Below are 112,217 nucleotides of genomic sequence, written 5' to 3'. Positions count from 1 at the left end.
TGGAGAACGCCACCGAACGCGTCCACGGCAGACGAATCGTGCGCATGACCGTCAGCCGCCATGCGGGCTTCTGGTATGCGGCCATCACCGTCGAACGTCCCGCCGAAAGCGTTCCCACGAAAAACAGAAAACGGAAGAACCATAAGCGTCAGGTCGGCGTGGATTTGGGCGTCAAGACCCTCGCCACCCTGTCAGACGGCACCACGTTCCCCAATCCACGCAACTACGTCCGCACGCAGCGAAAACTCCGCCACGCCCAACAGTCGTTGAGCCGCCGCGACAGGGGCACAAACCACGGATACGGGTCGAAACGGTACAATAGGGCGTTGGAGCGCGTGCGCCGAATCCACGCTCGCATAGCCGCCCAACGAGCCGACAACATCAGCAAACTCACCACGTGGCTCGCCGACAATTATTCCGACATCAGCATCGAAGACCTCAATGTGCAAGGCATGAGCCATAACAGGAGGCTTGCCAAACACATACTGGACGCGGACTTCCACGAGTTCCGCCGCCAACTGAAATACAAGACCGCACGCACCGGCACGAGGCTCCATGTCATCGACCGCTGGTATCCAAGCTCGAAGACCTGCTCGAACTGCGGGACAGTGAAAGCCAAACTGTCCCTAGGCGAACGTGTCTACCATTGCGAGAAGTGCGGGCTTGACATGGACCGCGACCTGAACGCGGCCATCAACATCATGGTCGCCGGGAGTGCCCCGGAGACCTTAAACGCGCGTGGAGTGGATGTAAGACAGACCGGCAGCAGTCGGACAATGCTGACCCCTGTGAAGCGTGAACCAAGCGGCGGCGTGAGCCGTGTGAGGCTTGGAGCTGGCCCTGACAACGAGGCCATGCAAACTAGAACAAACTAGATTGCAACGGTTGCAAACCTATGCTGTGGGAAGCTGTAATGCCCTTAAATCTGTTGCTGGGTGTGGAGAACCCTTGGGGCTGACAGCCAGATTATGCTATAGTGGGCATGTTCACATATCTTGAAAGGCCAAAAACATGCTCAATTTCGAATCCGTCAACTGTGACGGCAAGCACATCAATTGGGAGTTCAACACACTAGAGGAAGTCCACCGACTGTTCTGGTCGGAAGACTGTCCACTCCCCTCCAACGACGACCCAATCGTCCACGCCGAACTAGACGGCAAACCACTGCCAAAATGTATAGCGTTCCTCGACCTTTTACACATGCTTGGATTGGACGAGGAACAATATCCGCCCGAAAAGGGGAAAACCCATAAGCTTATCGCCATCGACTTGGACAACACTCTCGTAGACTATACGACAGCGTTCAAGGATTGCATCAGCCAATTACAGAAGAAACCGTTCAACGCTCCCGAACCAACTGACTACGGTTTCGCCTGTGAAGGCTGGTTCGAAACCCATGCGGAATTCCGTGAATGGCATCATTGGTCGGTGAACGCGGGACTCTATTTACGTGAACACATGTATCCACATGCTATGGAAGCGTTGGTGAAGCTAATCGGCATGTCGGAAGACAATCGTCTCCTATTCGTCACCTCCCGTGACGACGACCGTGATGATACACGCCGGTGGATGATATCCATGAATTTCGACACAAGCCAGAATCATAACTTATGTCCACGTCGTAATCTGGACGACCTGCGACATACAGAAGGTGACGCCGTATTCGCCTCGGACATCAGGCGAATGTCCGAAAAAGACTGGTATGAGAAAGACCCCATTACCAGCATCGGATACTCATACACGCCGTCACGTCGAGACATCCCATACTGTCATCTCAAGCAGAAGAACCTGCTCAAAGCCGACTTGTACGTTGAAGACAATCCCATAATGTTGGACACGCTCATGCGAGAAGGACTCCCCGTTTTGGCGAAACGCCATGGCTACAACATGGAACAGTGTGAACGGTTGAAACAATACGACAAGGGCGCAAGCTTCGACTCATGGGAGGAAGTGCCCGAACTTGCCGAACATATTCTCGGGAAGGAATAACCCTTGAACTTTTTGGGAACGTCGTCAACGGACGTTAAAGCAAACTTACGAGAATGAGCGTCTAAATCTGGAACAGATTCGAGCACGAGTACGGTCAATACGCGAGCAAATGTTCGCCAAAAGTTCCACAGACCATACCGCGTCCCTCCTTTTGCTGAGAGAACTGTTGGAAGATGAAGGACTATTGCAAGAGGAATGCACTGCCGACGACGTGAGACATTGGACTACCATTCCGACTGTTGGAGGAAAACTGAAAAATGGTCGAACAGGATAAGAAACCGGTCATCAAGGCCGTGGCTTTTGAGGTGCGGCATGGGCCGGAAGATGAATTCGATTTCGGATATTCCGAAACCCGTTATCGACTGGTCAACATGGATACCGGCGAAATCGTGGATGACGCGCAAGGCTACGGATATAAGACCGCCGCCGGAGCACACCGGGCTTACGGGTATAAGAGCATGCCGAAGAGCAGGAAAAAGAAACTCGCTTCCGTCAAAAGTCGGGTACGACGTTTTCGGGAGGATAATCCGAAATTCGTGGATGATATGGAATATGGTATGTTGAACGCGTGCAAGGATGGTGTCGAATATACGTTCGATGATTTCAGGGAATTGTTGGATGAGGAGAAACCTGATTTGAAGGGGTTGACGCCGGAACAACTATTCAAATACATTTAAGAAAAGTCGTTCGTGGGCGACGGAAAAGACTGTTGGCGTCGGAGTACCCAAGAGTGCCGACGTCAAATGTGTCTTCTAGGTGGAGGTGACGGTGGTGGATTATCTCGAACGTAGGCAACAGGAGTTGTTGCGAAATTGCCAGTCAGAACGTTTGGACTTGCGGCAGATTCGAAGACGATTGCGCACCATGCGAGAAAACGTTCACGGCACATGGAATGTCCTCCAATGGTTCCGGTATGCGAAAGAGTCGTGGCCCGTCAGGAGAGAGAAGAAACAGGCTGAAAAACGTGTGCAGAAATGCGAGCAACTGCTAAAAGACTTCGACCCTAACGTTCAGCGAGAATCCAACAAGAATGTTGGCTTGGGGTGCCGATTCCGTGGAATGGACAATAGTTTCTGCGGCAAGCCCACTGTGGAAGGAACCCGATGGTGCGCCGACCATATAGACCTTTGGTCTGAGAATGGGGAGCATACTGTATTGTATTGGCGGCGACTATATCTTCCTTACAGGAGGTGTCCTCTCAATCTGGGTCCGCCGATTCCCATGAGTTATACGGACGCGTGCAAGGCCGCGTACGAATCGTATATCCTCATACGGCACTGCTTGGAGGACGAAGGCCAACCATTGGACTCGTGTGATAATTTGGACAGCTGCATATGGTATGCGAATCGGCACGGACTTCTGCATGAGTTCTGCACTGAAGAGGACGCCCGACGTTGGTGTACGCCGCCATCCGAGAAAGATTGACGCTCCAACTGGTTTTCTTCTGTTGTCGTTTTAGAGTATGGCGGGTGGACAATCGGAGTTCTCCCCTATTTGCCTAAACCTTCTACTCTTGTTATACTGGCAGTGTCCACATAAAGACGGGTCGAGTCAAACACGACACCCGTCGCCATCAATCACAACCAGAATTGGAACGCACCTACATTGAGTATCGAAATCTACGAACAGGACAAGTACGCAACCCATGTCGTCACCAGCAAGGGCGAAATCAAATACGAATGCAGTGCCCGCAACGTGGCCGAAGCCATCGTCAAAGAACACAACAAGCACAACAGCGGGGAACCGTGGCATGTCGGTACCACCGTCACCTTGGTCAGCGCCAAGAACATCACATGGCGTGCCGAAGCGCTCATCGACTGGGATAAGGTCAAGACCGGCAAGAACACTCCCAACAAGTGCGTGAAGGTCACTGCTTCGGAAACCCAGACGAACTTGCAGGAAAGCAAGCCGAAGGTCAGCGCCACCTATCTGTTGTCCGACGGTGACAAGCCGGAAAACTACATGCGTTGGCATGCCACCGCTTCCGACAAGGATGTAGCCATGGTGTTGGCGAAACAGGCGGCTGTCAAGGCTTTGGAAGCCTATCTTGAGAAGATTGGCAAGACCGTCAAGACTCCGGCCAAGCCGACCGTAAAGCCGTCCGGGAAGGTTGCTAAATGAGCGACCGGAACAAAGATGACGAGAATCCGGATGACGAGTATTTGTTGGACGCGCTTCGAGACTTAGACCCCACGCCAATCGAGGAGCTTATCGACAAGTCCAACATGGACGACGAGTCGAAGAAACAGTTCCATGAATCACTGCGAGCGCATGATTCCGATGTGGCGCGGGAGCAGTCGGTGAAGATTGCCGTCGGTGAGGCGTTGTGGGAATTGGACAAGTTGAATGAGCGGTTGGATGAAATCAGTGCGTTGACCGTGTGGGATTCCAGCCGTCCGTTGTCCGATGCTATTCCTTCCGTCGAGGCAATCCGCGTCATCCTCAAGCAGATACGCGGCCATGACAATGGTTGTGTGGATTCCGGTTCTCGAATCCGTTATCGTCTGGTGTGTGATGTGGACGGTGGTATCCTGCCGTTGCTCGGTCAAATGTCGGACGGGGCTGATGGGTTGGTGTATCTGAAGAACGTGCTTGACGCTTGCAAGTCCGCCAATATCGAAGGGAACCCGCGTATTCAGTACGCGTATGCGACCGGTTGGAGGGACTTGAACTGAAATGTCCAAGTTCGACAAGACGACCGTGTATGGGAGGGAGAATCCGTTCATTCCCTCTCCCGAGACCGTGGACGCGTTGAAGGCCGCGCTCATCGAGGAGGCTGACGAGCGTTCCGACATGCTTATCGGGATGACCACCGCGCCTGATGGGAGGAAGGTTCTTCGCCGTCAGAGCGCGGGGCGCAACACCGGATGGCGTTCCCTTATCGGATTGCGTTACCGTATCCAGACCAAGGAGGAGGCTGACGAACTCCGTTTGGATTATCGTCGTTTCTTCGAGGGGTACGTGGAGCGAACCGACAAGAGCGAGCGTCGTAACCTGTTGGGTTTGGAGCATAAGACCGTGGACGGCACGTACCGTTACACGGTCGAGGGCTTGGTGGCCGACTGTGACGAGAGCAGTGTGTCGAACGGATATGTGTCGCGCCTGTGTCTGATGTTTCCTCATGTGGTGAATTCGGATGGTTCGCAGACGCTTATCGACTCGCATATTTGGCTTGCCACGTTCGTGAAGAACACTATTATCCGTCCCGACCGTATCGAACCTCATAATGGTTCCGCCGACCGGCTGATGACGATTCGGTTGGGTGACACGTTGCGTGTGGACGCCGGATTGTGCGCGTATACGGATAAGCGTGGCCGTCACCGTTTCGGCTTGGCGGATTGGACTCCGTTGGACTCGCATTTGAGGTATCTGCAACTCCGTTCGGATGGTACCACCACTCCGCGTGTGGTCAGCGAGCGCCTGTGTGGGCGTGAGTATGATATCTGCTGGTTGGAGCGGGATGGTAGGCCGGGTTTTCGTTCGGTGATGTTGGATGGGTTGAATGCTCGTGTGGAGGCGGGTTGGAGTTCGTATGATTGGCGTCATCGTCCGTTTCTGTCGGATGGGGATGGTTTTCCGTCCGTTTGTCTTGACCAGTATTTGACGCTTGACCCGTATAAGGGTGAGGCTCACGTGGTGTCCCGTTAGTTGGATTGAGAGGATTTTTGTGTTGAGGAATTGTCTTAAAAAGGGTTTCCGTCCGGTGGCCGTGCTGGTTGTGGCGGTTCTGATGTGTTCGCTCGGCGGATGTTCGGATAGTGGTCGGGTTGGTTGGAGGGCAGAGCGTTCACCATGAACGCGTATAGCAACACCGGTGAGCTGACTTTGACGAGTCATGCCGAGAAAATCGGGTTGGACGGCAATGTGACCACCGACTCCCGTTACTACGGCATCGGCACCAATGGTTCGGTTTCCTCCGGCTCGACCGATTCCCTGTCTTCGGTTATCACCGTGACCCTTGACGGCAGGGAGTTGGATTCCTGTGGGGATACGCTCATCTTCACTGAGGATGGGTTGGAGCCGGTCAAGGATTTCGCCGCCGACGCTCTCAAATCTCAGGACACGGAGAAGACGACCGGTACCGGTTCAACGTCGCAATTGTTGAACCGGTATAAGGATTCGTTTGCCAAGAAGCATGTCGTGGTCATCAAAAGCCAGATGGGAACGCCGATTGAGGTGTTCAACGGTGACACCATCAAATGGGATATAGACGACAATCTGCCCAAAACAACAAGGCTTATGGTCGATGGTAAAACGCTGTACATTCATCGGGCGAATTTCCAAATCTTGGACAGGGATTCGTTGCAGTGAGCCACGATACCGAACCGGAGGATGTCAAGTTGGCCAGCATCGTAGAGAGGGAGGCCGAGGAAGCGTATCCCGTCCAATACTGGGATGGTTCCGACATCAAGAAAACGTTCGAGGCCGACAGTGACGATTTGCAGGAAGCCTATATGAACGGGCGTCTCCACCCCGCTTGCGGGGAGGAGGTGGAGGCCGTGGCGAAACATCTCATGTGGGCTGACGAAATCCCGCGATGGGAGAAGACCTACGGCGGGGCTCCCGATGAGGATTTCTTCTGGAAGCGGGCCGAAACGGTCGGCGCACGCGACGGATATCTGACTCTAGCCAAGGAGCTTCTGGAAATCGCGCGAAAGAAAGTCGAGGAGGGACTACTGTGATTCGACTGGCCGAGACACGGGGAAAACTCATCGCCGTCTACCGTGGAACGGAACCCAATGCGAACGGGCCGGACAATCCGATATGAGAGCCGCCATGTTCGATGATTGGAACGAGGTTCCCGAACTAGCGGGACAACTACTGGAAGAAGGAACGGACAGGTGAGTGTCATCAAACCCGATTTCGAAACCGCTTGCGACATGGTCAGGGACTTCGCAAGAAAATACGGCGGAACGCAACCCTACGCGAAATTGGACGAGCAAAACCGCCAATTGCATATCGGACTGCGAGAACTCAACCAGTATGCGACCGGGACGGGATTCGACAAGCCCCTGCGATTCGACTTGCCGAACGGATTCGGCTGGTTGGCGAAACAGACCGGCTCATCCGACGAGTGGAGTTGGGCTGGCAAACCGGTCAGAGAGCGGCAAGCCGTGGAACTCCTCAACCAACAGCATGAGGCCCATTCCGACTATCGTCCATTGGAAATGCTTTTGCGATTGTCCCAAGCCGTGGATGACAACACTGTTACTTACTGGCATTCCAGCCTATCCGACATAGAGAAGGAGCAACATCAGTGAGCTATGAGACCAACCGTTGCGACCGCATCGTCTGCGATTATCCCGACTGTGACGCCACCACGAGACTCTGGCGTGAGAATGAGGATTCGGCCTACAGTGACGCCGACGATTTGAAGTGGCTGACCATCGAGGTCGAATTGGATGGAGACGAGTACGTGGAGCGGCACTTCTGCCCACGGCATTTGGACACCACCCGACCTGAATGGGCGAGCGGATACATCCTACCCGACGTTCTCGTCCGGAATGGTTGGAACGTTTTGGGGTTCGGCACCATGTTCCCACCGAAGGGCGAATGCGCTCCCGTAATCGCCGGAGTGTTGGAGAAGGCCGATGCCTACGCTCTTGAGCACATTTCGGACGCATGTTTGGAGCGTGCCGCCATGGCCTTGTACCGATGCGAGAATGATTTGCCCGACGGCAAGCTTGACGACCGTGGACTCCTGTTGCGGTGGAATGGGATGTCCGAGGATGAGCGCGACAAGTATACGAATCGTGTCCTTCCGGTGTTGGAGGCTTTTCTGGACTATTGACGCAAACTATGCTATAGTGGATGTGTTCACACATAAAGAGTTTTCAGGCAAAGAAGGAAATAAACCATGGACACGTCCACCACCTTGAAGGAACAGATACAGGCTTTGATGGACTCGCTGGCCGACACCGCACTATCCGCCGCCGAGTCGCGCCATCAAAGTCAGGCCGGAGAAGCCCACCTGCTGTATGCGCTTTACCGGAACGATGGACTCGTAGGCTCGATGCTTCGGGGACACGGGTTGGAATCCTCGGAAATCCGGCTCCTCATGTCCGATATTCCGAACCGTCCGTTGAAAACGGGAGAAGACCCGGTATTGTCCACTTCCAGCCGTCGCATATTGCACGATGCCCACGACGCGGTGGAAGTGTTGCGCCATGTGCAACGTGATAGTCATGTCGAACTCCTGCTCCGCGTCCATGGCATCGAACTGCCCGAACGTCAACCCACTCGGGAGCAGGTCGAGGCGGCGTCAAGAACCGGCATCAACCTAGCCCAGACCGTCAGCCCCAACCGTGGACGTCAGGTCGGTGTGGATTATCTCTCCTACACTCGGCTCATGCTCGAAGCCGCGTTGAACTGAACGAAACCAGCCGAAAGGAATACCTATGGAAAACACTGAGATGAAAAACGGGGAGACGGACGCAGTGGTCTCAATCATCGCATGGTTGGACGAGTGGATAGACAGGACGGAAAAGACCATGTCCGCCGGTGAGGACGATTTTTCATGGCTTGCCGACCGTGAATACCTGCAAGCCTACCGAAACGCCCGCTCGCACATGACAGCCCTGCGCGGCACGGACGAATGCACGGTGCGGCATCTGGCCGAATGGTGCGGGATTCGTAAGAGGGAGGCGAAGAACAGTCTGCAACGACTGTTGGAATCGAACATCCCGTATGGAGATGATTCCATCACCTGCGCCGATTCGAGAAGGTTCGCCTACCAGACAATCATCGACCATTGCGAAGAAGAAGACAAGGAGGTTCGGAAGTGACCAATACGACAATCAGCGACATCGTCCGGTACGCGGACAAGACCGCCCGCGAACGGAACGTGAAGTGGATGGGCACGACCATCCTGCTCAAGTCCCTCCTCTGGTCGGCCAGTGAAGCCTATCGCATTCTCCAACGTGGCGGACTGGGGTATTCGGAAGACAACCCCGACTATCTGGCGAGATTCGACCGAGAGCTGGTGAGATTCGACAACGAACCGTTGGAGGAAGGCGAGAAGCCACGGTTCACTCCGGTCGCCTTACGGTTGGTCGAGCATGCGAACAGCCCACTCGCACTGTTGAGGGCGATGCAACACACCGACTGCGAGGGCAATCTGATTCTCAAAGAACATTGGATATGGCCCCCCGAACATGAGCCGACGGACAAGCAGGTGGAACGCGCCGCCGAAGCCGGATACTTCCTTTCCGCCCGCTCCTACTTCTCCTACGGAAACCTGAAACCATGGGACAAGGTGAAGCAAGCGTCCAAGGAGAAATGGCGCGAATGGGCGCGGCTCATGCTCGAAGCCACACTCAATGGAACAGAGGAACCATGTTGAACGTCAACGGCATGGACATCGAATACCAGTTCGACGGCGCGCACGACGCGCGTCCCGACGAACATACATTGCACGGCTTGGACGGGTTGAACCTGTCAGGCTTGGATTGGATGCGCCTGTCGCACGTATGCCGTCTCATGGCCGCACGCGACCGTAATCCGGAGCGGGCGTTCGTGCGCGTATCCGGTTGGACGGCGGACAGACCGAACATGAGGCTCATCATGGACGTGCTTCAAGACGATGACGGTACGGCCAGCGTGCCGCTGCCGCTCACATCCGACTATCTGCTGGTTGATTCCGCCGAATGCGACGACCGATGCCAATACGGGTGGTTGAGCGTGCTGGAACAACTGCCCGAACATGTGGACTACGGTCGGTTGGACGAGACCGGCATGCGGGTCGTGGACTGGCTGAACGGCATGGCCGACCCGTCGCCGGAAATCTTCGAGGATTGGGAGGCCATCAGCCTTATACGGCAGAACGTTTATGAGGACGAGCCGACCGGACTGGCGGACCTATTGCGTTCCGCCACCCGGACGGAACGCGACGAATGCTTCGACATGTTGGAACAGGTGGAAACAGGGAGGCCATTGTGATGAACGACTGGCTGCGCGTCACAACCATTGGCGGCGGCGACTACGAATGCCGCATGACCATTCTGAAAACGGACGATACGACCATTACCGTCACTCGTCCTTGGCATCACCATTGGACGGACGGTTGGGATTGGAAGACCATCATTCGCCAATGGCTGTCCGACGTGCCGGAAACGTTCGAGCCATACGACGGGTTGGCTGAATGGCTCCGCGACGCGGATTCGGAACGTATCGACTGCTGGCATTGCCTGAGTTGGCTCGCCAACCGACGGCGGTCGGCCGTCGAATTCCTATCGGATGAGGAAAAGAAACGGCTTGCGTCCAGATTGGGTTTCGAGCGGATTGCGGGGCAGGAACGTTGAGCGGTTTCCGCAAGAGATTGCTGATATTCTTGTCCGCATTGCCAGCCCTCGTGTTGCTCATTGTCTTGACGGGCGGTTGGCGAATACTGCTGACGCCAGCCGTGATAGCGTTCCTGAAGGATGTGATACGCACGCTGTGGTGTGGGCTGCTCTTCGGCGTGGGGATGTCCGTATTTCTTCTCGTGGCGCTCACCATGTTCGACCATGCGAAGGATTCGCGTGAATCACGGAAGTGCGTCCCCTACCTGACCGTGAGCCTCCTGCTACCGGTCGTCGGCCTGTGGGCTGCATGCAAGCTTGCGGACCAGCCTTCGACAGGTAATGGTGTCGGACTGCTACTGGGCATCGCACTGGGCGTGCTGTTGTTTGAGCAGGTGTGGCCTCGACTATCGCCCGCATGGGTGTCCAATTACCTGACGTTAGAGGAACGGTATTCGGAACCGTCCGACTGGAAACCCAAGGACGGACTGCAACCTCCCTACTGGCTGTGCGTATGTAAAATCGCCTATCCGACCGTTCAAGGCACGAACGACACCCGCCCGCACCCGGAATGGGTCGAACAGCACGCTGACGACCTGCGGTTCCTGCACGACCATCATGCGGACATGTACTGGAAGCTCGAAGATGCGATTTGGTGGATTGAAAAGACGGACAAATCGTAACCGACCCGTATGTTCGCCGCGTCAACGGCATCAGACCGAAGCACATGCGGCGACCGTGCTGGCGCAACGGCTTCGTCGAACCCGAAGAATCGAAAGGAAAAGATGACAAAATGAGTGAGCATCCGACCATTGAGGAAGTCTATAAACGTCCTGAATATTTTGACGCAGTGTGGTCTAAAAGCATTGAATATTACTGCGTGACCAAGCAGAGCGTCGTCTGCATGGAGGAGTGCGCCGAGCTTATCGAAGCATACGATGACCGGAAGCGCGACGGGCTGACGGACGGGACACGCTCCCACATGGTCGAGGAGATGGCGGACGTGCTCATCTGCCTATGGCTGCTCGAACACATGTACGACATCAAAGGATGTGACAATCGCACTCGCCACCCGTCTCCGGTCGGAGCGGGCGCAGCGCTCATCAAAGCGGTCAGCAAAATCCTGCGCTACAACACCGAAAAGGAGCGTCTGGATGGGCTTGCCGACGCGGCGGAGGACGTGCGACGCTGGGTGATGCTGCTCGAAACAGAAAACGGCATCACGGACGAGGAACTAGGCGAATGGGTGGAACGCAAGACGGTCAGACAACAGCGGCGAATTGAGGGCGACAAGTGAGCGTGCGAAGCGAAACGTTGGGCGAGGTCATTAAATGGCTCAAAGCCCAAGCCGACAGTGAATGGGAATGCGCCCAAGAAGGTCTGAGCGACGGATACGACGGATACGACGCCTACACGCGGACAATCGGACACTGTCAGGACATGCTCATGGACGATACGGCGGAACACGGAAAACCCGATGAAGGTGGAAAAATGAACAAGCAGAATGAAACCGTTCTATTGGAACACTTGGCTGACACGTTCGAAACCAAGCTCCGCAAGGCCGACCGGTCTATCGGAACCGACATCCCTGACCCATACCGGGAGGGACAGATGGACGCGTTCGGATGGGCGGCCACCTACTGCCGCCTATTGCTCCTATTGGTGGAACGGAAGTGAACCCATGCTCGACTTCTCCAAATGGGCGGCCATGTGGGACGCCTACAACCGGATGGGCGAAGCCGTGTCCGGCAGTCCCGCAAGCATATGCCAAGGCATCGGCGTGACATTGATGATGGTCTTCGGTTTCGTCGGACTCATCGCGGTGGCCGTCATCGGCGGAATGGGCGGCGACCCCGAGGAAAGCCCGTTCTTCTGCTTGACCATGACGATAGCCGTCATAGGCGGTGTACTGGCGCTCACATCGTTCGTCATGCCATCCCACAACGACGCCCAAGTATCCGAACCACCCGCGCTCTCCACGCAAATCGAGAGAACGTGGGGGCTGGACGAAATGGGCGATTGCGAAAACACGAGCCACGGGCTTACCGACAGCCCAAGCCTACCCAAGTTGAGCCTTGACGACGGCGACTGGAAGTGCGTCGCCTACACCGACAGCCAACGCACCGAACTGACCGTCCACATCAACGGGAACAGGGTCGGATTATATAAGGCCGACGGCACGGTATTAAAGCCGGTCGGAAAGGACTGAACGATGAAGGATTTCACGAAATGGGTGGACGCCTGGAATACCTATAACAGCGCATATGACAAAGCGGCAGAGGCGGGCGGCGGCTACAGCTGGACATTTTTCTTCATGTTTCTGATGTTTGCCGCATCATCTGTGGCGTTGTTCTATGGGACAAAACGGAAGAAACCCATCGTAACGACGATTGCAACGGTCTTCGCCCTCGTCGGAGCGATGGGCGTCATACAAACGGTGGGCAGCCGTAGTCCCAAGGAAATCGAAGCCGCGGTAAAGGTCGAAAAACCGAGGACGCTCAAGGATGAAATCAAACACGTTTGGGGATTGGAGGACATCACATGCAACGACACCGGAGGCGACATCGATTTCGCCTCGTCGAAGACCCGACTGCCAGACGGCGACAGTTCATGTGTCGCATACCGCAAGGACGGGATTGTCGAAGTCGTCGCCCATGCGAATTCCGGCAAGCTTGGACTGTACCGTAAATCCGACGGCAAACCCTTGCAGTCGGTAGGGGAGGAATAGAACGATGAAGGACTTCACGAAATGGGTGGAAGCTTGGAACACGTACATTCATCCGCCAACAAAGCAGGTGCCCCTGACCGCAGCGGAGTTGAGTGCCAACGAGCATGTCTTCCGGCATATCCTTGCCGTTCTCGTCATCATCACTCTGATTGAGTGCGTTCTATATTGGCTGAAGGACAAATCCCACGCGTGCGACGTGCTCTACGTCTTCAGTTTTCCGTTCCTTTTCTTGGGCGTATGCGTCACGACACTGTTCGGCATCGCATTGGTGGGTCAGCCGACGAAGACGGTGGACGAGAACGTGCCCCGCCCGGCATCATTCGTCACGCAGGTAGGGAGGGAGTTCGGCGTGCGCAACCTGTCATGCCCGGCCAAGGTTATGAACGCGACGTCCGACCTGCCCGACGCGGGCACATACCGATGCACCGTCTCGGACGGCAGGGACGATTCGGCCCTGAAGGACGTGACGCTCATCGTGACGGCGGACAACAAGGTCGGACTCTACGACAATCAAGGAAAGGAAATGAAATGATAGACATGAGCGAATGGGCGAACGGTTCCCACAACAGTTTCGGAGACGCCATATATATGGCGACGTTGACCACGGTGCTGGTTTTCGCCGTGCTGGGCGTCGTCTGGCGGGCGGGCAGACGCTTGGCGCTTCGCGCGACGCATCGTATCCCACGGGACGCCCAGCCATTGCTGGAGGACACCAAATTCGTCATATGTCTTGCCCTTGTGGGCGGCTTCGGACTGCTCCTGACGTTGAACCCCGGTCTTCTCGTTCTCCCGAAGGACACCACGTTCACCGAACAGGTGGCGCGACAGGCCGGATTGGAGGCGTTGTCTTGCCCGACCGTTTACGACTCCAAGTACATGCCCGGTCAGGGCAGGTACGAGTGCGAGTACGTGGATGCGAAAGGAAAGGCGCACGACCTGAGCCTGCTGGTCACGTCGGGCGACAGGGTATGGCTCTACGACCACAACGGCAAACCGATGAAGGTGACGACGAAATGAACCCGGAAGCCAATCCGATGCCGCTCGTCTCCGAATGCAATCCGGTGGATGCGGTCGAATGCCCATGCTGCTTGACCGTGTTCCGCGTGCGCACGCTCATGACTGACGGGGCTGGGCGGCTCATGGGCGACGAGTACAAGGCCATCCCCATGTTCTGCCCCATGTGCGGCGGACGGCTCGAACAGTTGGAAAGAAAGGAATAGGATAATGGCCGACCCGAAGTACATGAGGAAAATACAGGGCATGTGCCGCTGTCAGGATTGCGGTCTCATGGCCGACAATGCGGACATCGACGTGGAATTGGACTGTGACGAAATCGTGTTTGAGTGGAGCGACGCGGACGACAGCCAGACATGTAACCTACCGCCCTGCTACGGCGGACACAGGCTTCAGACCGATATGACCGCCTACGACCTGTTGCTGGAGCTTGGCGTCATAGACGACCCCTACGCGCGAAACAAGGAGCGAGATTGAGAAGACTATTGGCATTACTGCTGGTTCCGGCCTGCCTGATGTGCGCCGGATGCGACGAAACAAACCCCAACACCGTCACACCCGAAACCACTACGTCCTCAAAAAGCAACACGGAAACTATTGTCAAATGCGATGACCTTCCCAACTCCAACCTCAGCGAATGCGAAATCCAACTCCTCGACGGACGCCACATCAACTGCCTCACCGTAAACACCACCTACAGAGGAGGACTATCCTGCGACTGGGAGCACGCAAGCAAAACAGAAACAGAAACAAAATGAACACACTCATACAGGAATCCGTGAAACATCATGAGTTACGAAAATTTCCTATCACACCGAATCAAATGCGACTACCCCGATTGCGGCAAACCGTGCGACGACTGGTGGAACGACCAATGGCTGACCCTCGTCAAATACGGCGTACACGGGAGAATGGTCAGCGTCAGACACTTCTGCACAAGCCACCTCGACACCATGCGCAACCCCATTCCGGCCGGCTCATACCATCTACCCGATAATACGCCAAAAGACTGGCACACTTGGGGCGAAGGATACATGTACCCAATATACGAACCATGCATCCCCACCATTCTCAACGTATTGGAAAAAGCCACGCCCGACAACCCACTCCCCAACGAACTTGTCGAAAAATGCGCGCTCGCATTATTTCGAACGGATACGAACTGGGCTGAAAACAATCCGACGAAACGTGAAGTACTCGACTTGTGGGAACAGCAGATGCCCTGCATTCGGGAACAGTTTCTTAAAAGAGCGTACGCGGTACTGCATGAGGCGCTAATACTGACCATGCCGACTATGAAAGAAGAGCCGGAGGTATCCGATTGACCGGAATAAGAGTTTTTACCGGAAACGCCATGTATCCGTTCAAAATTAGTCAAGGTCAACATGTGAGCTTCGAGTATTATCCACTCGGATGCAATCCGACTCCCGTCGGGATGAGGGAAGTAAAGTGAACCGCGTTGAGACCACCACCATGTTGTCCGCGTTGGTTGAGAAGCGTTTGGACTCCCGTACCTCATATTGGGCGCGGGAGGTTAGCTTCGACCGAGGTACCCCCAATTGGCGTCGTATAGATTATGTCGGGTTTAAGCCGTATACGCCGAATTATGCGGTGGAGCCGGTTAGTGTGGAGCTTGGTATTTTCTCATGCTATGAAGTCAAATCGTGTTTGGCGGATTTTGAGTCGGGCAACGGGCTGACTTTCTATGGGGGACGAGAATTTTTTGGTTACGACGCGTGAACTGGCGGAACAGTTGCATGAGATGTTGCGTCTTCCTCGGAATATCAATCAAGTTCTTGTGCCCACTCCCAAGGGTGATAGATTGCAAAAACTGTATGACCTGTCCAATAACGGGAGTGCCAGTTACCGTCACCGTCCGGCGAGTGAAATGCTGTATGCGATGATAGAAGCCAATGGGCAGAGGTCAAAAAGATACCAGAAGTAGGATTCTGTTTTTCTTTTTGTCCACCCATTAATGCATACTGGAATTGTCTACACAAAACAAGGGCTGGAACCCACCCGACAAAAGGAGCCAAAATGAAAATCGCACACATCTACCCGGCAGTATCAGAAGTCTACCGAACCGCCGTCAAGAAAAAAGCACGGGACGCCATGGCAATAGCCTATGGTATCCCGACGTCGAAGGAATACCGTCGTAAACGTGTGATTCAGGAAGCCGACCCACACTTTCTTCCCATGCCGGACGCCCGTAAATATCGGCACTCGCAGCTTCCAAACTAAGGAAAAACCATGCCCGCAATCCTCATATACGTTCTTGGAGTGCTGACCATACCATTCCTCTGGCTAGACTACTGTCTTCTCGTTGACCTGTTCCATAGGAGCGCATGGTATTGCCCATGGTGCAGTGAGTGGGCCGTCAAGTCAAAAGATAATCCAAACCGTACCGCGTACTTGCCGAACATTATCGTCTGGTTCGCCCGAATAGGCCATAGATTGTCAAAACGGCATCGTAAGTGGAAGAGGGTGTACGAGACGTATGATTTCCACCCTTGCAAGCCGTCGAACGTTCTCATGGACGGCCACATGGACGAGGTCATCCCGTTGGACGATTTCGACTACGGCTATCAGACAATCAGATACAAGTCCCATGGGATAGGTAGGGATGGCAAAGAGCTGGTCACTACTGTTGACGCGCCTTCCGAATTGCCGTACATCACATACATTCGAGATGGTGAACAAACCGAAGGCGATGTCTACCGCAATCCAGACGGAAGCCTGTCACTCATACCTTGGGAGAACAATCCGAGTGGCAAACGGTTCCCGTTATTCGACAAGGACGGGAATCCTGACCCGCATATCAGTCCGAAAGAAAAGGAAGCAAACACTGGGCGGAAAACGCGGGTAAAAGAAATAGAATGAGAAAAAGAACAATCTGCTAAAGAGCTAAACACCTTCTTAGAAGGATGGGGTGGCTAGACACTTTTCAGTGTCCGACCACCCCATTTTTTTGAAACTCTTTCCGACTTTCCGCAAACCTTGCGACAAACTCACTTACAACCTCTAACATAAAACTAAACAACCTTGAACAAAATCGGTTGCAAACTCAATGCAATCATCCAACGAAGGAGCGAACATGGCCGATATTGAAACACATCCCGTATATGATTTGGAACATTTACCCGGCCATAGGGAAATCCGAAGACCAAAATATGCGGTGAAATATTGGACTCAGTCAGAAACCTGCCAACGCAATCCCCGCAAATACACGCTCATCACCAAGTCCGATAATCAACGGACAATCCGTAACATCATGCGTCGTATCGACACGCAGAACGGCAATCATCAATACTCCTCGTTCCGCGTCCGCTCACTGGTCGATTCGGAAGAATATCCGGAGGGCGTTTTCTCGACTGAAATCCGTCAGGACGATGACGGTAATTTTCTCCTCTACGTCGCATACATTCCCGCCGAAGACGAGCCGGAACCGAACCCGCGCAACGAGGATGTGGTGAAGACAATCCGCTACGGTGCGGAATGCACTCTTGCCGGTGACATGAAAGCGGCACTGCGAGGCAACGGCAACAAGCCAAAAGACATCGTCCAAGTGACTGGAACCGTGGAACAGTGGAAATGCCGGTTCGATGACCCGAATGTGGCATTCCATTCCGAACAGCTCCACCTGTGGACGGAAGACCGCGTGTACGGATTCATGCAATCGGACGGTTGCGCGATGGTCGTGGATATGCCCAGATACCCGATTGTGACATTCTCCCCCGCCTGATAGAGGCGGGGAACCCTCGGCAAAATCAGCTGAAAATCCCATCCACGGCGTCGAAAACGCCGGAGACGCGCGTCAGACGGCTACGGGAGCTTTGATTGAAGGCCACGGGTCGTAGTCGATGAGATGGAACATGTCCGGCTTGTAGTCGAACAGGCTATCCGCCCGGTCAATCACCATTCGCGGCAACGGTCGAGGCTCCCTAGACAATTGTTCGCACACTTGTTCCAGATGGTTCAGATACACGTGCGTGTCGCCGCCGACCCAAATGAACCGTCCCGGCTCCAATCCAGCCTGTTGGGCCATCATCATGGTCAACAGCGAGTAGGAGGCGATGTTGAACGGCACTCCAAGGAACATGTCGGCGGAACGCTGATACAGTTGGCAATCCAGAAAACCGTCTCCGCGCACGTGGAATTGGAACAGGGCGTGGCATGGCGGTAATGCCATTTCGTCCAATTCTCCCGCGTTCCATGCGGATATGATGATTCGACGGCTGGACGGGTTATGTCGGATAAGGTCGAGCGCGTTCGACAATTGGTCTACCGTGGTGCCGTCAGTCCTAGCCCACGAACGCCATTGGATGGAATACCCTTTGCCAATTGTTCCGTCCGGCAACACCCATTCATCCCAAATGTGGACGTTCTGCTTTTGCAGAGTGTTGACCTTGTTATCTCCGGCAATGAACCACAACAGTTCCGCGATGATGCCACGCAGGAACACTTTCTTCGTGGTCACGAGCGGGAAACCGTCTTGCAGATTGAATTCCATACGCGTGCCGAACGTGGATAATGTACCCACTCCAGTACGGTCGCATGTCGGCTCTCCGTCCAACACGACCCGTCTCAGTAATCGCTCATATGGCTGTTCGCGTTCCAATGTTCCGGTAACATAATTTTTGGCTTCTTCAGGTGTCATACGTTTTCCTTTCAATCTAACCCATTAAATGGGTCAAATCTTGGTCGGTTTCTATTTTCAGATTATCGTTCCGTTCTTTGCGACGACGATTATGAGTACTCTCCAGCCGGTCGGCTTTCTCCCGGCAATACCATTGACCGAGAGGGAGAAGAACACTCACGAGCAGAGCCACGATAAGCCAAACATTCCCAAGCACATGCCGTTCCCATAGAATCCCTATTGGTAGCGGAAGTATGTAACTCCAACCTAATATCGTGTTGACCTTGTCCAGTCGGCTTATCTTTCTCCGACCGTCGGGCGATAATTCTTTTTTAATCAATATTGTTAAGCCCTCCGAATCGGTAGGAGAACTACAGCATACATTCCCGACTCAGCAAGTCACCGACATACTCCATGTCCACTCCACGCTCATTGAACGCCTTACGAGTGTAGACAAGACGATTCATGTTCGCATGAGACAGCACCCAACGCGCCAGCTCCGCACGTTCTGAATGGTCATTGTCGGCAATCGGCTTGTTACGTAACACAGCACGTTCCAACAGGTTGCGAAGACTCTTGACCTCAAGGTAATAGTCCGACTTCAACTTGAACATGTACCCGTCAGCGTCGTACACCACCACGCCTTCACGGTCGGACCAGCGGCGTTCCTCGTCCAACATGTGCCACAGGCTCTCACGCTGTTCCTCAGTCTGGAAAACGGCCAGAACTTCGGGACGGGCAAAGAATCTATCCGTATCAATCAAATCGTCGGCATCATAGTCGATATGGAAGTCAACGGTGTTCTTGATGGCGTGCAGGAACACGAGACGTGACGTATTGTACTTGATGATATGACGGTCGGAATCTTGGTCGATTACCTCAAAAGCCAAGGTGACGTTGGCATCATGGGCGATGTTCCACAACGCCTCCTCCTGACCAATGTCCAACGTCTGCTTAAAAAGATGTTCGATAAGATACGAATAGTCGGTCTGACCACTCTTCGACCAGAAACGCCAAGAACCATCCTCACACGCGGACACCAAGCCGAGGAAACCGTTCTCCTTGCGTTCCACGCGCACTGGGAACTTGAGCCGCCTGTCAATGTTCTCCCGAGTGGTCTGCTCGTTCTCTCCAAGATTGAAAAACTTCTCGAAACCTCGTGCGACAACCTTACCGTTCCTGTCAAGGAACAGTCCGCGAGCCTTGCTGGAATACTCGTCCCAACGCCGGTTTTTGAAAGCGTCACGGCTGAAATTGCAAGCGTACACGTCGTTCTCGCCCTTGACCGGACGGACGTTCACGTTATCGGAATCACGCATGAGTTCGAGCAGGTTCCTTCCATCCGTGGAAAAGTCAGCGAACCTGTCATTGGCCTTATGCGCACCCTGTTCCAACCACTTCAAGTAACGGTCGAGAGTCCACTTCCTACCATCTCTGAGCGGAGGCATATCCAACTGGATGACACCGGTCAAATCACGTCCCTTTGCCGGGACGGCGGTATAACCGAACTCGGCATTGTCGGGAACACGGGTCTTGTCGTTCCAAAGCAATCCCACATCCACCAGCGCAGGGTCTCCGGACGGATTCATATGGTAGGTTCCGTCAACCTTCCTTACATGGATGTTGACCCAACGGCTTTCATGGTCAAGGTTTTCATGCCAAGTCTCATACTGGGTGCGCAGATATTCCTCCGGCACACGGTCGTTTTCCGGACGGGTCTGGTTGCGTTCCAACAGAACGTCCAACGGCGTGTTGAATGTGAAAGTCTCAACATGCGCCTTGTGGCGGACGGCAATCTGCACCTCGTCCACGCAGAAACGCGGGTTGACATGCTGGGAGTCGCTGATGACGTTCACGCCCTTGGAAAGCAGGTCGCTGATGATGGCATGCGCCTGACGGACGAGAATCCTGTTCAACTGTGGATTCATGGTTTCATGCCATGCCTGACGGCCTCCCGCCATCATTTCACGCAAACCGTCCAAGCTGACGATTACCGTATTCGAATCGACATGCTTCCGCGCCCAAGTGCTCTTTCCTGAGCCGGGCAATCCTCTGAGAATGGTCAAAGTGGTCATTGTATTTTTTCTTTCGTTCTGTCTGGCTGAGTTATTTAACCTGAACGTCGTACAGTTTTTCCAGTATTTCCTCGGTGGATTCTTCCCCACGGTATTCCGTCCGGTCTGACATGTAGATGCTATCCATAATCTCGTAGAGGGAGACTATGGATTCGTCTGTCAGATTGGAGAGACGGCCTTCGATGTAAGCTTTTTTCATGGCGATTCGCGTCTTTCCGTCGGACACCTTCTGCTGGTCGAGCCATTCGTCGGCATCCTTTTTCGTCTTGCGTTTAATCGCCATACGTAAAGCGTCTGCGTATTGTTTCTGGTAGCTGTTCATTTTTCTCCTTATAATTCAAGACCTATTTATGTGAACAATCCCAGTATAACTATTGTTCAAGCAAAAGGCAAACTGTGACACAAACAAAAAACGCCCGCCAATCCATATGCCGAAAAGACGGGCGTCTCGAAAACACTCAGGCTCAACCCTCCCGAAACATGCTGACTAGTTCAACCTCGGATACCGGACTCATGCCCCAAGCATCCAATCCCACGTTGATTTCGTTACGATTCTCAAACTCGTGCGGCGTGCTCGCATGGGTGTGACCATGCAACAAACGCATGTTCTCCCCCACTTGCGGAATGGCATACTGTCTAAGCTCCGGCTTCGCCCAATTAGACACCACCCCATCCAAAGCGGGAAGGTCGAAGTCCTCACGCCATTGGAAGTGGCAGAGAAACACGGGCATGACGGTTTCGCCGTCCGTGATGTCCGTCATGCCGATACGTCCGATTTCCCCGAACGCTTCGGTCAAATCCTTGAAGCCTTTGCTTTTACCGTACAGCACGTCATCATGGTTCCCAAGAATCAAATGCCGGTTATTGCGAGGGCAACGCAGACTCTTGATATGCATAAGGGCCTGATGGAGACTCCAAGCACCGCCACTGCACAAGTCCCCGAGAATGTAGAGTTCATCATTCGGCCCTACGATTTCGTTGATATGGTCGGTCACGTCCATGTCATGTCGATGCCAGTTGACGCAATCCTTGACTTGCATGTGCGCTTCGTTCGCCTGTTGTTTGATGGTATTGTCCGACTTGAATCCGGTTTTCGCATATCCCCGCAATGCGGCTACGAACGGGTGGGCGAAGTGGGTGTCGGAGGTGAAGTATTTTGTCATTGCCTTTTCCTTTCTGAAAGAAAGTCACGGGGATGGGTTTTCGTCCCTGTCCCCTAGAATTCCGTACTATTTGACGGGAACGGGAACGGACAACAGTTCGCCGTTGACGTTCTGGACAAGGATTTCCGGCGAGTGGAACCGCTTGTCCCAGTGGTTGAACTGTTCCTCCGTAAGACTGGCGTCCTCTCCGCTTTCGGGGTCGAACCCTGAGATGAAGAACGTGCCCGCCATCATTTCCACGATTTGCGAACCGGCCCTATCATCGAGGTCGTATGCCCTGATTGCACGGTTGAGGCTCCAACTGCCAATTTTGCCTTCCTCATTGCAGTAGATGGTGGCTCCGTTTTTGAGGCCGTATGGTTCGATGTAACCGCCTACCTCATGCTGTTTCGCTTCGAGGGTGTTGGGGATGGTTTTGCGAATGGGTTTATCGTCCTGCTTGATGACGAGGATTTCGATGGTCTCCTGCTTGTCGCTCATTTTCGCTCCTAGCTTGTTTGTGTGAACGATTCCATTATATCACGTCTTGGAATACGGTTGCGATGCATTCCGTCAGCCAAAAAGCGGAAATAATAGACAATACAGCCAACAGTCGAAGCGGGGAAACCTCCTCAATCAGCCCAACAATGCCGACAATCACTACTGAGATAAGAAGATTCCATTTCGAGAGCTTCAACACCTTCGGCAAAGCCAAAAGCAATCGGGCGAGGAAACTACGCTTCAACATTCCGACTGTCCTGTTCTCTACGCCAATCCTGTAGAGCACTTTCCACTATAGGGTGATACGACGCATACTCTTCCAGTACGTCCCAATTGTCCACAACCCACTTGTCACGGCTTTTTCCGTCAGGAAATCCAACCCCGTACACGTCATGGAGATAATATGTTTCACCAGCGGAATCTGCCTCGTCTGCCAGCTTCTTCGCAGAATCGACCAGCTGACAATATATCTTACAGTACTTAGGCAACAATAGACGTGACACCATGTCCGGGGAAGATTCCAGAGGATAAGCCCCTGTAACACTAAAGACCACCAGAAGGAAATCAAAAACGACAATGAAGCCGACAACAGGGATAGCCATAATCCCAAAGAACGCGCCACTTCGGTTAGGCAGACTCAAAGCCCACCCTATGAATTTCAAGCCAAGAAACTGGATGGCGCAAATCATGCAAGCGACATCGGCCGAGATACAGTAAATCGCCGCCAAAGTCACACGGATTAGTTCGCCTGTTGATAGGCTCCACTTGTTCAGAATTCCAAACACGCGACCTGTGGAAGCTACACCAATAATAACCGCCAATATGCCGACTGTCCACAGTAGGACAGTCAGTGTGGTATGGCCTATGCTCTCCCAAGGTTGGGCGTTGAACCATTGAACAAACCGGACAAGCAATCTTCTAACCTGTTGAGAAAGGTCGGTGAAAAAGATTGCATAAGCTACGACACCTATCATCGGAATGACACATGCGGTGATAATAGCGGCCAACTGCGGCGGATTATGCCTTACTTGCTGTTTTGTACCCATTCTTCCAGTTCTTTCCTGAACGTTGGATGATATTCCGCATACTCTCTCAATGCGGGTAGATTGTCCTGAATCCAAAGGTTGCGTAGGCTTTCCTTGGACGCGATACGCAACATGTATTCGTCGTTCGAACCTCCGCCGAAGGGTTTTTCGGTAGGCAATAATGGTCTTCTTCTAACAAAGCCAATGACTTCTCAAGCTGTTGCCGTAACTTTACCTGACGGGGTGCAATTAGACGGCAACACCAGCTCTTCGGATAGGGCGACCAACCTTCAACCATTGCTCCCACGAACAGCATTTCGACAAGGAGCGTACTCAGGAAAAGTTCTGTATCGAATCCGTAGCCAATATTGTCGGAAACCAGTTCGATAGCGATAATCACGTTGACGCCTAAACCAATCGTAATGGTTAATGCCGCACGAATCGTTTCCACAATTGAAAGACGCCAAGTCTTCAACATGCCGACGGCACCGCCTACCAATACGAAGGCTGTAGTCAATACTATGCCGACAATGATGGCGAGGAACAAGTATTCTACTATTTGACCGATTTCCGACCATGGGAGACGGAGGAACCATTCGGCAAAACCGTAGAGCGCTTTTAGTAACAGTATTTTCAGAGAGTGAATGCGCTCTCGAATGTGTAGGCTTTTCCAATCAATCCGGTATAGGACATAACCCAATCCAATAAGCAAGGGTATGGCCGCAGAGACTATGTGAACCAACCACTGCGGCGGGTCGAATCGTTTTATTCTATCTGCCATTCGTTTCCTCGTTCAGTTTATCTTCGTAATACCAACAAGATGATTGCCATTCCCATTGCAAGTCTGCATCCAATCGCCGGAGCCGGGAGCATACTGGGCACCCTGAACGCTCTGTCCGTTAACCCGATAGGTGGAGCTGTTCATGTTCAATTTTTTGCTCTCTTTTTCTCTTTGATTATTGGTTTCTTTTTGTGAAATATGTTTTTAAGGCTTTAACCTAGGAAGGCCATTTCGTCGGCTAGTTCGTCTTCGCCTTTTTCTCTGAGTAGGTTTGCCACACCGTATCGTTGATTCCAACAACGCACTATGGTGTCCGCTTTTATGTTGGGCGCTCCCCAGACGGTTGGCAGGATGGAACATTCGTCCGGCTTGTGGCTGATGCCGTAGCATGTTCCGTTTACGGTATTGTCATAGACGAGTCGAACCGGCTTACCGCAGAATGGGCATGGGGCTAGATGGAAACTCAAAGAAGCTCTCCTAATATCTCTTCGATTGGGATGTCTTCTTCCACATCGATAGTCTTATACAAGGAACGTAGAAATAAGGCAGTATTCCAATTTAGGTTTCTTTCGTGTGGACACTTCTAGTATAACACGTCTTTGGTTTAGTTTTACCACACCTAGTTCCACTCTGCCGTTGCATGTCGATTAGTCGAAATACTTCCTCCTCATCCAAATCGACCCAACGCCCGTCGAACGGACTCTGATAGAACTCGTTTTGAGGCAATGGCCGAATCTCACCATCTTTCAAACGTTTTCCTCCTCCTGTTTCCGACATTCGCGGAAGACGCGAAGAAGAATCCGCGTAGCCGCCTGTTCCGGAGTCAAACCCTTCAAGTCCAAGACCGGAATACTGGTGGAACCAACATTCACATGCAGTCCATCGAGAATGCCGTAACAGTAGTCATCATAGGTTCTTAATTCGGCGTGGACTCCACGGTACGGCATGGAAATGTTTTCCACGTCCCCGTTGCAACCCCAGTGGGACCCGCCATGCCGTTCCACCAAATCCAACAATGCGTCTTTGACCTGCGAGCCGAACGTGGAAGCCGAATATGTGATTTTAGGCGTCACATAGTTCATGCATCCGCAGTTCGGACAAGGATACGACTGCCGTTGCCCGATTGTTCCACCGTACAGCCGGGTGATAGGAGTGGAACAGTATCCGCAATCCAGCCTGCCGTTGATAACCATATTGCTACTAACTCCTCTATTCGGCTCCATATTTTTTTGGCGGCTTCACTCGGCGGCATTCCCGCATATTCGAATACAGGAAGCTCCTCATGGTTGACGTTCACATGCAATCCGTCAACCCTGTCATAGGAAGGTTCATCGTAAAAGTAGATTCTGACATTCGTTGCGTCAAATCGAATACTCATGCCATCACCCAGCACCAGTGGGTTCCAATCCACGTATCCACGAATGAACGCTTCAACACACATTCCCTCATATAGCTCGACACCATATTTTTCTGCCATTGCGACTACCGTCTTTCCTCCCGAAATACGTCTTTTAGATTAAATACAATCCGTAGCCGATATTGGCGTGAATCAGAGCGTTGACGCTGGGAATCTCCAACAGCTTGTAACTGAAATCGTCCGGCATGGAAAGCGCGATAAAGCCCATGATGATTTTGAGAACATTATCTTCCCCCGCATGGTAGAGTCCATTCTTATCGAGCCACAGTTCGTCATCCTGAATCAGCCCGAGTTCAACGAATAGACGGTAGACCTCCCGACTCATACTGGGTTCGTCATAGCTAGCCCAGACGAGACGCCTTCGGTCAAGATTCTCGCGTCCAAGACCCGTGTAATCATGTTTGGCGCTGTTGAATTGGACGCCATACTTCCGACAACTAGCCTTGTAGGCTTCCGTGATTCTTTCAGCCGAATAGTTGCTTTCGAAAAAGTAATCCTTGTTGGCGTAGTAGCCGTTGCACTCCCAGTCGCCTAAAGTCAGTTTGAAAATCATCGTGGTGCCCTTTCCTTTTACTTTTCTTCTCGACCATGATTGTCAGTTCTTCTTCTGTAATCTTTTTGCACGTCGTTCTTCGGGAGTGCCGAAACGCTTGTAGTAGCATTCCTTGGAGCAGATGTCGTAGGCTTTCATGCCGGAATAGTAGGGGTATTTTCGACCGCATTCGGCACATGTTCTGGTGGCCGTAGCCATCATGTTTTTGGCGAAGGCGATGCCCTCCGGAGTTCCGGTGGCGATATACTTGTCACCGCGCTTGACGTAGGTGACGCATCCGTAGTGGCGGAGCCGTTCCATGCTGGCTTTGGCTGTGGGCTGGGAGACGTAGTTCCAGCCGTATCCTTTGCGGGAGATTTCCTCAAGGATGTTGAACATGTCGTATTGGAGGTACTTGCGTTCAGGCTTGTACTGTCCGACATGTGTTTCAACGAACTCGCTGATAGCGTCCATGTCGGGGATGAACCAGTCTCCGATGGTGGAGTAGTGTTCGATTCTTCCGAAGCCTTTCCGGACTAGGGATTCGAGGATTTTCTTGGTTTGCTCCAAGAGGATTCGACTGTTGTCTTCCCGCTTGTCGCGGGATGAAATGAATTCCAAGAGACTGTATTCGTCTGCTGTGATGTTGCTCATGTTCGTCTCCTTTATGAAAGATTTTGTGTGAACAGTTCCAGTATAGTGCATGTTGGCTGAAATGCAAAAACAAAAAGCCCCAACCCTCCTATCAGGAAAGTCAGGGCTTCTAATCTCAAAGAGATGTCAGTCGTCGTTGCGGCGGACAGAACGCTTCACCCCAATGAAACCGACACCCATCATTCACAGCCTTCGCCGCCGCCAATCGTCTTATTGACACACGCACGAACGCTTTTACAGGGCGAGTATGGTGACGCGCGGATACGGCCTTGCCTTCAACACGGCGCGGTCGCCCGCGTTGAACCGTTTCATCATCTCCCCGTACCGGTCGGACAGCGCACCCCTCACCGGCATGTCCACATGCTCAAGGGCAACGCAGTTGGAGAACATGGTCGGCGTGCCATCGTCCATCTTCACGTCAGGAGGAAGCTCCAGATTGGAGATGTCTAACTTGCGAAGCCGCTCGCAGAACGTGAACATGCGGTTGATGTCTTTGGCTTGCGGCAACCGTAGTTCCGACAAATCCAGTTCGGTAATCCGATTCCAAGTTCCGAACATCTCGCGGGCAACCTCCGCGCCACTCACATCCAAACCGGGCACCTTCAGGCTCGTCACGTCGGGGCCAAGTCGGAACAGACGCTCGCAGTCCCTCGCGTTCGGAGCCTTCAGGTTGACGATTTCAACGCCCCCGGTCCCCGCATTGTTGAACATCCACGCCAAATCGACGGTCTTCGACATGTCCAAATTCGTGAAGTCCACCCGGTGCAATGCCCACATGTCCTCGAAGAAGACGCTCATGTCCTCCGGTGCCTTGGAACCCGGCACGAAGCGGATTCCCTCAATCCTGTTACGGTTGCCTATGTCCGCCCATTTCGGATTGTGGGCAAGCGTGCGCGGTTCGGGGCATCCGTCGCGCCAGTCGAAGGTAAGCACGTAGGTAAGAGCACCCGGACGATAGTTCAGCTTCCAGCCGTCCCCTCGGGCTATGAGACTGTTGTCACGATAATGGTTGACGAACCCTCCGGGAAGAGTGCTCCCCTTTGTCTTCGTGTTCTCGAAGAACATGCTCCCCGCCCCGTAGGCTTGACCGAAATCCACTCGACGGACATTGCTATTACGGGAACGGAGACTCTGCACGCTCGCTCCACTTACTGTCGCGTCGGACATCACCGTCTTGTTCAGGAATGCCTTGTCCATCGTCGCGCCGGTCAGATTCACCTTCCGCAGGTCGATGCCTCCCATGTTGGCTCCGGTCAAATCGGCTCCGGCAAGGTTCACGCGCTCCATGTTCGTGCATTCGAAGACGGCGTTTCGTAGTATCGCATCCGACATGTCTGCCCCGTTGAATTGGAACCAGCTTACCTTGGCACGGCTGAAGTCGGCTTCGCGCAGGTCGGCGTTCTCCAGATAGACGGGACGCCCCGCTTTCAGCGTCCCAAGGAACCTCATGCGCCGCATGTCGGCGTCGCGGAAAACGGTGTGGCCTAGAGGGGTGCCTGAGTCGATTAGCGAACCCCTCAAATCAGCCCCCGACATGTCTACGTCGCAAAGGTCAACGCCGGAGAAGTCGAGGTATCGCAGGTCAAGCCCACTCAGGTCACGGCCGCGAAGAACGTTCCCCAAGCGGTAAAGCTCGGTTTCCACGACGACGCCCGGACGCGGCCTGCCGACGCGCATGTATCGCGTCAGCCTGATGTCGTCCGGCATGCCGCGTCCATCGTCCCGGATGTCGGGTGCGTACAGGCGGATATTAAGCCCCAGCTTTGTCCCATCGGGGATGCGGCCAATGACCTTGCTGGCGTTCTTTCCGTCGTTCGCAAAAAGTTCCACCAGCCGTTGTGCCGTCCGTCGCACGTTTTCCACGATGCCGGGGGTTTCCGCCCATTCGACCAGCGAAGGCAGTGTTTGGTCGGTGATTTCCCTGTCGGAGAGGTCTCCGTATTCTCTCACGGAGACTTCCATCGTCTCCGTTCCGTCTGTGATTCTCATGTTCTCTCCTTTTAGCGTTTCTCTAGCACGTCCGGTAAGCCGTCCGAGCAGGATGGGTTTGCCGACTGATTGATTTTGTGTAGACAATCCCAGTATAGATGTTTTTGGAAGAATCGTCAAAAACTATAACGCCAAGCAGACTACAGATACAGAAACCCCGGCCAACTAATCAAAAGAAAGGCCGGGGTCTCTAAGGTCAAAAGCCCATCAGGCGTCATTCCGACTGAGGGAACGCTCCACTCCAACGAAGCCAACACCCATCATCAGAGCGACGATGGACACTGCGGCGATACCCGCCACATCCACGCCGGTGGTGGCAAGATTATCCTCACCAGTGGCCGTGACGGTCTTATTGTCAGCGTCCACCTTATATGTGGTGGTCTTATAAGCCTTCTTATCAGCGGTCTCGACCTTGGACTCGTTCTTCTTCGCGGAAATGGTAGCGACCGTCTGCGAGGAACCATTATCCTTGCCGGTATCGGTCTTGCCAGTGTCCCCCTTGGAAGTTCCAGTGGATGTCGAACCGTTTGGCTTATCCGGCTTGTCCGGCGTGGAAGGCTTGGGGGAATCGTCATCGACCGAGAAACCGGGGTCGATATCATCACCCTCGCCCGGCTTCGTGGTGATGCCGTCTAGAGCGTTCTTCGCATCCGTCAGAGCGGCCTCGGTCTGCTTCTTGTCGGCCTTGGCCTTGTCCAGCTTCGCGTTCGCGTCGGACAGCGTCTTGTCGGCGTCAGCCTTAGCGGCCTTGGCCTTGTCCAAGTTGGCTTGGGCGGTCTTCTGCTTGTTCTGCGCCTTGGACAATGCTTTCTCCGCTTCCGTCAGCTCCTTCTGGGCTTCGGCCAGTTTCGCGTTCGCGTCGGTGTAGCCGTCCAGCTTGGCTTGGGCTTCCTTGACCTGCTTCTTGGCTTCGTCCACTGCGGCCTGAGCCTTGTCCACGTTCGACTGGTCGGTCTTCACCTGCTGGTTCGCGGAGTCGAATTCGCTCTGGGCTTTCTTGGTAGTGGACTGCTTCTGCTCGTACACGGTCTGCTTCGCGTCGGCCTCGTCCTTCGCCTGAGCGTAGGTACTGTCGGCGGTCTTACCGGCCTTGACTGCGGCATTGTATGCGTCGAGAGCCTTCTGGTAGGCTTCGTCCTTGGCTTTGGCGGTCTTGGCCGCTTCGTCGGCGGTCTGCTGTGCGGACTGCGCGCGTTCCTGTAGTTCGGCAAGCTCCTGCTGGGCCTGTTGCGCAGCCTTCTTCGCCTCGTTCGCCTTGTCAAGAGCCTTCTGATACACGTTGGCGGCGGAGTCCAGCGCGTTCTTGTAGGAGAGAATCTGCTGACGGTACTCGTCCACAGAAACGCCACTGGTGTACAGGTATTTCTGGCTGAAGTTCTGTGCGGCGGTCAGCGAACCTGTGATTGCGAAACCGGTGGTGTCGCAATCCGGGTCGATGACGTTCAGATAGTGTCCGGTCTGCTCGTAGATTTTCGGATACTTCTGATAGATTTCCACGGCGGTCATGTTGCGCAGTTCCGGATTCTTCTCCGCATACTGGTCGAACAGAACCTTCTCTTCGGTGTACCAGCCGTCGTAAGGGTTCTTGTAGCCCCAAGCGAGGTTCTGGGAGGTTCCGGTGAACACGTGCCCAGTATTCTGGGAATACGTGTTGTAGTCCGCGGCGAGCTGCGCGTCGGCGGTATCTGCATCGTTGACAGTCCACTCCGGCAGTCCGAGGCTACGGCGAATCTCATTGCCCTTGTCAATCATGTCGAGAGCGTCGAGCATGTTCTGCAAGCTGGTTGCGGAGTTTTCCTCACCAATCTTCACCCAGTCCTCGTTCTGATACTTGACGAGCTGGTCGAGGGCGAACTGGGTGTCTTCGTTCTTATAGCTGGAGGCAAGCTTCCACTGGTAGAAGCCGATGGAGCCGGACACGAGCTGCTTGTCTGCGTTGTCGGCGGCGGCTTTCTTCGAATCCGCGTCGGCCTGAGCCGTGTTGGCGGCGGTGGTCTTCTCGTCAGCATCCTTCCGCTTCGCTTCGATGCCGTCCTTCGCGTCCGAAGCGTTCTTATCGGCGGTGGTCTTCGCATTGTCGGCGTCGTTCTTCGCAGCCAAAGCGGCTTCCAGTTCGGCCTTGAGCTGGCTGATGGTCTTCTGGGATTCGTCGGACTTGGCCTTGGCGTCCGAAGCGTTCTTATCGGCCTTGTCCTTGTCGGACTTGGCGTCGGCTTCGTCCTTCTGAGCGGCGGTCAGACTATCGGCCTTCTTCTGGGCTTCCTGCTGGGCCTTCTTGACCTGTTGGTTGGCGGATTCCAACTGCTTGGTGGTCTGGTCGAGCTGGCTGTTCGCGTCGGAAAGCGCCTGTTGGGCCTTCTGCTGGTTTTCCGGATTGGTGGCCTCACCGGCGTTCTGCTGTGCCTGATTCAGATTGTCCTGAGCCTGATTGACGGTGGTCTGAGCGTTCTGAACCTGCTGATTGGCGGCGTCCAGAATGGTCTGGGCGTTGTTCACCTGAGTCTGAGTCTGGTTGACGGTGGTCTGCGCGTTGTCAACGTTGGTCTGTGCCTGATTCAGATTCGCCTGTGCCTGATTGTCGTTGGCTTGGGCCTCGTCCACCTTGGCCTGTCCGTCGGCCACGGGGTCTGACGGTGCGGGAGTTGTGGTGGCGGTTTGAGAGGTTGCCTGTGTGGCCTGTGCCACGGTGTCCTGAGTCTGGGATACTGCGGTCTGCGCCTGTTCGATGGCGCTGTTCACGTCCGGCTGGATATTGTTGGTGTCATCCGCGAACGCGGTGGCCGGTGCGGCGAGTGTCGCAACAGCCACGGTCGTGGCGATGAGCGTCTTCTTGACGTTTGCCAAGATTATCTCCTTTGTTTGGTTTCTTTTCCACGTGTGGGGTGGAGTCTTTCATATTATACCCCCTTGTCAGAAGGGTTTCCAGCTCGCGAGAGGAAACCCCGAACGAGAGGAAAAGCGCCTTGGATGGGATTCGAACCCACGACCATCCGCTTAGAGGGCGGACGCCCTATCCACTGGGCTACCAAGGCAAACCCCCAAAAAATGGGGGCTATGTTTTTAAGATTAGAACATCGCTCTTTCCAGAGAGGTGAGACCCTTGCTTGTCTGGTTCAACTCCCAGAAACCACGCTCGAACTTCTCAGCCAATTCCATGACCTGTTCGACCTTCTTGAAAAGAATGTCAGAGGATTCGCGCACTTCATTGACTGAGGTTATAAGCATCCCATCCCTATACATGGGGATTCGCGCGGCTTCCGTAGGGATTCCAGCCGCGTTCCCATTGTCGGACGCGTATTGCAGCGAGAGGTCGTAGGTGAGAGTGAAGGTCGCTTCCTTGACGCATCCTTCCTCGCCCCTCATGTTGACGGTCATCAGCCAAGAGCGGGAGAAGGAGCGTTCGGGGTTGATGATATCACCCTTGACCCATTCGTACTTGCCGTCCTTGCTGTTGTCAGTGAAGTCGGGAAGGATTTCTGTCATGGCGTTTTTGAATTCTTCGATGGTGGTCTGCTTGTCCATTTTTTGCTCCTTTTGGTTTTCTGTTTTGTGTGAACGGTTTCAGTATAGCATAAAACCTTTAAGCAAATCAACCCAAAGAAGCCAACTCCACCTCAATCCCAGCCAACTCCTCCAACAAACGCTTACGACGAGCCACCAGCAGACTCTTCCTACGAGCACCCGAGAACACAGGATGCCCCGAAACAACATCATGAGCGTTCACCATATTCTTCCCCGTCGGACTGCCATCACGATTATTGCCCAACATGGTCAAATCAGCCGTATTCAACGAACCATCCCGAAAACGGAACCCGTTCTCGAACATGACCCGCTCCAAATGGGCGATATTCAACGCTCCAAACTGGGGAACCGTGACCCCACTGGAATATTGGAGACGGCGGGACTCCCGCAGTCGGGCCAGATAATGCAGGAATTGAGCCAAGGATATTTTAGACAGTTTCGCCAATGAGCCGACACCAATCGAATACAGGCGGATGCGGAAATCGGGGTCATCCACCCCCCTCACGATATAAAGCGGAATCCTCCACCGGGCGGAAATCCAAACCGTTTTTTCTCAAACGGTTCCCAACGACTCGCATATAATCCGAGCCAAAAAGTCCAGTGAACTGTTCGGCGGTCATCGCGGTGATATCCCCGACCGTGCCAAGTCTCATTTTCAGCTTGCGCAACCGGAATTGGTCGGAGATTTGGCCGCGAGTGTTGACGAACAGTTTTTCTATCGGGTCTACCGGAGTCACTGTGGACATTCTATAATCCCCTCTTCTTAACAGCCTTCGCCGTGGATGGCGTTGCGGTAGGCTCCCCCATAACCGTCCTTCCCCTCATCCTCGACGGCGGTCGGAACGTAATCCTCGACGTAATCGACGGAACCCAAGGGGATGCTCACGCGGTTGGTGGCGGAAAGGAACGCCTGTATCCGTTCAGGGTTCGCCACCCTGTATTCGGTGCGGCGAATCGGCGGACGGTAGGTCATTGGGTAGAACACGTTTTCCAATAGTTCACCGCTGATGGCGTGGAGCGCGATGCTGGTTTCGTGGTCGAGCACGTTGGCTGTGATGACGGGTTTCGTCAGGTCGATGTTGTCTTCCGTTATGAGAGTATGGCCGCTGTTGAGGTGGATTATCTTCCACATTTTTACGTTCCTTTTTTTACTTCAGCTTGATTGTGTGAACGATTCCAGTATACCATATAAAAAGACAACAGGAAAGAGTCGTGTCGCAAGGTCTGAATATTGAGATATACTGGTCACGTCCACAAATAAAAGACCAAAGCGCTGCTCAAGAAACGGAAACGACACGCCGGGGTTGCCAGAAGAACACTGTGTGTTATAGTGGGAACCACGACATATAGTTTAAACAAGTCCGGTGACAGACCGGAATTGACCGTAGAGCGGCGATAGGACGCAAGTCCCAATCGCCGCTTTTTTAATGCAGTGCGGAAAGAGAACAACAGACCTTGACCGCAAAAACCAATATCCGCTACCGCGTAGGAGCTGACGTAGGACTCAACAGTCTAGGATTCTCGGCAATCCAACTCGACGCCAACGGCAATCCAATCACACTACTCAAAACCCTCAGCTACATTCACGACGGCGGAGTAGACCCAACCCAAAACAAGTCCGGCACCACCCGCAAGGCCATGGCTGGAATCGCACGGCGAACCCGCAACATGCGCAAACGCCGCCGCCACCGTCTCAACCAACTCGACCGTCAGCTCTACCAACTGGGATATCCGGTGGACGAAGTGCCGGAAAGCGAACACGGACTCTACGAATACTGGAACGTCCGCTCCGCATTGGCAACCGCTTACGTTTCCGACAAGGACAAGCGTGACCGGATGATGGTCATGGCTATCCGACATATCGCACGCCATCGCGGTTGGCGCAACTCCTATAGTCGTGTCGAAACCCTGTTCGAGGACGTGGAACCGTCCGACCAGTACAAGGATTTGAAACAGCGAGTGGAGACCCGTCTTGGAGTGAAACTGGACGAGGATATGACTCCGGCGCAGCTTGTCGCATTGACGCTCAACGAACGCGACAAGAACTTCATGAGGGTTCGCACCAGCACCAAATACGGTGAGGGCATTCTACCGAACCGTCTCATGCAGTCCGACAATGCGCGTGAACTCCGACGCATTTTCACCGTCCAGCAAGTACCCGAGGATGTTTGGAAGCCCATCCTGCGTACCGTGTTCCACTGCGCGTCCCCCAAGGGTTCCGCAGAGAAGCATGTCGGAACAGACCCGCTCGACCAAACCCAGAAGAGAGCGTTGAAGGCCAGCATCGCCTTCCAGAAGTATCGTATCCTCAACGTCATCACCAACCTGCGTATCCGACGCAAAAGCGAAGCATCCCGACCGTTGACCGTCAACGAGAAACAGGATGTATACGAACTGCTCACCACCGCCAAGGAAGACTTGGAATGGTTGGACGTGTGCACCGTGCTCGACATCGAACGCAACGAACTCAAAGGCGTCGGCACCCTCACCCATGACGGGGAGGAAAGAATCGGCAACAAGCCGCCGGTCTTGGACACTGTCATCAGACTCCACGGCATCAAAAACACCAAGCTCCGCAAGATGATGGACGCATGGTGGAACACGGCCACCGAGGATGAGCGAGCCGCGATGATTCGACTCCTATCCAACACGGTTGACTTGGACAAGGTGCGCGACCTCATCGAATACGCCTCCCCCATCGAATTCATCGACGGGTTGGACGAAGACCTGCTCACCCCGTTGGACTCCATCAGTCTTCCAGTCGGACGTGCCGCCTACTCCGAAAAACCCTCACCCGACTGTCCAAACGCATGTTGGAAACGGAAGACGATTTGCATTATGCCATCCGCCACGAGTTCAACGTGCCAGCCGACTGGAAGCCACCGGTTCCACAGGTTCAGGAGCCGACCGGCAATCCTGCCGTAGACCGAGTGTTGAAAGCGTTCAACCGTTTCCTCAGCCAGTGCGAACAACAGTATGGCATTCCGGAAAGCGTGTCCATCGAAACAACGAAGGAATCGTTCTCGTCCATCGCGTTCGGACGCACGCTCGACTATGAGCGCCGTCAACGTCGGGACAAGGACAATCAGACGCGTGCCGCAATCCGTGAGGATATGAGGAAGCAACTGTCCAACGGCGGAAGCTTCAAAGTCCACGACTACGACATTCGCCGTTGGGAAATCGTCCAATCGCAGAACAACACATGCCTGTACTGTGGTGCGACCAGTCCACGATTCAGTTTCGATAAGTCGGAACTCGACCATATCGTTCCCCGTCGTGGCGTCGGTTCGGACAGCAAACGCACCAACATGGCCGCAGTATGCCCCGAATGCAATGCCAACAAGTCGAACATTCCGTTCGCCTTCTGGGTGCATTCCGACTATGCGAAAGCGCACGGCATCACCATGAATGATGTCATCGCACGAGTGAACCAGCTGATGTTCCCACCATCCATGAACCGCAAGCAGGTCGGTCAGGTGAAGAAGACCATCATCAGCCGACTCAAGCAGACCGAACAGGACGAGCCGTTGGACAATCGTTCCATCGAATCCGTGGGCTGGATGGCCGACGAACTCCACTGCCGTCTCGATGGGCGATACGCGAACAAGCAGGTGAAAGTGTTCACCTTCCCCGGCTCCATCACCTATGAGGCACGTCGAGCTTCCGGCATCGATGGTCAAATCCATTTCATTGGCGCACAGTGGAAGACCCGACTCGACCGCCGACATCACGCGGTTGACGCTTCGGTCATCGCCATGATGAACCAGAGTGTCGCTCTCCGTCTTGCCGAACGCCACTATTTACGCGAATCCCAACGCCTGTGCGGAACCCCGTTCGGACAGGCGGACTGGAAGCAGTATCCGAATGAGAACACTCCCGGCTACGACCAATACCAGCGATGGAGCGGACAGATGAAGAATCTGCTCCACCTGTTGAACAAGGGTTTGGACGAGGACACCATTCCGGTCGTTCGAAGCCGCCGCCTCCGCTTGGGCAACAGCACGGCGCATGATGCGACGGTGAAACCGTTGCAATACGTGCGACTGGGAGACGCCATGCCGACCAGTCTCATCGACCATGCGCTCACCCCGCAAGTGTGGAAGGCATTGACCGGATTGTCGGATTATGACCCTCAGAATGGTCTGCCAGCCAATCCGAACCGTGTCATCACCGCCTTGGGCGAGGTATGCCATGCGAAGGATGAAATCGGCTTCCTTCCGGGCAACAATGCCCAATTGTTCGTCAACGGTGGAGCCGCCGATATTGGCGGAACCATCCATCATGCCCGTATCTACCGTTGCGAACAGGTGTTGAAGAACGGGAAACGCAAGACGTTCTATGGCATGGTGCGCGTGTTCCAATGCGATTTAATGAAACGCAGGAAGAACACCGACCTGTTCCGAACCCCGTTACATCCCGCCGACGTGTCCATCCGGTATGCGGACGGCAAGGTCAGGGACGCCATCCGACAGGGACACGCAACCTGCATCGCACGACTCACCATCAACGATGAAATCAAGTTGACACCTGAGATGATGAGGGACATGTGTCCTGAATACGCGAACATGTTCCATACGGATTCCGGCGTCGAACGACGATTCATCGTGGCTGGCTTCCCCTCCCCTATCCAGTTCAGACTAGTTCCCTCCGTCATTGCAGAAGAAGGATTAAGTAAGATGGTTGAACAAGGTTTGGAGGTTCCCCCCAAGGTCGAGAAGATGTTCAAACTGCACACCTTCGTTCCAGTGGTCAATAAGATTGGACATGTTTTAGAGCAGTAACCACCGCTTCTAATCGTTTCTAAAAAGGAAAGGGTCTACCAAAAACCATCTAAGGTTATCAGTAGACCCTTTCCTTTTTAGGAGGTTGATATGGCAAGGGTGGCGAGTCATCGACTGCACCGCAATGACCGGCAGACTGACCTACAAGCGCGGACAACTCGTCGTGGAACACCACGATACGGAGACGCGGATACCGTTGGCCGATACGGCGGTGCTGCTGCTCGGTATACAAACAACCGTCTCCACAGCACTATTGCAGCAATTGGCGGTCTTCGACGTGGAAGTGCTCATCTGCCAATGGAATCAGACACCAATCGCGGCAATGCAATCATGGAACAAACCCAACACCCGTTCCGCCGCCCGTCAGAACGCACAACAGGAAATGAGCCTACCGGCAAGAAAAGCCGCATGGCAGAAAATCATACGAGCGAAAATACTAGGACAATCCCACGTACTCGACAAACTCAACTTGGACGGAGGGGAACTCTTAAGAAGTCTAGCCGTCCAAGTCCACTCCGGCGACCCGAACAACATCGAAGGACAGGCGGCACGCGAATACTGGCATCACATGTTCTCTGAAGAACAATTCCGCCGATTCCCCGGATATGGCGAAGGGCGCAACGCTCAACTCGATTACGCGTACACGATACTGCGTGGATTCCTGATTAGGTCCATCTGCACAGCGGGACTCTCCCCCACCATCGGCATACATCATCATTCAGCCAGCAACTATTTCTGTCTGGCAGACGATTTGATAGAACCGTTCCGACCGGCCATCGACTACCAGATAAGCCAACTACCGGACGGACCGTTGGACTCGGAAATGAAACAGCAGATAGTGCTGTCCGTCAACAGCCAATTCAACCCAAAAGAACTAACCATCCCATCACTGGTGGACGAATTCTGTGGACAATACGCGCAATACTGCGAAGGCTGGCTGGACAAACTACCCGTCCCCGTCTTCGGAAAAAGGCGCTAAAAATGAAGAGAGATAAGGATAACGGCATGTGGACGCTGGTCATGTACGACCTACCCATTACAACGAGAGAGGATGCGGGAGCCGCGAACAGATTCAACCATCTACTCTCTGATTTAGGTTTCGTTCGAGTGCAATATTCCGTCTATGCAAGATACACCCCCACCCAATCAGGCGGTCGTTCTGCGTTAAAGTATATTCAAGCCGGACTACCTCCCCACGGCAACGTGCGAGTACTCTGTGTAACGGACAATCAATGGTCTGATTCACTGAAGTACATCGATAAAAAAACAGCAGACCACAGACGAACAGCCGGGGTTACTGACGCTTTTTGACGACGAAGAATAGTTTAAAAACGTTGATATGAAGCCTTTTGCCCAAACTCGTAGTTTGAGCAAAAGGTAATACGACATATATTCAAACGAATTGGGAGGAAACGACGGCCTGTTTTAGTTTGAGCAAAAGGTAATACGACATATATTCAAACATAGATAGACTTATTCGTCCTTTTGTGTAGTTTGAGCAAAAGGTAATACGACATATATTCAAACTCGACCACACACGTTGCCCCACTTGTCAAGTTTGAGCAAAAGGTAATACGACATATATTCAAACTCTCCCGCTTCGGCTCCTGCCGACGGCCAGTTTGAGCAAAAGGTAATACGACATATATTCAAACTGATTAGGGAGGGTAAGTTGCGCAGTTACAGTTTGAGCAAAAGGTAATACGACATATATTCAAACCAAAATCGACAGGTTTAAAGAAGGAAAATACGGCATATATTCAAAAATTCAAACAAAATACACAAAAAAGAATAAGCCGGTGTTTCGCCACCCCCACCGGCAAAAGGGCTGTTCACACAAAGATGCGGAGTAAGGAGAGGGCCATGAGAAGTTGCCCGTGAACCCCGCTTTTTGTTTGGCGTTGACATGGCTTGGTTCTTTCCCATCAGTGAGTTCATGTCGTGAACACTGGCATGTATGCGTGACTTAAGAGGGTGCAAGGCATACGGCTTGCTGACAGTCCTTCATGGATTTCAGGACTATCATCCATCGCGCATGTGAGAGTCATGCCATGGATTGTCCCACGAGCTTTAGGGGTATTAAAAAGTGTGGGACTTTGTGCGGGAGACGAGATTCGAACTCGCAATACTTGCTTGGAGGGCAAGGGTGATGACCTTTTCACTACTCCCGCAATAGGAGGGGATGGATTGTGTTTGCGGGCTGGAAAGCACTACATGCAGAGAAAAAATGTTTACGACCGTTCCAAACTTTTTGGAACGGAAGGCTCGCAACCGCAACCCATTCCCCAGCGGAGTCGGAGGGATTCGAACCCTCGAACCGTATGAAACGGTTAACACCTTAGCAGGGTGCCCCTATCGGCCACTCAGGCACGACTCCAAGGGTTTCCTGACCCGCAGGAAACGCAGGTCGGAAACCAAGCTCCCCATGATGGACTCGAACCACCTCTAAAGGTTCCAAAGACCCGTGTGCTGCCATTACACTAATGGGGAATGTGCAGACCGTTTTTATCGGCCCGCGAATGATTATTTGGATTTTGAAATCAGCTTGTCAATGTCCGCGCCCAACTGCCTTAACTGGGCGAAAGAGTTGGCGACGTTGTTTTGCGCCGTTTCCTCTCTCTGCTGAGCGGCTTCCATCAGCTTCTTGCTGTTCGCATCCAATTCGGCGGCATGCTGTTCAGCCTTCTTGGTTCGGAGGTCGATTTCCTGTGACGCCTTGTCCAAACGGTTGACTGCGTCAGCTTCCGCCTTGCTGATAATCTGTTCGGCTTGTTTCTTGGCCGCGTCCAACTGGATGGCAACCTTATCGTCGGTTTCCTTTTTCAGTTTGGCGCATTCCTGTTCAAGCTTCTGCTTCTTATCGTGTGCGGCGGTCATCATCTGTCTGGTGGTTTCCGTCGCGGAGTCGAGCCGCTTCTGTGATTCATCCTTGGCCTGTTGGAGAATCTGTTCGGCTTGCGTGCGGGCCTGTTCCAGCTCTTCACGTTTCTTCGACTCGTAAGTGTTTTTCAACGTTTGGAATTCTTTGCCGAGGCTGGTGCCTAATTCCTGCATCGGGTTTTCCGACGCTTGACGGGCGTCCTGCAAGTCGGCGTTCAACCGTTCAATCTGCTGGCGGAGGGATTCAGCTTCCTGCTCCCGTTTGCCGAGTTCGGATTGACGCTTGTCCAAGACCATGTTTTTTTCCGTCAACTGGCGTTGCAGATTCCAAATCTGTGTTTCCAACCCGTTCACGTACTGTTCGACGGAATCCTTGCGATAACCGTTGAATCCGGTGGGGAGGTTGAGTGGTTGTACCTGTGGCTGGGTCAGTCCATCCACGGTGAGAGCGTGGGAGGAGATGACCCGTGTTTCATCAGACATGGTCATTTTGAATTCCTTCTTTTCTGGTTGAAAAAAACACGAGGGGGTCGTGCGGGAGTCGAACCCGCTTCTTCAAACATCCACAGTTTTCTAATCGAAGTGGCACCGCCGATTAGAAAACTGTGGCCGTGTGAGGAATCCTGTCTTCGACCCATGGCCTACTATTTAAACATTCCAACGCCCGTAGGTCGAAACGTTGGAATACTTTCCCGCCTGTGTAGTGTGTGATGGGAAATTTTTCCTGCTTGCAGTGTGCCCAATGCGTCAGTATTGGTACAAAATATCGCGTGAATTTATATTACGCAAGCAGGAAAATTCGAGCCTAGAGTGGGAATCGAACCTACGACCTGCGTTTTACAAGAACGCCGCTCTAACCAACTGAGCTATTTAGGCAATGACATAGGTTTCAAGATTTGAGTTTTGAAACCCATGTCTGAGCTAAGGAAGAACCAATTACGGTTCGTGCTCCGGGAGGGAATCGAACCCTCACGTCCTTTTCGGACAGTTGCTTTTGAGGCAACCGCGTATACCAATTCCGCCATCGAAGCGAGCAAGAGCCGCCGCAGCGACTCAGGAGACTGTTCCCGCAGACTAGGCGGGTCAGCTAAAACTGGAGCCGCCACAAGACGACTCCGAAGACCTTTCCCACAACATGTGGGTAGGCTGAGCACAGCATGTTGGACTCGAACCAACATCGACGGTTTTGGAGACCGCCATGCTACCGGTTGCACCAATGCCATATGTGGATGGTCACGCCCATGAAGCGTGACCATCCACCGAGTCGCCGTTAACGGAAGCGTCCGCCGCTTTCATCTCCAGACAAGCCAACACCAGCGGTAGGCGCTTGCCTTCGGGGGTAGTACTACTTCCCCAACGCGGAATGTGAAGGATTCGAACCTCCGGCACCTCACAGTGCGACTGCTTTCGAGACAGTTGCATTAAACCACTCTGCCAACATTCCAAACCGGCTGTAGTTAACGTCCAAGTCGGCTACGCAGAAAGACGTTCGGCATGGCGGACTGGATTTTACCGCCAACGGCAAGGTCGTGGGCTGTTAAGTACCCCGTTTCACCGTTCTTCCCCTTCGGTCATCAGCCGCCTGATTAGGGCAGGGAAACTCTTATCCTCCACAAGACCATGTAGGATTATTCGAGCAATGCCATCGGTTTCACGGACAGCTACCTCCGTGAAACCTAGTACCCAAGGTTGGAATCGAACCAACGACGCCCGGTTTAGGAAACCGGCGCTCTATCCGCTGAGCTACAAGGGCGTATGCCGTCTCGTCGCGGGGACGTCGCAACTCGTCTTCCGATTCGACGGCATTCACATCAGCTTTTCGCTAGTTGCCATGGCGTTGCGATTGCCATGGCTTTCGCATACTGGGATGATGGTGTTTAGCGCGCGTTCCACGCGACCGTTTTAATTTATGTACTCGACCCTCAGAACAGAAGTTCTGACAGCCAGTTGGAGTCTCACCAACCTTCCCGCAGCCCGGCGACTGTAGAGGTGCCCCCCGTGGGATTCGAACCCACAACCCAAGGTTTAAAAGACCCTTGCTCTAACCATTGAGCTAGAGGGGCTTGCTAGGAGGTGAAGGAACGAAAGAATCCACCTCCTAGAGTTGATTGGATTGACGGAAACTGTTTTTTGTTTGCAAAGTTTTACCTGAGTTATAGAGTCTGTACCGCACGGTCGCTTAGCACGCATATTCAGTTTCCGTGTGGCGAGCATCTTGCGGACGCTCGTCACGTCGTGGAGCCGGAGGGAATTGAACCCTCGTCCTTGAAAACGTTGATGATGTTTTCTACATGTTTAGCCATCTCGTTTATATATGTTGAAAGTTCCAGTCGAAGAGGCACCCCGGAACAGTTTTGCAACTCAGTCATGAAACGATGGACAGTTGCCGTTCACCGAGTTTTTGCTGTCCTTTCTTTTTCAGAATCGCCTTACAGCAAATCAGCGACCCTGTTCTTCCTTCAAACCGTTTTTCAGGCGGCGAGCTGGAAGTTACGCGAAGAATTAGTCTTGGCGTTTATTGTTTGACATGGATTGATGACGGTTGTCCACGTCAGCCTCCGACATGCTTACATTACCTTGATTTTCAAGTCGAAACCTGTCGGCCCCAAAATGCCGTCTTCCTTCCGGTTTTCCGTCCGAGCTTCCCATAGGTGTGGTTCAGAACCAATAGAATGGTTGGCTGGGATTTCCAGTCGGAAGGTTGACAGCGGTTTTGCCTGTCATGGTTTTGTCTTCAAGCGTTTTCATGCTTTTCCTCGTGTGTTTGAGTGAACAGGTGAGGATAGGTGTGATAGTTCTTGAAGATTCAACCATGATGGGCAAGTCTTCATATCGAACATGATTCGACGGGCTTTAAGTCCTATCGACCATGTTTCCTTATCTCTATTCATTTTTCAAACGGGCGGCAACATTCGGGGAGTGTTCCTTACTGGGTAAGGTCTTTACCCCGGTTGCCTTGGTGACTGTTCCAGTAGCGGGCTGGATATGAGAAGCGTTCTTCTCGCAGTCTGTTCACGCGTGATGTTTTTGAACCTCGTTTTGTGTGAACACTGCCAGTATAGCAGTTCTAGGAAACATGTCAAATCACAGAACGAAAACAATGTTTTCCAAGGCGTGTCGGACATTGCCAACCTTCACCAACAGCATTGGATACTTGGACAATACTGTCGCCCACAGGTTACACTCCCCTACATGCAGTCCAAGCAGATACAAGAAGCGGCCACCGTCGCATACATAGAAGACCAGTTCAAGTCGGAAGACCCCATGCTCATACAGTCCGCCGCCGGAAACCTCGCCAGACTGTACGGCATGACCACGCTCTCCCAGTTGACGGGGTTGGCGAGACCGTCCCTCTACCGGAGCCTGTGCGAGAACGGGAACCCGTCCTTCCAGACCATGTGCCGAATATTGGACGCTATGGGCTACACGGTGTCGGTTCGCCGCAAGGAGCAGAAGCCGAATGAGTGACATACGAGTTGAGCAGGATGTTCTCGACCTTGGTTCGACGGGCATGGAGTTGGATGTTCGACGGGTCAACCTGTTGGATGATATAGAAGCCCGCGAGCCGAACAGTATGGAAATATGGTATGGGCATTCCATTCTCACCGCCACACTGTTTCCACCGGCCCAACCGTCCGATGATGTGGATTTCGTCAGCAAGTCGAACGGACGGTTGGAATACATGCTTGAAGCTGGCGTGACGGGTGATGGGGATGATAGGAAACGTCGGTTCCCGTTCGGCAAGTATCCGAGACTGTTGATGGCTTGGATGGCGAAGCAGATTCGTGCGGCGAAAGGCCATAAGACGAGGAATGTTGACCCTGAGACGAAGACCATCACCATTCCGAGCATCTACCAGTTGTGTGAGGAGATGGGATTGCCTCATGGCGGGCGTACCGCGAAGAGCGTGCAGGAACAGTTGGAACTGTTGTTGGCTTGCCGTATCAGTATTCGCGCGTCCGGCACGGGCAAGGGGTTGAATGTGAGGGATACGGCTTATCTGCCTATCGTTCAGGCCGTGCGCATTATCAATGATGAGAAGAATGTGGGCTATTCCGGTGCCACGTTCCGTCTGACCGATGAAGTGTATGAACGGTTGAGTCGTGAGTCGGCTCCGTTCGATACGAGAGTGTCCACTTACCTGTTGAAAGGCAGGTCGGTCATGCCTTACGACATTTACATTTGGCTGACTGGCAGTATGAAGAATCTTCGCCGTGACCTTCCGGTAAGTTGGGATTGGCTGTATGAACGGTTCGGAGACCAGATTGCGGTCAAGAAGTCTTTTCGGCGCATGTTCCGTCAATCGTTGGAGAAGGTCAAGAAGGTGTATCCGGGGTTGAATGTTGAGTGCCCCACGTATGAGGATTACATTATTCTGCATCCGAGTCCCACGTCGGTTCCTACCCGTGCTGTCCGTGAGGTTGAGGTGGGTGCTAATGGGGATGTGTTCGAGGTGGCTTTGCATTCGTTGCAATCGGTTCAACGGAAAGGTGTACGAAAGGCCACGTCAGATTGAGTTGACCGTGGCTTTTCGGACACCTTGGAGGGTATTGGTGTCTGAAAGGCCATGTGTGGGCGGGTGTCTGCATGGCTTTTCGGACACCTTTCGCATGGCTTTTCAAACACCTCCCAACGGGTTGAACGGTTCCTTGACGTGGCCTTTCACGCACCCTCGTATACGCTACGGATTGCACGCGCCTTTCCAGCTTTAATTTATCCACTGTTTTTTCGTTGGAATTTCAACCATTCCACACGCTTATCCACATTTCCACAGGCGGAACGTAGAACGTTCCGTGGACTAACAGGCACCTTTAGTGGCGTTTCAAACACCATGACGGTTATGAATCATACCGGACGTGGACTATCAAACACCATCAGTATGGACTATCGAACACCTTTTTATGGGGTTTCCGACACCTTTCCGTGGACTAACAGGCACCTCGCATGGTAGGAAAACCGTTACGGGAGTAAGGCTCAACCGGCATGGTTATATATTATATGCTCATAGTTTCTTATAGTTCCGGTTTTCCGAGCCAAGGAATCAACCAGTGCGAAATACTGGAGTTATGAAACTCCTATACAAAATCACAGGCATATATCGCAAGGCACGCTGGCTCATGTGGCTGGGTGGAATCCTGACTACCACTCTTATTCCCATGATGGGCTACGGAATGCACGCTTTGAACATTGCGAAAGACAAGCAGGAATTAGCCACGGACAATCCGGAACTCGCTTCGGAGGTGACGGCTGGCTCATTGTTCGATTGGATAACCGGCGAAAACGTGGGAAGAATCATTGCGATTCTTGGCATTATTTTCATCCTACTGCTAGTTGTGTTGCAAATCTTCTCGTTCATTGGTGCCCGAACGTCGGTGTCCGGAACAGACCGCGATACGGCCACCAAGGAAGCCAACCGTAGGCAAGCAGACTTGGACGAAATGGACGTGGAACCGGAGGATGGGGACGTGGCCTTTCAAACACCTTCCCAACCGAAACCCGTCAGGAAAAGCAAGCCGAAACCGGCTCCCGCCACTGACGGTGACGAGGATGACTGGTTCATCGACTAAAAGGAAAGGTGCTCGAAAAGCCACGCGCCGACCGGCTCGTGCGGACTATTTTCCTAGTTCGCTGAGCTTGGTCGGCGCTTTCTTATGTTTGAGCGGCAACGGTTTCCCGTCCGTCTGATTATAGACGCAGTAGTTGCCGTTGTCGGTTTTGTGGATTACCACGTTGACCTGCCGGTTGTCCTTCGTGTAGACGGAGCATTCGGCGTCCACACCGTTCTCGATGTCCTTCATTGAGTCCACGGTGTATTCGCCCCGTCTCGCGGAATGTATTATCCCTTTGGTTGTTGGGATACTACTGTCTGTATCGGAGTACTCCTTGTGTGTGCAGTTGATGCTGGACAGTCCGTACACGTATTCCAAGCTTTGGTTGAGGGACGGGGCTTTCGGCATTTTCACCGTGGTCGCGGTGACGAACGAGAGGAAGAACACGAGAACGGAAACAGTCGAAACCAGTGTCCGACCCTTGTTCACAGCGAAAGCGCCGACAACAAGAGCAATGACACTAACGATAATGAGAGAACTGATAATAAAATCGCCCGTACTCGCTTGGTCGGCAACCTCCTGCCAAGCGGAGAAATCCGCTGTCACTTCTGAACCTTTTCCAGTCGGGTGGACAGTTCCGCCAATCCGTCGATGATTTTATTCTCCTCCACGGTTTTCCTCCCACCGGCTCGACCGTCACGGAAGCGTTTCTCGCACTCGCCCATACCCCTGCGGATATCCTCATTGGTGATGCCATAGGCGATAGCGAACGTTCCCAACGCTTCCACCACGTCGCAATACTCTTCGACCAACCGACTGTAAATCCGCTTGTCGGAAGTGCCGTCGGCAACCCAATCCATTCCCACTGCGGCGAGTTCAGCAGACTCCTCCAACAGTTTCCGCCACTGCCGGTCGGATGGTTCCGCATATTCCGGAGCGAATGTTCTGACGGTGCCAAGACTAGCCAACCCGTGTTCAGTCATTTCCACGCCACGCCCGATGAACTTGTAGCCGGGATTCTGTTCGCAATAGTCGCGCACGTCACGCAACCATTGGATAGCATTGGGGATACTCCCCCAGCGGATGACCTTCCCCGTGTTGTCGAGGAAGTATTTCTGTTCCAATTCGTTGATGGAATTTTTTTCGATTTCATCCAACGCTTCGTCAATAATGTCCTTGACCACGATGGCGGACTTGCCGTGCAGGTCTGTGGTGGGGCGCACATGGAACGCTTGGAAGAAATCGGAATAGTTGAAGGTCGGATTACAGGAAGTGCCTACCATATCCAAATTTTCCAGTCCACGGTCTTGCCAATCGCAAGCGACCATGAACACCATATCGTCCGGAATGTCGGAACGGACTATCGCAATATCGTAACTCAAATCGCACCTATTCTTTCAAAGAGTGCCCAACAGAACATGATAAAAAGGATTGTCGCCATGATGATGAACGCCACCATCAGGGCGACGGCCAAATGATAAAGGAACCGCCAGCCGTAGATTCGTACTCCCAGCCAACGTTTCTGCCCCGAAGTGTAGGAGTGTTCCAAAAACGCTTTTTCCAAGAGCGTGACGGAACGGTCGAACAATACCGCCATCGTGTGCGACATGAGCACACCGGCTATACAACCTATACTCAATACCAGTCGGACGAGTATGCCAGCCATGATTCCATTCATTCCTCTAAGTTCAGTACCGCCAGCTCGCAATCCAATCGTCGGGCAATGTCCAGTTTGGTACCGGAGAGTCGGAATTGCGTGCCGACGGCGGTTCCGTTTCGATACTTTTGGGCGACCATATTCGACTGGATGTGAATGATGTTCCGTGCATGCTTGTAACGCCACACGTTGCCTCCACCATCACTGTCGAGGTTCATTCTCATGTTACGGTAGAAGTCCACGTTGTCGTACAGGTCTCGGGGGGTTAACGGGTCAGTCTGCATCGAGCATTTCCTTCCACTTTTCCAATTCGTTCAAATCGATAGAGAATTGTTTATGTTCGGTGCAGTCGGAAAAGTCGATGGTCAGATACGGTTTTCCACGGAAAGTGTCACTGGACACGATGACGGTGTCACTGCCCAGTCCGCCCTTCTCATGTAACAGTTTGTAATATTTTTTATCCGGAACCATCGGCTTTCCCTTTCTAATATCAGGTCAGGAGAGTTTGACCAGAATTCCGTAAGCGATGATGAGAACGAACCAGACGACAGCCGCCACTACCGTCCAACGGTTCAGGTTCTTTTCCGCCACGCCCGAGCTTCCCGCCGAACCTGTCAACGATTCAGCGAAATTCGAGAAACCGCCTCCCTTGCCTTTGTGCATGAGAATGAGGGGAACGAGCATGAGACTCAACACGGCGATGAATCCAAGAAGGATATGTTTCATAATTACTGCTCCTTTGTTTTGTTGTAGAAGACCAGACTTTTCCATCCGCTCGCAAGCCGCCAATGTTCGCCCGGCAACCGCATAAGCAACGGTTGCAGGATGCCTTCGACGATGAGCTGGTCTAGTGACCCGTGTACGGCGACCGTCCGTCCTCGCACGATGGTGCCGTCCACGGTGACGGCCTTGACCATGCGGCTGTCCAAAACCTTCGGTTCGACGTTCTCCCAGTCGAGGTCGGCGGGCTGGTCTTCCTGCGAGTCCAAGGCGGCTTTAGCGAGACGGCGGAACGAGTCATGTATCGCGTCCATCTGCCCGTCCCACAAGTCTCGTATCTGTTCTTCGCTCGGATTGAAGTCGGCCCAGTTGGTTTGCGCGGCGAAGACCGCAATTGCGGCTTTTTCGATGCGTTCATCCGGCATAGAATTTTCCTTCCTTACTGCAATCCAACACCTGCAATGCGCTCACATGGTCGGCTTCCTCCAATAGGCCGGACGGGGCTTTCATGATGATGGGCACCATGACTCCCATGTAGACGCCTATCGCCCCACCGGGAGCTATGATGATGGTTCCGTCCACGACGGTGCCGTTGTCGAATCGGGCGATGACGCGTTGCCCTTCGAGTTCGGTCGTTGTGGCATGCCGCCAGTCCACGGGATTGTAGACGATGCCTTCGCCGCCCATCAGCCGAACACCCACAATGTCAGCTTGCCCAGTCCGAAGTCCATTCCTGAGACAAGCGCCATGAGCAGCAGCACGAAGATTCCGGACGCGACGCACCAGCCCGCCCATTCGCGGACGGTGGGCGTGACTACCTTGCGGATTTCGGCCACAACCTGTTTGACGAAACGGATGACGCCGAGGAATCCTTGACCGATTCTGACGAACGGATTGTTTTTCCCATCGGCAATGACGGGCGTGGCTTTCTCAACCATAGATTTCCTTCCATTGAATCAGACCGTCGATAATTTTCGCGGCGGTTCGATTGTCCAAATATTTCTTATTCAAGTCTTCCTTATAGCGGACTACGGGAGGGCAGTTTTCGAGGTTTTTCACGTTATTAAGGTCGGACTGGTCGGTGAGTTTGAGAATTAGTCGAATCTGAGCTTCCGTGGCCTTGCGTTTCTGTCCCGCGTAAATCATCATTGCTCTCCCCGGCCAGAGTGGTGGACGTTTGTCGTTCGGAAGTGTTCCGATAACAGGTCTTTCGTGTTTTTTCTTAATTGGGCTGACGCGAGTTCCTGCACTTGAGAGACCGCTATCACATAGTCGGTCAGCTGGCTGGCGAATTCCTTATCATGATGGCGTCGAGCCAGTTCGCAGACAGCGTCGATTGCCGAAGTGTGGAAAATGTCCGATACTGGTTCGATGTAGTCACCGTCTGCCATGAGGGCACGGTATTCGAATCGGTTTCCGCAGTTGATTTCCCGAACCATGCCGTAGTCCTTACCGTCAACCACGACTTGATAGTCTTTAGTTTTGCTGGAGGATTGCGTGTAGCAGGGGAAGTTGATGGCAGACAGTGTTGCCGAATACTGGTCTTGTACCATCGCCAGTTCTTCGTCCACCCAGCCGAGTGAACGTAGTTGGATGGGGTTTGCCGGTTTTTTGGGGTTTTGTTTTTCCAAGCTTTCCTCCCAAAGACTGCTTATGTGTGGACTTACCCAGTATAGCAGAATTTTCTTCGGAAGGAAAGCCGACGTTCAGGCGAGAATGTTCAACGACTTGAAAAGCGTGTCCGCCAGATGATTGCCTCCACCGTTGAGGCAAACCACCACATATTGGGGCAGGTTCACGAAATTCAGGCTTTCCACACGTAGACCATCCTCGGTCTTCTCCATACGGTATTCCAATTCGCCATCGATGGTGGTTCCTCCGATAGTAATGGCGATAGCCCTTTTACCGGCTAGTTCCTCGATAGGCTTGTCCATCCAATCGGAAATGGTCTCGTGTACGTCAGTATGCATATAATCCTCCACGACTCTACTTACTCGCGTCCGCGAACAGTGTGGCCTTGTCTTCTTTGTGAAGCTTGTCCGCTTGGCGTTTGATATCGCTCGTCGTATGCCAGAAAGTAAATTCGGTCGGGTCGGTTCCGGTAATCAATTCCTCAACCATGTTGATTCCCCAAGATGGAATGGTGTCGTATACGCGGTACAAGTCAAGTTTCTTAACATCCTTGTCCACTATGCCGCCGATATGGATACCGTAGGGCGCATCCCCCAACGGATGATAGTCAGCGAGCACGCTGATGGCGTGTGCGACCTCGTCTCGAATCTCCTCAAGGGTTTCCAATTTCAGTGGACATTCCTCGCTGAACAGTGGAAGGTAATGTTCTTGGGCGAGCCAGAACGGGAACTCCTCCAAATCGTACTTGTCCATGTCATGTCGGCTTAACGGCTTCTCATAGTCGATGATTGCGGTGAGTTTGCCGGTTGGGTCGGCTAGTGGGCGTTCGTGGATGGAGATGAGTTTTTTGTCGGGATACTGGTGGTCGTATAGCGACTTGGTGTAGGCGTATGAGTATTTTTTGGTCAACGGTTGTCCTTCACTCTTGTATGATGTGAATGTTTCCAGTATAGCAGAGGGAACGGTGATACGTCAGCGGTCAGTGACCTTGACTTTGTTATACGCAAGAATCGACTCGAACAGTCGGAGTGGATTGCGGGAGTCCAGCTTGTACTGATGGTGATTCCTCGCGGTTTCCGTTTCGAGGAATCGTCCGCTCTCGGACGGCTCTTCCACAATCATGGGAACCCAACGCCATTTCTCACGGCCTTTGCTGTTCTCCCAGATGATTTCCCCGTTTTCCAATACCCGCTTGTAGGCGGTCTTGTCGGGGAATGACGAGTCTATTCGTGCGACTAGATTCAATCGGCTCATGGTTTAATTCCTTCTTCTCTCAGTTCTTCATAGTCTTGCGGCGTGAGGAAAAGCCAAGCTCCACAGTAGGGACACTTGACCCTATTGGCATCGACGGTGTTCTTGCAATACCAGCAGGTGACGTACCATCCGTTTACATATCGGTTTTGCATTGTTGCTCCTTTTTCGTGGAATTAGAAGACGGTGGTCTTCTAATTTTCGCAAAGAAGTCGATGACTTCGATGAGATAGAGGAACATTTCAAGCAGGACAAAGAACACGAATCCCAGTACGTCAAAAGTCCAGTTTTTCAGTTTTTTGAATATGTTGGACATTGCTCTCCTTGTCTTAATAGATTGTGTGAACAACCCCAGTATAACCTAAAAAAGCAAGACTGGCAATCACGCCAAAAACCGGAAAACAAACAGGCTAATCGTATCTTCGGGCAACATCAGCGGCTTATTTTCTCGCTCTGATTTGGCACTTCCAACGGCATGGAACCTGAATATCCCAACTGTTCCTCGCAGTGTGCGATGACGGCTTGCAACGTGAACCGTTCCCCCTACAAGAAAATTCTCGTCCGAAGCGGTGGGAATCATCTCGTTGATTCGGGCTATCTGTTCTTTGCACCAGTCTATGGTGTCATGCAGGGTTTTGTCTTTCTGAGTGACGTTCACCGCCATCCTGTTTTCCTTTCTCTTGTTAACGGGGCTAAAATCGACTTTTTGTTGAAAATAACCCCGTTAACTTTCATTTTTCTGACGATAGGGGTCATCAATGTCGGTGTTTTCGACCATGCGTCCGTAGTCTTGACAACGGCACATGGATTGGATTTTTTCGAATGTACTTTGGGTCTGCCATTGATTCAGTCCTTCTTGGACGGGGCTTTCGTCAAGACCGGCTTGACCAGATTTCCGTTGGAATCGTACACTCTGACGGTGTTCTTCTCCGAGTCGCCTACCACGGTGATAACCTGCCTCTTACGACCATGATTGGAGTAAGCCACGCACGGGGTGTCTCCGTCCCGCACGTCACCAACCCCTTTGCATTGTACGGATTCGTACCCGTAGGATGTAGCCAATGCTTCCTCGAAGGTCGGGTGCTGGGTCTCCTCCGCTCCCAGCGTCATAATCAACGCCACTACACTGATAATGCATCCTACTTCTAACAGTCCGCCTACGATTTTCTTAATCTTTTTATCGTTAAATAAAAAGATAATTCCGGAAATGAAGGTCACTGTTATAACCAAGGTAAGAAACGCCGCAAAAAGAGCGAAAGGGTCTTGACTCCACTCGTTGAAATCTACCATGTTTTACTACTCCTTCTGATTTTGGTTTTGTTGAGGTGGAACCACTTCCAATCGGAAGGTTCTCTTGACGTTTGCCTTAATCTTGTATCTGCCGTTCTTGTCGGTGACGCTTCTGGCGGGATTGCCGACACTATCTTTGTAGGGAGTGCCATCGTCATGGACGACCGTGACCGTCACGTTGGGAACGGGATTGCCCTGCCGGTCGGTGACGGTGGCCTCTAAGGTGATTGACCGTCCCCAGATTTCGGTTTTCAACCGATTGAGTCCATTTGTCAATGGTGGTGCGACGATTAGTCCGATAACGCTTAATGCCACGACCAGTTGAGCTAGGCTCAAAACCAGTCGTGTCCAGAGTAGGATATCGTCGGTTCTATCATTTTCGTTCACTTCCGGCCTGTCCTGCTCAACTCGAAACCGTCGATATACAATTGGAACAGGCTCACATATTGGCCGTCTTCTATATCATCCTCCGGTTTTGCGTACAGTTGAGTGTTCAGAACCGCGACCGGCAGACCGGTATGCTCCTCCTGTTCGATGTGGAAGGGTATTTCTTCCTGACCGTGAGCGTTCTCGCGGACTGCCACACCGTAATCACCCACCTGTGGTTGGGTGGATGAACTGCTATCGTCAATATCCTCATAGGTGAGATAGAACGGCAGAAGCAGTGAATTGGGAACGTTCTTCAACGGAATAAGGTCGGCGTCAGCTTGTTTCGCGTGCTGTTGGCAGACACCGCTGTAACTGTCCCCTTCACCGTAATCCGGCCAGTGGCGGATTGCCACGATGGGTTTACTGCACGGGTATATTTGACCGTCCGAGTCAACCATGGTTTGGGCGCAACCTACGTCAATGAGTTCCTTGAGATTCAGCATAATTCGGCTTCTTCCAAGAGTTTTTCGCAGATGTGAATTATGTCGCCGTAGGAATTGTGGCCTCCTTGTTCGTCGGGTGACGGTGACTCGTCTGGGGAGGTGAGATTCCGTATCGTACGGTTGTAGCGGAGTTCTTTTTTCTTTTTGTCCGCATAGTCGATGATTTCCATGAGTGCGGCTGTCCGACTGTCTGTGGTCGGTTGGACTCCATACTGTTTGACGCGGGCGATGGTGAATTCGTAGGCTGTGGTGAGGCCGTCGTAGAAAGTGTATTTTTCCAGCAGTTCCCCGTCCGGGGTTTCGGAATCTTTGACGGCTTTGTCCCATTGTTGTTCCAACCATGATATGAGGTCGGTTTCTGGTTCTGACTGATTCATGTAGTGGTTCCTTTTTATGCGAATGCTTTATGTGTGGACATCCCCACTATACCACAATCAGTTGAGTGACCCTAATCAGATGATATCATCCAAAGACTCGAACACGTCCTCCAGAAACTCCAACTCCAGTTTCTTCTCCGAAGCGTCTCGACCATTCTTCTCGTCGGCACGAATCACGGACTCCAATACCTGACGTTTCAAATTCAAACGGTCGTAGACGGCCTCACCCAACTGTCGGCGCGAATCGACGGGATACCTTCTGTTCAGAACATCCCTCACCTGTTCCGCCACGTCATCATCCGGCAAGCCGATGAACACTTCCCCACAGTCGTTGAACTGGAAGGATGGGAGCGGGTCGTATTCACTGTCCCGCGAGAAAACCAGACCGTATTCGTCGTTACCGTTATCCTCAAAATCGACGTTCAAGGTCATACCCCCTCTGTTTGCCGTCGAATATCATTTTAGGCTTATCCCCATGGTTCGTGCCGTGTATTCGACGGCCGCGCGTCCCTTGTCGGTCAGCTCGTCGAACACGTCGCCGGGACAGTATTTGCGCTCCACAAGTCCCATGCCACGCAGGCGTTGTCCGGTGACGTCGGTCAGAAGGTCGCGTGGGTCGTGCTGGCGGAGCAGTTTGAAGTCGGCGAAGTTGTCGATGAAGACGGGCACTCCGTCGTCCTTGATGGCGTCACGGAGCCGTTCCGCCACGCGCTCGTATCCATCGGACTTTTCGGCCAGATTCGCGGGCATTGGCGTGTCGTCTCCGCAGAGCCTACCCCACGCGTCGCGCGTGTCTTGTGCCTTCTCCTCATATTGGTCGGCAAGACGGCGCATCAGTTCATGCCGGAACTCGCAGAAGATATTGGTGTCATAGACGTCGCTGAGGTTTCCGGCCCAGATGGTGAGGTAGAATCCCTTGTTAACCCACCAGCTGAGTCCGCCGCCGAACTCTCCGAAGTGGAATTCCGGCATTCCATCATCCCGCTCGTCCAATACGGCTTCGACGCCCATTCCGTTCAGTTCGTTTTCCAGTCCGCGCAGGTCGGATAGCAGTTGTTCAAGGTCAAGCATGGTTCACCACTTCCTTGCGTAGGATTCCATGGTGTCCGCGTCGAATTGGGTCGATGAGCTTAATATCATCCGTTACCATAGATTTTTCCTCCCTCGTCTTTGATGCCTTTTTCGACCAGACTGACAATCGCGTACAGGTCGATGCTGCCGTGTTCGCCCACATGGACGATGCCGGTGTCCTTATCGACCGTTGCCGTCTCGTATAGTCCGTCGCTGAGCCAGCCGCGCTCATTGTTGGCGTCTTCGCAAAGCAGTTCCACCGCTCTTTTGTTCGGAAAATATTCCATCTCAACCCCTTAGTCCCTGTCCAGTTGCCACACGTCGGCCAGCATGTGCAATGCGGCCTGACGGCGCGTCTCATACGGACTGCCAAGCTTCTCACACAGCAGCCACCCTTTGAACACGGTTACAGGGTCGTGTTCAAGGTATTTGTTGCAGTTCTCGCATACATGCATGTACCGTTCGGCCATATCATCGGTGTCCTTCGCCATCTGTTCGCCGCCAATCGTGTTCCGCCACCATTCAGCGGTCTTGTCAAACTGGTCTTTCAGCCACATGAGCCGGTCGGTGCGCGGCATGGGCGAGGCCAGCAGGCGGGACAGTTCGGACAATGCCTGTTCCTCACCCATGTCGGCCGTATTGAGGACGGTGTTATCCTCGACTAGCTCGTACTGAATGCGGACGATGCGGATGGTGTCGCGGTCGGGAAAGTTGACGATAATCTCGTATCGTGCTTGGGGGTCGTACGCGGTGATGCGTCCGAATTGGCGGTCGTTGCCCACATGCCAGTCCGGCAGTGTGTGGGCAACGGTGTTGAGGACGTTACGTGTTTTCATTATGTCAGTTCCATTCCTTCGGGGCGACGACAATCCAGCCGTTTGACAGCGGGTATACTTCGCAGGGTTCGTCCGAGTCCAAATCGTCGTCCAACGGGTTCCAGTCTTCGAGACCGTCGTGGGCGATTTCGTCGTTGAGTGCCCCGCTGTGAATGCGTTCGGTTTCGACGTGGACATCCTCTGAGGGGAGGAAGAGGAACGAGAACGGTTCGAGCATTGGTTCGAAAAGATACGGCAGTCCGTCATTGGCTCCCCAGTTGGCGACCATGTTCATGTGTCGTCCATCATCCGTTTCCACGAGGATTATTCCCGATTCCTGTCCAGTGAGGTCGTGCAGGTTGATGGTCATGTTTTTCTCCTTGGTTTTAACTTTTTGTGCGAACAACTCCAGTATAACCCACAAAAACAGGATTGTCAAACGGAAAGACAAGCAAGGTTCCCTACCCTAGAAGATGACGGCAAACACACGCCCCAGCCCGCCAGTCAGACAATCAGTATGCATATTCGCATTCTGAGTCGAGATACCGCTTGCCGTCGCGTTGCCTCAACACATGCGAAACAGTGACGGATTTATTTAAGTCGATGAACCATGCGGCCAGATATTCCATATCCATGTCGGCGGCCTCATCGCGGAGGTCATCGCAGAAGGAATCCCATTCGGCCTGCTCGGCGTCGGAGTCGGTAAGCCTGCGGTAGCGGGTCTGAAGACCCTCCGTAGGAAGCATACCCTCTGCGTATCTGCTGTCAGCTATATTGAGCCACGATTCCACACACCGGTAAGCCAGTTCAGAAACGGGGATGGTGAGAATCCAAGGATGCTCGCCTTTCCACCTGTAACCCCTTTCTGCGAAAAAGCAAACCTCCGTGGCTTGATGAATGTCGATGGACTGAGTGTCAGCGTCCATGTTGTTCTCCTTTTGAAACCTGCTTGTGTGAACAATTCCAGTATACCTCTATAAAGGGAAGCGTCAACCCGCCCAAAAACAAAAAAGGGAACTTGTACGTTTCCTGTACAAGTTCCCTATTTTAAGAAATCAATCCCAGTTGCACATGAAGTAGCCGTTAGGGTTGACATCCTCAATCAGATGGGCAGTGGCGCAATCGTTCACAGTGAACATAGGGCGGGGCTTCATGCCATAATCACCCCTGATACGCTTGTTTTTCAACTCCTCCCCCACGAAACAGTCCTTGACGGGAACCACACGCCCACCCTGCGGGGAGCAGGTGGCACCATCCACGACCTTGTAGGCGAGCTTGCGGACGTTGACGCTCTTGCCGGTCTTGCTGACCTTGGTCACTTGGTAGAAGTCCACGAGAGTCATGCTGTAACCCCAAGAGCTGACAAATATGTCCCCCACATGCACTTCCACGTCGGTGGTGGAGGTCTGTGGCTTGCGACGTTCCTCTTCGGTGCCGTTGATTCGGAAGTTCTCACGAGTGAGCCAAGGGTAGGTCTTGATGGCCTTGTCGATGAAGTTCTCGACGCCCTTCATGGTTCGCCAGTGCTTGCGTCCGCTGAGGTAATTGCGGCTAGCGATGTTGAGGAAGTCGTTGGTGACATCCACCCAACGATTGGTGCGTTTGCTGATTTGGACTTCGAGGCTGAGCATTTTTGTCTCCTTTATGCGTGGTGGGTTTTCAACCCCTGTTTGTGTGAACAATTCCAGTATACCACAGGTGTGGTCGCTGAACCTCCCCGACCTTACGGAAGGGGATTGCGGCCTAAAATCCGTTCAAAAGCTCACCGACTTCTCCTCCACATGAGGTAAAACAACCATTGGAAACACTCGGCAAAAAGAGACAAAAAATGGGAAACCCCACCAACCACTACACATGCAAAATCGAATGGTCGGACGAAAACGAGGAATGGGTAGGAACCGTACTCGAACTCCCCAACCTCAGCTGGCTGGACAAAACACCAGACCAAGCACTGAACGGCATTCAACAGGTCGCACGGGAATGCGTGGACGATATGACAAAACAAGGCAAGGAACCGCCTATACCATTATCTGACAGATACCGTTCAAACCAACCCACAGACGTTCCGAACAAGGAGACTATTTCCGCCATGCGGGAGGCTAAGCGTATAATAAAGGACGAACACACGCGAGGTTATCGAGACATGAACGCCCTTTTCGCACACCTGAATGCTTGATAATGACCGACGCCAGCATTGCTGTATGACTGTTTTTTGTTAGATTATTTTTGGGCATAGCAAAGGCCAGCTGAGGGGATTGACCCCACCTAGGCTCACCTTGCTTTATAGGCTTTTACCCTCCGCTGTCTTATATGATTTGATGTCTTTACGGGAGACGCGGCCGTTGGAAAATAGCGAATCGTGGGTGTCAAGTCTCACCAGAACTAGAGAAATCTCGTCTCCGTCGCGGCGATATACAAGTAGTAGGTCTGATTCGACATGCAATTCGCGGAATCCTTTCCAGTCGCCGGTGAGAGCATGGTCGGAATATTTCGTCTTCAGAACATCAGTATCACTTTCCCCTAAAGCCCGAAGTGGCTCCTCAAGTCTGCTCATGTCGTAATGCTTCTTTTTCAGACGTTTGACGTCGTTGTCGAACGACCGTATGGTTTTTAGCTTCAGTTCAGAGCGCATTAAGATAGTCCATCATGTCTTCAACGGTGTCAGATGAGTGAGTGTATTCGTGTTCCAAAGCCTGACGGCGGGCTTCTTTGTTCTTAAGTTCTACTAATTCGTTCTCCAGTTCGCGGAAATGCCTGTAATCATGTTCGTTGAGGATGAAGTAAGCGGGGTGGTTGTTCTTCATGACGATGACGGGAGTGCCGTCCCCTACTTTGGCGAATTCGGAGCTTGCGGTTCCCCTGCTGAATCGGCTGATAGGAACCATCGTCTCCACAGGTACAGTCAATTGCATTGCGTCTCCTTACTATTGCATGTAAAAATACATGTTATCAGACATGCGAATTGACATCAACTTGAAGGCAATACAAAAAGGGAGGGTCGGACTGGCGGTGGAACCAGCCCGACCCTCCCCTAGCTCACGGTCGTGTCAGCGTCCATGTCGCGGCGTCACGGCATGACGCTTACGGACGGAATACGCGACCGTCAATCCCATTCCCAAGAGTGTGAACAGGATGACCGCCATGATGGGCGTGTTCACACCGGTTTGGGCGAGTTGGCGTACCGCTTTCACGATGGCCGGTGTCACCGGTGGAATGTAGGAGTTGGTGAACTCGGGTCGGGTTCCGGTGGTTGTGACCATGCTGGGGGTTGCGGTCGGATTGTTCTCATCCTCACCAGCATCCCCGTCGGTCTTGTCGGCCTTATCGGTCGGCGTGACGAGCATGGTGCTGGAATCCTTCGCTGAATCGTCCGTCGGGTCGTATTCGACTCTGGCGGTCAGGTTGCCTTGCAGATTGTCGCTTACGGTGACGGTTACATGGTGTTCCGTCTTGTCGTAGGTGACGTTCTTCTCGCCGGTGTTCTTCTCGCGAATCACATACCGGTATTCGCCGCAATCATCCACTCCATCATTGTCTCGACTGTAGGTGAACGGCTTGAACTGGATGTTGCCCTGCTTGTCGTTCTTCTCACTGTCGATGACATTGCCCTTATCGTCCACAAGCTCGAACTCGAATTCGGACGCTTGCAGTTCACGTCCGGTCAGATTCTTCTTGGCCGACAGTTCGACCAACACGTCTTCCGGCTGGTACGTGTTCCGGAAGAGGATGCTCTTTTCGTTGGCTTTGCCGTTGGAGTAGGCGACGCTGGAGACGAGCTTGTGGCTCTTCGAGTCCTCGGTGACGGTGATGGTGACGGTGTGGCTGGTGGTGTCGTAGGTGACGCCACCCAAGGTTCCGTCCTGTTCGTCAACCGTGTACGTGTACACGCCGGTCTTGTCGAACGTGAGCTTGTCGAATTCGAGGGTTCCGTCGCCTTCGCGTGCAGTTACCTTGTCGGATTGCGTGTTGCGTGGAACGCGGGTGAACGGTTTGGCTTGGAGCAGGCTGCCGTTGGAATCCTTCAATTCGGCGGTGAACTCGTTGTCGTTCAGGTCACGTCCGGTCAGATATTTGGCCGCTTCGAGTAGCACGCTGACGGGTGTCGGGGTGTACGTGTTGTCGAATCGGATGCCATTGGTCTGACGGTCGGCGGTCGCTGTGAGAGCGCCGTCATGGTCAGTGACGGTGACGGTAACATCGTATTCCTGAGTGGAGTAGCCGATGGTCTTGTCCGTTCCGGCGAGTTCCTTCACGTGATACGTGTACACGCCGGGCATGGTGTAGACCATTTGGCCGAATGTGAATCCGGTTCCCTTGTTGGACACGGTTTGTGTTCCGTCTTGGCTTCCGGCTGGCATTGGCATGTCGTTCACGCTGATGGTGTTGCCGTCCGCGTCTTGTGCGGATACCGCGTTCAGTTGGAACTTGAATTCACCGTCCTGCGGAGTGCGGCTGGTTGCCGTATCCGTGTTGACGATGTTTTTCACGCCGCTGATGGAGTATCCGACGTTCTTCGGACTGTAATGGTTGGTGAACGTGATGTTCTTGCCGTTAGCGCCGGTGGTTGGGGTGACGGTCTTGGACACGACGGTCAGCTTGCCCGTATGGTCAACATCCTTGACCACGTAGGTGATGGTGGCTACCGTCCCATCCTTGGTGACTCCCGGAATGGTCGTATCCTGTTCCGTCATGGTGTACACGTAGGTGCCTACGAGCGGGAACGACAGTTGGTCGAATCGGATGTTGCCCTGCTGGTCGTTCCGTTTCGTCTGGTCTTCGTTCCGCACGTTGGCGGGTGCCGACTGCTGGTGGAGTGTGAAGTTGAAGTCTTCGCCTTTGAGCGTGTACTTGTTGCCCTTGGGGGAGGTCATCTTCTTCATTGCGGTCGGATTGTCCGTGGCGGGTTGGGCATGGTACGTGTTGGTGAATTCCGGAATGTTGGTTCCGTTATCATATTTCACGTCGGCCAACAGTTGGCCTTCGCCATTGTCGGTGACGGTGACTTTCACATGATGTTTCGTAGCATCATAGGTGACGCCGCCCCTGTCGCCGTGGACTTCGCTGAGCGTGTAGTCGTACACTCCCGTCTTCTTGTAGGAGATGGTGTCGAACAGGATGTTGCCCTGCTGGTCGTTGGTTTTCACCGTTCCAGCCTGACCGCCTGTCTTGTCCTCGACGCATTTGAACTCGTATTGTCCGGCTTGCAGTTGGATGCCTGTATGGTCGGGGTCGTTGAGGGTCTTGTGCGCACGGAATTGTACGCTGACCGGCTTCGCCTGATACGTGTTCGTGAACGTGGTCGGATAGGCCGCGTTCGTTCTGGTTTGGGCTTTCAACTGTCCGGTCAAATCGTCGGTGACGGTGATTTGCCACATTCCCATGTGGGAATCGTAGTTGACGCCGCCCACCGACTGGCGGACTTCACGCACCGTGTAGGTGAACGTGCGGGTTTTGGCACCGTTCAACTGTTGGGCGGTGAACGTCAACGGTTGGAAGCTGATGTTTCCGTTCTGGTCGGCGTTCACGGTTTGCAACGGCTTGCCTACCGCCTGCTCGTTGTCGAACAGTTGGAATTGGAAGTCGGTGAGTTTCGCATGGCTGGCGTTCTTGTTGTCGAACGTCTTGTGTGCGGTGAGGCTCACGGTCACGTCCTTCGGCTGATACGTGTTGTGGAAGACCGGGGTCTTGTTCGTATTGTCGTAAGAGGTGGAGGTTTTCAACTGTCCGTAACCGTTGTCGGTGACGTTGACGTGCATGGCGTGGACGGTCTGGTCGTAGGTGATGCCTTTGAACTGTCCCGTCTTTTCCACGATACGGTAATCGTGTTCACCTACCGTATTGTAGGCGAGCTTGTCGAAGGTTACGGTTCCGTCCGCATTGTTGGTCTTGGATTGGATGGTCTTGCCATTCTTGTCCTGCAATTCGAATGTGAACTCGTTGGCGTTCAACAGGCGGAGCGTGTGCTTCGGATTGTCGATTACCTTGCTGGCTTTCGGCGTGACGGACACAGGCTGGCTGGAATACGAGTTGACGAACTGGCCGTTGTCAATGGTCTTGCCATTCTTCATGGAGATGGCCGGATTGATGAGCGAGGCTTTCAACTGTCCACTGTTATCGTCGGTGACGGTCACAGTCCATACGGCGTAATGGTCGTCATATTTGACGCCCGCCGCACCCGTGTTGCGTTCACGAACCGAATAAGAGAAGGTGTCCTTGTCTTTGCCGTTCAGCTTCGCCTTGGTGAACAGGAGCGGAGAGAACTCCACTTTGCCGTCCGCGCTGGCGTTCACGGTTTGGATAGGAGTTCCGGTCGCCTTGTCGTTCGCATACAGGTCGAATTGGAAGTCGGTAATCTTGGTGGCCGACTGGTCTGCGTTCGTGAACAGTTTGCTTGCCACGATACGGGCTTGCGTATCCTTCGGAGCATACGTGTTCGTGAACTGGACGGTGTCGGATTGAATTCCATTATTGGACACGTTGGCCGTGACATGACGGTCGAACGTGTTCAAATCGTCGGTGACGGTGACGGTCAGTATCCAAACACGGTCATCATACGTGACTCCAGCATTGTCTCCCTTGCGTTCCTTCACCTCATACTGGTAAGTGCCTTCCTGAGTGAACGCGCCGGTGTTAATTCTGACTGTCTGGGTCTTGTTGTCGGTGAACGCGATGGAGGATGGCACCGCGCTCTTCGGAGCATTGTTCAACGGGGTGATGTCCGCGACATACTTGTCTTTTTCAGTCCAAGCGCCGTTCGGACGACCGTTCAACACTTTGACCGCTTTGACGGCGACCGGAACCGTGGGCATGACCATGCCGTAAATGCCGTGGTCTTCGTTCAGGTCTTCGTAGATGGCGGCAGTCATCTTGTTCAATGCGGGGAAATCCTTTAATGGGATTACTCCGGCAATCATGTTGCCGTCCGCATCATCCTCCTCATCACTATCGGAATCGGTCGCCTCGCTGGCGTCCTTCGCGTTTTTGACGGTCGTATGATGCCCGTGCCATGTAATGCCGGTTTTCGGCGTGAACCTGAGCTTGTAGCCGCTACCGGCTGGAATGGAACCTATCTCGTAGCGTCCGTTCTTGTCGGTCAGAGTGGCGCAGGGTTTGCCGTCCACACTGGTGACGGTCTTACCCTTCTTGTCCAAGAGGGTCACGGTCACGTCGGAGAGAAGACGGTCCGAATCCTGTCGGATGCCATCATGATTGACGTCGAACCATGCGACACCGTTGACCTTGCGCTCGACTATCTGGGTCAGGGCGTCAACCTTGTTGTCACCGTCAGCCCACCGGTTCATGTACACGTCGCCCGCACTATTATTGGTGGGTTTGATGCCCAGTGTGAAGTCGTAGCGGGCGTTGGCGGGAAGGCTGGGCGACGTGAACGCCCATGCCACCGGCTGGTCACAGCCGTCGGGGATGACGACCTTGCCGGTCGTCGCATCCACTTTCGCTTCCGTCCACTGTTCGACCTGTTCGCGGGTTATCTTCGTCGCATCCACGTTCCGCCACTTCGGGTCGGTGGTGAAGTAGACTTTGACGCCGCTCATGCTCGCGCCCGCACCGGCCTTGACCGACAGTCCTGTCAATGTGTATTCGCCGTGATAGTCGGACTGTCCCAACCCCTTGTAGGGCATGATGTCAACCGCATACGGGGCGGGTTTCGCGTCACGGCTGAAGTTGCCCAGCATATTCACGAATCCAAGATTCGACTGGGTCTCGTTCAACAGGGTCTTCGCACGGGTCGCAAGACTGGACGCGTGCGTACGCGACACGCGGATGGTGTAGGCGGCGGTCTGACCGTAGGCGGCGGACGGGGTGCCCATCCACCGTTTCGACCTGATTTCCGTGTTCACCGTATACTGCTGGTTGTTCTTCGCGTCCGTCTCCGGGTCGGACGGCTCTCCGATGGTGGTGGAGAATCTGACGAGCGTGTCCGTCCCGTCCGCCTTCACTCCGTTGACCGTGTACTCCAATGTGGTTGTTCCGTCCTTGTTTGGGGTGACGGTCGGCGTGACGGGCGTGCCGCCGGTGACAACGCCCTGCGTTTGTCCTGAATCAGTGTCCTTGTATTCTCCGCCCACGGTCGATGAGCCGTCCGTGTAGGTCAGACCCTTGGGCAGTGTGACCTTGATGTGGTAGTCGGTCAGATAGTCGCCGCCGGTGCTGCTGTCGCCGGTCTTGGCGGTCGCGTTTATCACCCAGTCGGCGTGACGCTGTTCCTTGTCCAAATCGTAGATGGTCTTCGACACGGTGTTGGCCGTGTCTTTCTGGCTGGTGTGGATGCCGATTGCCGGACGTTCGCCCACGACGTACAGGGTGTCGCCCTTGTTGTTTCCGCCGGTGTCGCCGCCCTGATATACGCCGTCGTCGCTGAACGTGGCCTTCAGATAGGTTTTGCCGTCGTAGTGGAGGCTGGGCTTGCCTAGTTGTTTGACGAGGCTCGTGTAGTCGTCGCCGGTGATGGAGCGCGCGTATGCCGTCCACGTGGTCAAATCGTCCTCAATGTCGAGGTTGGCTTTCTTGGCGAGGTCGTTGCGTGTCCAGTAGTCAACCTGTCCGGTGGTCTGCGCCGTCCTGCCTGCGGTCTTGTCGTTGACCTGCATGGGGAGCGTGGCGCCGACGCTGATACGTGAATCGTATGACGTGTTGGCGGTATCCCATACGCGTGTGTCGATTATCTGCGCGGCGAGTACTTTGCCATGCTTGGCAGCCTGAGCGTATGTCGGATACCAGTCGAAATCATCATAGTCGGCCTTGGCTTGCGCGGTGTCGGTGGAGAAGTTGACGCCGTTGGGCAATACGCCCCATATGACGGGTTCCATGCCGTCATTGGTGCGGGTGTCCGACCACCAGAAGCGCGCGCCCCACGTGTTGTAGCTGTCGTGGACGGTGTATGGTTGGTCGGGATTGTCGCTTGCGGACAACGGGGTGAGGATGTCGGGGTCCCATTTGACCAAGTGGACGCCGAGCACCCTGCCGTTGCCGGTCGAATTCAGTTTGTTTTCGGCTGCGGTGACGATGCCGAACTTGGTGTTTTCCAACACTCGGTCGGAACCTTTGTATCTTTCCGCGTCCTGCCAGCGTCCGGTGGTCGCGTTGTCGCAACGTCCGACGGTGCGGGTGGATGCGTTCGTGTAGTACATGCTCTGGATGAATGCTCCGGGCAGTCTTACTGTCCAGTTGCCTGATGCCAAGTCGTCGTCGGCGACCGATTGGTTCGTGTTCGTATCGGACGTGTCGAGCGTCATGCCGGATACGCTGGTGGCCGACAGTGCGGTATCGGTGATGGTCACGTTGCCGGTCTGGTCTTTGCCATAATACTGGGCGGCGGTCTTGCCGTCCGTGGTGGCGGTGGGGAGGATGAACGTGAACTCGTCCACGTGCAGTGCGGCTACCTGCTGTTGGGTGAGGGAGCCGTCCATGTATGCGGTGGAGCATTTGCCGAATGAGGTGTACTGTCCGGCGTTGGCGCACGGGTAGTTCAACGTGTCGTAGCCGGTGAAGCTTACGTTGACGGTGGTGCCTTTGTCGGTAATGGTGCCGTCGTCGTAGACGGTGGTTCCGTCGTTGACGGACTCCTTATCCACGGTGATGGAGCTGGGGAAACTACCATTGTGGTCGAACGAGTCGCACTTCCTGTTGTGAGTGCTCTTTCCGTTCCACTTATAAGTGGTGGTTTGGTGGATTCTGTCCCAAAGTATCGGCTGCCATTGCTTTTTCACCCGCATGCTTCGCATGCTTGTCGTCGTCGTCCTGAAACACGCTGGACACGTTCAGCTTGTAGCCGATGCTTCCGGTGGGCACTTCGATGCCCTTCAACCCCTTCGACCTGTCCTTCCAACGCATCGCGGTACGGACGAGCACATGCAGTTGGCGTCCCTGAATCTTGCCTTTGCCTTTGTTTGGCGCGGTAGCGTCACCCGTATTGAAATCGTAGGTGCCGCCGCCCGTAATTTGGTATTGCAGGCTTATGTTCAGGTTGAGTTTCGCGCTTACGGTCACGTCCTTTGGCGTGTCCGACATTGCCTTGTGTGTTCCGGTGTCGGTGGGATTGTTCTTGTTCCATGCTGTCCACGCCTGTACGGTCGGGCGGAATTTGTATCCGTGTGGCGCGGCTTTGACTTTGACCGCGAGCTGGATGGCGCTGGTGCCGGGGTTGACGGTCGGACTGTTGGAAGTCGGCTCCAACAGGCGATAGCAGGTGTACACTTGCGTCTTCACACCGTTGATGGTTTCGGTCGTGAGTTTCGGCTGATAGCCGGGAGTCTGGTCTACCCAACCCATTTGGTCGGTGTCGAACGTGACCTTATCCGCCGGATAAGGCAGTTCGAAATGGAAGCCGACACGGGTACGCTTGTAATAGTCCATGGTCGAATCCGGGGTGACGGTGTAATCGTAGTCGTAGATTACATCATCGAACGAGCGGACTATATCATTGCTCGCGTCCTTATCGTCGCCACGCTCATTGTCATTGTCGAATGGTGCGGTTCCAGTGACTCGGTCGGTTAGTTTGAGTTTCGACACGTATGCGGTGTCCGTGTCGAGCATGTCATGAATGGTAACGTCTTTAGCATCTTCCGGAGCGGATTGCGCTCGGATACTAGTGTCGGCGTGAACGTCCGACTGTGTTTGACTGTCAGCATTACTACTGCCGGTAATGTCTGACTGGGTGTTGCCACTATTAGTGTCGGCGTTCCCACTATTACTGGTGTCGGCTTGGACTTGCGTGGACGAATCCACCGTCAAATCGTCAGCCAAAGCGGTAGACGCGGACAATGCGCCACCACCGAACATTGTCGCCGTAGCCAAGATAAGCGCGGCAACCTTTCTCAGGCCGGGTTTCATAACCTTGAGCTTCCCTTCTGGAGAGTGTGTCATGAAAACGGGAGAAGGGCTGAAAAGAAGCCCCCCCCGCGCGTTTTTTGATTGTTCAGTTATAAGTATGGAAAGCTGGTCTCAAGTACGGTTTGCAGGAGAGTTCCCAAGGCCAGCCTTCCGATTTTTGCCCGCTCCGACCATGCTTCTTCCAATCTTTGGCAACTGGTTGAAGCATGGTTTCATGTCGGGGAGGGCAAGGCTTTATCTGTTATTCGGCTTTATGGGCCGGTTTCTTCTTGTCCGGGTCGGATTCGGTTTCGGTCTCGGCATTGGATTGACCGTCGGAGGATTCTTCGGTCTGGCTTGCGGTCTTACGTTTGCCAAGCTTCTTGACGGCCATGGCCAACAGTCCGCCGACTGCGGCGAGCACGATGATGACCAGTCCGATGATTCCGGTGTTCACGCCGGTCTGCGCGAGGTCGCTTACGCCAGCGGTTCCAGCGCCTCCGAACAGTTTCTTGGTGACGTGAACCTTGTAATCCTTGGACACGAGTCCATCTCCGGATGTGACGGTGAGTGTCGCATCGGCACCATTCTTGTTGATGGTGATGCTCATTCCCGAATCCTTGTCGTATTGACCTACGACCGTCCACTTGTCGGGATTGTCCACAGCCACTTCGTAGGAGGTTTTGTTCGGGTCGAATCCGTTAATGAGCTTGCCGTCCACGGAGATGCCGGTGAGTTCCGCCTTGTGGGTGGCGGCGGTGATGTAGGTGACGGTGTAGTCATGTTGGGTGAACGTATTGCCGTCCGGAGAGAGCACGCTGACCGTATACGTGTAGGTCATGCCCTTGTGGGAACTGGACACTACGGCGCTTTGGCCAACCTTCGTCTCATAGGAGAAGGTGCCGCCTTCCGGAATGTCGAATTTGTCGGATGTGACGGGCACATACTTGCCGTCCTTGCCAACGTAACCGACGGATGCGAGGCTCGTGTCAGTCTGAGAGTCTGGTGTCTTGACCGGAGACTGTTCCACCGGCTCCTTCGGCTGGAATTCGGTGACGGCGGTTTTGACAGGACGGGTTACGGTCACACTGTAGGTGCGGCTTGCTCCCGTGGCGGTGTCGGTGACTGTCCATTCCTGTCGGTTGGATTGTGCGCTTTGGGTCACGTTTCCGGCTTTGACGGTTACTCCTGCCGGGGCTTCCGGTAGCAGGTAGGCGCTGGTGTTCGCGTCTTTCAATGCGACCACATAGTCGAGCCTGTTCGGATTCCAATTGTCGATGAGCGTGCCTTTTTCGGCTTTGCCGGTGAGATTCACGTAGATGCCGTTGAGTTTGGCGGGACTGTCCGGTTGGATGTCGGAGGTTTGGAAGTTGACTCGTACCGTGTAGTCCACGCCGTTCACGTTGACTGTGATGATTCGGCTGGTGCCGTCAACACTCAGTTTCGGACGGGATACTTCCGCGTCGAGACCATGCTCGGCGGAGAGGGAGAAGGAGTCCTTCGCGTCGGAGGCGGGAAGGTCAACGACTTTCTGATGGTTCTCATCAAAGTCCGTCTTATTGATTTCGTAACTCTTGGACTTGCCGTCGGAGGAAGTCTGGGTGAGCGTCATCTTCGTGAAGTTCTTATCCTCGGGACGAACGTCTCGGGTTCCCACCGTGTAGGCTTGTTCAATCTTGTTGCCGTGTCCGTCATCGACGGTCACGGTTCCCTCTGCTGTTCCGGAGAGCACGACGATATTATGCTCGTTGTCGGCACCCACCATGGTCTTGGGAGTGGATTCCCATTTGACGGTGGCTTTGTCCTTGTTGGACAGTGTGACCTCATGGTAGGAAGGACTGTTGTCCTTGTCGGACAGGCCCGTTGCGGAATATCCGGCGTGATAGGAACCATCTTCGTACTTGCTGAAAGGAGTCCCCTTATCGGTGCCATTGTTCAACGTGATTTCCTCGCCAATCGAATATTCGAATGGTACGGTGATGTCGAACTGCGGCAAGCCTTTATCCGGGTTCGCGTCGGCATGGTAGACGGCTGTGCCGGATACGATTGCTGTGCCGAGCTTATCGCCCGAAGTGATGTGTTGTTCCCTGAAGGTCGGTTCAATCGTAAACTTGGTGTTGTCGTCTTCGTTCAGTGAGCCGATGGTCACGGTGGTCGGACGGACGTTCACGGTCGGAGTGGTGAGGGACTGGTTACCACCCGCGTTCGGAAGATTTATGAGCGGAATCTGCTTATCTCCAACCTGCGCGTACCAAGTGTTGGTACGTGAATAATCTCCCAAGTTGACGGTCATATGCCAGATTTTGGTTTGTTCGGTCTGAACGTCCGTGTACTCGTAGTTGCCTGTGGCGACGCCGGTTGCGGATGTCACGTGAGTGGCGTTGTCCACGCTGACGTTCCATGCGATGTTCAGGCTTTTGCCGTTGGACAGTTTGACTGTCTTGACCTCATTGCCGTCCTTGTCAACGACCTTGCGGTCTTTGCTCACATGATAGGACTTGTTGGCGGGCACATTGGCTACGGCTTCCACGGTTCCGTCCGGGTTTTCTCCGGATACGGTGAACTGGGTGCCGTCGGCCAGAGTGATGTTCTCACCCGTGGAATATTTGAACGGGATGGAAACGTCGAACGCCGGATTGCCGTTCTTAGCGCCGACATGGTAGACGGCTGTGCCGGTCACGTCCACTTTGGCGAACGTGCCGTTGGCTGTGAGGCGTACGTCCTTCAGGTCGCCGTGGTTCAACGTGAACGTGTCGTCGGAGTCGTTCGTACGCACGGTGATACGTCCCGGAACCTTGTCGGACGGTTCGCTGGCCGTGTAGGATTGGTCGCCGGTTTCCGGATTGTTCGTGAACTGGAACGTCTTCCCTTCTACCTCACCGCTCCAAGTGTCGGTACGGGAGTAGGATTGGTTGACTTGAATCGTCCACTCGTATTCGGCTTTGGTTTCCGGGTCGATGGTCTTGTACTTCTGGTTGACGGTTCCCACGACGGTGGTCACATGGGTTTTGGAGTCAGTGGTCTTAGACCATGTGATTGGCAGTTCTGTGCCGTCGGACAGTTTCAGGCTGGTGATTTCCCTGCCGTCCTTGCCGACGACCTTGCCCGCCTTGTTGACGGTGTAGTCCTTGTTCGCGTAGTCCAACACGGCGGTCCTGCCGTTCTGTCGGATGGTGAACGGGGTGCCGTCCTTCAAGGTGACTTCCTTGCCGTAATCCTTCGTATAGTTCACGGTCGCGGCGAATTCGGGGAGGATTCCTCCTGCTTCCTTGGAGTATCCGGCTGTGCCGGTCTCGTGAATCATGCCGAGTTTGCCCGCGCCGGTGGTGGCTCCCGGCGTGATGGTCGGATTGGTGAGGGTCACGTTGCTGCCGTTGCTGCCGGTAACTTCCAGTCGTTGAGGAATGGTGTTGCCGGTCATGGACGCGAGCTGTTTTCCATCCTCGTCGGATGTGGTGAATGGGATGTCGTTGCCCTCATAGTTAGTTGACCAGCTGGCGGTGTTGGATGCGGTCACGCTCGTGTGCGTGTTCCAACCGTAGGCGTCGATTCGGGTTCCGCTGTCCCAGTTGAAGTCCATGATTTCGACTCTGGCGGTCGCGGTTCCGGTTTTGGTGACGGTGTAGCCGTTCCTGTAATCGTATGTGGGTTTCGACCAGTCGATTGCGGCTGTGGTGCCGTCCGACAGGCGGACGGTGTTTTCGGACGGATTGCCGTCCTTGTCCAAGGTCACGCCGTTCAGTGTGGCGTTCGCGGTGTTGGTGTCGCCTTGCACGACGAACTTCGTCCCGTTCTTTAGGGTGACTTCCTTGCCGTAGGTTTCGTCCACGTTCACGGTCAGTGTGACCTTGCGGCTTACGGTGTCAGACTCATCGAATGTGCCATTGTAGGTGACGGTGCCGGTCAGATGGCTGACGCCGACTTTACTGTGGTCGATGTTGAGGGTCGGGGTTTCAGCAGACAATGCGATAGGCTTGTCCTCGCCGTCAAGCGTGGCGGTGGCGGCTTCCAACGGGTCGCCGTCGTACTTGTCGATGGTGGCCGTATAGTTGCCGTCGCCGTCCTTCTCGTAGGTGACGGTCTGCTTTCCGTAGGTGGTTTGGAGTTTACGGCTTGTCGTGGTGGTCTCGCCGCCGGAAGTGGATAGCGGGGTCGTCGTATTGGCGTCGTCAACGGCCAACGCCGTCACAGCTCCCGTTCCCATGGAGCCGACGGCCATCACGGCAGCAAGACCCACGCCACCGATTTTCTTGGCGGCATTGTTCCAATTGTCACTCATTCAATGTCCTATCCGAAATGTGAAACGTTTCCTTTGCGGATTTCGTCTACCACCTTAGCGGACATGTATGCCGTCAACCTCGTATAGGTGGGAAAATACCTTGAAAAAAATTTCAGGGTGGACGGTATCCAGACTTTTGCCGGATTGTCCACCTCGAAAAAATCGTTTTGGGAAATGTCATGCCCTCTGGGGAAGGTTCGCTTTAAGCAGGGGTTCGGTGTCGGTGTGGTGTCCGCGCTTGTTGTACCAAGACACGACGCTCATGCCGCTGGCCTTGTCGCGTAGGGTGATGCCGTACTGTCCCTCATGCTTGCCGGTGCCGACATGCACGGCTTGGACGGGTACCGGATTGTTCTGGTGCGAATAGTTGAACATGCTACGGAATCCGTCGGCGTCGTTCGCCTCGTATCCGACACGGGAACCGTATCCGTCGTAAAGGGTGTTGGTATGCTCTCCGCGAACCGCGAAGGACACTTCCTTGTCCTGATGGCGCATTTCGATGCTGTCCTGTGGAATGTTCATGTTGCCGGTCTTACGGCGCATGAGCTTGGCGGCGCTTTCGCTGTCCACCGGATGATAGTAGTTGGATGCGGCTTTGTTTCGACGGTCTGCGACTTTCGACTTGTAGTCCGCGTACTCCTTGTCGCTGCTGAACTCGCCACGGGCCTTCTCGACCTCGGTGCCTTTGTTGTTCATTTCGATGGTTCCCCAAGAGGTCACATGGTCTCCACTGGTCTTATTGCGGTAGAACTCCTTGCGGAAGTGCAGGGCGTTCTGCGGATGGCCGTTCGCCTGTTTGCCGGTACCGGCGCTGATGGCGCATTGCACGTCGTCCAGTCCTTCGGCTTGCATGGCGCGGGTCATTCGGGTCAAATCGTCGCCCGGAACGATAGCCATTGGGGAGCCACCCTCATTATGCGGGCGGGGGGCACGTTTCAGAAGACCGGTCTTCGAGTCTCGCTTCAAGGCTGGTGCGACGTGCGTCTTGCCTTCCTTGTCCATGTAGACGAACACTTCTGCGGAACGCGCGTCGGCATTGTTCAGACCAAGCTTATTCTCGTAGTAGTGGCGGGCTTTGACCTCCGCCTCCGCGAAGTCCTTCGGGTCGATGTGGTACACCTTCGCGTTCTCGCCTTCGAACGCGGCACGGTTGACCTGCTCGTTCGTTCGGGCGTTCAGGGTGTCGTACACCTTACCGTCCTTACGCCCCTCCAATTGTGCGGCACGACCGCCGAAACTGGTCTCGTCCAACGGCAGGTTCTCGCTGACCGGCTGGAACTTGTTTCCACGACACATGCTCAACGTGTGTTCCGGGGCCTCACGGTCATGGTTGATGACTCCGAAGCAGGTGTTGCCGGTGGACGCGATGGCGAGCTGTTCGCCGTCCTCGGTGCCGGTGATATGCACGCGTTCGTGAACATCATGGTTCTTGAGCGTGCTGAAATTACGTCCGCTAGCGCCGACGTGCATCATCTCATAGCCGCTGGGCATTTGGGAGAGATTGTTCTTGTAGTACTTGCGCACGTTGCCGCGACGGTCAACGTACTCATGCCAGCCGACGGTCAAACCCCATTCAGTCCACTGTCCGATGGGGTTTCGCGGCTGTGCCGGATTGTAGGCCATGTCTTGTCCTTCCTCGACCTGATTCCTCCCCGAACGGGAGGTTTTTCCAACATCAGATTCCAGTCTACAATCCTCAAGGTCGATAAAAGACGAAAGAAGGTAATCTACCGGTTTTTCTTACGCTTCGACTTCTTGGGAAAATGGTCGGAAACGTGGACGAACACGGTTTCAGCGAACACGCCCACATCCTTGGCGAGAATCCTCAAACCCTTCCACAGCAATCGTCCCCACGTCTCCCCCAATATCCAGAAGCCTACTATCAGGCCGAAAAGGGACAGGATGGATTCACGAATGTCCAGTCTGCCGTCGGCGGGAACGTCGAACGACATGTAGATGACGGTCGCAAACAGGATACCCGCCCCGAGCAGGGTTTTGCCCAATACGCTTTTCCAACTCATTTCAACCTCCGGTCGTGTTCCTCCCAGCTCGCGTCCGCTGAATCCGCTATCGCTTCCAGCATTTGGAACCCGTCCGGCACGGGGAACACGAGCAGTCTGACCAAATGCCGTCCGCCATGGTTCAGATTCTTAGACCGGACGAACGCCACGCCCTTGCAATAGTTCGACGTGGTGCCATGCCATGCGCCGACGTTCGTTCCCGCTTTCAGAATCGCGTTCACGCTTTCTGCGGTATTGTCCGGGTCGGCCTGCGCCACGCCATACGGGTAGGCGATGCTGGCGATGACGATGTACTTGCCGTATCCGCAGTAGGGTTGGCGTTTCCAACACTCCTCCGCGTAGGCGATGAGCTGGGAGCCGACCTTCTCACGCACGCCCAACGTGTTGCCCCTACCCCACGTGGTCGCCTTGCGTTGACCATGCTGGCGGGCTTTCAAATCCGAATCCGTGTAATTGCTGGTAATCCAGATTTTGTCCGGCACGCTGAACTTCACCTCATAGCCGTCGCACCATGCGGGACGCTCCCCCACGGGAATGTTCCTCCACATGCCGACCACGCTCGACGCCAATCCGCCCGTAATCTGATACTGCGGGTTCTCGTCGGAAATCGGAATGATGAGAATGTCCAGCAGATAACAGCCGGAAGGCGCTTCGATGGGCGATTGCAGGTAGATGGTCGAATGCCGGTGCAGACTGTCATCGTCATCCCACAGGCGCACGTCGGAACCGGCGTCGATTATCGGCTTCACGGTTTCGGCGGCTCGTGCTGGGAACACGTTCCCGCCGTGGGGTGCCGACACAGTGACCACGGCCAGAAACCGTTCCACCTTCCACGCCTGTTTCATCGTTTTCAGATTCCGCCACTTGTCTTTCGCATACCGACGGATTCTCGCACGCCGTAGGGCACGCGTCTTTTCGGTCTGCACGGTGTCGGTGCCGCTCCACCATTCGATTGGAATGTTGATGGTCAACCGGTATCCGCCACGTTTTCTTGCTACGGTCTGACGAACCATGGGGACTCCCTGAACGGATGGTTTTGACGGTAGTTGTGGACACCCAAGCAATGCTGGCACATAGCCTCCCCGTCGTGCGGGTCTTTCCGTATGCCGCAACGGACGCAACGGCTGGTTCCCGTGTTGGTTGGATGGATGATGAACCTCACTGCGGGTCTCCTGTCTCATACGCGCTGATATCGGCCTTTAGAAGGTCGATTATGTTCCTACGGGTATGAGTGTTCCTAATCCTGCTGGAAAGCCCTTGAAGGGCCTTTAAAACGACGATACGGTCATGTTCGGCAAGCCACTCGTCGTAATCCTCCCCGTCTGCGGGAAGACCGGTCTGAACGTAGGCACCATCGCAATACCGGCCACGGACAGTCTCATCATCAAGAGGACGCACCGGCGAACCAGTCGGAAGCGCGATAGGCAAAAGCATGTTTTCTCTTTTCCTTAAACCAATGTGGACTAATCCAGTCTAACGGAACCAACATTAGAAAAATCTGAAAAGCACGGAAATACGACGAAGAGAAAAACCAGCGGAACGGGAGGGACGGGCTTTTTCTTTTTTAGGGAACCCGGGGTAAAGGATTTTCGCTTGTTAACGGTTCACAAGGTTTCAGATTTTTACCGGTTTTCAAAAGCATTGAGAAAAGCCAGCGAGCGATAACCCAAGTTAAGGATTAACCTGCCTCCTCTCCCAGTATAGAGGGTCACGCTTGTTAACGGTTTCCCAGCAAAGAGAGGAACCTGTTTTCAAGACCAGCCTAGAGGATTACGTCTGTTAGCTTTTACCTAGTAAAAGCATTTTTCCTATATTTTTTGCTTTTTTCAAATTTTTTAAAATTTGAGCCTATATATATTATGTATAGTTATGTATGTTATGTATACTTATGGGGATGCCTGAAAGCCCTTGTGGCAGTAGGGCCGAGAAGGTGTCCCTGCATGCAAATTATGCACTTTTGCATGCAAATCATAAACTTTTGCATGCAAATCAGGCACTTCTGCACGCAAATCATAAACTTTTGCATGCAAATCAGGCACTAAAAATAGATAAAAAATAGATTTTTGCACGCAAATTATGAAGTTCACGGATGGAAGAAGTTCTGTTAACGACCTTGAAAGATACAGTCCGCATCTTACAATAAAGAGAAAAAGGAAACCCCTCCGTGACAGGTAAGGAACAGAGGGGTTTGTTAAAACCAACGTAAAAGGAAGTGGTTCCATGTCCAATGATACACCAGCCGCCAACAAAAAAGACATCAGCTATTCTCCTAGCTTCATGTCGCAGATTGCCATGTTTCCCCTCAAGAACCCCGGTGACGTCCGATTCGTGGAAAGAACTAACGGGTGCATGTCCGTGGCGGTAATGCAATCTATGTGGGGTTGGACATATGGGAAGATACCCCGTCTGTTTTTGATTTACGTTCGTTCATTAGTTCAAACCAAATCGGACAAAGTGGACATGGAGAATCGTATAGTCAAATTAGATAAGTCTTTCCGGTCATTCTGCGAGGAAGCTGGATTATGTACCGGAACCAACATCAAGGATGTCGAACAGTCTCTTCTTTGCCTATCCGGAACGACTTTCACGATTTCCCTAATCGGCAAGAGTCCTAATGGGAGACATTTCATGGAGGGGCGCAACCTACGTCTTGTGAGTCAATTCCATCTGCGTTTCAATAACTCCAAGTTCGACTATCCGGGTTTTAAGGATGATGGAGACCCGTCTTCTTATATCCAGTTCTCTGAGGAGATGTGGAGTATGTTCACGGGTAATCCGGTGCCGTTGAACAAGAGAATCACTTTCGAGCTTGGCAAGTCGGCTAGAGCATTGGATATCTACCAGTGGCTTGCCTATAGAGCGTATGGGTTGAAGAAGCCGTTGTTTGTTCCGTGGCAATCCCTCAAGTCCCAATTTGACATATCTGCTACGCCGATGCGTTCTTTTAAACAGAGGTTCCGTATAGCTTTAAGCAAGGTATGCGAGGCTTGGCCTGAAATCAAAGTCATATGCGGGAAAAACGGGCTAACCTTATACCCCTGCAAAAGTTCTCTGGACTCCGAGGAACCAGTCCAAAAGACTCCCCAACCGGTGAAGCCAAGGCAGGTGGAACTAAACCCGTTTGCCTAATCCAGCCTTCTCAATGAGTAGAAACGTATTCTCCTGTTTTCTATCGTCGGGTTTACACGTGGCAAACCGTCAATTAGTTAAGAAAAGAGCGGTCATATGATTGACAATAGCAACGAAGGCTACCTTCTGAAAGTTGCCGACAATCTGAAACTTATACCCATCGCTGGTGTCTTCCCTATAGAGAACACGGGAGCTGAGTTCTTTGAGAAAAGGAACGGAACAGTCACGGTCAATATTGCCCCGGAAAGAGGAAAGTGGGCTTACGGGAAGATTCCTAGGCTTATTCTTCTCTACTTGCGTTCTTTAATCACGGAAAGGTCTGAGAAAGTCGATTTCGACAAAAAGACTATAGTCTTTAACGAATCATTCCGTTCTTTCTGCAAGCACTCTGGCCTAACATATTACGGCGGTTTGGCTGAAAAAGTAGACGAGATGCTGAATCGTATGCTGAATACGACTATCCAGTTTAGGGGACGGTTCGGTGCGAGGGAAGAACGAATACTGGCCGTGGGAAACTATCGGATTTTCGATTACGGAGAATTCCACTTTCACGACGTGGACACTTCACGGAAAACATATATCAGATTATCTGACTTGCTGTGGCGGATTCTTACGGAGAATTGCGTTCCCTTGAGCAGGGACATAACCAATCAACTGGGACGTTCCCCCAGAGCTTTGGATATCTACCAGTGGCTTGCCTATCGAACATATGCCTTGAAAAAGCCCGTCGTCATATCTTGGGAGAATCTTCGAGGTCAATTCGATTCGATGAATACGCCTATGTATTCTTTTAAACGGAGGTTTTGCCGGTCGTTGGAGAAGGTGTCGGAGGCATGGCCGGAGCTGGCGACTTCCGTTGGGGGAAAAGGATTGACGGTCTGTCCTAGCAGAAGCTCTCTCACTTCGAGTAAAGGAAAGGAAAAGGCTTCCGGACAGGGAGCCGTCTCTTCCGCAAAGGAGTCCGCCATGACGGAAAACCCTTTCTAACAAAAAGCTTGGGGCACCGATTTTTTTTTCGATGCCCCAAGCTTTTAATGTTGGAAAACGAGAGGGGAAAGAGCTATGCGACTACGTCACTGTACATGGCGAAGTTTTGCGCGTCGGCCATGTCCCATGCTGTGAATTCGACTTCCTTCAAGGACTTGTCGTATCCGCAGTTTCGTAGCGCGTATCGTGCCGCCGCGTCGATGCCTTTGCCGTAATGTCCGTCGGCTTCCGCCTTGTCACGGAGTTCGGCAATGCCATGCAAGGCCGCGCTGATAGCCATTCCAGCCATCTTCGTCACGTCATTGTCCGCGCTGATGGAAAACGGTTGCCAATCGCATGCGCCGCTTTTCTCGAACACCCAGAACTGCATAGCCACAGGCTTGCGTCTGGTGCGTTGGAATGCTTCCGCCGGACAGTTCGCAACCGCCTGACGGTAGAACGACGCCTGAATGTGATAACCGTATTCGATGACATGCTTGTGGAAGTCCGTAGCGCTGGCACTGCTCGCGGTCTTCAAGTCCACGAGATAGTCAACGCCGGTCGGAATCAAATCCGGTTTGGCTTTCAGTCCCAAACCGGTATCATCATCCGTCCACACGATGCACTGTTCGCATGTGCCTTTGCCGATAAGGTCGTACATGTCGGGACGGGAGTCGATGATGTTCTGCTTCATGCGTTTGAGCAACTGCATATCCTTGTAAGATACGACGATGTTGCCCATCGCCTCCTGCGCTTCACGCCACGCCTTGTTGGCTTTGCTTTGAAAAGTCTGCCCCTCGTCAAGGCATACGACCTCGCTCGTATTCAACAGGTAAGCGTGGAACGCGGTGCCGAACCTCATCGCGTCCGTCGGCGTATGGTCGCCCAACAGTCGGTCGTAAGCCCATTCCTTCGGATTTTTCAGGAACGCTTTCAACTGGCTCTGGTCGAGCGCGTCCATGGCGAAGTATTCCTCGTCGGTCGCGTCGATGATTTTCGCTTGGCTCATGGAGGATTACTCCTCTTCGTCTCCGGTGATGGAAGTGTCTTCGCCTCGCGCTTCGGCGTCGGCCTTGACCGCGTCTTCGGCGGGCAGATGCACTTCGACCTTGTTGGTTTCGGCGTTCTGGAAGATGACCGGCTCCTCATAGTCGATGGGTTCGCCGGTCTGCGGGTCGAACTCCGGCTGGAGTTTCATGTTGTCAACGTAGTTGTAGTGGTCTCCGTCAGCTTCGGCCTGTGCCCGGTCGATTTCCTCCCACGCGTCCTGCCATGCGGCGTACTCCTCCGCATAACCCGGATATGGTTCGATGTGGCGAATCTCCCAGTCGAGGAATTGTTTATCGGTGATGGGCTGGGATGGTTCGAAACTGTTGGTCAGAGAGTCCGGAATCGGAACCGTGTATGATGCTCGGTTCCTTTCCTCCTCCTCGTCGGTCATCGGTTCGTCGAATACTACTTCGGAGTGGCCGTAATCGGTTGCCATTTTGGTCTTCTTTCTGATTTGCGCGGACATTTCCAAATATTGGACGGTTTCCAACCACATGCCGTGTGGCATTTCAAGTGGGTTTTTCTCCCACCGTTTATATGTGCTTGTTGACACGTCCAGTACTTCGGCTGTTTCAGCCTGTGTTTTTCCCGCTTGTATTCGAAGGTTGCGTAATGAGATGTTTCCCATTTTTTAGACAACTCCTTTCCTACAAGTTTCAACCCAACTATAGCATTGGTTCACTTTTGAACCAAATCGTATGATTGAGTATGCTGAAAATCGTTGAAATTCAAGGGGACACGCCTGATTTCACAATAGTTCAAATATGACCTATACTTGGACATGTCCACATAAAAGAACTGACTTCCTCCACTCATGTCAGAGCATGTTCAAACTGTTTCCCGAATGGAAAAGGTTCATGCCTGATATTGGTGTGAGAGGAAAACGAAAATAAGGAGAAAGCCAAAAATGGCAGAGCAAGAGCAGTCCGTATCAGTGCCGTCCACACTCGACGTGTTCCTCCCCCACATCACTCTTGGACGTTGCTCCCTCTTCGAGCCTTACGTTTTCAAGCAGAGCGACGATGACAAGAACAAGGGCAAGACTCCAAGCAAGCCGTCCTACATGTTCCGTGCGATTCTCGACAAGCGTCGTGACAGTGCCATTATCAAGAAGATTTCCGGCTATCAGAACGCATATATCGAAGAGCTGAAAGCCAAGCGCATGTTCGACAAGCGTGCCGCAATCCACTTCGCCCTCGTTGACTGCGATAGTGAGGAGGTCGAGGATAAGGACACCGGCGAACTGGTAATCATGTCCGAACGTGATTCCTCGCTGAGGGGCAAGTACATGCTTTCCGCCAAGTCTCGCGCAACCGAACCTCCGAGCGTCGGCTGGGTCGATGACAAGAACATCCTCCACCCCATGCCGAAACATTTCATCGTGAACGAGGAAGACCCCGATTCCGTTGAAGAGTACGAACGCCGACTCGACTTCTGGAAAGACAAGGTGTATGCGGGACAGTATGCGAGTGCCGTGCTTCGTCTTTCCGGCTGGCATCAGGCCAAGATTGGTCAGGGTGTGACCGGTCGAATCAAGAGCGTTGTCATTATCGGCGGCGGTACTCCGGCTGGCATCATGTCCCTTGAGGATGCTTTCACCGAAGAGCAGATTGCTGAAATGGTCGCATGGCGTGACCAGATGGTGCCGGATTACGAGTCGGGTGACGACCCGTGGAACAAGCGTGTCAAGCTTCGTTCCGGTTCCGACGTTGATGATTATGCCGAGGATGACGATGTGGAGGAAGAGGAGGCTCCGAAGCCGCGTCGCAAGTTGAAGCCGGTCAAGCCGGTCAAGCCGGAACCGGAAGAAGAGGACGACTACGAGTATGAGGAGGAGGCTCCGAAGCCGCGTCGTAAGACCAAGCCCGCCCGTAAGGTGAAGCCGGTCGAACCGGAAGAGGAATACGACGGTGAGGAGGAAGAGGGGGCTTCCGCTCCCCGACCGCGTAAGACCCGCAAGCCTGTCAAGGAAACGGTCGAAGACGATTACGACTCCGACTTTGACGAGGGTGCGGACACCGAATGGTGATTGACGAACCCTGAGAATAACTGACCCAACCCACAAGAGCTTCTTGTAGGTTGGGTCAGTTTTTTAGTGAGCCTGCTGGATTAGAACAGAACCTATTTCTACTCCAAACATTTCGGCGGCGTCCCTAACCATTCCCTCGACTTCGTCCAGTCGTCTGACCTGAGTAAACAATCCTCCGATTTCAGGCACTTCAACGGCGAACCAGTCTCCCGAAGAAGTCACTACAGCTGTTACTTTGTACAATGTCACAGCCCCTATTTTAGAACATCACACCGCTGTTGCCGTCACCACCGGTGGACGGTTGCGACGGTGTAGCTGGTGTGGATGGAGTCGATGGTGTGGACGGGGTTGACGGCGTGGACTGCTGTTGCCTTGGAGCCGTATACTGCCGTTGCGGCGTATACGTGTACGTATATTGCCGTTGCGGCGTGTAAGTCTGCTGGGACTGCTGTTGCTGTTGGGCCTGCTGCCTCTTGGCCTCCTCCTCGGCTTTCTTCTTATCCTCTTCCGCCTTCTTCGCATTATCCGCGTCGGTCTTGGCCTTGCTGACCTTGCCCACCACATCTTGCAGACTGGACACCGCCTTGTTGGCGTCGGCCACATTGTCAGCCGTCACCTGCGTATCCTTCCACTGTTTGACGAGACTGTTCATGGTCTTCTTATCCGACGAATCCGGAGCGTCGCCAAGTTTTCCGGCTTGGTCGATGAGACTCTTCAACTTGTTGGACACGTCCACGCTCTTCGACTGCAATGCCTTCCGATACGCGTTGTCGGTCGCCTTGTATTGAGCGTTCAACACCTTCATCTTCTTGCCGATTGCCGCTTCGGTCATCGGATTTCCTTCCGTGGCCTTGCTGAGCTTGTCACACTCCCCCAGCGTGGTCTTGTCGTCCTTCACGAGACTGTTCTTGATTTCCTTAATCAGGTCTTTCGCGTCGGCCACACGCTTGTCCCAATTGTTTTGGGCTTTCGTGAGCGAATCCTGCTTCTTTTGGATTTCAACCTGCCGGGCCTTCTCGGCTTGGGCGTGAGTGTATGTCGAATAAGCGTAATAGCCACCACCGCATAGAAGCGCGATACCGGCCAGAATCACCACGACCATGATAATGATTTTACGGATTCCGCCACCATCGCCCTCACTGTCGGTGGTGTTTTCCGGTTCGATATCATCCGCATAATCCGGCAGTTCGCCGTCGAATTGTTGCGGCGGAAAACCGGAGGACTGTTCTACGGGCGTACTGTCGAACTGGTTTGCCTGTATACTGTCATCCCAGAAACCGTCATCCTCCTGTTGTGGCGCGGATTGTTGTTGCTGGGGTGCCAACTGTTCCTGAACGTTGGAACCATCCTCCCACCATTGGCCTTCACCATGGTCGGTGAAGATGCTGTTTCGACGGTAGAAGTCATCATCCGGCTGGTTGGACTGTTCGCCGTTCTGCCGGTTCGCCGGTTCGGTGTCGGATTGGCTCACCGGCGTATCGTCGTACTGGTTTTCCTGTCCGCCGTCGAATGGGCTTGCCTGTCCGCCGTCATCCGGTTCAGGCTGTTGGACTGGAATCTCATCTCCCCAAATATCATCGTAGGCTACCGGAGCGGCGTTCTGTCCATACGGCGAATTGTCGTCACTGCTCCCCCATATATCCGGCTCGCTGGACGGCTGGCTTTCCGGCATACCGTTCAACTGGGTTGCTGTTTCGCCTGTGGGATTGTCTCCCCAAATATCCTGTTCACCGTCCGACTGGATTGCCTGTCCGCTGTCCGACTGTTGAACCGGCTGAACGTCGGATTCATCTCCCCAGAAGTCTTGTTCGCTGGCCTGCCTGTCCGCCGTTTCACCATTCGACTGTTGGACTTGCCCGCTTGTGGGATTGTCTCCCCAGATATCCTGTTCGCCGTTCTGTTGGAACGCCTGAACGTCATCGGACTGTTGTTCAGGCATACTGGTCTGCTGTTGCGCCGGTTCGCCGGTATTCCAGAAATCATCATTTGACTGGTTTGCCGTTTCGCCGTTCGACTGTTGCGCCTGACCGTCGGCATACTGTTGTTCCGGCGAATCAACACTCCAAATATCCGCTTGACTGTCCTGCTGGCTGGCCGGATAATCGGATTGTTGCGGTTCCGCCTGTTGCGGCATGTCATCCATCCGCCAGATGGAATCCTGTTCCGCCTGTCCAACGTTCTGCCGGTTCGCCGTTTCGCTGTTCTGTCGCCCATCCGGATTGACGGTATTCTGTCCTACCGTGGAGGCATCGGACTGTTCCTGCATGTTCCACATGGAGAACGGGTCTATGTCATCTTCGGACTGCTGGTTTCCCGCTACACCGGTTTGCTGTTCTGCCGGTTCGCCGTAAAACTGTTGTTCCTGCTGGAAAGCTGACTGCTCTTCCGTTCCAACAGCCGACTGGCCGACCGGCTCACCGTAGGATTGCTCAGCCGGTACGCCGTTTTCGACGGGGGACTGTTCGACCGGCATACCGGAATCCTGTTCAACCATTTCGCCTGTATCGGACGATGGGGAACCCCACGGGTCTTCCAGCAGACTGTCGATATCGATGGAATCCTCATCGACCGTACCATCATTCTGCTGGCTGACCGGTTTCACATCGACCGGCTCCACCGGTTGACTGTTAAAACGTGGAGGCGGCGTTGTGGAGGACTGGTTTTCACTATCGGACGGTACGGCGTCATTCTGTTTCGCCTGTCCACCGTTCCGCCTGTTCGACGTACCAGCATCGTTCCGGGAAGACGATTCTCCACTCGGCTGCTTCGCCGTCGCACTGTTTTTCTTCCTCACAGTCGAAGAGGTGTTCCGCTTCGCCGGAGACTTCTTTTTCCTGCTCGCCGGTTTAGCGGCGGACTGCTCCGCCGGCATGTCGGACATGTCCATCAAAAGAGACTCATCCAACCGGTTGTTGCCAATCAGAAAATCATCCTGCTCAGACATCTGCGAAACACCTCCAGACTATGATGGTCGGACTCTTACAAGCCCTGCTGTGCGGACTCTTTGGCAAGACTACGAGCGGCGGCTACCGCGCTCACGTGGGGCACGTCAACTCCAGCCGCATACAGTTTGCTCGCATGAGCTGCGGCGGCGGCACCTTTCAACGGTTCGTCCCGGTCTGCCACGTCACGACCGTCTTCACCGAATCCGCCTTCGGTTTCCAACCGGCTGGGGGAGTGGCTGTCATCCTCGTACATGGCACCGTCGTCGGGTTTTTCTGCGGCGGCTGGCACGGCGACGATGATGTCGTCCCAAGACCAGTGACCGGCTTCATCATTGCCTTTCGGGGGATTGTTTTCCAACATGTGTTCGCGGAGAATGTCGCTCCAGCTTTTGTCATGCTTGTGGTCGTCCTCGTAGAAGCCTTTGTAGACGCAAGCTTCCTGTCCGACGAGTTCAGCGATTCCGCAGCCACGGGACACTCCAGCCTCGATAAGATAGCTCGGCACAGTCGGAGCGTTCTTCGCATCATTCAGCACGGTGCCACGAACGGTATCGTTGACCTTGTCGCCCAACAGAATCTTCGACGGAAGATTGGTCCGGACACTCGGGTCAAGACCATTCTGGCTGGTTGCGGACTGGGCCGCATACATGAAGAAGATACCGCTGAAACGAACCGTCTGGCAGATTTTCAGCAACGCCATATAGTTCATCGCACGGATACCCTTCTCGTATTCGGCTTTGATACGGGTCGGATTATCCTTCGACAATCCCGGCGGAACGGTCAACGGTGCCGCCCATTGCGCAATCTCATCGCACACCAGCAGAATCGGCGGATACTGTTTACGGACATCCTCCGGCAGACCCCACCAATTCTCCTTGCCATACTGGTTGATGACATTCGCACGAACCGCGCTCAAGTCCAGAATGTGTTGCAAGGTGGCCGCGCAGGATTCCATGCTGTCGCAACCCCAACCATGGTCGATGACCCACGGACGGCACCATTTGAAATCGACGCTCTTGTACTTGTCGTCGCATACCGCGAGTTGGCATCCGGCTGATACTGCGGCATATACAAGACAGTTGATGACCACACTCTTACCGCCATTGGAAGCGCCCGCGACCAGCACTCCGGACGCGTCCTTCCAATCGTTGTACAGCAGGTCGCCGGTCTCACGTCCACGGTCGGGAAGCTTCATGCCGAAGTAGGCGTGCCGCAAGTCGCTTTTCTTCCAGAACTCCTTCGGCGGATTGATGACCGCAGGGAAGGTCGGCGGCACGCCCGGATACACGGTGATGACACCGTTCTCGGCATCAGCCTTGAAGAACCAGCCTTCACCGCCGATAATCTCAACGGTCTCCTGAATCTTCGTATCATGCTTGGAAGGACGATACGTGGCCGCATTGCCTTTGATACGGATTTTCCAACCACCCTCAGCGGTCGGCGTCAGACGGATAAGCCACGGATACTTCTGCAAACCCAACGCCTCAGCGAACTGTTGGCGAATCGAAATGGTCTTATCGTCCATCAACTGCAACAGCACGACGCTCTTGGAACTGGTGCGCGGAATGAAATCGATTACCTTCCATGTCATGCCCGACACATGTTTGATGGTCGGGTCTGTACTGTTGGCATAATTCAGTTCGATACGGGCGACGGTATCCTTCTGACGGGCTTCGCCCATACAGTCGGCGGCGTCGATTTCATCACCGTGCGCCATACCCTCCGTGAGAAGCTTCTGCATCTCCTTATCGTCGGTAGACATAGCCATCGGAGCGATGTAGGCGTAGAGTCCGTCCGGGCTGATGCTGTCGATGAGATAGCCTTCATATTTTTCAGGCTGGCGTGCGGCCTTCTCCTGAATTTTTCGGGTCAACCGCATCATATCGTCCGGATTGTGCGCGTCGAACCCTTCGGGGAACATTTTGGACAATCCGATTTTGATTTTCGGTCGTGTCTCAGGCATTGTGGTTTCCTCCTTCGAATGCGTGGGGTTGACTGATTGGTTTCAACGCTCCGAACCGGTCTTCGTAGAATCCTTGTCCGGGTAGCAGTTGGAAGCTGTGGTCGGCGAGACGGGTGATGAGATGGCTCGCCTGTTCCCTGTTGGATGGGAGTACATATTTCTCGATGGGGGAGTACCCCAAGTGGACGTGACCACTATGGGAGATGACGTTCTTCAAAAGGGAATGCTCCTCCATGGGGAACGTGGATGATACAAGCATCAGATACACGCGCAGTCCGGAGATTCCGGTTTCGACTTCCCGTAGGCGTTCCTCGACGGCACACAGATAATATCGGTCTTCGGTCTCCATGAGCGTGTCCAAGTCCTCGAAGACAAGCAGAAGCGGACGTGGGGTCGGCTCTCCTTCCACTCCATGCTTTTCGATGCATGTTCCACGCCGTCTGATTTCAGCCACCGTCCGGTCAAGCACCTCCAACGTTTCGGCCTTTGCTTCATAGTCAACCTGACTGACGATGGGGGAGGGGAGCGGCTTGCCCTCGAAGTCGAAACGAATGACCGCATACTGTGCGGCCAAAGCCTGCAACATGATGGAATCCGCAAGCATGGTCTTGCCCGAACCATGATTGCCGCTGATGGTCAGCATGTTCTGATTGCCTTCTTCAGTACGCCATTCGACCGGAAGGCCGTGAATATCATCACCTAGAATGAACGACATTTTTTTGGAATTCCCCTCCTTTGGGATTGTTGGAAAAGACGAGCCGGAAGAGCGGGATGATTACCATTCCTCTTCCTCCACGTCCTCGTCCTCGACGTTTTCCGAACCGTTGTTGGAAGTGAAGATTTCCTTGATATCCTCCACGTCGAGCTTTGTGAACTGTTCCGCCGCTCGCGGCATGTACTGCTGGTAGTCGATGGGTTCCGGGTTCGGAATGTCGGCAACGAGCTTAGCCAGTTCGTCCTGACCGCCCGAATACCATGTCTGCACGGCCATCAGAGTGCCTTGCATGCTTTCGTACATTCCACGACCGACCGGGATTAGACCATCCTCGTTCTTCAACGATTTCTGGGTGCGGTTCGCTTCGGAGAGATTCTGGGCGCTGACCACGCCTGCGGGGGAGTCCATTCCCAAGAGGATACGTCCCAACGAACGGAAGAACGCGTTGCCGTTGTACTTCTTCATATCGTCCATCGTCAAACGCTGAGCGCCGAAAATGCATCGGATGCCAGCGGTACGGCCCTGCACGATAATCTTGCTCAACGCGCTCATCGTCCGGGCGATGGAAGCGTTCGTGGCGGACACGGCGGCATTGTCGTTGGCAATCTGCATGTCCTTCTGAGGGTTCTGCGTGGTCTTGCCGGTCTCCTGCAAGTACGAGTTGAACTCATCGAACAGGATGTTCAACGGTTTCAGATGCTTGCGGTCGGCTTCCTCCACGTCGTCCGGGTTCAGTTCGAAGATGTTGCCCACGCCATACTTGTTGTTGATGCGCACGCGTTCGGCCATCTCCTCACGTGCCCAAGAAATCACAGCCTCCGTCTCACGCAACTGGTACAGGCCGACGAACGCCAGAGCCTTCGGCTTCGCCCACTGGGTGAAATCGATGCAACCCTTCGACGGGTCGATGAGAATGATGTCCTCGCCTTTCAGCAAAGCCTCCGCAATGACAATCTGCGAAGCGGACGACTTGCCGCTACCGCTCTTACCGCTGATGAGCAGATGTGGCGTGGTCTTCGTATCCCAGTACACGGGATTGCCCAAATCGTCCACGCCAATCGGGAACTTGCGACAGTCGCACTTCTTCGCCGTCTCCCAATCCGCCATGACGCTTGTCGGGAACGGACTCTTCTTCGCCAACACCATGGAGAAATCCGTGCCGTAGGCTTGGATGATTCGACCATACGGATAGTTCGCTTCGGTGAGGAACTTGCCGAGATTGTATTGCGGCTTGTCCAAATCCAATCCGCCCGGAATCTGGAATTTGGCGAGCAGGACTTCCTTGTTGTTCGGAAGTACGCCCAACGATTCGACGGTCGGCGTCTTGCCGGAACTGTCCTGAACTCCGGCAACACCCCAAGCGTCAGACAAGGCTAGTTGAATGAGTTCCTTCTGGGCGGCTCGAATCTTCCAATGGGCCACGCTGTCCGGGTCTGTTCCCAGATACGGGTTGGAGCACAGCCATACTGTCGCACGGTCTGCCGATTGCCAATCCCAATACACTCGTTCGGAACCGACGGCGGCGCTGATGTTGGCGCTTTTCTTACGCACGTCGGCAACGGTTCCGCCACGACCCAAATGGAAGCCGATACGCCAGATGGCCGTGTCCTTGCCCATCTGCTGACAGGAGTCGATGACCACCTCCGCCCGCGATGGCATCACGTCCATGAGCGCCTTGTAGATGAGCGCCTGAGCGTAACGACGGTATTCGGGACGGGAGCCGGTCAGACGGTCGATTCTCAAAGGGGCGTTGTCCGCCATGGCCAGCGAGGTGATGCCGTTCTCCTCGATGAGTCCGACGAAATCCTTGGACGGGTCGAGACTCGATAGGTCGTATCTCATGAAGTCGGACGTGCGGTCTGGTGCCGTCAGCATTTCCGGCATGAACGAGATAGACCAGCCCTCACTGGTTTCGACAATCTTCTCTTCGTCGTAATTGCAGACGGGAAGATTCAGCTTCGACCCGACGATATCCTGCCAAGCCTTCTGGTCCTGTTTGAACCGGCGGGACAGTTCGATATACCGGTTGAACGATTTGCTTTGCGTCAAACCCGCCGGACGATACTTGTTGCCTTTGTCGTTCAGTTTCGTTTCGGGTTGGGCGGCGAGCATGAACGCGTTCTCCAAGTCGGAGAATATCGGCATTTTGATGATGTCGGCGGGGCTGAACGGGTTCGCCAACCATTCCAATCCCAACTGGGTGATGAGAGCACCACCACTGGGAGGATTGTGCAACAGCATCAGCCATGCCGCCTCTTCCTCATCGTCTGCGGCGGCGTCGATGACCTGAACGAGCGGCGGACGCTTGTGCCATTCGTTCTGGGCGCAATAATCGTAGGCGATGTCGGCAACCAGTTGGGCGATTTTCGTCCCGACCTTCTTCTTGGTGATGTCGGGAATGCAGGACTCGTCCTTGCCGTATACGATTCGCACTAGGCTTGGGTCGAACTGCCAGCCGTTCTCCTTGATGGTTTTGGCGGCGAGCAGGGCTATGAAGTTGTAGCCGCTGGATGTGGCGGAGGAACGTAACGGTTCCACACCGGCCTTCAGGACTTTCTCATTGCTTCTTGGAGCGTCGTACTGGTCTTGCAGACGGACTCGCATGACGTGCATCGGATTCTTGCGATGGCCGACCTTCTTGACTTGGGTGACGTAGGCTCCTCCCCACATCTTTGCCAAGTCGTCGCTTTTGACCCAACCGTCCAGCATGCGTTGCGCTTTGACGAGTTCACGCCAATACGCGGTCTGCTTCTTCTTGTCAAATTTCGTCACGAGCAACAGGAACAGAAGTGCGGGAAGACTGAGCGTCGTGGGAATATCCACGAACCCCAAATATGTGCAAGCTCCCAGTATAACAAGGAGAATAACAGCGGAGACGATGGCGATGGTCTTCTGCGACGGCTTGCCTTTTTGCAGGAAGGCGAACACGCTCACACCCTGATAGATATGCCGACGGTCTACAAGACGGTCCCGCCAATGGATGACGCCCATGACCGACATGAAACCGAATATCATGTTGAACGGTATCGTCCACAATCCGCATCCACGACTGGCGTACAGGCCGACGAACCAGCCGACCCACCATGAGACCCTATGCGCGGCAAGCCAGTCGGACTTGGACATGATGTCTGTGAATGTCTCGGGGTTCTCATCGAACTCGTCGTCCTTTTCGGGACGGGAGTAAGGTTTCAGCCCGGAGAACATATCCTTCCAACGGTAGTAGACGTTGAGTTTCTTCGGGTCTATGGGGTCTGTCTTATGTGCGGGCGTCGGATAGGTGGCCGTGGTTCCTCCTACGAGGATTCCCAGCCAGATGAACGGCATGAGCGGAAGTCTCAGTAAAGTCCAGAGGATTACGCCGATGATGATTATGAGTCCACACCAGAAGCCGCTCCAGATATGGTTCGGCTCTTTGCTCCTACTGCGGCTTCGTCCACCGCGATTCTGTGCCATCGAGGACTCCATTCATTATCTGTTTTTGAATGTCGGAAATCTATTAACGACACTAATGGACTGTTTGTTGTAAACCTTTTGAAAACAGGAAAATTGTTTGGGGGAGGTTGGGGCTGGTTGGGGTGTTTTCTTGGCGTGTCGTCGTCTTGGGTGGCGAGTTATTGTAGAAAGTTTAGGTTCGTGCTATACTGAGAATGTCCACAAAAAAAGAGTCGCCATAAGGAAACAAATTATGACCTAAAGAAAAAGGAGAAAACAAAATGGCAACGCTACTTATCTCGATTGGCACGTTCATCGTCTACTCGATTTGCGTCATCGTCCTCGCAATCGGAGGACTGTCCATGACCAGTGCAGGACAGACGTTCGAAACGATGTTCAACAACTTCTTCGGAACAGTCATCCCCTCAATCGCCGTCGGAGCATTCGACATCTTCACGTTCCTCATCTTCGTTGCCATCCTCCAAACCATCATCTGGTGCTTCCGAATTGAATTCCATGAGGGCAAACTGCGTGACATCCCCATCGACTGCGTGCTCATGGCAATCGTTCCAATGCTCTACGTTCACTGGAACCCCGGGGATAATTTCTGCCTCCTGCTCGCACTTATCGGATACCTCATCCCCACGGGTGTCATGTGGATGAACACCATCCTGCTTCGCCTCGGAAAGAACGGGTTGGATGGAAGGGAATCCCAGTACAAGAAGGCTGACGGCAGGGTTTCTCGCTAAGATTCTTCTAGATGTTCGAACACCCGTCCGAACTTCCTAGCAAAAGGCTGAACTCATGTCCCACAACAAAAAAACCATCACCATAATCACAGTAGTCGTCCTAGTGTTGGCGCTCGTCATCGGATGGTGCGCATGGCGCAAGCACGTCACGTCCACCAAAGAGACCCAAGCCAGCGCCAACACCAGCTCCTCCAGTTCCACCAACAAGGCCAAAAAGAAGAAAACCCCAGTCTTGTCCGACAAACAAAAGGAACAGAACAAGACCATCGCCCTCCAAATGGAAAAAGACATGCGCAATTGGGGAGTGGACTCGCTCGCTGACCCACACCAGTGGGCCAAACAGTCAGCCGACCAAGTATTGTCCGCATTGAGAACACCAGACCTTCCGGATTTCCCCGATTCAGGAATAGTGGGTTTTGACGTTGACCCATCATGGGGTAAGAACGCCATATCCTACGTATGTTCACAGGACAACGCAATCATTTACGCATACTGTTCAATCATGCCAGACAATCAGACATGGTGGAAAAGCGAAGTATGGGGAACTGGGACAAGATGGGTAGACGAACCAAAATCAACCGCATACAATGATGGGAAAGTAAGAGTCAAAGGAACCGTCCGAGCCATTCTTGTAACCAATGGTGACACTTATAGTCTTGGTGGGTATAAAGCAGTGACCCCGGCATGGAGGGATTACGCCATCAATGACCTGTTGACCATCAAGGATGGAAAAGTTTCTTGGATAGAGCATGACGCCGACGAGTATTGGTGGCTCAACCCGTATTTCAACGAGTGGACTCCAGACAATGTGGCTAAAAACATCGGTGGAGGGAACCGTATAGCCATTCCTGTTCAAGGAGATTTGAATTGGAATGGATTGAATCAGACGGGCATTACAAAAGTCCTAAGACATCCCGAATCCGAGGGTGACTTGTTAGGAAAAGTCGATTGGTCAATGTGGGAGGATATTTCCTTCACATCCAATCCCGGATGCCAGAATTGTCCGGCGAATGGACAATAAAAAATGAGTATGGGCGAATGTTACAAAAACATTCGCCCATACTTATTTCCTATCTGACTGATATTAAAGATTCCATTCTGTACGCCAGAAGAAACCTTGGATATACCCGTACCATCTGTCTCCGTTAGGAACCACCCAACGAGTGTTGTACTCATTCCAGTGGCCTGTCGGGTCGCTGTCCCTTGAGTTGCCCTCGCTAATGAAAATCTTCCATTTTCCGGAAGAATCGGTTTCAACTTTCTCTACGAAAGCGACGTGGGTAATGGCGCCGGTACCGTCCTTGAAGGACACACCGGCTCCGGGTTTAGGTGATTTAGACGTAGTCCAACCAGCCCTGCCTTGCAAGTCGGCATACAAGTCTCCACCGTAATTTGTGCGAGGATTTTCCATGCTTCCGAACACCATGTAGGAACGCATAAGCCAATACCAGTAGCACTGATAGTCTGCGCCATTAGACCAGAGAAAACTGGGGCCGGTATCACCTGCCTTGCAGACTTTCACCTTACTATTGCACATCCAAGCATAATTATCAGTGTTTGCCGGAGCGCCGCCTATTTCGCCGTTCTGTGCGGAGTCTCCTTCGTCACTGGCGGGGCAGACCGTATTGCCATAGTCAGAGTCCAAATCACTGTAACTCATCTCGGAAGAAGCCGGATACTTTCCCGTGGACTTGATATAAGCCGCGATACTTTTAGTCAAATCCCAAACACGCTGTTCATAAATCGGGTACGCGGCCTCGTTCTTATGTCCCTCACCATCGTCCGTGCAATAGCCCGCATATGCTACCTCATGCAAATATTTTTGAGGATTGTTTGGATATTGCAATGCTTTTGCATACCGGGAGTTCTCGTGGATAAACAGACCGTAGTCCTCGAACGAGTCTTCAACGGAATTGTATGAGACGAAGCTTCCATTTGAACCCGTTTCCACGACTCCTTGGCTTCCTTTCGTCGGACGGATACCGAAATAGGCATTATGGTCTTTTGCCAGACTGGAAGTACCCCAACCGGTTTCCTGAGCCGACTGTCCCAGAATAACCTCATAGGGGATTTTGTATTTCTTTCCGACCTTATAAGCCGCTTCAACCGTCTTATCCACGAAGTCTTTCGAGTTTCCCGTTAACGTGGTGGAGTCACTTGAAGAAACGGACGCGTTGGTGACTGTGGAAGTATTCTTATCGTCGGAACCGGAGTCTGAATCCTCGGTACAACATTGGGAACTGTCATCGTCGGAGTCTTCGCTTTTGCCGTTGAAGGAGATGTCGTTCAATCCTTTGTCGTAATAGTTCTTGGCTACCTGTTTTCGGTTATCCTCATTACGGGAGGCCCAAGTTGGCCTTTCCCATCCGGCCATCCATGCGACTGCGGCCACTTCCGGGTCGCTGGCTTCATGCCAAGTATCATACAGACTGTCGTTCTTGACGGTTATCTCGGCCTTGGCTTCCGACAAGTAATGATTGTTGAAGGAGCTTTTCGCGGTTGCCACAAGCATTTTTATCTGCCCGTCTTCATCCGAGTCGGGGGTATCCTTCAAACCGTTGGCGTCCATCCATGTGCGGATTTTGCTTCGGGGGTCCCATTGTCCCAAACCATAGGCATTGCCACTGCCACTCCTGTCCGCTACGAAACCAGATTCGGCATACACATTGCCCAATACTCCAGCCGTGGCCGCTTTGGAGAATCCCGCTGACGCGAACGCCTTGGCGATTTTGATTGCTACATCATTGGTTTTGAAATCAGAAGATGAACTGGAGCTACTGGAGTCCGAAGAGGAGGAGTCGGAGGAGTTGGACGCGGAAGAGTCGGAAAGACGATAGTAGGAAGTGTATTTACCGCCACCGTAATCAAACGGGACTTCCGATACCTCGTCCCCCTTGCTGTCACCATCCTTGCCATCGGTATCCTCGTGAGCACCAACGGTCTTATTATCCCCGATATAGATTTCCGTATGACCGTCCCGCCATACAACATCACCTTTCTGGAGCTTGTCTGCGGAACCATCGAAGTCGGTTTTGGTGAAACCGGCCTTGCTCATCGAGTCATTCATACTGGACGTGTTGAACGGAGAATCACCCAGATTCTTGACGCCACCCTTCGTCAACGCGTAGTAGACGAAACTAGAACAGTCAACATCAGGATTAAGTTTTCGTTTCGACTGGCTATAGCCGATTTTGTCATCCTTAGCCATTTCCTCGGCCTTGGCTATGTACTTGTCTATAAGACTGTTCCCACTGTCCGAACTGCTTTGGGCAGAGGTCTTCTTGCACCCGTTGGAGCGAATGGACATCATGGTCGTATCGGACACGGTACTCATACTGGTCACGCCGACCGCTATCATCATGTCGAAGAGGAGTAGGCCAGCCATCCCCGTCGCCGCCATTTTTCCAAAACTTTGCACTGTACCCGCCTTACAAAAAACTTGGAAGAGATTTTTGCCATCTCTTCCAAGTTAACAGAATTTTTTAGGTAAGGGGAGGGAAATCAGTGGAATGGTTCGAATGGTATGCTGAACACCATATTGTAAAGGTCTTCCACATCGCCCGCCGCGGTCTGCGCGTCGGATAGAATCTGTTGCGGTTCCCGTTCCTCCCCCCAAAGGTCGAACAGGTTCACGACCGTATCGACTTCCTTCTCGCTTTTACTGTTGATGGCAAAACCCAATAGTCGGCCACGATTAAGGTCGGACAATGGTTTGCTGATTTCCTTAGACCATTCGCAAGCGGTTTTCCACGCGTCATCGTCCATCGTATAATCTCCGTCCACACCATAGGTGAGCAGGTCTCCTTCGGTGCTTTCCTGAGCAATGTCATGGATGACGAACATGTATTCGATGGCGAGGAGATACTCGTCCAGACTGATTTCGTCCGCATTCCAGTCATGGTTCGTCGGGAAATGCAGATACGGGTAGCGGTTCACCGTCTCATTGCCGATTTTGTCACCCTCATGGAGCAGTGCCACGGGGAGTGTGAAGATAGGCGACAGGTAGACCCTTCCCTCGACCCCACCGTATTGGTCGTTCTCCGGAATGGCGATAATCTGCTTCATCGAATTGATAATACGATTCACATACTTGGTGGGCCGTTCCAACAGCAACGGTCTTCCACTAGAGAAACCTTGGAAAGACATCACATCATATTTTTCAACGACCGGCGTGGTGTCGAACGTCGGCGGAGACAATGGTGTGATGTTCTGCTCATCCTCCGTCTTATGGGACGTCGGACGGTTCTCTCCGAAGAAATCCTTGTAACTCACTGTTCTTGTCCTTCCTGCGTTTCTGACGCTTGCATTGCTTTCTTCTTTTCCTCTTCACGGCGAATCTTATCGGTTGCGGTCGTGGAGATTTCCTTCAACAGGTCTGGCGGAATGATGACTTCGACGGGTACCGGCTGTTTGCTGGAATCCTTGAAGTAGGCGACGGCACCACGAATGGTCTTGTCCTTGCCGGTCTCCTTGTCCTTGATACGCAGACGCCTCATGCCAGCCCAGTTCGGCTCATCGTTCTCCTTCGTATCACCCATGCTCATACGAGAGCGGATACGATTACCGGAATCCTCAATCTGCAACAGTCGCAAAGCGTCACGGGCAGGAGAATCCTGAATCGGGTCGTCCAAAGCCAGCAGGAACGCTCGGCCGATACCGCCGGTCATGCCAGCGTTGATGAACTCCTTGACCTTCTGGGAGGCGAACACCGGGGTGAAACGGCGGGAACGTGCGGTACGCATCCACTCGTTCACCTTGGCGGCACCCTTGTCCTCGCCTAGGATTGCCCAAGCCTCATCGATGCCGACCATTCCGTCTCGTTCGCTTACTGCGGCACCCGCGCCGAACACAATCATACGGAGCACCCAACGTTGGATACGTCCTGTAACGGTGTTCTCGGCTCCCGGTTCCGGAATCATGGAACGGTCGCCAGCGTTGATAAGGGTTAGATTCTGACTGACACGCAAAGGGGCCACGTTATCGTTCGTACCGAAGATAAGACGCAACGACTGGTTCGTGTTGACGCTCATCGTAATCAGTTTGAACACGTCCAACGTGTCCGGATACAAGTTGTATTGCGAAGGGTCTTTCCCCGCTTGCTGGAGAGCACGGAAGTCGGTAGCCGCCTTGTACAGGATTGTCCCGCAACAGCGTCCGCCCTTCTTGTAACCGTAATCCAGCATGGCCTTGACGGTAAGCTCGTAGGAGGTGTCGCCGTCAGGTTTCAGAATGTCAGAAATCATGATAGCGGCCATATCCTTGGCTTCTTCCTCGCTTCGGAGCACATTGTACGGGTCGAATGTTCCGTCAGCGATGTCGGAATCCATTCGGAGCACTGTTCCGTTGCGGGATAGGACGGCATCCTCGAAGTCGTTGCCTTCCTTCGGGTTGACGAGGATGCAAGGCGTTTTGCCCTTGCCGCTACGGGAGTCAATCAGCATCCACTGGAGGAACAGGCTCACCAACAGCATGGACTTTCCGGAACCGGTTTCACCGATGACCAGAATGCCCGGTCGGGTATCCTTATCCTGCACGGTGGTAGTGCCCACGTAAACGGGTTGCCGGTTCGCTTCGGTCAATCCGACCAGTGCTCCAGTATCATCACCGGCCTTGGCGAAACTACTCACGCCGCCACCAGCCACGCAGGTCGCAGACCAGTGAATCTCATACGGGGTCATACGCACCGGAGAACAGGCTTGCATGCTTTTGAACGCCATCAACTGTTCGTTGGCCGTGGTCAGATTGGTGAACTCGAAATTCTGGATGTTCTGCAACGAGTCCACGGCAATCTGAGCGTTACCGGCCACGCAGGTGGCGACACTCAAATCGATGATGCTCGGCGGCATCTCAGGAGAATTGTAAATGGCCTTCTTATAGTCCAGACGATATTTCAAATCGGTCATATCGGCGGAAGCCTCACGGCCATGCTGATAACGTTCCTTGATGTTCTCGTCAATCGTGCGGGCGTTACGGCGAATCGTGTCAGCCGTCACCTTGCCGGGTTCAACCTTGCCGCGAATGGACGTTCCGACGGCGTTCGCGCCACCGGCTGTGGCGACTTCCATCAGTTTCGCAATCCACAGGTTGGACGGGTCGGTGATGTCCGATTGTGCGAACTGGGTTGTTCGGGCGAAGCAGATGGACGCCGGATACTCACTGTCGATGTTCCACTGGTCGCAGTCGATTCCCTCATCGTATAGTCGTTTCGCGTTCTGGCAGACCTTACTGTTCGGGAAGAAATGCAGGTGGTCGTTCTCCGCAATGATGGGAAGGGCGGACGCGGACGCTCGACTCACCCACCAAGTCTCCATCATCGCAACCAACTGCTCGCGTTCACTTTCCTCCATGATGGTGAACGGGATAAGACCGGCGTTCAACATGATGCGTTCGATACGATGCGCGTCCGGCAGATACTCCTCGAACATGGCGTAACCGTTAGCCATGGAGAAGCTAAGCTGATTGAACTTCGTAGTGACCTTCCGCAGAAGAGACTGTTTACGGCCTTTTCTACCGGCTTCGCCACCCAGTTTCAACGGGACTCCGATAACGGCGAACTGCTTGCACACGTTCAGATTACGGTAATAGTAAGCCTGATAGCTTTTCAAATCATCCTGTTGCATCACCGGCGGACGGTAGGGGATAGGCATGGAACCCGTAAGCAGGTGGAACTCACGGTAATCGCCTTTCAGCAAATCCCTGTAGCGCATGCCCGCCACGCTGACCTCACCGGCCAGCCCGTCGAAGAAAGCCATGAAGCTTTGCTCGGCTTCCTTCCTTTTGGAATCACCGGCACCATCCAATAGTGCGCTCGTCCAAGGAATCTTCGCATACAGCCATACCGTTCTGTCCGGTGTCGCCGCTCGGAGCAGACCGTATTCACTACCGGGGCTGATGAAGCTTTCCGGACGATAGAAACCGTCTCTTGCCATTTCGGGTCAACCACTTTCGATTCTGTGGAATCTTTCCTGTATCACTGGTTTCGACTCTAATGGTTTCGACCGTTGTCAACCTTCGGAAAACGGAAAAATCCCTCCCCCAACGGATATTCCAATGGGGGAGGGAGGCGGAATCGGCGGATTGAATCAGTCGTTCAGACCGAAGTATTCCATCGGGTCGAAGTCTGCGCTCATATATTTGCCGGGGTTCTCTTCTTCGACCGGCTTGTCCGGATTGAAGGGCTTGTCGATGGCCTTCTCGCCTTTCTGCCTCAATCCGAAATAAGCCAACTGTCTCACGGACTTATCCGAATCGTGGGACAGTTTTCTCAACGTTTCGACTGACGTGTTCGAGTTCGTCGCGATAGCCCGTTTCACATGGGGACTCCACTGGTCGGACATATAGTCCAATGTTTCCGTCGAAGTGTTCGGATTACCGGCGACGTTGATGCGGGTCTGAGTCCAACCGTCATCGGCCAGAACGTTCAATGTTTCCTGCGACGTATGGGGATTGAACGCAACCTGCTCACGAACCGCATTGTCGGCGTTAAGCGCCAACTGTTGCAAATCCTTCTGGGATGTATGCTCATGTTCCGCGACGTTCCGTTGCGTCTCATAATCGTCCACACGAAGGCATTCATGCAGTGTATCGGAGTCGGCCTGCCAATTGTCGGACGCGGCACGGGTTATTTTCGTCATATCATCGGTCACGACACCATTACCATGAAGGGTCGGCTCCAAACTATCATCCACGGCTTTCCGAATCTGTTCGGAACTCAAATCCGAACGTTTCAACGCTTCCGCACGGACAATGGCCTCATCATCGTTCAACAGCCGTTCCGTAGCGTTCTTCGGCGTATGCGGATTGCCAGCCACGGCACCACGAACCTTCCAAGACTCGTCGGACGAGAGCACACCCAATGTGCGGGCGTCATCCGTGTTACGCGCCACCGCGTTACGGATTTGGGGATTGTAGTCGAACCGGCATACGCTCAACGCGGTGTCGTCGGCACCACGTTCGATTGCCGTGCAACGAACCTTGGAATCATATCTGACCAACTGTTGCTCGTAATTGTACCGGTTCTCTCTCGCGTCCTTCGGTGGTTCGCCATTCGCATTCGGATAGGTCTCATTCTCCTCGAACGGATGGTTGAACCCGTATTCGGTAGTGGCGAGATTGTTCAACACGGCGGTAGGCGTCCTATCATCCAAGGCCATGTTCGCCAAATCGACCATGCTGGTCTTGGAGACCACATCCTCAATCGAAGCGCCGCCATGCTCCTTGACCCATTTGCCCAGCGGGTCTCTTGCTTGTAAAGGATTGTACATTCCTCCTCCACTTTCTTTTAGTATTCGAATTGGATATCGTCGTATCCGTTATCGTCGTTGAAATCGACTCCCGCATATTCGTCCGAGAGTCTTTGATTCTCACGGCGATGTTCAAGATTCATGACGGCCCTACGGCTGACTTTCTCGTCCTTGTCTTCGCTTAGCGTCTCCAACGTGTGAAGGCTGGTGTTCGGATTGCCCGCCACATGAAGTCTCGTCTCTGAGTCCTTTGACTGGGAGAGCCTGTCGAGCCTGTCCGGCACCGTGCAGTGTTCCGCCATGGGGCGGGTGCTGATGGTGTTGGTCATGTCGAAACGGTTCAGTATGCCCTGCGCCGACGAATCGTAGCCTAGCTCATGGAGTTTTTCGCACTGCTCGGACGAGGCGTGGTAGAGGAACTGGTCGGCCAATTTCGTCTCCGCATCGATAGCCATGGCGGGGCATTTCATCCTGCCTTTGCTAAGGGGGAAGGTGGTTCCCGCCCTGTCGTCCGTCCATTCGCTGTGACCGGCCTCGAAGATTTGCAAGGCTGCGTCGTAGTCGCCGTTCCTAGCCGCCTCCGTGGCTATCTCCGACGTGTACGCGTCGCAGACATGCAGTTTCTCGTTGGTCTCGATATAGTCGTTGTAACCGTCCTGCCCCGGTAGCGGCATGGGGTCTCTCACATCGTCGTAGTCCATAAGCTCTTCGAGCCTCAGTGTTTGATGGTATCTGTTCTGCCCGAGCAGGACGCTGGGATTACCGTAATCGCCTTCCTTGCAGTATTCCAGCGAACGGTTCCGACACCATGCCATGAGAGCGTAGTCGGCAATGTCCTTGTCGGCATCGCCTTCGAGCCGTTCCAGAGTGTTGGTCGGGGTGTTGCGGTTGAGGGCCACGGCACGTTTCACATAGAAGTTGTCATCGTCCGCCATCATGTCGAGCGTCTTGCCGTCCAGTTTCGGATTGGACGCGACTGCCGTGCGCTCCCTCACGTCGTCGCTGTACTTGAACGAGTCAAGCGTCTCGTCGCTGATGTTCGGGTTCATCAGCGCCTCCAGCCGGTTGTCCTCGTCTTTGCCGGTCTTGGCTATCTGGTCAATTACCGCTGTCGGCGTGTTTTTGGTATCGACAGCCGCCCCATGCTCTTCCGTATGGTTGAGATTTTTGACATTATCGGCAAGGCTTGCCTTCGGATTGCCACCATGCGCTTTCATCCACTTGCCCAGCGGGTCGCGCGGTTCTGACGGATTGTATGCCATAGAAGAAAACCTCCTTTTCGCTGTAAACAACCTTACGCGAAAGGGAGGTTCTATTCTTGCTGTTTTGGTAAAAATCAGGCTCCGGCTTGAGTGGTGTCGCTTTTGACTACGAACACGTATTCGTCAACCAGTTCCTTAAGCTCCGGATTCTGGTCGAGACGGATTTCCACTCCAAGCTTGGTGTTCTTGTAGAACGCATAGTTTTCCTTGGCGGCGATGGAAAGGCTGAAATTCTCAACCTTCCACTTGTCGCCTGTCCCACGGTTCAGACTAAGGAACATGGCTCGGGCGAACCATTCCCCGCCGGTCGTGTCCTTGACGGTAATCATGGGCTGAATCTTATGGGTGACATCCGCAGTGAGACGCCTACCCGGCACGATGATTTTAGGCATCTTCCCTACCTTCCTCCTTATATACGAACATGACATTCATGTGACTGTTCTTCAAAGCAACATCCAATGGCGTTTTGCTACGGGCGCGATGACGGTATGCTTCGATATACCATTTTTCAAACGGGAAGTCGTTTCCGCTTTTGATGTTCTTGACCTTCACCCAGCGGGACGCGGTTTTCGCCCGCAGTGCGGACGGGGCGGTGTATCCGTCACGGTCGTCCATACCGTACTTGTAGTCCTCTCCGGACTCGTACAGTTTGCCGATGAGATATCTGCCGTCAGTACGCCAGAGGATGAACTGGGAGCAGGTGTCGAGAGAACGGACGGAGACGATGCTGTCGAACGGGATGATGGCTTTGCCATCGTTCTGTTCCGCATGATTGATGATTTCATCCATCATGCTTTCCGCCTGTCGCCAGTTGTAGCGGATGATGGTGTATTCGTCGGGTTTGACGCTGGCTTTTCCAATGAGGTCTGATTCCGAACTGATGCGCATGAATACTGCGCGTCTGTCCATGAGTGTTTCGGCCATGGTGTTATCCTTACTCTTATGTGACTACTTCCAGTATAGGGTGTTTTTGCGAATGTGTCCAATACTGGAATCAGTCACACCTCACGTAGGCGTATACGAGTAAGCCCTGAACGTCGGGAAGTGGTCGCAGACTTGCGTTTGCCTTCGGAGTCCGCCATGGTCAGCATGGGTACCTTGCGTTCGAACACCAAGGACAGCGGTTTGCCCTTGTCTTTACCTGCGGCGAGTTCATACAGGTCTGGGTTGAACCCTTCCAATGGTCTCAGGTTGTCCAACGCTATCCAGTATTTGGCTGGTTCTTTAGACCATGGTTTGGGACATTGGTAGAAGCTTCCTTCGTCCCATGTCCTTGGATTGTATGGGCTTCCGAAGCCAGTCACTTCGCCTATGAGCATGAGGTCTTCGTCGTGCGCGTACAGGATTACCTGTTCGACGTTTTTCATGACGCCGATGATTCCGCATTTCCATAGGACGTGGTCGTTGTGTTCTTTGCTAAATCGGAGATATTCCTGCATCACGGTGTGTGGTTGGAAGTATACGCGGCCTTGTCGGGGTGCGTATCCGATTCGTATCATCAGGATTTCTTTTGAGTGTGTTGTACCAGTCATGCCCCCATATTACCATATGTGGACAAGTCCAATATAACTTGTACCATCTTAGGGGGACAACTTAACGTCAGCGCGTGTCGTCCTTCTTCAGCCTTCCGGACTTGCGGGAAGCCTTCAAAACGGCGGCAAACATACGAGCATCGTCCATCACGGAAGAATCCTCAGAATTTTTAGAAAAAGTTCCTTCGGGGGGTTCTATGCCAGCTTGTTCATACGTGACATCCCCTGCAAGGAACTCAAACAGAAAATCCAAAGCCGCCAGTAATGCTTCGATAATCACCACGACGGACGGAATGACCAGAAGCCCGACCGCATACGTTCCAAATACGAGATGAAGCACCACAATCGCCAGCAAGGTAAAAATAAACACCGCCAGCAACAGACTGAAACCCCGATGGAAGGCTTTCAACAATTCGGCTTCGATTCTACGAAACCTTAATCTCGTTTTCTCCGACATGGTTTTTCTGTCTCCAATCATCCACTGACAGGAGAAACAACGCCATTGACGTCCTCCCCACGGTTGAAACCGGGGGATTCCTCCTATTTTTGCAATAGAAGAGGGTTTTGGTTTCTAAGAGACTGCCACGGATTCGCGTGTAGCGTTTCCGATAGTCTTACGTCCCTGTTCGACCGGGGTGCCGTCCGCGCCCCACAGGTTTTCCGACGTGACGGCGAGCGTGTCCAATCCTCGTTTGAGAATGTTTTTCGCCGCGTTCACGTCAGCGTTCGTCTTATACGAGCATTTCTTGCAAATGAACACCGCTTGGCTCTCGCGGTTTTCCTTCGCCACATACCCGCATTGACTGCATGTCTGGCTTGTGTAGGCCGGGTTGACGAGTATCATACCCACGCCGTCTGCAAGCTTGGTCTTGTATGCGAGCATGGACGATAGTCTTCCCATGCTCGCCTGTCGGAGACTACGGTTGAGTCCACGTTTCGCCGCCTGACCGTTGTGAAGATACCTGCCTTCATGCAACGGGTCGGGAACAGGCTTGTTGCGTCGGCTCATGTTCGCTAATCGTAGGTTCTCCAACACAATCAAATCATTGTCACGTACGAGTTGGGTCGTGTATTTTTGGTACACGTCATCCAATATGCGTTTGGTTTTCGCATGCAGTTTTGTGATTTCCAGTCGGGTCTTCCAATATGCACGGCTGGTTCTGCCACTATTCGCGTATTCTTTCTCACTGGAATATCCGGCTGTCTTGACCCTACGGGCTTGGCTTTTCTGACGTTTCCGGATTTCACGGTCGATGGCTTTCAGCCTGTTCTTGGGCAAGTCCATGAATCGACCGTTGGAGTCGGAGGCGGCATGCGCGCATCCACGGTCTATGCCGATGGCCTTTCCGGTGGGTTTGCGTCTGATGGGGAGGGGAATGTTGTTGAATACTACGGTACGGTTCGTCCAATCCACTTGGATGGCCGTGTATTCGCGTATCGGCTGGCTGACTCGCACGTGCAGGAGGATACGATACCGTAACGGTTCGCCGGCTTGGGAGTATCCTTTAGGATTCTGCCCCGTGATGGTGATTATGCCATGATTCCTGTTGACCCGCCGATATACGGCGTTCCGCCCACCGTTATACCAGCAGACGAAATGCTGTCCGTCACGCTTATACGATTTGAAGCGGGGCATTCTCCCCGGTTTCAACCGTTTGCCTAACAGGGTTTTGCGTCGTTTCACGGAGGTGAACCATTCGACGCGTTCGATTCTGGTCGGGGATTCCAAGATAAGGGAAGGCACTGCGGTTAGCCAAGAGCATTCTTTCCGAGACTGGCTGACGCTACGAGTGTCGGGCGTGCCGCCAATGGGGATGAGAGTCTTGTCCTTACCGTATTTGCAACGGTTCGACCTTAACTGGTTGAACCGGTAACGCCAAGCGTCGCAAAGCCATTCCATTGCCTGATTGCCGGTATTCGCGTAAAGCTTTTCGGAACATGAGTCATGCTGTTCGGTATAACCGATGAACGGTTTGGCACCGTCCAACGTCACACGTTCCAACACGACTTTCTGGCTCATATTTCTAATAATACCACATTACGCGTAATATGGAAAAAAGAAAGCTGTGATTCCTCCCCGCACCTAAAGGCGGGGGCACCCTCACAGCAAAACGGTGGAAACACGACTAGAAACAGTATGCCGCATACGACGAAGGGCAAACCCCAATACCAAGAAAATCGTTTCAGCAGAAAAGAGCCGACAAACCCCAACAGGGACACCATTCCGGACAGCAAGTACAGACCCAGACCATACCGGAACATAGCATAGGACACTCGCTCAAGGAACGTTTCGTTCTCCTCCTTCATGTCAGCGCTCCTTTCCGGTCGGATTCCACACGCCGTCGGACTCGTCCAGTTTCGTAAGACCACGGGCGTGCAGACGGTAGGCGATTCGATTCTGCGATTCGGTCAGCTCCTTGTCCTGCCAGATGGCGGACAGGACGGCCTGTTCCTCGTCGGTCAGCATGGATTCCAGCAGTCGGATTCGACGTTCCAACGTCTTCTTGGCGCGGGTGTAACCGGACTTGTGGTCGCAAGCGAGTTCGGCCATGCCCTTCCAGAATCCTCGCATATTCTGCCAGTTGAGTCGGGCGAGCTTCCTCAGCATATGCACTGATTCGTCGTCCATGTGGAAGCAATCGTAGGGTGGAACAAACGAGTCGAGCGGGTAAAGTCCGATGGGTTCGTAGGGGCTTTCCTCTTTCGCTCGGTTCAGATACCAGAGGGCTTTCTTCAAGTCTTCCAGACCGTTCTTGTCTTGCCAGCGGTACACGTATTTGATTGCGTTGCCTCCTAGGAACGGGTATCGTGATGTCAGTTCGATGCATTCGAAGGGGCCTGACGTGTAGTGGCTGGGGTGGTTGACGTTATCGTTGCTCAAATTTCTCTCCTAAACAATAGGCTGTATGTGAACGCTTCCAGTATAGCATACTATTTTCTAACGGGGGTAAGAGCCTTGCGATACTCCTTCGAAAGCTCATCATACGAACGTTTCAAAGACCTAGCCTTCCGCTTGTCTCCATCCAAATCCGTGGAGCAATGCAGATTCTCATACTCATTCGGCTTCTTGCCTTGCAAAGCAGCCAACATGTCCAAATCATATGATTCGTCCAACTCGTTGAACTTGGAAGACACCTGAGCATATAGCCGGAGCGACTTATTATACGATTCCGTCATCCTGCTGACTTGTTGGAAACAGGCGTTCTCAGCTTCGGCATGGGCACGCTTCGCCTTGCCTTGGGTATCCCACCAATAGTATCCGCCGCCACAACACAAGGACAGGGCGACAAGAACGGACAGCACAGCGGCTATCCTTTTCTGCACACGCTGTCTCGCCCATTCCTTGCCATCCCTTACTCCGGCGGCGATAAGACTATCAAAAGAAGGCGTCTCGCCTATCGGTGTCGGTCGGACTTTTCTGTTTGAATGCCTTCCCAATTATGGTCAATCCTTGAAACTCGGGAAAGTCAAGTCCAACCTCGGCTCAGATTCCGAACAATACACGGGAGAGCCTTCACAGAGGGCACGGTTGAGGTTTTCAGCGAACTTGTACGCCTGTAGTCTCCGTTCAGGCTCACTGCCCCGCAAGCATTTGCCGGTGGGAGTGTCTTGGAACCCGTGGGCGTCCTTCTGCGCCTTGGTGAGAAGGTTCTGCAACTGTCCGACGGTCAGCGAAGCGGCCTTCCCCGTTTCCAGTCTTCCGGTCTCACGCAGTTTTTGGATGGCATACTCGTTGTGGGACAAGTCCAAGCATGTATGCCATTGGCTTCCCTCTTTATGATTGTCCCCCAATAGAAGAGTTACCCTTCTGGTGTCCTCCGCGAGTTCCGACATTATGTTTTTGTTTCCTTTCAATTTTTCAGGCCGTAGTAGACGACCCCGTTTGTTTCTTTTGTACGGTCGAACAGTTCGTGGCCGCGTTGTGTGGTTTCGATGCTCCTGATTACTACTTCCGGAGCTTCGGAAATAGTCAACGGCTCTTGTCCGGCGAGTTTCGCCCACTGGTTTTGGATTACGGTGAGCGTGACCCGGCTGTTGGAGTCGAGTTGTCGGCATTGTCGCTCGTGCTGATGTTTGCGCACGTAGTCGGATGCGACGTCGGCCAGTGTGGTTCTAGGCATGTGTTTTCCTTGATTCTATTTGAATGTGGTTAATTCCAGTATAACAAGGAAATGTTTCAGATTTAGCTTTTCTGTGAATCTCGACGCCAACGGGCGAAATACACCCAAGCCGGAATGTCGGCGGAAACCGACGCCACACCAATCAAGCCGGTCAGAATAGGACGGACAATAATATCCTCCGGCTCTGAAACCGGTATAAACCAGAGAAGCGGCACCGTTCCAGCCAAGAAAACAATACTTACGGCGAGCATGACGAATGGCATGCCCTGTTCTATGAGATGTTTGGGTTTATCTGTTTTAGTCCGTGACCTTTTGTTTTTTGGCGGCTTACCGTCATGCTTGCCATGTCTGCCGTACATGGTGGTCTCCCTGTTGTCTGGATGGCTGGACGCCATGCGTGTGATGGACGCGGGGTCGATGACGGTGGTGAGTTCTCCGGTGTCTTCTAATTGTGGTTGCAAAACATGTTCCTCTCTATGTAAACGATTCCAGTATAGCTTACAAAAGGTCTTTGTCTAGTCTTCTTGACTAAAAACTTTTTTCAGGTTAACCTACCAATATGACTAAAAGAAAAGCTCTGATAAAACAAATCAGAGTAGAAGCCAAAAGGCAAGGGGTTTCTTTCGTTAAGGCAAATCGAAAAGGAGGAAGGCACGAGATTTGGACTTTGGGCGGAGCGATGATACCGATACCACGCCATACCGAATTAACCGAAACAACTACAAACGAAATCCGGAAAGAATGTTCAGGAGAACTAGGAAAGGACTGGTGGAAATGATTTACGACGTTGAAATCAAACCGGACGAGGGTTACTGGTTTATTAAAGTTCCCTCTATTAATAGAGTCACACAAGCCAAAAACCTTAAAGAAGTTGACGATATGGCTAAAGACCTTATAACGATTATGACAGGAGAACAAAACCCTGAGATTACCGTAAAAATGCAGTTACCTCAGACCGTATCAGACGCTATCCAATTACGTAAAAAGACCGAAGCCTTGGAAAACAAAACAAGAATAAAGCAACGAGAGGCCGTCAGAACTTTGCATGGGATGGGTTTTACGTTTCGGGATATAGGAAAAACCATGGGTATTAGCTATCAAAGAGCACATCAATTAGCTGACTGAATCTAAAAAAGCTAGAGGGCACGGTTAAAAGCATTAAGCCGCGCCCTCTAGAATAGAAACAAATTAATCGTCTCACCAATCGATGAGCATGTCGCCGTGGACGATTTCTCTCGCATACTTAATCAGGTCGGCGTCTGATTCGACACTGGGGTCGTCCACCAGTCTTTTCAGAGTGTGTAACACCGCTTGCTCGTATCCTTCCCAAAACTCTTTCGGAAGATATTTGCTCCAAAAATATTCCCCCATGAAAGCCACGCAGGGTTTGCACATTCGGACTATTGGAATATGCTCTTTCGGAGTGTTCTCATCTTCCATAGTGACAACTTCCAGATAAACGTACTTTTTATCCGCTTCGAAGAACAGAATGTTCTTTTTTGCTGGATTAGGGTCGCCTTCCAGTACGAAGTCCGGGTTTCCGAAATGCATTCCGAAGTCTATTCCGGCATCGGAATTGTTGAGCCTGTTCACGCAATCGCGGAGTACGCCCAAGTTGCATCGACACCAGTTCGGATAATCCGAAAGTGTCACCTCGCATTTGGCGCATGTGGGACATTCTTTTTCTTCGTTTTCCAATATCATTCCTCCCTTTTTAGATAGCCGGTTCGAGTAGCATCGGCGGAAGACACTGTTTCCAATTGACTCGCAATGCGCTCGTCAAATCGTTCATGTTCAATGCGAACAGTCCGGAATTCATCAAACCGTTCAATTCCACGATTGACACTTCACCGTTGATAAGACACAGGTCGAGCGTGTACGCGCCGTAACCGCAGTGGGCGAACATGCGTCCGGCTCGCGTGGCGAACTCACGGTATCGTTCTGCCAAGTCCGGCCTGAGTTCAACATTCTTAACGGTGGTGTCGTCACGAATCTTCTGCATTTGAGGGTCGAATCTCGTATGCATGTTGTCGATAGGGGTTTTCAACCCGATATTGCCAGCGCCGCAGACAGGCTGGTCGCCAACCATGAACATGCGATACTCATATTGGATATCGACATTCTCCTGAATAAGCAGAGCATTCGGGTCATCATCCGCATGAACAAACGCCCAACCTCCCCACTCCTGCACCTGCTGTTCAAGCTCGTCAAGATTAGTTCCGGAGATTTTCAAATTCGGTAGCAGTTTGGCTTGGTTCATGAATTTGATGAAGAACGACGAGACACCGTCCCTAATAAGAGAAGCGAACGCATGTTTGATGTCATCCTCGTAGATGGAACTGAGTTTCGTCTTCCGATGCATGAGCATGCGCACGTTGGGATTGATGGCGTAACGGTCGGCATGAGATGGGTCTGCATACTGGTCGATTGGCGGCATGTCCAACACTTGTCCGAAGTGCGGTAATCCGATTAGCCTCTTCGAGTCGAGGTCGGTTTTCCCATGCACTTGGACTATGGCGTCCTCACCTAGATTGCGGACACCCCAGTAGAGTCGGGAACAGGTTTCAATCCAATCCTCACGGTCTCCATCCTGCGGTTCCACCTTGCCGACGTATTTCTCCCATGCTTGGATGTAAACGTCGGGGATTCCGGTCATATCGTCGGGGCATTTGACCGGTGGAATGGAAATAACCCATGGTTTTCTTTCGGTCATTTTGTGACTCCTTTTCGATTGTTGTTGGCGTATTCGATTCCGGCCTTGAAAGCTTCCACGGCATAATCGTGGAGTGTTTCAAGCTGTTTCAGACTGAACCCATCCTCTAAATGCGGGGACAGGTCGGGTAGGTTTTCTTCTATCGTCTCTTCCGACATGTTGGAGATATTCAATTCGCCACTTCTTTGTTTCATCCGGCGTTTGTAAACATCCCCAGTATAACAAGACATGAATGATATGAAAGACGAAACAGGGGTCTGAACACAAAGGTAAGCCCAAACCCCTATTCCGCCATCAAAGACCATGCTTGGTCAGATACTTGTTGTTGATGATTTTAAAGCAACGGTTGCTGCCAAGCTCGTTGTACAGGTCGTCGCTCAACCGTTCGCCCGCTTTCGCATGCCAGACGATTCCTTCGTCCAACAAGTCGCGGGTCACGTTGCCTCGCAGACCGTCCACTTTGGCAATCATGTCCATCACATCGCCGGTCGGCTTCCACTCGGTCTCGTCCAACAGTGGGACGGCGTTGTCAAGCATGGCTTTCGGCCAATCCCTACGGTCGAGTTTCATATTGTCACGCCATACGGCGAACACGAATGGACGATAGGACGCCAGCTTCAACCTGTTACTGTTGACACTTGGGCCGCACAGCTCGAACTGGCAGACCATGCCTTTCTCCAACGCGTCAACCAATCCGGTTTTCACCGCCACTTGCATGTTCGTGCATTCCGGCTTCAACTCCCAATTGCGAGAGTAGACGTGAACCGTATCATCCATATCACGGTAGATTGTGGTGCTGGTGCCGTCCACCTTCACGGTCGGAGTCCACGCAATCCGTCTGATTTCATCCCAATACGCGGTGAGATTCTGCACTCGTGTGGCGTCGGACTTGGAGCATGGCGCGTTGAAAGCGCCAACCATGTCACCGCCTTTCAATGGTGGCAGTTCCTCATACTTCCACACGTCCGCCTGTAAGGTGATATCAGTACCGATGGGAGTGTCCTCCGGTACTCCAATCGTTGAAAGCGGCATGACTAGTCCTTGACTGTACACTCCGCGCAGTCGCGCGGTACGTAGCACGTGTCCGGTGATTTCCTTCTCTTCGCCGGTAATCGTGTTGGACACTGGCACGGTACGCTGCCCACGTTTCTGCAATTCCGCATACCGTGGGTCGTCGGCGGGAAGCATTGAATCGATTTCGAAATATGCCACATGGTCGCCGGGCTTTAATCCCATGTCCTTGCCGACCACGACAATCCATCCGCCAATGCGAGCCTTCTCGATACGGTCTGCGTTCTCGATAGGGTACACTCCCTCAATCTTTTGAACGCTCACCATTTTTCTAACCATCAGGTTTTCCTTTCTAACAGTAAGAGGGGAGAAGATGATATCGGCTCCTCCCCGAAGAATGTCAGTCCTTTTCGGACAGTGGGGTCAACTGCAACGGGAATTGTTCCTCCAGTTCGAGGGCGATAAGAACCCTTTCGTCCACCGGAACATCATGTGAGGCCAGCTTGTCCAGCAAAGTTGACAGGCTGTGAGGGTCGCCCAGATGATACTGTTTGCCGCGATACTGTTCCGGCAATGCCACGGGAGTGCGATGCTCCTTACTCCACGGTTCGCTACGCAGAACATCCAACGTGATGGGAATGTTGGATTCCTCTATCTTACGACGCGCGTTCCAATACGTTTCGTCGCACTGGTAGCGGCATTCCGGAACATCCACCTCATACTTTCCGTCCTTGTAACGGATGACCGTCACATAGCCATGAATGTGGGAGTCCTCCTCCCATGGCGTGTAGATGAGCGTCTGATAATCCAATTCGTCATACATCTGGTCGAGGCTGACGTTCAAGTAGACGGATAGAAGCCTAATGGTGCCGAAGGAAGCGTGTTCGAGCGCACGCTGGTCGTGGCTCCACCGGTTGATATCCTCGACAATCTCGTCCACCGGCTTCAACTGTTCCGGGTCGAGGTCGCGGATTTCGTCAACGGAATACGAATCGTATTCGTCGCATGCGATTTCCTCGGCAAGCTCACGGACGGTCATGCCGCTGGTTGCGAGAATGGTTTTCAGCCCAGACTGCGTGTCGTGGCAGAGCGGACAATCGCAGTATTGGATGTTGCGCAGATTGCGCATAAGTTCCGTGTAATCCTTGCCGGTCGCATAATGGGTGCCGTCCGGCATGGCGTATCCGGGCTTCAAATGGGTGCGAAGCCCATCCTTGGTTTCCTGCGGGATGGTGTCGGGAACGTATTTGGCGTTCTCTCCGATAATCTGCTTTTCACTGGTGTCCATAAAACGGTTCAGCCTTTCTTTTCGCTGGTTTTCTTGGTGGACGTTTTTCGGGTTTTCGGTGGCCTGTGGAATTCAAGAACGTTTTCCTCATTCAAGGATTTGCGTTGCAAGGTCATGACGGTTTTATGCGTGCGCATGCAATGCTGGCAGATGACCAATGTTCGAGCGTATGAGCATCGACCGTGACCGCCTGTTTGGACGACGGAGATGATGTACTTGCAACCGGTGTCCAAGTCGGTGACTCTTCCGCACAACATGCATGTGTATTTGGAACAAATCACGATTCGTTCTCGCCATCTTTATCGAGTTCATTGCGAACGATTTCCAAAGCCATGTCGATAGCCTCGTCCCAGCCTTTCCGCCATCCGATGACAAACGCTTCCGCCGGAGCGACTTTACCAAGCTTCGATTGGAGCAATGAGTGGACGGCCCTTTCTTTCAGTTCGTTTTCGTTCAAACTTTCTGCTCCTTTCCCTTGTCGGCCATCAGTGCGACGGCCAACCATGCCGGTAGTGGTGTATTCTGTAATTTCTGTGCTTCCTTCCGGGTTTCAGCCACGCGAAGGAACGGCTCCTTGTCTTCGGTGAGCATGTCGCCCGCCATTTTGACCGTTTTTTTCGAAGTGGATAGAAGCTGTTCGGCCTTCTGGTCTCCACCCCTCCACATGATTTGGAATCTAAGAGTTGCCCACAACCATGGATTGTCCCAAGAGTCATTCGGAATATCGTTAGCCGCGAACAAGTGGAGCAAATGTCGGACACGTCGGGTCAGGCTGGCTTTGCTTGCGGAATATTTGCCGCGTTTGGAACCAGAGAGGAACGCTTTCATTCCTGTGTCGAACGCGTCTGGATTGGTGTGTTGGAGCACGCTCCCGGGCAGGACTGTATCATTAACGGTTTCGGCGCTGGTCAGATGCCATCCGTTGCAGATGGGGCATTCGTAGGCTCGTTTCTCGGTGTGCTTAGCGCTTGCCTTGCCTTTGAGCACGGCGAGTGCGAGTCGTGCGTCCTGTTCGGTGGGGTAGCGTACCTTGCCGCGTTTGAGTGTGCATTTGCCTGCGGTGCGGTAGAGTCTGTTCTTCATTTCGTTCCCTCTCCTTCTTATTACATGGTGAGGAGGGTGTTGTAGGCGTCGTCGATGATTTCCTGTGCGCCGGTGTCGTATTCGTTGTCGTCGGAAAAGTCGTGGTGGCCGGTGGTCACGGCGTACCGGTCTCCTTTTTGGTAGACGCTGTAGAGGACCGTGTCCGGGTAGCCTTCTGCGATGTTGATGGTGACGTAGCCTTTGGTTCCGTTCTGGGTTTTTTCGTCTTTGATATTGGCGATGAGCGTGTCGTCGCTCATGTATTGGCTGTCGATGTCGGTGTTGCGCACGCGGGGGTCGTTGTCGATGGCGTGTTTAAGGTCGTAGAGGTTGATGGCGTTCATGGTGTTCTCCTTTTTTTGGAATGGTTTTTTATGTGAACACCCCCAGTATAACATAAACCATCAAAGAGGACAACTACCCCCTCTTCACAACCTTCGCACCATACTTATTAGCCCACTGACGAGCCAACATTTTCGCCTGTTCCCTACAAGCACGACGACTGAAAGCCGCACTGAACGTATGAGAACGCTTCATATCCCAAACCTTCCCATTCTCAGTATCATGCCGACGATACAATACGACCTTCAACGCGATAACGGAACCATACTTGTCCCGCACCTTCTCAATGACCACGACCTTCTTGTTCTTGTGGCTTTTGTCGCTATGCTGGGACATTCCGGTTCCTCCTAAAAAAAGAAAAACAGCGAGCACAATATTGTGCCCACTGTTCCACTATAACAATAGAGATTTGGAAAACGCTAAGAACTCAGTAATCCGACTCCAACCTCCGTGCGGCACCAAGCCCATGGTCGGTAAGCCTGATGGCCTCATGTCCCAACAGAGTACGCCAATAGTCGGCATACCCGTTATCGATAAGGGACACAGCCGCATCCTGATTATGTTCGTTAACCTCCGCTAGTCGTCCACGATGGTATGCGTCGCAGAGGGGCCTTTCGGCTTTTTTATCCAATGAAACTGCCTTTCGACATGATAGGAAAACATGTACTTTCGGCGCTCTCTGACCGGAGTGTAAATCACGAACTTGATGGTATCTGTATCACGGAGAATGATACTGATTTCCCCGACGGCAGTTCGCTGGATGAACTGCACTACACCACGAACAGTCATGGAACGCCGACTCAATGTTACCTTGTCTCCAAGGTGCAATCGTTCTCCACCGAGACAATCATCCAATCGGGTCAGCAGCTCAGCGCCAGTTTCGATGAATGGGTAGAAACTGTTCATCGGGTTCCGCAGGAAGCTTCCCACCTTGTACTGCCAGTCACGTTCCGCCTCGTGCAGTGTTGCGAATCCGTTTCCTCCAGCCGTCTGCAAATCGCGTCCAGCCGGACATAGATGGGAGTATTCCCAGCCTTTAGGCCGGTAGACCGGATACCCGTCCCACATTCCGTGTATTTCGGTTTTGGCCTGATATCTGAATTTCGGGGTTCCACCGCAACAGGGGCAGGTGAGCAGATTTTTCACAGCCGTTCCTCTCTGGTTTCCAACAGTCTGTCCAGTTTTTCCTCGATGCTGTCCAGCCGCAATCGCAACGCCTTCTGGCTTTCGTAGATGGCAGCAACCTCTCCGGAAACCTCATAGAGGCTTTTGTCTCCGTATATGTCGTGCTTATTGTCGGCTTGTTTCTCAAGCTTCACTATTTCCCGCTCCCGT

Annotated in this window: 126 protein-coding genes, 10 tRNA genes, 1 other RNA gene, 3 pseudogenes and 1 CRISPR repeat array (1 of these 141 only partly in view); of the genes and pseudogenes, 43 read left to right on the top strand and 97 right to left on the bottom strand. The window is 53.3% G+C overall.

Going from position 1 to position 112,217, the window contains the following annotated elements; all coding sequences use genetic code 11:
- The 29 genes from KSX58_RS06565 to KSX58_RS06425 form a co-directional block, all read left to right on the top strand.
- The coding region (locus KSX58_RS06565; protein ID WP_217752055.1) for an RNA-guided endonuclease TnpB family protein at window positions 1–875 on the top strand (875 nt) is incomplete at its 5' end.
- Window positions 876–1,011: 136 nt separating this feature from the next.
- Window positions 1,012–1,989, top strand: a complete 978-nt coding sequence (locus KSX58_RS06560) for a hypothetical protein (RefSeq protein ID WP_217736049.1) — start codon at window positions 1,012–1,014, stop codon at window positions 1,987–1,989.
- Window positions 1,990–2,246: 257 nt separating this feature from the next.
- Window positions 2,247–2,666: a hypothetical protein gene (locus KSX58_RS06555; protein WP_217736048.1), complete on the top strand. Its 420-nt coding sequence runs from the start codon at window positions 2,247–2,249 to the stop codon at window positions 2,664–2,666.
- Window positions 2,667–3,594: 928 nt separating this feature from the next.
- Entirely contained in the window at window positions 3,595–4,110 is a 516-nt protein-coding gene (locus KSX58_RS06550; RefSeq protein WP_217736047.1) for a hypothetical protein, read from the top strand.
- Window positions 4,107–4,664, top strand: a complete 558-nt coding sequence (locus KSX58_RS06545) for a hypothetical protein (RefSeq protein WP_217736046.1) — start codon at window positions 4,107–4,109, stop codon at window positions 4,662–4,664. Before KSX58_RS06550 ends, KSX58_RS06545 begins: the two co-directional genes overlap by 4 nt.
- Window position 4,665: 1 nt before the next feature.
- Window positions 4,666–5,637, top strand: coding sequence for a hypothetical protein (locus KSX58_RS06540; RefSeq protein ID WP_217736045.1), 972 nt, complete (start codon window positions 4,666–4,668; stop codon window positions 5,635–5,637).
- A 123-nt stretch (window positions 5,638–5,760) separates the two neighbouring features.
- Window positions 5,761–6,300, top strand: coding sequence for a DUF5052 family protein (locus tag KSX58_RS06535; protein ID WP_273700928.1), 540 nt, complete (start codon window positions 5,761–5,763; stop codon window positions 6,298–6,300).
- The gene (locus tag KSX58_RS06530) at window positions 6,297–6,671 is read left to right on the top strand and encodes a hypothetical protein (RefSeq protein WP_217736043.1); all 375 of its coding nucleotides are present in this window, start codon (window positions 6,297–6,299) and stop codon (window positions 6,669–6,671) included. The genes KSX58_RS06535 and KSX58_RS06530 overlap by 4 nt, the downstream gene beginning before the upstream one ends.
- Window positions 6,672–6,830: 159 nt before the next feature.
- Entirely contained in the window at window positions 6,831–7,250 is a 420-nt protein-coding gene (locus KSX58_RS06525) for a hypothetical protein (RefSeq protein WP_217736042.1), read from the top strand.
- A complete protein-coding gene (locus KSX58_RS06520; RefSeq protein WP_217736041.1) occupies window positions 7,247–7,780 on the top strand; it encodes a hypothetical protein in 534 nt (177 codons plus the stop codon). The genes KSX58_RS06525 and KSX58_RS06520 overlap by 4 nt, the downstream gene beginning before the upstream one ends.
- Window positions 7,781–7,846: 66 nt before the next feature.
- Window positions 7,847–8,362 (top strand): Clp protease N-terminal domain-containing protein, encoded by a 516-nt coding sequence (locus KSX58_RS06515; protein WP_217736040.1) that lies wholly within the window; start codon window positions 7,847–7,849, stop codon window positions 8,360–8,362.
- A gap of 25 nt (window positions 8,363–8,387) precedes the next feature.
- Window positions 8,388–8,774, top strand: coding sequence for a hypothetical protein (locus KSX58_RS06510; protein ID WP_217736039.1), 387 nt, complete (start codon window positions 8,388–8,390; stop codon window positions 8,772–8,774).
- A complete protein-coding gene (locus KSX58_RS06505) occupies window positions 8,771–9,331 on the top strand; it encodes a hypothetical protein (RefSeq protein WP_217736038.1) in 561 nt (186 codons plus the stop codon). Before KSX58_RS06510 ends, KSX58_RS06505 begins: the two co-directional genes overlap by 4 nt.
- The gene (locus tag KSX58_RS06500) at window positions 9,325–9,927 is read left to right on the top strand and encodes a hypothetical protein (RefSeq protein ID WP_217736037.1); all 603 of its coding nucleotides are present in this window, start codon (window positions 9,325–9,327) and stop codon (window positions 9,925–9,927) included. Before KSX58_RS06505 ends, KSX58_RS06500 begins: the two co-directional genes overlap by 7 nt.
- On the top strand, window positions 9,927–10,289 hold the full coding sequence (locus KSX58_RS06495) for a hypothetical protein (RefSeq protein WP_217736036.1): 363 nt from the start codon (window positions 9,927–9,929) through the stop codon (window positions 10,287–10,289). The genes KSX58_RS06500 and KSX58_RS06495 overlap by 1 nt, the downstream gene beginning before the upstream one ends.
- Before the next feature lie 164 nt (window positions 10,290–10,453).
- Complete coding sequence (locus KSX58_RS06490; RefSeq protein ID WP_217736035.1) at window positions 10,454–10,951, top strand: hypothetical protein; 498 nt, start codon at window positions 10,454–10,456, stop codon at window positions 10,949–10,951.
- 110 nt (window positions 10,952–11,061) lie between these two features.
- Window positions 11,062–11,565, top strand: a complete 504-nt coding sequence (locus KSX58_RS06485; RefSeq protein WP_217736034.1) for a hypothetical protein — start codon at window positions 11,062–11,064, stop codon at window positions 11,563–11,565.
- Complete coding sequence (locus KSX58_RS06480; RefSeq protein WP_217736033.1) at window positions 11,562–11,945, top strand: hypothetical protein; 384 nt, start codon at window positions 11,562–11,564, stop codon at window positions 11,943–11,945. Before KSX58_RS06485 ends, KSX58_RS06480 begins: the two co-directional genes overlap by 4 nt.
- Before the next feature lie 4 nt (window positions 11,946–11,949).
- The gene (locus KSX58_RS06475; protein WP_217736032.1) at window positions 11,950–12,477 is read left to right on the top strand and encodes a hypothetical protein; all 528 of its coding nucleotides are present in this window, start codon (window positions 11,950–11,952) and stop codon (window positions 12,475–12,477) included.
- Window positions 12,478–12,480: 3 nt separating this feature from the next.
- A complete protein-coding gene (locus tag KSX58_RS06470; protein WP_217736031.1) occupies window positions 12,481–12,996 on the top strand; it encodes a hypothetical protein in 516 nt (171 codons plus the stop codon).
- A gap of 4 nt (window positions 12,997–13,000) precedes the next feature.
- Window positions 13,001–13,528, top strand: a complete 528-nt coding sequence (locus KSX58_RS06465; RefSeq protein ID WP_217736118.1) for a hypothetical protein — start codon at window positions 13,001–13,003, stop codon at window positions 13,526–13,528.
- Window positions 13,525–14,013 (top strand): hypothetical protein, encoded by a 489-nt coding sequence (locus tag KSX58_RS06460; RefSeq protein WP_217736030.1) that lies wholly within the window; start codon window positions 13,525–13,527, stop codon window positions 14,011–14,013. Before KSX58_RS06465 ends, KSX58_RS06460 begins: the two co-directional genes overlap by 4 nt.
- Window positions 14,010–14,216, top strand: coding sequence for a hypothetical protein (locus KSX58_RS06455; RefSeq protein ID WP_217736029.1), 207 nt, complete (start codon window positions 14,010–14,012; stop codon window positions 14,214–14,216). The genes KSX58_RS06460 and KSX58_RS06455 overlap by 4 nt, the downstream gene beginning before the upstream one ends.
- Before the next feature lie 4 nt (window positions 14,217–14,220).
- Window positions 14,221–14,487 (top strand): hypothetical protein, encoded by a 267-nt coding sequence (locus tag KSX58_RS06450; protein ID WP_070123079.1) that lies wholly within the window; start codon window positions 14,221–14,223, stop codon window positions 14,485–14,487.
- On the top strand, window positions 14,484–14,768 hold the full coding sequence (locus tag KSX58_RS06445) for a hypothetical protein (protein WP_217736028.1): 285 nt from the start codon (window positions 14,484–14,486) through the stop codon (window positions 14,766–14,768). Before KSX58_RS06450 ends, KSX58_RS06445 begins: the two co-directional genes overlap by 4 nt.
- Window positions 14,769–14,798: 30 nt before the next feature.
- Entirely contained in the window at window positions 14,799–15,335 is a 537-nt protein-coding gene (locus KSX58_RS06440; RefSeq protein ID WP_217736027.1) for a hypothetical protein, read from the top strand.
- Between the two features lie 712 nt (window positions 15,336–16,047).
- Window positions 16,048–16,251 (top strand): hypothetical protein, encoded by a 204-nt coding sequence (locus tag KSX58_RS06435; RefSeq protein ID WP_217736026.1) that lies wholly within the window; start codon window positions 16,048–16,050, stop codon window positions 16,249–16,251.
- A gap of 9 nt (window positions 16,252–16,260) precedes the next feature.
- On the top strand, window positions 16,261–16,890 hold the full coding sequence (locus tag KSX58_RS06430; protein ID WP_217736025.1) for a hypothetical protein: 630 nt from the start codon (window positions 16,261–16,263) through the stop codon (window positions 16,888–16,890).
- A 214-nt stretch (window positions 16,891–17,104) separates the two neighbouring features.
- Window positions 17,105–17,752, top strand: coding sequence for a hypothetical protein (locus KSX58_RS06425; protein WP_217736117.1), 648 nt, complete (start codon window positions 17,105–17,107; stop codon window positions 17,750–17,752).
- A 72-nt stretch (window positions 17,753–17,824) separates the two neighbouring features.
- Here KSX58_RS06425 and KSX58_RS06420 read toward each other — a convergent pair whose 3' ends face one another.
- From KSX58_RS06420 to KSX58_RS06335, 18 genes are all read right to left on the bottom strand, one after another.
- Window positions 17,825–18,667, bottom strand: coding sequence for a thymidylate synthase (locus KSX58_RS06420; protein ID WP_217736024.1), 843 nt, complete (start codon window positions 18,665–18,667; stop codon window positions 17,825–17,827).
- Window positions 18,668–19,017: 350 nt separating this feature from the next.
- Window positions 19,018–20,721: an RNA ligase gene (locus KSX58_RS06415; protein WP_217736023.1), complete on the bottom strand. Its 1,704-nt coding sequence runs from the start codon at window positions 20,719–20,721 to the stop codon at window positions 19,018–19,020.
- A 31-nt stretch (window positions 20,722–20,752) separates the two neighbouring features.
- On the bottom strand, window positions 20,753–21,043 hold the full coding sequence (locus KSX58_RS06410; protein ID WP_217736022.1) for a hypothetical protein: 291 nt from the start codon (window positions 21,041–21,043) through the stop codon (window positions 20,753–20,755).
- Window positions 21,044–21,185: 142 nt separating this feature from the next.
- On the bottom strand, window positions 21,186–21,884 hold the full coding sequence (locus tag KSX58_RS06405; protein ID WP_217736021.1) for a metallophosphoesterase: 699 nt from the start codon (window positions 21,882–21,884) through the stop codon (window positions 21,186–21,188).
- A 66-nt stretch (window positions 21,885–21,950) separates the two neighbouring features.
- Window positions 21,951–22,364 (bottom strand): DUF3846 domain-containing protein, encoded by a 414-nt coding sequence (locus KSX58_RS06400; RefSeq protein ID WP_217736020.1) that lies wholly within the window; start codon window positions 22,362–22,364, stop codon window positions 21,951–21,953.
- Window positions 22,365–22,597: 233 nt separating this feature from the next.
- Window positions 22,598–23,410, bottom strand: a complete 813-nt coding sequence (locus tag KSX58_RS06395; RefSeq protein ID WP_217736019.1) for a hypothetical protein — start codon at window positions 23,408–23,410, stop codon at window positions 22,598–22,600.
- A gap of 46 nt (window positions 23,411–23,456) precedes the next feature.
- Window positions 23,457–24,170, bottom strand: a complete 714-nt coding sequence (locus tag KSX58_RS06390; RefSeq protein WP_217736018.1) for a hypothetical protein — start codon at window positions 24,168–24,170, stop codon at window positions 23,457–23,459.
- A 746-nt stretch (window positions 24,171–24,916) separates the two neighbouring features.
- Window positions 24,917–25,252: a hypothetical protein gene (locus KSX58_RS06385; protein ID WP_217736017.1), complete on the bottom strand. Its 336-nt coding sequence runs from the start codon at window positions 25,250–25,252 to the stop codon at window positions 24,917–24,919.
- Window positions 25,249–25,647: a hypothetical protein gene (locus KSX58_RS06380; RefSeq protein WP_217736016.1), complete on the bottom strand. Its 399-nt coding sequence runs from the start codon at window positions 25,645–25,647 to the stop codon at window positions 25,249–25,251. Before KSX58_RS06380 ends, KSX58_RS06385 begins: the two co-directional genes overlap by 4 nt.
- A 34-nt stretch (window positions 25,648–25,681) precedes the next feature.
- Window positions 25,682–26,140, bottom strand: coding sequence for a hypothetical protein (locus KSX58_RS06375; protein WP_217736015.1), 459 nt, complete (start codon window positions 26,138–26,140; stop codon window positions 25,682–25,684).
- Window positions 26,141–26,182: 42 nt separating this feature from the next.
- Complete coding sequence (locus KSX58_RS06370; protein WP_217736014.1) at window positions 26,183–26,773, bottom strand: hypothetical protein; 591 nt, start codon at window positions 26,771–26,773, stop codon at window positions 26,183–26,185.
- A gap of 234 nt (window positions 26,774–27,007) precedes the next feature.
- On the bottom strand, window positions 27,008–28,762 hold the full coding sequence (locus KSX58_RS06365; RefSeq protein ID WP_217736013.1) for a pentapeptide repeat-containing protein: 1,755 nt from the start codon (window positions 28,760–28,762) through the stop codon (window positions 27,008–27,010).
- A 207-nt stretch (window positions 28,763–28,969) separates the two neighbouring features.
- Entirely contained in the window at window positions 28,970–31,606 is a 2,637-nt protein-coding gene (locus KSX58_RS06360) for a hypothetical protein (protein WP_217736012.1), read from the bottom strand.
- Between the two features lie 115 nt (window positions 31,607–31,721).
- Window positions 31,722–31,794: transfer RNA gene (locus KSX58_RS06355), tRNA-Arg, on the bottom strand.
- 34 nt (window positions 31,795–31,828) lie between these two features.
- The gene (locus tag KSX58_RS06350; RefSeq protein ID WP_217736011.1) at window positions 31,829–32,284 is read right to left on the bottom strand and encodes a hypothetical protein; all 456 of its coding nucleotides are present in this window, start codon (window positions 32,282–32,284) and stop codon (window positions 31,829–31,831) included.
- Window positions 32,285–32,351: 67 nt separating this feature from the next.
- Window positions 32,352–32,780: a hypothetical protein gene (locus KSX58_RS06345; RefSeq protein WP_217736010.1), complete on the bottom strand. Its 429-nt coding sequence runs from the start codon at window positions 32,778–32,780 to the stop codon at window positions 32,352–32,354.
- Entirely contained in the window at window positions 32,773–33,030 is a 258-nt protein-coding gene (locus tag KSX58_RS06340; RefSeq protein ID WP_217736009.1) for a hypothetical protein, read from the bottom strand. The genes KSX58_RS06345 and KSX58_RS06340 overlap by 8 nt, the downstream gene beginning before the upstream one ends.
- Before the next feature lie 17 nt (window positions 33,031–33,047).
- Window positions 33,048–33,416, bottom strand: a complete 369-nt coding sequence (locus tag KSX58_RS06335) for a hypothetical protein (protein WP_217736008.1) — start codon at window positions 33,414–33,416, stop codon at window positions 33,048–33,050.
- 506 nt (window positions 33,417–33,922) lie between these two features.
- Between KSX58_RS06335 and KSX58_RS06330 the strand changes: the two are divergent.
- The 4 genes and pseudogenes from KSX58_RS06330 to cas2 all read left to right on the top strand — a co-directional run.
- Window positions 33,923–35,115 (top strand): annotated as a pseudogene (locus tag KSX58_RS06330) (restriction endonuclease); the annotation flags it as partial.
- The gene (locus KSX58_RS06325; RefSeq protein ID WP_217736006.1) at window positions 35,095–37,065 is read left to right on the top strand and encodes an HNH endonuclease; all 1,971 of its coding nucleotides are present in this window, start codon (window positions 35,095–35,097) and stop codon (window positions 37,063–37,065) included. The pseudogene KSX58_RS06330 and the gene KSX58_RS06325, both read left to right, overlap by 21 nt.
- Before the next feature lie 85 nt (window positions 37,066–37,150).
- Complete coding sequence (gene cas1 / locus KSX58_RS06320) at window positions 37,151–38,044, top strand: type II CRISPR-associated endonuclease Cas1 (RefSeq protein ID WP_273700926.1); 894 nt, start codon at window positions 37,151–37,153, stop codon at window positions 38,042–38,044.
- Between the two features lie 2 nt (window positions 38,045–38,046).
- Complete coding sequence (gene cas2 / locus KSX58_RS06315) at window positions 38,047–38,376, top strand: CRISPR-associated endonuclease Cas2 (protein WP_237976454.1); 330 nt, start codon at window positions 38,047–38,049, stop codon at window positions 38,374–38,376.
- Between the two features lie 52 nt (window positions 38,377–38,428).
- A CRISPR array of direct repeats spans window positions 38,429–38,839; the repeat unit is 35 nt; unit sequence GTTTGAGCAAAAGGTAATACGACATATATTCAAAC.
- A 325-nt stretch (window positions 38,840–39,164) separates the two neighbouring features.
- Here the strand turns inward: cas2 and KSX58_RS06310 are convergent.
- The 11 genes from KSX58_RS06310 to ssrA all read right to left on the bottom strand — a co-directional run bounded on the left by KSX58_RS06310 (window position 39,165) and on the right by ssrA (window position 42,552).
- Window positions 39,165–39,236 (bottom strand) — tRNA-Gly (locus KSX58_RS06310).
- Between the two features lie 118 nt (window positions 39,237–39,354).
- Window positions 39,355–39,442 (bottom strand) — tRNA-Ser (locus tag KSX58_RS06305).
- Between the two features lie 42 nt (window positions 39,443–39,484).
- Window positions 39,485–39,555: transfer RNA gene (locus KSX58_RS06300), tRNA-Gln, on the bottom strand.
- Between the two features lie 33 nt (window positions 39,556–39,588).
- Window positions 39,589–40,428, bottom strand: coding sequence for a hypothetical protein (locus tag KSX58_RS06295; protein WP_217736005.1), 840 nt, complete (start codon window positions 40,426–40,428; stop codon window positions 39,589–39,591).
- Between the two features lie 319 nt (window positions 40,429–40,747).
- Window positions 40,748–40,821, bottom strand: a tRNA-Thr gene (locus KSX58_RS06290).
- Window positions 40,822–40,891: 70 nt separating this feature from the next.
- A tRNA-Leu gene (locus tag KSX58_RS06285) sits at window positions 40,892–40,976 on the bottom strand.
- Window positions 40,977–41,096: 120 nt separating this feature from the next.
- Window positions 41,097–41,168, bottom strand: a tRNA-Trp gene (locus KSX58_RS06280).
- 136 nt (window positions 41,169–41,304) lie between these two features.
- Window positions 41,305–41,389: transfer RNA gene (locus KSX58_RS06275), tRNA-Ser, on the bottom strand.
- 236 nt (window positions 41,390–41,625) lie between these two features.
- Window positions 41,626–41,698: transfer RNA gene (locus KSX58_RS06270), tRNA-Arg, on the bottom strand.
- A 237-nt stretch (window positions 41,699–41,935) separates the two neighbouring features.
- Window positions 41,936–42,008, bottom strand: a tRNA-Lys gene (locus KSX58_RS06265).
- Between the two features lie 170 nt (window positions 42,009–42,178).
- Window positions 42,179–42,552: a transfer-messenger RNA gene (gene ssrA / locus KSX58_RS06260) on the bottom strand.
- Between the two features lie 585 nt (window positions 42,553–43,137).
- On the opposite strand from ssrA, the gene KSX58_RS06255 reads away from it, so the two are divergent.
- The 3 genes from KSX58_RS06255 (at window position 43,138) to KSX58_RS06245 (ending at window position 45,512) form a co-directional block, all read left to right on the top strand.
- Window positions 43,138–43,413: an addiction module antidote protein gene (locus KSX58_RS06255; protein WP_217736004.1), complete on the top strand. Its 276-nt coding sequence runs from the start codon at window positions 43,138–43,140 to the stop codon at window positions 43,411–43,413.
- Window positions 43,406–44,461, top strand: coding sequence for a replication protein RepA (locus KSX58_RS06250; protein WP_217736003.1), 1,056 nt, complete (start codon window positions 43,406–43,408; stop codon window positions 44,459–44,461). Before KSX58_RS06255 ends, KSX58_RS06250 begins: the two co-directional genes overlap by 8 nt.
- A gap of 550 nt (window positions 44,462–45,011) precedes the next feature.
- Entirely contained in the window at window positions 45,012–45,512 is a 501-nt protein-coding gene (locus KSX58_RS06245; RefSeq protein ID WP_217736002.1) for a hypothetical protein, read from the top strand.
- A 45-nt stretch (window positions 45,513–45,557) separates the two neighbouring features.
- Here the strand turns inward: KSX58_RS06245 and KSX58_RS06240 are convergent, their stop codons facing one another.
- The 26 genes from KSX58_RS06240 to KSX58_RS06115 all read right to left on the bottom strand — a co-directional run bounded on the left by KSX58_RS06240 (window position 45,558) and on the right by KSX58_RS06115 (window position 56,810).
- Window positions 45,558–45,983, bottom strand: a complete 426-nt coding sequence (locus tag KSX58_RS06240; protein WP_217730537.1) for a hypothetical protein — start codon at window positions 45,981–45,983, stop codon at window positions 45,558–45,560.
- Window positions 45,984–46,096: 113 nt separating this feature from the next.
- Window positions 46,097–46,876 carry a hypothetical protein gene (locus tag KSX58_RS06235; protein WP_217736001.1) on the bottom strand — a complete coding sequence of 260 codons (780 nt, stop codon included), beginning with the start codon at window positions 46,874–46,876 and terminating at the stop codon, window positions 46,097–46,099.
- Window positions 46,873–47,160, bottom strand: coding sequence for a hypothetical protein (locus KSX58_RS06230; protein WP_217730541.1), 288 nt, complete (start codon window positions 47,158–47,160; stop codon window positions 46,873–46,875). Before KSX58_RS06230 ends, KSX58_RS06235 begins: the two co-directional genes overlap by 4 nt.
- An 8-nt stretch (window positions 47,161–47,168) precedes the next feature.
- Window positions 47,169–47,435, bottom strand: a complete 267-nt coding sequence (locus KSX58_RS06225) for a hypothetical protein (RefSeq protein WP_217730543.1) — start codon at window positions 47,433–47,435, stop codon at window positions 47,169–47,171.
- Entirely contained in the window at window positions 47,425–47,622 is a 198-nt protein-coding gene (locus KSX58_RS06220; RefSeq protein ID WP_085393626.1) for a hypothetical protein, read from the bottom strand. The genes KSX58_RS06225 and KSX58_RS06220 overlap by 11 nt, the downstream gene beginning before the upstream one ends.
- A 24-nt stretch (window positions 47,623–47,646) precedes the next feature.
- The gene (gene secG, locus KSX58_RS06215; protein WP_236838170.1) at window positions 47,647–47,877 is read right to left on the bottom strand and encodes a preprotein translocase subunit SecG; all 231 of its coding nucleotides are present in this window, start codon (window positions 47,875–47,877) and stop codon (window positions 47,647–47,649) included.
- 2 nt (window positions 47,878–47,879) lie between these two features.
- Window positions 47,880–48,296 carry a hypothetical protein gene (locus tag KSX58_RS06210; RefSeq protein WP_217736000.1) on the bottom strand — a complete coding sequence of 139 codons (417 nt, stop codon included), beginning with the start codon at window positions 48,294–48,296 and terminating at the stop codon, window positions 47,880–47,882.
- Window positions 48,286–48,573 (bottom strand): hypothetical protein, encoded by a 288-nt coding sequence (locus KSX58_RS06205; protein WP_217730547.1) that lies wholly within the window; start codon window positions 48,571–48,573, stop codon window positions 48,286–48,288. Before KSX58_RS06205 ends, KSX58_RS06210 begins: the two co-directional genes overlap by 11 nt.
- Window positions 48,558–48,809, bottom strand: coding sequence for a preprotein translocase subunit SecE (secE, locus tag KSX58_RS06200; RefSeq protein ID WP_217730549.1), 252 nt, complete (start codon window positions 48,807–48,809; stop codon window positions 48,558–48,560). The genes KSX58_RS06205 and secE overlap by 16 nt, the downstream gene beginning before the upstream one ends.
- Window positions 48,802–49,020 carry a hypothetical protein gene (locus KSX58_RS06195; protein ID WP_217730551.1) on the bottom strand — a complete coding sequence of 73 codons (219 nt, stop codon included), beginning with the start codon at window positions 49,018–49,020 and terminating at the stop codon, window positions 48,802–48,804. Before KSX58_RS06195 ends, secE begins: the two co-directional genes overlap by 8 nt.
- Complete coding sequence (locus tag KSX58_RS06190) at window positions 49,017–49,502, bottom strand: hypothetical protein (protein ID WP_217730553.1); 486 nt, start codon at window positions 49,500–49,502, stop codon at window positions 49,017–49,019. The genes KSX58_RS06195 and KSX58_RS06190 overlap by 4 nt, the downstream gene beginning before the upstream one ends.
- Before the next feature lie 75 nt (window positions 49,503–49,577).
- Window positions 49,578–49,841 (bottom strand): peptidase, encoded by a 264-nt coding sequence (locus tag KSX58_RS06185; RefSeq protein ID WP_217735999.1) that lies wholly within the window; start codon window positions 49,839–49,841, stop codon window positions 49,578–49,580.
- A gap of 16 nt (window positions 49,842–49,857) precedes the next feature.
- The gene (locus KSX58_RS06180) at window positions 49,858–50,412 is read right to left on the bottom strand and encodes a hypothetical protein (protein WP_217735998.1); all 555 of its coding nucleotides are present in this window, start codon (window positions 50,410–50,412) and stop codon (window positions 49,858–49,860) included.
- Between the two features lie 63 nt (window positions 50,413–50,475).
- Entirely contained in the window at window positions 50,476–50,757 is a 282-nt protein-coding gene (locus KSX58_RS06175; protein WP_217735997.1) for a hypothetical protein, read from the bottom strand.
- A 379-nt stretch (window positions 50,758–51,136) separates the two neighbouring features.
- Window positions 51,137–51,418: a hypothetical protein gene (locus KSX58_RS06170; RefSeq protein ID WP_217735996.1), complete on the bottom strand. Its 282-nt coding sequence runs from the start codon at window positions 51,416–51,418 to the stop codon at window positions 51,137–51,139.
- A gap of 182 nt (window positions 51,419–51,600) precedes the next feature.
- Window positions 51,601–51,864 carry a hypothetical protein gene (locus KSX58_RS06165; RefSeq protein ID WP_217735995.1) on the bottom strand — a complete coding sequence of 88 codons (264 nt, stop codon included), beginning with the start codon at window positions 51,862–51,864 and terminating at the stop codon, window positions 51,601–51,603.
- Window positions 51,865–52,050: 186 nt separating this feature from the next.
- Window positions 52,051–52,431 carry an Ig-like domain-containing protein gene (locus KSX58_RS06160; protein ID WP_217735994.1) on the bottom strand — a complete coding sequence of 127 codons (381 nt, stop codon included), beginning with the start codon at window positions 52,429–52,431 and terminating at the stop codon, window positions 52,051–52,053.
- Entirely contained in the window at window positions 52,428–52,916 is a 489-nt protein-coding gene (locus KSX58_RS06155) for a hypothetical protein (RefSeq protein WP_217735993.1), read from the bottom strand. The genes KSX58_RS06160 and KSX58_RS06155 overlap by 4 nt, the downstream gene beginning before the upstream one ends.
- Window positions 52,910–53,293 (bottom strand): hypothetical protein, encoded by a 384-nt coding sequence (locus tag KSX58_RS06150; RefSeq protein ID WP_217735992.1) that lies wholly within the window; start codon window positions 53,291–53,293, stop codon window positions 52,910–52,912. The genes KSX58_RS06155 and KSX58_RS06150 overlap by 7 nt, the downstream gene beginning before the upstream one ends.
- 75 nt (window positions 53,294–53,368) lie before the next feature.
- On the bottom strand, window positions 53,369–53,725 hold the full coding sequence (locus KSX58_RS06145) for a hypothetical protein (protein ID WP_217735991.1): 357 nt from the start codon (window positions 53,723–53,725) through the stop codon (window positions 53,369–53,371).
- A 24-nt stretch (window positions 53,726–53,749) separates the two neighbouring features.
- Window positions 53,750–54,364, bottom strand: coding sequence for a hypothetical protein (locus tag KSX58_RS06140; RefSeq protein WP_217735990.1), 615 nt, complete (start codon window positions 54,362–54,364; stop codon window positions 53,750–53,752).
- A gap of 65 nt (window positions 54,365–54,429) precedes the next feature.
- The gene (locus KSX58_RS06135; RefSeq protein WP_085393643.1) at window positions 54,430–54,651 is read right to left on the bottom strand and encodes a hypothetical protein; all 222 of its coding nucleotides are present in this window, start codon (window positions 54,649–54,651) and stop codon (window positions 54,430–54,432) included.
- A 9-nt stretch (window positions 54,652–54,660) separates the two neighbouring features.
- Window positions 54,661–55,200, bottom strand: a complete 540-nt coding sequence (locus KSX58_RS06130) for a hypothetical protein (protein ID WP_217735989.1) — start codon at window positions 55,198–55,200, stop codon at window positions 54,661–54,663.
- 4 nt (window positions 55,201–55,204) lie between these two features.
- A complete protein-coding gene (locus tag KSX58_RS06125) occupies window positions 55,205–55,549 on the bottom strand; it encodes a hypothetical protein (protein WP_217735988.1) in 345 nt (114 codons plus the stop codon).
- Window positions 55,550–55,691: 142 nt separating this feature from the next.
- Entirely contained in the window at window positions 55,692–55,925 is a 234-nt protein-coding gene (locus KSX58_RS06120; protein ID WP_217735987.1) for a hypothetical protein, read from the bottom strand.
- Between the two features lie 309 nt (window positions 55,926–56,234).
- Window positions 56,235–56,810, bottom strand: a complete 576-nt coding sequence (locus KSX58_RS06115; protein ID WP_237976453.1) for a hypothetical protein — start codon at window positions 56,808–56,810, stop codon at window positions 56,235–56,237.
- A 197-nt stretch (window positions 56,811–57,007) separates the two neighbouring features.
- Between KSX58_RS06115 and KSX58_RS06110 the strand changes: the two genes are divergently transcribed.
- Window positions 57,008–57,355 (top strand): type II toxin-antitoxin system HicB family antitoxin, encoded by a 348-nt coding sequence (locus KSX58_RS06110; RefSeq protein WP_217735986.1) that lies wholly within the window; start codon window positions 57,008–57,010, stop codon window positions 57,353–57,355.
- Between the two features lie 105 nt (window positions 57,356–57,460).
- On the opposite strand, the gene KSX58_RS06105 is transcribed toward KSX58_RS06110, so the two are convergent.
- The 9 genes from KSX58_RS06105 to KSX58_RS06070 all read right to left on the bottom strand — a co-directional run bounded on the left by KSX58_RS06105 (window position 57,461) and on the right by KSX58_RS06070 (window position 73,743).
- Window positions 57,461–57,811, bottom strand: coding sequence for a type II toxin-antitoxin system YafQ family toxin (locus KSX58_RS06105; protein WP_217735985.1), 351 nt, complete (start codon window positions 57,809–57,811; stop codon window positions 57,461–57,463).
- Entirely contained in the window at window positions 57,801–58,091 is a 291-nt protein-coding gene (locus KSX58_RS06100) for a prevent-host-death family protein (protein WP_237976452.1), read from the bottom strand. Before KSX58_RS06100 ends, KSX58_RS06105 begins: the two co-directional genes overlap by 11 nt.
- Before the next feature lie 135 nt (window positions 58,092–58,226).
- The gene (locus KSX58_RS06095; protein WP_237976451.1) at window positions 58,227–64,913 is read right to left on the bottom strand and encodes an FctA domain-containing protein; all 6,687 of its coding nucleotides are present in this window, start codon (window positions 64,911–64,913) and stop codon (window positions 58,227–58,229) included.
- Entirely contained in the window at window positions 64,849–65,994 is a 1,146-nt protein-coding gene (locus KSX58_RS10460) for a hypothetical protein (protein ID WP_237976450.1), read from the bottom strand. The genes KSX58_RS06095 and KSX58_RS10460 overlap by 65 nt, the downstream gene beginning before the upstream one ends.
- Before the next feature lie 277 nt (window positions 65,995–66,271).
- Window positions 66,272–70,288 carry a hypothetical protein gene (locus tag KSX58_RS06090; RefSeq protein WP_217735984.1) on the bottom strand — a complete coding sequence of 1,339 codons (4,017 nt, stop codon included), beginning with the start codon at window positions 70,286–70,288 and terminating at the stop codon, window positions 66,272–66,274.
- 177 nt (window positions 70,289–70,465) lie between these two features.
- Window positions 70,466–71,911 carry a hypothetical protein gene (locus KSX58_RS06085; protein WP_217735983.1) on the bottom strand — a complete coding sequence of 482 codons (1,446 nt, stop codon included), beginning with the start codon at window positions 71,909–71,911 and terminating at the stop codon, window positions 70,466–70,468.
- A 104-nt stretch (window positions 71,912–72,015) separates the two neighbouring features.
- Window positions 72,016–72,309, bottom strand: coding sequence for a hypothetical protein (locus KSX58_RS06080; RefSeq protein ID WP_217735982.1), 294 nt, complete (start codon window positions 72,307–72,309; stop codon window positions 72,016–72,018).
- Entirely contained in the window at window positions 72,306–73,322 is a 1,017-nt protein-coding gene (locus tag KSX58_RS06075; RefSeq protein ID WP_237976449.1) for a hypothetical protein, read from the bottom strand. The genes KSX58_RS06080 and KSX58_RS06075 overlap by 4 nt, the downstream gene beginning before the upstream one ends.
- A 145-nt stretch (window positions 73,323–73,467) precedes the next feature.
- Window positions 73,468–73,743 carry a hypothetical protein gene (locus KSX58_RS06070; RefSeq protein ID WP_217735981.1) on the bottom strand — a complete coding sequence of 92 codons (276 nt, stop codon included), beginning with the start codon at window positions 73,741–73,743 and terminating at the stop codon, window positions 73,468–73,470.
- 786 nt (window positions 73,744–74,529) lie between these two features.
- On the opposite strand from KSX58_RS06070, the gene KSX58_RS06065 reads away from it, so the two are divergent.
- Window positions 74,530–75,438: a replication protein RepA gene (locus KSX58_RS06065; protein ID WP_217735980.1), complete on the top strand. Its 909-nt coding sequence runs from the start codon at window positions 74,530–74,532 to the stop codon at window positions 75,436–75,438.
- 96 nt (window positions 75,439–75,534) lie between these two features.
- Window positions 75,535–76,425 carry a replication protein RepA gene (locus tag KSX58_RS06060; RefSeq protein WP_217735979.1) on the top strand — a complete coding sequence of 297 codons (891 nt, stop codon included), beginning with the start codon at window positions 75,535–75,537 and terminating at the stop codon, window positions 76,423–76,425.
- A gap of 73 nt (window positions 76,426–76,498) precedes the next feature.
- Here KSX58_RS06060 and KSX58_RS06055 read toward each other — a convergent pair whose 3' ends face one another.
- The 3 genes and pseudogenes from KSX58_RS06055 to KSX58_RS10620 form a co-directional block, all read right to left on the bottom strand.
- A complete protein-coding gene (locus KSX58_RS06055; protein ID WP_217735978.1) occupies window positions 76,499–77,413 on the bottom strand; it encodes a PD-(D/E)XK nuclease-like domain-containing protein in 915 nt (304 codons plus the stop codon).
- A gap of 6 nt (window positions 77,414–77,419) precedes the next feature.
- The gene (locus KSX58_RS06050) at window positions 77,420–77,890 is read right to left on the bottom strand and encodes a hypothetical protein (RefSeq protein ID WP_237976448.1); all 471 of its coding nucleotides are present in this window, start codon (window positions 77,888–77,890) and stop codon (window positions 77,420–77,422) included.
- Between the two features lie 93 nt (window positions 77,891–77,983).
- Window positions 77,984–78,082: pseudogene (locus KSX58_RS10620) on the bottom strand (helix-turn-helix domain-containing protein); the annotation flags it as partial.
- A 279-nt stretch (window positions 78,083–78,361) separates the two neighbouring features.
- Here KSX58_RS10620 and KSX58_RS06045 point away from each other — a divergent pair.
- The gene (locus KSX58_RS06045) at window positions 78,362–79,483 is read left to right on the top strand and encodes an ssDNA-binding protein (RefSeq protein WP_217735976.1); all 1,122 of its coding nucleotides are present in this window, start codon (window positions 78,362–78,364) and stop codon (window positions 79,481–79,483) included.
- A gap of 114 nt (window positions 79,484–79,597) precedes the next feature.
- Here the strand turns inward: KSX58_RS06045 and KSX58_RS10455 are convergent.
- From KSX58_RS10455 to KSX58_RS06025, 5 genes and pseudogenes are all read right to left on the bottom strand, one after another.
- Window positions 79,598–79,732, bottom strand: a pseudogene (locus KSX58_RS10455) (XRE family transcriptional regulator); the annotation flags it as partial.
- 10 nt (window positions 79,733–79,742) lie between these two features.
- The gene (locus KSX58_RS06040) at window positions 79,743–82,427 is read right to left on the bottom strand and encodes a hypothetical protein (protein ID WP_217735975.1); all 2,685 of its coding nucleotides are present in this window, start codon (window positions 82,425–82,427) and stop codon (window positions 79,743–79,745) included.
- 35 nt (window positions 82,428–82,462) lie between these two features.
- Entirely contained in the window at window positions 82,463–84,391 is a 1,929-nt protein-coding gene (locus KSX58_RS06035) for a cell division protein FtsK (protein ID WP_217735974.1), read from the bottom strand.
- Window positions 84,384–85,106, bottom strand: a complete 723-nt coding sequence (locus KSX58_RS06030; protein ID WP_217735973.1) for a hypothetical protein — start codon at window positions 85,104–85,106, stop codon at window positions 84,384–84,386. Before KSX58_RS06030 ends, KSX58_RS06035 begins: the two co-directional genes overlap by 8 nt.
- 60 nt (window positions 85,107–85,166) lie before the next feature.
- Window positions 85,167–88,559 carry an FtsK/SpoIIIE domain-containing protein gene (locus tag KSX58_RS06025; RefSeq protein ID WP_217735972.1) on the bottom strand — a complete coding sequence of 1,131 codons (3,393 nt, stop codon included), beginning with the start codon at window positions 88,557–88,559 and terminating at the stop codon, window positions 85,167–85,169.
- A gap of 260 nt (window positions 88,560–88,819) precedes the next feature.
- On the opposite strand from KSX58_RS06025, the gene KSX58_RS06020 reads away from it, so the two are divergent.
- Both KSX58_RS06020 and KSX58_RS06015 read left to right on the top strand, forming a co-directional pair.
- Window positions 88,820–89,287 carry a hypothetical protein gene (locus tag KSX58_RS06020; protein ID WP_217730617.1) on the top strand — a complete coding sequence of 156 codons (468 nt, stop codon included), beginning with the start codon at window positions 88,820–88,822 and terminating at the stop codon, window positions 89,285–89,287.
- Between the two features lie 55 nt (window positions 89,288–89,342).
- Window positions 89,343–90,308, top strand: a complete 966-nt coding sequence (locus KSX58_RS06015; RefSeq protein ID WP_217735971.1) for a hypothetical protein — start codon at window positions 89,343–89,345, stop codon at window positions 90,306–90,308.
- Window positions 90,309–90,371: 63 nt separating this feature from the next.
- Here KSX58_RS06015 and KSX58_RS06010 read toward each other — a convergent pair whose 3' ends face one another.
- The 15 genes from KSX58_RS06010 to KSX58_RS05940 form a co-directional block, all read right to left on the bottom strand.
- Window positions 90,372–92,705 carry a phage tail tip lysozyme gene (locus tag KSX58_RS06010; RefSeq protein ID WP_217735970.1) on the bottom strand — a complete coding sequence of 778 codons (2,334 nt, stop codon included), beginning with the start codon at window positions 92,703–92,705 and terminating at the stop codon, window positions 90,372–90,374.
- Between the two features lie 83 nt (window positions 92,706–92,788).
- The gene (locus tag KSX58_RS06005; protein ID WP_217735969.1) at window positions 92,789–93,559 is read right to left on the bottom strand and encodes a hypothetical protein; all 771 of its coding nucleotides are present in this window, start codon (window positions 93,557–93,559) and stop codon (window positions 92,789–92,791) included.
- Window positions 93,556–96,216, bottom strand: coding sequence for a hypothetical protein (locus tag KSX58_RS06000; RefSeq protein WP_217735968.1), 2,661 nt, complete (start codon window positions 96,214–96,216; stop codon window positions 93,556–93,558). The genes KSX58_RS06005 and KSX58_RS06000 overlap by 4 nt, the downstream gene beginning before the upstream one ends.
- A gap of 153 nt (window positions 96,217–96,369) precedes the next feature.
- The gene (locus KSX58_RS05995; protein ID WP_217735967.1) at window positions 96,370–97,551 is read right to left on the bottom strand and encodes a hypothetical protein; all 1,182 of its coding nucleotides are present in this window, start codon (window positions 97,549–97,551) and stop codon (window positions 96,370–96,372) included.
- A 17-nt stretch (window positions 97,552–97,568) separates the two neighbouring features.
- Window positions 97,569–98,792, bottom strand: coding sequence for a hypothetical protein (locus tag KSX58_RS05990; RefSeq protein WP_217735966.1), 1,224 nt, complete (start codon window positions 98,790–98,792; stop codon window positions 97,569–97,571).
- A gap of 74 nt (window positions 98,793–98,866) precedes the next feature.
- Entirely contained in the window at window positions 98,867–99,184 is a 318-nt protein-coding gene (locus tag KSX58_RS05985) for a hypothetical protein (RefSeq protein WP_217735965.1), read from the bottom strand.
- Complete coding sequence (locus tag KSX58_RS05980) at window positions 99,177–99,716, bottom strand: hypothetical protein (protein ID WP_217735964.1); 540 nt, start codon at window positions 99,714–99,716, stop codon at window positions 99,177–99,179. The genes KSX58_RS05985 and KSX58_RS05980 overlap by 8 nt, the downstream gene beginning before the upstream one ends.
- 74 nt (window positions 99,717–99,790) lie before the next feature.
- The gene (locus KSX58_RS05975; RefSeq protein ID WP_217735963.1) at window positions 99,791–100,159 is read right to left on the bottom strand and encodes a hypothetical protein; all 369 of its coding nucleotides are present in this window, start codon (window positions 100,157–100,159) and stop codon (window positions 99,791–99,793) included.
- A gap of 232 nt (window positions 100,160–100,391) precedes the next feature.
- Window positions 100,392–100,781, bottom strand: a complete 390-nt coding sequence (locus KSX58_RS05970) for a hypothetical protein (RefSeq protein WP_217735962.1) — start codon at window positions 100,779–100,781, stop codon at window positions 100,392–100,394.
- A gap of 114 nt (window positions 100,782–100,895) precedes the next feature.
- Complete coding sequence (locus KSX58_RS05965; RefSeq protein ID WP_237976447.1) at window positions 100,896–102,344, bottom strand: RNA-guided endonuclease TnpB family protein; 1,449 nt, start codon at window positions 102,342–102,344, stop codon at window positions 100,896–100,898.
- A gap of 288 nt (window positions 102,345–102,632) precedes the next feature.
- A complete protein-coding gene (locus KSX58_RS05960; RefSeq protein WP_217735961.1) occupies window positions 102,633–103,205 on the bottom strand; it encodes a DUF3310 domain-containing protein in 573 nt (190 codons plus the stop codon).
- Window positions 103,206–103,255: 50 nt separating this feature from the next.
- Window positions 103,256–103,762, bottom strand: coding sequence for a hypothetical protein (locus tag KSX58_RS05955; protein ID WP_217752054.1), 507 nt, complete (start codon window positions 103,760–103,762; stop codon window positions 103,256–103,258).
- 6 nt (window positions 103,763–103,768) lie between these two features.
- Window positions 103,769–104,158 (bottom strand): hypothetical protein, encoded by a 390-nt coding sequence (locus KSX58_RS05950; protein WP_217735959.1) that lies wholly within the window; start codon window positions 104,156–104,158, stop codon window positions 103,769–103,771.
- A 17-nt stretch (window positions 104,159–104,175) separates the two neighbouring features.
- On the bottom strand, window positions 104,176–104,445 hold the full coding sequence (locus KSX58_RS05945) for a hypothetical protein (protein ID WP_217735958.1): 270 nt from the start codon (window positions 104,443–104,445) through the stop codon (window positions 104,176–104,178).
- A 62-nt stretch (window positions 104,446–104,507) separates the two neighbouring features.
- The gene (locus KSX58_RS05940) at window positions 104,508–104,906 is read right to left on the bottom strand and encodes a hypothetical protein (protein ID WP_217735957.1); all 399 of its coding nucleotides are present in this window, start codon (window positions 104,904–104,906) and stop codon (window positions 104,508–104,510) included.
- A gap of 313 nt (window positions 104,907–105,219) precedes the next feature.
- On the opposite strand from KSX58_RS05940, the gene KSX58_RS05935 reads away from it, so the two are divergent.
- Complete coding sequence (locus tag KSX58_RS05935) at window positions 105,220–105,570, top strand: hypothetical protein (protein WP_217735956.1); 351 nt, start codon at window positions 105,220–105,222, stop codon at window positions 105,568–105,570.
- A 72-nt stretch (window positions 105,571–105,642) separates the two neighbouring features.
- On the opposite strand, the gene KSX58_RS05930 is transcribed toward KSX58_RS05935, so the two are convergent.
- The 10 genes from KSX58_RS05930 to KSX58_RS05885 all read right to left on the bottom strand — a co-directional run.
- Window positions 105,643–106,143, bottom strand: a complete 501-nt coding sequence (locus KSX58_RS05930) for a hypothetical protein (RefSeq protein ID WP_217735955.1) — start codon at window positions 106,141–106,143, stop codon at window positions 105,643–105,645.
- 16 nt (window positions 106,144–106,159) lie between these two features.
- Window positions 106,160–107,158 (bottom strand): hypothetical protein, encoded by a 999-nt coding sequence (locus KSX58_RS05925; protein ID WP_217735954.1) that lies wholly within the window; start codon window positions 107,156–107,158, stop codon window positions 106,160–106,162.
- Entirely contained in the window at window positions 107,155–107,352 is a 198-nt protein-coding gene (locus KSX58_RS05920; protein ID WP_217735953.1) for a hypothetical protein, read from the bottom strand. Before KSX58_RS05920 ends, KSX58_RS05925 begins: the two co-directional genes overlap by 4 nt.
- A gap of 100 nt (window positions 107,353–107,452) precedes the next feature.
- The gene (locus tag KSX58_RS05915; RefSeq protein WP_237976446.1) at window positions 107,453–108,496 is read right to left on the bottom strand and encodes an RNA ligase family protein; all 1,044 of its coding nucleotides are present in this window, start codon (window positions 108,494–108,496) and stop codon (window positions 107,453–107,455) included.
- Between the two features lie 73 nt (window positions 108,497–108,569).
- A complete protein-coding gene (locus KSX58_RS05910; protein ID WP_217735952.1) occupies window positions 108,570–109,457 on the bottom strand; it encodes a hypothetical protein in 888 nt (295 codons plus the stop codon).
- Between the two features lie 277 nt (window positions 109,458–109,734).
- Entirely contained in the window at window positions 109,735–109,914 is a 180-nt protein-coding gene (locus KSX58_RS05905) for a hypothetical protein (RefSeq protein ID WP_217735951.1), read from the bottom strand.
- Entirely contained in the window at window positions 109,911–110,540 is a 630-nt protein-coding gene (locus KSX58_RS05900; protein WP_217752053.1) for a hypothetical protein, read from the bottom strand. The genes KSX58_RS05905 and KSX58_RS05900 overlap by 4 nt, the downstream gene beginning before the upstream one ends.
- Before the next feature lie 20 nt (window positions 110,541–110,560).
- Entirely contained in the window at window positions 110,561–110,884 is a 324-nt protein-coding gene (locus KSX58_RS05895) for a hypothetical protein (protein WP_217735949.1), read from the bottom strand.
- Window positions 110,885–111,458: 574 nt separating this feature from the next.
- A complete protein-coding gene (locus KSX58_RS05890) occupies window positions 111,459–112,028 on the bottom strand; it encodes a hypothetical protein (RefSeq protein ID WP_217735948.1) in 570 nt (189 codons plus the stop codon).
- Window positions 112,025–112,217, bottom strand: partial view of a hypothetical protein gene (locus tag KSX58_RS05885; RefSeq protein ID WP_217735947.1) — the 3' portion only. The gene runs 65 nt beyond the window's last position; 193 of the gene's 258 nt are visible here — the last part of the coding sequence; the start codon falls outside the window, past its right edge; its stop codon occupies window positions 112,025–112,027. Before KSX58_RS05885 ends, KSX58_RS05890 begins: the two co-directional genes overlap by 4 nt.

This window comes from Bifidobacterium sp. MSK.17.10 (assembly GCF_019129655.1).
In the GTDB taxonomy this organism is placed as follows: Bacteria; Actinomycetota; Actinomycetes; order Actinomycetales; family Bifidobacteriaceae; genus Bifidobacterium; species Bifidobacterium adolescentis.
Note: the sequence above shows the minus strand (reverse complement) of the source record. Positions and strands in the feature narration are given on the sequence as shown.

Coding starts and splice junctions, on each gene's coding strand:
- KSX58_RS06040 (WP_217735975.1), bottom strand. CDS start 82,427: ATGTCTGAGCAGGATGATTTTCTGATTGGCAACAACCGGTTGGATGAG.
- KSX58_RS06335 (WP_217736008.1), bottom strand. CDS start 33,416: ATGTGGAAGATAATCCACCTCAACAGCGGCCATACTCTCATAACGGAA.
- KSX58_RS06150 (WP_217735992.1), bottom strand. CDS start 53,293: ATGAATCAGTCAGAACCAGAAACCGACCTCATATCATGGTTGGAACAA.
- secE (WP_217730549.1), bottom strand. CDS start 48,809: ATGGTTGAGAAAGCCACGCCCGTCATTGCCGATGGGAAAAACAATCCG.
- KSX58_RS06430 (WP_217736025.1), top strand. CDS start 16,261: ATGCCCGCAATCCTCATATACGTTCTTGGAGTGCTGACCATACCATTC.
- KSX58_RS06460 (WP_217736030.1), top strand. CDS start 13,525: ATGATAGACATGAGCGAATGGGCGAACGGTTCCCACAACAGTTTCGGA.
- KSX58_RS06140 (WP_217735990.1), bottom strand. CDS start 54,364: ATGCTTGACCTTGAACAACTGCTATCCGACCTGCGCGGACTGGAAAAC.
- KSX58_RS06420 (WP_217736024.1), bottom strand. CDS start 18,667: ATGACACCTGAAGAAGCCAAAAATTATGTTACCGGAACATTGGAACGC.
- KSX58_RS06075 (WP_237976449.1), bottom strand. CDS start 73,322: ATGGTTCGTCAGACCGTAGCAAGAAAACGTGGCGGATACCGGTTGACC.
- KSX58_RS06120 (WP_217735987.1), bottom strand. CDS start 55,925: ATGCTTCCTACGGAGGGTCTTCAGACCCGCTACCGCAGGCTTACCGAC.
- KSX58_RS06065 (WP_217735980.1), top strand. CDS start 74,530: ATGTCCAATGATACACCAGCCGCCAACAAAAAAGACATCAGCTATTCT.
- KSX58_RS05990 (WP_217735966.1), bottom strand. CDS start 98,792: ATGGCATACAATCCGTCAGAACCGCGCGACCCGCTGGGCAAGTGGATG.
- KSX58_RS06210 (WP_217736000.1), bottom strand. CDS start 48,296: ATGCCGGATGAACGCATCGAAAAAGCCGCAATTGCGGTCTTCGCCGCG.
- KSX58_RS06515 (WP_217736040.1), top strand. CDS start 7,847: ATGGACACGTCCACCACCTTGAAGGAACAGATACAGGCTTTGATGGAC.
- KSX58_RS06015 (WP_217735971.1), top strand. CDS start 89,343: ATGTCCCACAACAAAAAAACCATCACCATAATCACAGTAGTCGTCCTA.
- KSX58_RS06045 (WP_217735976.1), top strand. CDS start 78,362: ATGGCAGAGCAAGAGCAGTCCGTATCAGTGCCGTCCACACTCGACGTG.
- KSX58_RS06340 (WP_217736009.1), bottom strand. CDS start 33,030: ATGTCCACAGTGACTCCGGTAGACCCGATAGAAAAACTGTTCGTCAAC.
- KSX58_RS06115 (WP_237976453.1), bottom strand. CDS start 56,810: ATGCTCAGCCTCGAAGTCCAAATCAGCAAACGCACCAATCGTTGGGTG.
- KSX58_RS05965 (WP_237976447.1), bottom strand. CDS start 102,344: ATGAGCCAGAAAGTCGTGTTGGAACGTGTGACGTTGGACGGTGCCAAA.
- KSX58_RS05935 (WP_217735956.1), top strand. CDS start 105,220: ATGATTTACGACGTTGAAATCAAACCGGACGAGGGTTACTGGTTTATT.
- KSX58_RS06170 (WP_217735996.1), bottom strand. CDS start 51,418: ATGGCGGTGAACGTCACTCAGAAAGACAAAACCCTGCATGACACCATA.
- KSX58_RS06500 (WP_217736037.1), top strand. CDS start 9,325: ATGTTGAACGTCAACGGCATGGACATCGAATACCAGTTCGACGGCGCG.
- KSX58_RS06555 (WP_217736048.1), top strand. CDS start 2,247: ATGGTCGAACAGGATAAGAAACCGGTCATCAAGGCCGTGGCTTTTGAG.
- KSX58_RS06435 (WP_217736026.1), top strand. CDS start 16,048: ATGAAAATCGCACACATCTACCCGGCAGTATCAGAAGTCTACCGAACC.
- KSX58_RS06145 (WP_217735991.1), bottom strand. CDS start 53,725: ATGACCTTGAACGTCGATTTTGAGGATAACGGTAACGACGAATACGGT.
- KSX58_RS06055 (WP_217735978.1), bottom strand. CDS start 77,413: ATGAGCCAAGCGAAAATCATCGACGCGACCGACGAGGAATACTTCGCC.
- KSX58_RS06400 (WP_217736020.1), bottom strand. CDS start 22,364: ATGAGCGACAAGCAGGAGACCATCGAAATCCTCGTCATCAAGCAGGAC.
- KSX58_RS06470 (WP_217736031.1), top strand. CDS start 12,481: ATGAAGGATTTCACGAAATGGGTGGACGCCTGGAATACCTATAACAGC.
- KSX58_RS06295 (WP_217736005.1), bottom strand. CDS start 40,428: ATGTCTGATGAAACACGGGTCATCTCCTCCCACGCTCTCACCGTGGAT.
- KSX58_RS06225 (WP_217730543.1), bottom strand. CDS start 47,435: ATGCAGACTGACCCGTTAACCCCCCGAGACCTGTACGACAACGTGGAC.
- KSX58_RS06110 (WP_217735986.1), top strand. CDS start 57,008: ATGGGAAACCCCACCAACCACTACACATGCAAAATCGAATGGTCGGAC.
- KSX58_RS06395 (WP_217736019.1), bottom strand. CDS start 23,410: ATGGGTACAAAACAGCAAGTAAGGCATAATCCGCCGCAGTTGGCCGCT.
- cas2 (WP_237976454.1), top strand. CDS start 38,047: ATGAAGAGAGATAAGGATAACGGCATGTGGACGCTGGTCATGTACGAC.
- KSX58_RS06510 (WP_217736039.1), top strand. CDS start 8,388: ATGGAAAACACTGAGATGAAAAACGGGGAGACGGACGCAGTGGTCTCA.
- KSX58_RS06025 (WP_217735972.1), bottom strand. CDS start 88,559: ATGGCACAGAATCGCGGTGGACGAAGCCGCAGTAGGAGCAAAGAGCCG.
- KSX58_RS06060 (WP_217735979.1), top strand. CDS start 75,535: ATGATTGACAATAGCAACGAAGGCTACCTTCTGAAAGTTGCCGACAAT.
- KSX58_RS06440 (WP_217736027.1), top strand. CDS start 14,799: ATGAGTTACGAAAATTTCCTATCACACCGAATCAAATGCGACTACCCC.
- KSX58_RS05950 (WP_217735959.1), bottom strand. CDS start 104,158: ATGTCGGAACTCGCGGAGGACACCAGAAGGGTAACTCTTCTATTGGGG.
- KSX58_RS05910 (WP_217735952.1), bottom strand. CDS start 109,457: ATGGACACCAGTGAAAAGCAGATTATCGGAGAGAACGCCAAATACGTT.
- KSX58_RS06560 (WP_217736049.1), top strand. CDS start 1,012: ATGCTCAATTTCGAATCCGTCAACTGTGACGGCAAGCACATCAATTGG.
- KSX58_RS06365 (WP_217736013.1), bottom strand. CDS start 28,762: ATGAGAATCACAGACGGAACGGAGACGATGGAAGTCTCCGTGAGAGAA.
- KSX58_RS06035 (WP_217735974.1), bottom strand. CDS start 84,391: ATGCCTGAGACACGACCGAAAATCAAAATCGGATTGTCCAAAATGTTC.
- KSX58_RS05975 (WP_217735963.1), bottom strand. CDS start 100,159: ATGAAAAACGTCGAACAGGTAATCCTGTACGCGCACGACGAAGACCTC.
- KSX58_RS06255 (WP_217736004.1), top strand. CDS start 43,138: ATGCAGTCCAAGCAGATACAAGAAGCGGCCACCGTCGCATACATAGAA.
- KSX58_RS06000 (WP_217735968.1), bottom strand. CDS start 96,216: ATGGCAAGAGACGGTTTCTATCGTCCGGAAAGCTTCATCAGCCCCGGT.
- KSX58_RS06220 (WP_085393626.1), bottom strand. CDS start 47,622: ATGGTTCCGGATAAAAAATATTACAAACTGTTACATGAGAAGGGCGGA.
- KSX58_RS06195 (WP_217730551.1), bottom strand. CDS start 49,020: ATGATGATTTACGCGGGACAGAAACGCAAGGCCACGGAAGCTCAGATT.
- KSX58_RS06425 (WP_217736117.1), top strand. CDS start 17,105: ATGGCCGATATTGAAACACATCCCGTATATGATTTGGAACATTTACCC.
- KSX58_RS06155 (WP_217735993.1), bottom strand. CDS start 52,916: ATGCTGAATCTCAAGGAACTCATTGACGTAGGTTGCGCCCAAACCATG.
- KSX58_RS06135 (WP_085393643.1), bottom strand. CDS start 54,651: ATGGAATATTTTCCGAACAAAAGAGCGGTGGAACTGCTTTGCGAAGAC.
- KSX58_RS05925 (WP_217735954.1), bottom strand. CDS start 107,158: ATGACCGAAAGAAAACCATGGGTTATTTCCATTCCACCGGTCAAATGC.
- KSX58_RS05985 (WP_217735965.1), bottom strand. CDS start 99,184: ATGCCTAAAATCATCGTGCCGGGTAGGCGTCTCACTGCGGATGTCACC.
- KSX58_RS05900 (WP_217752053.1), bottom strand. CDS start 110,540: ATGAAGAACAGACTCTACCGCACCGCAGGCAAATGCACACTCAAACGC.
- KSX58_RS06490 (WP_217736035.1), top strand. CDS start 10,454: ATGTCCGTATTTCTTCTCGTGGCGCTCACCATGTTCGACCATGCGAAG.
- KSX58_RS06385 (WP_217736017.1), bottom strand. CDS start 25,252: ATGAACTATGTGACGCCTAAAATCACATATTCGGCTTCCACGTTCGGC.
- KSX58_RS06090 (WP_217735984.1), bottom strand. CDS start 70,288: ATGAGTGACAATTGGAACAATGCCGCCAAGAAAATCGGTGGCGTGGGT.
- KSX58_RS06125 (WP_217735988.1), bottom strand. CDS start 55,549: ATGACCATCAACCTGCACGACCTCACTGGACAGGAATCGGGAATAATC.
- KSX58_RS06020 (WP_217730617.1), top strand. CDS start 88,820: ATGGCAACGCTACTTATCTCGATTGGCACGTTCATCGTCTACTCGATT.
- KSX58_RS06545 (WP_217736046.1), top strand. CDS start 4,107: ATGAGCGACCGGAACAAAGATGACGAGAATCCGGATGACGAGTATTTG.
- KSX58_RS06130 (WP_217735989.1), bottom strand. CDS start 55,200: ATGAAAACACGTAACGTCCTCAACACCGTTGCCCACACACTGCCGGAC.
- KSX58_RS06325 (WP_217736006.1), top strand. CDS start 35,095: ATGTTGGAAACGGAAGACGATTTGCATTATGCCATCCGCCACGAGTTC.
- KSX58_RS06450 (WP_070123079.1), top strand. CDS start 14,221: ATGGCCGACCCGAAGTACATGAGGAAAATACAGGGCATGTGCCGCTGT.
- KSX58_RS06175 (WP_217735997.1), bottom strand. CDS start 50,757: ATGAGCCGATTGAATCTAGTCGCACGAATAGACTCGTCATTCCCCGAC.
- KSX58_RS05945 (WP_217735958.1), bottom strand. CDS start 104,445: ATGCCTAGAACCACACTGGCCGACGTCGCATCCGACTACGTGCGCAAA.
- KSX58_RS06230 (WP_217730541.1), bottom strand. CDS start 47,160: ATGGCTGGCATACTCGTCCGACTGGTATTGAGTATAGGTTGTATAGCC.
- KSX58_RS06415 (WP_217736023.1), bottom strand. CDS start 20,721: ATGACCACTTTGACCATTCTCAGAGGATTGCCCGGCTCAGGAAAGAGC.
- KSX58_RS06095 (WP_237976451.1), bottom strand. CDS start 64,913: ATGCGGGTGAAAAAGCAATGGCAGCCGATACTTTGGGACAGAATCCAC.
- KSX58_RS06370 (WP_217736014.1), bottom strand. CDS start 26,773: ATGAGCAACATCACAGCAGACGAATACAGTCTCTTGGAATTCATTTCA.
- KSX58_RS06250 (WP_217736003.1), top strand. CDS start 43,406: ATGAGTGACATACGAGTTGAGCAGGATGTTCTCGACCTTGGTTCGACG.
- KSX58_RS06350 (WP_217736011.1), bottom strand. CDS start 32,284: ATGGACAAGCAGACCACCATCGAAGAATTCAAAAACGCCATGACAGAA.
- KSX58_RS06390 (WP_217736018.1), bottom strand. CDS start 24,170: ATGGCAGATAGAATAAAACGATTCGACCCGCCGCAGTGGTTGGTTCAC.
- KSX58_RS05995 (WP_217735967.1), bottom strand. CDS start 97,551: ATGTACAATCCTTTACAAGCAAGAGACCCGCTGGGCAAATGGGTCAAG.
- KSX58_RS06380 (WP_217736016.1), bottom strand. CDS start 25,647: ATGGCAGAAAAATATGGTGTCGAGCTATATGAGGGAATGTGTGTTGAA.
- KSX58_RS05920 (WP_217735953.1), bottom strand. CDS start 107,352: ATGAAACAAAGAAGTGGCGAATTGAATATCTCCAACATGTCGGAAGAG.
- KSX58_RS06475 (WP_217736032.1), top strand. CDS start 11,950: ATGCTCGACTTCTCCAAATGGGCGGCCATGTGGGACGCCTACAACCGG.
- KSX58_RS06050 (WP_237976448.1), bottom strand. CDS start 77,890: ATGGCAACCGATTACGGCCACTCCGAAGTAGTATTCGACGAACCGATG.
- KSX58_RS06405 (WP_217736021.1), bottom strand. CDS start 21,884: ATGACAAAATACTTCACCTCCGACACCCACTTCGCCCACCCGTTCGTA.
- secG (WP_236838170.1), bottom strand. CDS start 47,877: ATGAAACATATCCTTCTTGGATTCATCGCCGTGTTGAGTCTCATGCTC.
- KSX58_RS06375 (WP_217736015.1), bottom strand. CDS start 26,140: ATGATTTTCAAACTGACTTTAGGCGACTGGGAGTGCAACGGCTACTAC.
- KSX58_RS06070 (WP_217735981.1), bottom strand. CDS start 73,743: ATGCTTTTGCCTATCGCGCTTCCGACTGGTTCGCCGGTGCGTCCTCTT.
- KSX58_RS06185 (WP_217735999.1), bottom strand. CDS start 49,841: ATGCATACTGACGTACACGAGACCATTTCCGATTGGATGGACAAGCCT.
- KSX58_RS06100 (WP_237976452.1), bottom strand. CDS start 58,091: ATGCAATTGACTGTACCTGTGGAGACGATGGTTCCTATCAGCCGATTC.
- KSX58_RS06165 (WP_217735995.1), bottom strand. CDS start 51,864: ATGACGCTGGGAGCGGAGGAGACCCAGCACCCGACCTTCGAGGAAGCA.
- KSX58_RS06540 (WP_217736045.1), top strand. CDS start 4,666: ATGTCCAAGTTCGACAAGACGACCGTGTATGGGAGGGAGAATCCGTTC.
- KSX58_RS06410 (WP_217736022.1), bottom strand. CDS start 21,043: ATGAACAGCTACCAGAAACAATACGCAGACGCTTTACGTATGGCGATT.
- KSX58_RS05970 (WP_217735962.1), bottom strand. CDS start 100,781: ATGTCGGAGAAAACGAGATTAAGGTTTCGTAGAATCGAAGCCGAATTG.
- KSX58_RS05895 (WP_217735949.1), bottom strand. CDS start 110,884: ATGAACGCCATCAACCTCTACGACCTTAAACACGCCATCGACAACGAC.
- KSX58_RS06085 (WP_217735983.1), bottom strand. CDS start 71,911: ATGGCCTACAATCCGGCACAGCCGCGAAACCCCATCGGACAGTGGACT.
- KSX58_RS06245 (WP_217736002.1), top strand. CDS start 45,012: ATGAAACTCCTATACAAAATCACAGGCATATATCGCAAGGCACGCTGG.
- KSX58_RS06455 (WP_217736029.1), top strand. CDS start 14,010: ATGAACCCGGAAGCCAATCCGATGCCGCTCGTCTCCGAATGCAATCCG.
- KSX58_RS06105 (WP_217735985.1), bottom strand. CDS start 57,811: ATGCGCTCTGAACTGAAGCTAAAAACCATACGGTCGTTCGACAACGAC.
- KSX58_RS06485 (WP_217736034.1), top strand. CDS start 11,062: ATGAGTGAGCATCCGACCATTGAGGAAGTCTATAAACGTCCTGAATAT.
- KSX58_RS05980 (WP_217735964.1), bottom strand. CDS start 99,716: ATGGCCGAAACACTCATGGACAGACGCGCAGTATTCATGCGCATCAGT.
- KSX58_RS06465 (WP_217736118.1), top strand. CDS start 13,001: ATGAAGGACTTCACGAAATGGGTGGAAGCTTGGAACACGTACATTCAT.
- KSX58_RS05915 (WP_237976446.1), bottom strand. CDS start 108,496: ATGGTGAGCGTTCAAAAGATTGAGGGAGTGTACCCTATCGAGAACGCA.
- KSX58_RS06030 (WP_217735973.1), bottom strand. CDS start 85,106: ATGTCGTTCATTCTAGGTGATGATATTCACGGCCTTCCGGTCGAATGG.
- KSX58_RS06080 (WP_217735982.1), bottom strand. CDS start 72,309: ATGAGTTGGAAAAGCGTATTGGGCAAAACCCTGCTCGGGGCGGGTATC.
- KSX58_RS06495 (WP_217736036.1), top strand. CDS start 9,927: ATGAACGACTGGCTGCGCGTCACAACCATTGGCGGCGGCGACTACGAA.